This window comes from Streptomyces cavernae (assembly GCF_004023625.1).
GTDB classification, from domain to species: Bacteria; Actinomycetota; Actinomycetes; order Streptomycetales; family Streptomycetaceae; genus Streptomyces; species Streptomyces cavernae.
This window is the reverse complement of sequence record NZ_ML137708.1, coordinates 266611-381571: the sequence shown is the minus strand read 5'-3', so window position 1 is coordinate 381571 and position 114961 is coordinate 266611. Positions and strand designations below refer to the sequence as shown.

Here is a 114961-nt window from a genome sequence, read left to right as displayed (position 1 = left end):
CGGCGGCAAACCGGCCGTGTCCTTCGAACTGTTCAGCCGCTGAGCCGTCGGCCGCTGAGCCGTCGGCACGGCGACGAAAACTCTCCGTCCGGTGCAACCGAAGACCTGCCTGGCGTGTCTCAGTTCCCGCAACGCGCGTAAACGCGCCATATGGGCCCAGAGCCCAAGAACGGGGAACCACATTGAGAAACATGACAAGAGTCGCACTGACCAGCCTGATCGGTGCCGGAATGGTCGCGACCGCCGGCGCGGCCGCCCAGGCCGCCCCGGCGACGGAGAACGGATTCAAGCCGGAGCGGACGATCGAGAAGGGCTACGCCCTGTCTTGCACCGGACAGTCCGGAGGCGTCACCGTCACGGTGGACCTCTACCAGAACTCCGCGTTCGGCTCGCACGTCGGCCTGTCGGTCGAGACGCCGGACGGGGAGTACGGCGGTGGTTACGGACCGGAGGACACCACGCTCTTCTCCAACGGGACCATCGCTGCCGAGATCCCGATCAGGAAGCTGGACGACACGGCCGAGCCGGCGGGCGACGCCGTCGTCAGCGGCACCTACGCGGACGCGGGACAGCCGAAGCACGTGCACGAGGTCATCGAGGACCCGGCGGACCACTACGTCATCACCAAGGGAACCAACACCCAGCTGGAGACGGTGGCCACGGTGGATGTGCTCGATGACAGCGTCCCGCTGTCCTGCTCCACCGCGTTCGCGTTCGACCTCACGGTGTTGAGACTGACTCCTGGTCAGGATTGACCCACGGTGGTGCATGACCGGCCACCGGGGCACTGGCGGCCGACACCCTGACACCATCGGCAAACCCCTTGTCCGACGTGGCAGTTGCGGGACCGTGAAGGTGCAGGGCCACGTCACCGGGGGACTGGGACGATGCCGCAGCGGTTGGCCTCGGGAGATCCGCGGCAGGCAGGGCCGTATGTGCTGGCCGTGGGTGGCCATGGCCTACGTGCCGGGGATCACCCTCGCAGAGGCCGTCGCAGATGCCGGTAGGCATGGTGAGGTCTCGCCCAGCCGTCGAGGTATGGGCGCGCCGACGGCCCGCCGGGTATTTCGGTGGGGGACTGAGCAGACGTTCAGTAGCCTCGCATCATGGAACGCCCTCTCGATCTCCAGGCCGACTGTGCCGACTGCTTCGGTCTGTGCTGTGTCGCACTGCCCTTCGCCGCCTCGGCGGACTTCCCGGTCGACAAGGAGGCGGGGCGGCCCTGCCCGAACCTGGGCCCGGACTCCCGTTGCGGCATCCACGCCGAGCTGCGCACGCGGGGCTTCACCGGGTGCACCGTCTACGACTGCTTCGGCGCGGGCCAGAAGGTCTCCCAGGTCACCTTCGGCGGCCGTGACTGGCGCACCGCGCCGAAAGGTGAGGCCCGGCGGATGTTCGAGGTCTTCCCCGTCGTACGTCAGCTCCACGAGCTGCTCTGGTACGTCACCGAGGCGCTGGCCCTGGCCCCGGCCCGCCCCGTCCACCCCGCACTGCGCGCCGCCCGAGCCGAGACCGAGCACCTGACCCGGCTGACCCCCGGGGAACTGGCCGGGCTCGATGTGGCGGCACACCGGCGGAAGATCAACGTCCTGCTGCTGCGGACCAGTGAACTCGTCCGCGGGGGCGGGGGCCGGAAGAAGAAGGACCGGCGCGGGGCCGACCTGATCGGCGCCCGTCTTCGGGGCGCCGATCTCAGGGGGGTCAGTCTGCGCGGCGCCTACCTCATCGCCGCCGATCTGACGGGCGCCGATCTGCGGGGCGCTGACCTCATCGGCGCGGACCTGCGGGACGCCGACCTCACGGACGCCGATCTCACCGGCGCCTTCTTCGTAACGCAGCCGCAGCTCAACGCGGCCAGGGGCGGCCCGGGCACCAGGCTGCCGACGTCACTGACCCGCCCGGTGCACTGGGCAGCGCGCCCCTGAGGTCTCGGAAGGCCCGGTGGCGGGCGTGACGACGGTCCCGGTCCCGGTCCCGGTCTCGGGAGGGCGGTGTGGCGGGGTGCGCCGTTCCAGGCGCAGGGTCAGCCCCTCAGGCATCAGGGTCAGCCGCTCGCCCACCGTCAGCCGGTAGCCGGGGTCGGCCACGAACTCGTACCGGCGCAGCAGCAGACCCAGCACGAGCGTCGCCTCGTGCAGCGCGAACTGGCGCCCGATGCAGGCCCGCGCACCGGTGCCCCAGGGCTTGAAGGCGTGCGATGGCCGGGCACGTACCGCCGCCGCGTCGAAACGGTCCGGGTCGAACACTTCCGGTTCGGGTCCCCAGACCTCCGGGTCCCGGTGGAGCGACGGCGTCAGTACGAGCGTCCACGCGCCCTCGCGCATGGGGTGGGAGCCGAGTGTGGTGTCGATGAGCGCCTCCCGGGCGTAGGCGGGGGCGGTGGGCCACAGCCTCAGCGTCTCGTCGAGGACGCGGCGGACGTACCGCAGCCGGGCGATCTGGTCGTAGCGGGGTTCCTCGTCGGTGCCCCACACGCGGTCCACCTCCGCGCGGGCCCGGGCGGCGATCTCCGGATGCCGGGCGAGGTAGTGCAGCGCGAAGGAGAGCGCTCCGGACGTCGTCTCGTGGCCGGCTATCAGGAAGGTGATGACCTGACGGCGGATGTTCTGGGCCGATAGCCGCTCGCCGGTCTCGGGATGGGCGGTGGCGAGCATCAGCTCCAGCAGGTCGCGTTCCCCACCGCCGTGCCCGCCCGACCGCCGGGCCTCGACGACCTCGTCCACGGTCCGGTTGAGATACGCCAGATCGGTCGCGTTGCGCCGGGCCGCGGCCCGCAGCAGCAGCGGGGCGAGCGGGGTGGGCACCGCGTTGCGGCGCTGCGCGAACTCCAGCGCCCCGATCATCGCGCCCACGAACGGATGCGGCCGGGTTCGGTCGAAGGAGCCGAAATCATGGCCGAAGCCGGTACGGGCGATGGTCTCCAGCGTCAGTTTCGTCATGTCGCCGGGGACATCGACAGCCCGCCCCGCTGTCTGCGCCGCGTCCCAGTGCTCGATGAGCCGGCGCGCGACCGCCAGCATCATGGGGTGGTAGCCCTCCATGGCCTCCCGGGTGAAGCCCGGCGCCAGCAGGTCGTGTGCCAGTCGCCAGTTGGGCTCGTGGTTGTACGCCGTGAACAGCCCGTCCCCGGCGACCGGGCGCAGAGCGGCGATGCCCAGGCCCACGTGCTTGGCGAACCGTGACTCGTCCGACAGCTCCGCCACGAGGGAGGCGCCCCAGACGAAGACGATCTCCTTCTCGAAGGCCTTGCGCCGGAAGATCGGCCCCAGTTCGCGCCCCACGCGCATCGAGTCCTGCAGGGGAGTGCGCAGCCGGGCCCCCAGGGCATCGCCGACCACCGGTATCCGGTGCGGCGGATGCGGAATCCGGTGCAGCTCCGGCCAGCCCAGCTCGGCACTGCGAAACCCCTCGGACCGGGCCATGCCGCATCCCCCTCGATGTACACGGACTCGTTCCGCGTATGCCGGACGCGGACTTGTTGTACACGGATTCAATACCAGTCTTCCCCCGTAGTTGAACTCACGTCAAGTAAGGTGGCGTCATGGGCTCGCAACCCCAGGAGCGCACCCGGCGAAGGCTGAGCACCGAGGAGCGGCGGGAACAACTGCTGTCGGTCGGAGAGCGGCTGTTCTCGGAGAATCCGTACGACGACGTCTGGATCGAGCAGGTCGCCGAGATCGCCGGGGTCTCGCGGGGGCTGCTGTACCACTACTTCCCGACCAAGCGGGAGTTCTTCGCCGCCGTCGTGCAGCGCGAGAGCGAGCGGATGCTGCGGATGACCGAGGCGGTGCCCGGTCTTCCGGTGCGCGATCAGCTGGACTCCGGGCTGGATGTGTTCCTGGCCTACGTCGAGGGGCACGCGCACGGCTTCCGCGCCTTCCACCGGGCGGAGGCGTCGGGTGACCAGGCGGTGCGCAAGGTCTATCACCGGGCCCTGGCCGCGCAGGAGAAACAGATCCTCGCGGTGCTCGCCGCGGACCCGGCCTTCAGCAGCTCACCGGAAGAACTGCCCGAACTGCGGATGGCCGTACGCGGATGGCTGGCGTTCACCACGGCGGTCTGTCTGGAGTGGTTGCGCGGGTCCGGGCTCACGCGGGAACAGGTGCGTGACCTCTGCGCGCGGGCCCTGCTGGGAGCCGTCGGGCGTTAGGCATGGCTTTCACGGCTGTGAATCCGTCTGTGAATCGATCGCCTGATGCGGTTGGCGCGCGCCGCGATCTCCGATAAGTTAGGCAAGGCTTACCTAAGGGAGGTTAGGGATGGGTGTCCATCACACCTGGACGGCCGCGCCCTCCGCGGTCGAACGGGCTCGCTCCGTGCTCGCCGCCGCCTGGTCCTGCGCGGTCACCGCATCGACCGGACGCGAGGAGTTCGTCGGCGCCCACACCGTCGCGGACGACGGCCGGGTGCTGCTGCGCCTGCCCGAGGACAGCGCGCTCTCCACCGCCGCGCTCTGCGCGCCACGCGGGGAGCCCACCGCCGTGGTCGAGTTCGCCGATGTCGCACCCGTGCCCGTACGGTCCCGGATCCGCGCCCGGCTCTGGCTCGCCGGCTGGTTCTCCGTCGAGACCGGACACCTGACGTTCCACGCGACGCGCGTCGTCCTCAAGCAGCCCTCCGGCGCCGTCGTCCTCGACCTCGACGAGTTCGCCACCGCCACACCCGACCCGCTGGCCACCGCCGAGGCCCGGCTGCTGAGCCACCTCGCCGACGCCCACCCCGACGCCGTCGAGCGGCTCACCCGCCTCGTCGAGCACGACAGCCTGCACGGCGCCGTACGCGTCCAGCCGCTCGCCGTCGACCGGCACGGGCTCACCCTGCGCATCGAACGCGCCCGCGGCCACGGCGACGTACGACTGCCCTTCCACCGCCCCGCCGACGACATGGCGCAGCTCACCGAACGCATGCACGTCCTGCTCGCCCAGGCGAGCGCCGCCTCGTGCCCGCGACCGCTACAGCGGCAGCGCACAGACCGCGACCGGTGAGGCGAACGGCTCACCCGCGAGCCGCAGCCGGCCACTCGCCCCGTCGACGTGGAAGACGCTCACCGTCCCCGACTTCTGGTTCGACGCGAGGAGCAGCTTCCCGTCCGGTGACAGCGTGAGGTGCCGCGGCCAGTCGCCCCGCACGGCGACAGTGTCGAGCAGCCGCAGCCGGGCGCCGTCCGCCTCGACGGCGTAGCGCGTCACGCTGTTGTCCCCCCGATTGGCCAGATAGGCGTACGCGCCGTCGGGCGTCACCGCGAACTGCGCGGGATAGCTGGGCTTCACCCTGGTCCCCGTCGGCTGCGGCGCACCGAGTTCGAGCCGCCCGCTGTCCGGGTCGTACGCGGCGACCGTCACCGTGTTGCCCACCTCGTTGGCCACGTAGCCGAACCTTCCCCGGGGGTGGAAGGTGAGCTGCCGGGGCCCGGAACCCGCCGCGGCCCGCGCCCGTGAGACCGGTCGCAGCGTGCCCCGCCGTTCGTCGAGCCGGTAGGTGTAGACGGTGTCGGTGCCCAGGTCGACGGCGAGCACATGCCCCCCGTCCGGGCTGGTGATGATCTGATGGGCATGCGGCCCGTCCTGCCCCGGACCGGGCGCCGGACGGGAATGCGTCACCAAATCCGTGCGCTCCCCGAGGGCGCCCGAATCCTCGATCGGATGGACGGCGACGCTCCCGGACCCGTAGTTGGCGCTCAGCAGCCAACGCCCACTCGGATGCACGGACAGATGACAGGGCGCGCCACCCCCCGTGGACCGGCTCCCCAGCACCTCGTCCGACCCGAGCCGCACGGCGGTCACCGCTCCCGCCTCGCGCTCGTTCACGGCGTACAGGGTGTGCCCCGACGGATGCACGGCGAGGAACGAGGGGTCGCCGACGCCACCGATGGTGCCCCGGCCCTTGATCGTGCCGGACGCCGGATCGTAGGTGGCCCTCGCAATGCCGCGGCCGCCGCCGTCCGCGGAGGTGTACGTACCGAGGTAGAGGTCCCGGGGGCCGCTCGGCGAACCGCTCGGGGCCCCGGTGGCGGGGGCCTCGGTCACCGGTGCGTCGGTGACCGGGGCCTCGCTCCCGGAAGCACGGTCGGGTACGTCCGCGGACCCGTCCCCGGACCCGGCACAGTCCGGCAGTACGGCGCCGAGGGCCATCGCCCCGACGAACCCGCGCCGACTGAGCCCACCCCGGCCCGCCGTCCGTTCCGCACCACAACGCATACACGCACCCCGGTCGTCCTCGCCTGCCATGGACGGCCACCTTGACGCGCGATCAGGGGGCGACGCAAACCGCGTGATCAGTGGGCGACGCGAACCGCGTGATCAGTGGGCGACGCGAACCGCGTGATCAGTGGGCGACGCAAACCGCGTGTGCCGGCCGCGCCCGGCGGGGGATTACCAGTCCCCGTCCGCCACGGGCTTCCCCGCCGCGTCCCCGAGCGGCTTCACCTGCCCCGCCGCCGGCTCCACCCAGGGTTCGTGGTCGTCGCCGATCCAGTCCCCGACCGGCTTGACCGCTCCCAGCTCGTCCGTCGGGGCGAGATCCCGGGCGTCCTCGTCGTAGTAGTCGAACCACGGCAGCCCGGCCGCCGTGTACGCGGCGCGGTCCACGGGCGAGGGCGGCGCCGGCTCACCCGTGATGCGCCGCCACTCCGGCGGCGTCACCAGATGCACGAAGACCCGGCCCGTCGGCTCCATGGACCAGTCCTTGAGCGGCCGGTCGTCCTTGTACACCTCCTGCCGCATGGACCCGCCGACCCCCAGCCCCATCGCGGCGGCGGCCCGCTGCCGAGGCGGCCCTCCGGCCGGCGCGGCCACGGGCATCGGGGCCCCTCCCGGCGCGGGCGGCGGAGCCATCGAAGGCGGCGCGGCGGGCATTGCCCCCCCAAAGCCAGGTCCGCCCAACCCGCCCGCCGCCCCAGACCTCTTCGCCGGTGACCTGTCCCTCGACCGTGGCGCCCAGTCCGAGCGGAACCGCCACGAACTGACGGACCGTGCCCCGCCCCGAGTTGATCCCGTCCAGCCACGGCTGACGGGGGAGCACCAGGTAGTTCTGCGGCTTCCGGGACAGCCGGGAACTCCACGGCTTGCCCGACACCGCGCACACCTTGCCCACACCCACCTGCAGCGCGGCCGGTTCCGACGTACCGGCGAAGCTCAGCCACATCGCCTCGCGCAGATAGACCGGCAGCATCACCCCACCACGCGCCCGCCACTCCTCCGGCACCGTGTCCGGGTAGTCCTCGACCCGACGCACCGGGAACTCGCCGAGTCCCGGTGGCAGCGGGTGCGTACCGCTCTCCGGCAGCCTCAGCGTCCGGATGAAGCGCACCTGCACCCCGCCGGGCAGCCGCAGGGCGTTCCCGTCGATCCGCACGGTTTCCTCGGCCATTTCGCGGCTCCCCCTTTGGTCGTTCGTCGTCACATAGAACGTTCCGAGCCATCAAGCCGGTTCCGCGAGTTCCGCCGGTTCCGCGGGTTCCGCGGGTTCCGCGGGTTCCGCGGGTTCCGCGGGTTCCGCGGGTTCCGCGGATTCCGCGGGTTCCGCGGATTCCGCCGGTTTCGCGGGCTCTGCGGGTTTCGCGGGCTCTGCGGGGTCCGTCGGTTCCGCGGCCTCCTCCGGAGGAGCGAGCCGCGGTCGTGCTGTTCGCGGGTGCAGCGGTCCAGTTCCTCGAGCAGCCGCCGTGAGCGGTGCTCCGTGTCGAGCTCGTCCAGGATGCGGTTGACCTCGGTCAGGACCGCGCCGTGCAGTTGCCAGTGACGGGCGTCCCGCCGTGTGTCGTCGAACAGCAGCCGGGCCAGCTTGTCGCGGGTGGCGTTGGCCGTGTTGAGCTCCGCGGTCAGCCGGGCCTCCGCGGACTCGGCGCTGTGGCTGACATCGGTGGTGACCAGGACGGCGAAGCTGACGACGGCGTCGGCGATCTCGGACAGCAACTGCTCCAGGGCCGCCCCGGTCTCGGCTCGGAACAGCGGCTCGGGGTCGCGCTGTTTCGCCAGATCGGCCAGGGAGCGGGCGATCACCCGCAGGACGACCGTGCAGATCTCCAGGGTGTCGAGGCCGGTACGCAGGACGATGCGGTGCAGCAGACCGTCACGGACCCGGGGATTGAGCCTCAGGCTGTCCTCGGCCTGCCGCAGGGACGCGTCCACCCGCACGATCTCGTGATCCAGCAGGCGCGCCTCGTACAGGCGGGCCGTGGCCTGCGCCAGGGGAATGCGTCCGGCGGCCTCCTCGCCGACGCGCAGCATCAGTTGCCGCATCCGGCGCGCCAGTTCCTCGATGGACTGGCCGGCCGCGCCGACCCATACCGGCGGCGCGAACAGCAGATTGAAGCCGAGGCCGACCACGGCGCCGATCAACGTCTCCAGCACACGAGCCCAGGCGGTGTCCCCGACCCGGGTGACGCCGAGCACCAGCATGGCGCTGATCGCCACCTCGGGTACGAACTCGCTGACCCGCACCAGATGCCCGAGGGCCAGCGAGGCAAGGATGAGAAGCGCCAGGCTCCACCAGGTCAGGCCCACCAGGACGCTGAAGCCGATGGCGAGGACCACCCCGGCGACCACGGAGTTCACCCGGCGGATGCCGGTGGTGAGCGTCGAGTAGAGGGTGACCTGCACGACCAGGAGTGCGGTGAGGGGAGCGGTCAGCGGTGCGGGCCCCGGACTGAGCCGCAGCGCGATCACATACGCGATCGTCGCGGCCACCGCCGACCGGACGGACTGGACGACGACGGGTTCGTCGCGGAACTTCACAAATCGCGCGTTGGCATCGCTCCACGCGCCACGTAACACTCGCATCCCTGGGCGTGTCCCCCCTCCCCGGACGCGTTGAACGTCCGGGTTGGCCACCGGGCGCTCAGGTGCGGAGCTTGTCGAGGAAGGAGGAAAGGTTGCGGACCGTCCGCGTGATCTGCTCCTCCAGCGTGAGACTCTCCTCGAACCGGCCTCCGACCTTGGGGACACTCTTCCCGCGGACGTAGAGGGAACAGGCGAGGTCGGTGCACATGTAGACGCCGACGGAGTTGCCCTCGCGCCCGGCCGCGCCGGCCTTGCGGGCCGTCATCAGCGAGACGCCGCTGCCCGGATGGGTCGTCAGGCACAGCGAACACATGCTGCGGTGCAGCAGCCCCCGCCGTGAGGACGGGAAGCGCAGCGCCACGCCCACGAGCCCGCCGTCGTCCTGCTCGGTGACGAGATAGCTGCGATCGAGCGCCCCGGGATCGCGCCAGCCGAGGAAGTCCAGGTCGTCCCAGGGGCGTTCGGCCAGATCGCGAGGGATCGCCAGTCGTTTGGCCTCTCCCTTGGAGCAGTTGATGAACGAGCCGCGGATGTCCTGCTCGGTGAGGGGTCGCACGGGGTCTCCTGAAAACTGTTGGCGTGCACAACCTAGGGCTCCTAGGTTTTTACCGAATGTACATAGTGGGGGACCGGCAGGACCAATGGTTTTACCGATCGGTGCCGTCGCTCCCGCTGGCCGCGCCCCCGAGGTTTCACCGATCCCGCCCGAGGTACCCGCGGCCTGGCCCGGACGGGAGGACCGGCGGTGCGTTCGCGCGCGCGGGTGACCTGCGGAAGGATGAAGACGGACTAAGGAGGGAACGGCCGTGAACGATCACCGGCTGGAGGGTCCCGGCGAGCATCCGGACCCGGTCCCCCGGGACCTGCCCGACCAGCAGACCGACGCCGGGGAGGACCCCTGGGAGGTTTCTCCCGCCGAGACCGCGGCCGGTATCGACGAGGACGTCCCCGACACCGACGAGGCGGGCTCCGGCAAGCAGGGAACAGCACCCCGCACCGGCACCGTCCACCCCGAGCACCCGGGGCCGGAGGAGTCCCCCGACTGATCCGGCACGTGTGCCGCATAACAACCGGTGAGTGAGCCGCAGGGGCGCGTTCGACGTCTCGGTACCGACACCGCGCCCGGTCGGCGAACCGCCTCACAAGAGGGAGACACAGACGTGGGTCTGGCCGACCGGGTCCGCCGCTGGCCCGTCTACCGACAGCTGACCGGAAGCGACCCCTCGGGCCGCGCCAGTGCCGCCACCTCACGGCACACGGAGCAACTGCGCCCCCGCACCGACACCGCCGACAGGGTGACGTCGTCCATCTGCCCGTACTGCGCGGTCGGCTGTGGACAGCAGGTGTACGTCAAGAACGACAAGGTCGTCCAGATCGAGGGCGACCCGGCCTCGCCGGTCAGCAGGGGCCGCCTGTGCCCGAAGGGCTCGGCGACGCTGCAGCTCACCACCGGACCGGCCCGCCGCCACCAGGTCCTCTACCGGCGCCCCCACGGCACGGACTGGGAGCCGCTCGACCTGGACACGGCCATGGACATGGTCGCCGACCGGGTGATCGAGACCCGGCGCAGGACCTGGGAGTGGGAGCGGGACGGGCTGCGCACGGCCCGTACCCTCGGTATCGCCAGTCTCGGCGGCGCCACCCTCGACAACGAGGAGAACTACCTGATCAAGAAGCTGCTGACGGGGCTCGGCGTGGTCCAGGTGGAGAACCAGGCCCGGGTCTGCCACAGCGCCAGCGTCGTCGGCCTCGGCACGTCCTTCGGCCGCGGCGGCGCCACCACGTTCATGCAGGACCTTCAGCACTCCGACTGCATCGTCATCCAGGGGTCCAACTACGCCGAGTGCCACCCGGTCGGCTTCCAGTGGGTGATGGAGGCCAAGGCACGGGGCGCCCGGATTATCCACGTCGACCCCCGTTTCACCCGCACCAGCGCCCTCGCCGACCTGTACGTCCCCATCCGCGCGGGCACCGACATCGCCTTCCTCGGCGGGATCATCAACCACGTCCTGACGAACGAGAAGGACTTCCGCGAGTACGTGCTGAAGTACACCAACGCCGCCACCCTCGTCAGCGAGCACTTCCGGGACACCGAGGACCTCGACGGCGTCTTCTCCGGACTCGACGAGGAACAGCGCCACTACGACCCGGTCAGCTGGCAGTACGAGGGCGCCGAGGTGCAGCAGCCCACCGGCGATCCGGACGAGCGGTACGAGCGCCGGGTGGAGGACCAGGCCGACGTCAACCGGCGGACGAAGGGGTCGGGCATGGCCGAGACCCATGGCTCCGGCGGCGCCCGCGCACCCCGCGCCCCCGCCCGCGACGAGACCCTGCAACACCCGCGCTGCGTCTACCAGGTCCTCAGGCGCCACTACTCCCGCTACACACCCGAGAAGGTCGAGGAGATCTGCGGCATCCCGCAGGACACCTTCCTGCGCGTCTGCGAGGACCTGACCGAGAACTCCGGCCCTGACCGCACCAGCGCCTTCGCCTACGCGGTCGGCTGGACGCAGCACTCCACGGGCTCCCAGTTCATCCGCGCAGCGAGCGTCCTCCAACTGCTGCTCGGCAACATCGGCCGACCCGGCGGCGGCATCCAGGCGCTGCGCGGCCACGCCTCCATCCAGGGCTCCAGCGACATCCCCACCCTGTACAACCTGCTGCCCGGCTATCTCCCGATGCCGCACGCCCACGCGCACGAGGACCTCGACTCCTTCATCACGGCAGGCCGTACGGAGAAGGGTTTCTGGGGCAACATGCGCGCCTACTTCGTCAGCCTGCTCAAGGCCTACTACGGCGACGCGGCCACCCCCGAGAACGACTTCTGCTTCGACCACCTGCCGCGCCTGACCGGCTCCCACGCCCACTACGAAACGGTGCTGGCCCAGCTCGACGGCGTCTGCAAGGGCTACTTCCTGATGGGGGAGAACCCGGCCGTCGGCTCCGCCGACACCCGTCTGCAACGCCTCGGCATGGCCAACCTCGACTGGCTGGTCGTCCGCGACTTCTCCCTCATCGAGTCGGCGACCTGGTGGAAGGACGGACCCGAGATCGACACGGGCGAATTGCGCACCGAGGACATCGGCACCGAGGTGTTCTTCTTCCCGGCCGCCGCGCACACCGAGAAGTCCGGCTCCTTCACCAACACCAACCGCTGGGTGCAGTGGCACTACGCGGCCGTCGAACCCGAGGGCGATGCCCGCAGCGACCTGTGGTTCATGTACCACCTGGGCCGGCGCATCAAGGCGAAGCTGGCGGCCTCCACCGACCCGATGGACCGCCCCGTCCAGGACCTGGCCTGGAACTACCCGGTCAGCGGACCGCTCGCGGAACCCGTCGCGGACGCCGTGCTCGCCGAGATCAACGGCCACGGCCCGGACGGCGGCCCGCTCAGCGGCTCGACCCAGCTCAAGGACGACGGCTCCACGCGGTGCGGCTGCTGGATCTACTGCGGGATCTACGCCGACGGCGTCAACCAGGCCGCCCGCAAGAAACCACAGTGGGAGCAGGACTGGGTGGCCTCCGAGTGGGCCTGGGCCTGGCCCGCCAACCGCCGCATCCTCTACAACCGGGCCTCCGCGGCACCCGACGGCACCCCCTGGAGCCCCCGCAAGGCCTACGTCTGGTGGGAACCGGAACAGGGGAAGTGGACGGGCCACGACGTCCCCGACTTCGTGGCGGACCGCGCCCCCGACTTCGTACCCCCCGAGGACGCCGAAGGCCCCGACGCGCTGCGCGGCGACGACCCGTTCATCATGCAGGCCGACGGCAAGGGCTGGCTGTACGCACCGGCCGGCCTGGAGGACGGTCCGCTGCCCACGCACTACGAGCCGCAGGATTCGCCGTTCGTCAACGCCCTGTACCCGTCCACGCCACGCTCGCCGGTACGGCAGTTGCTGCCGCGCGAGGGCAACCGCTACCACCCGAGCGGCGACGAGAAGGGCGCGGACATCTACCCGTACGTGGTGACGACGTACCGGCTGACGGAGCACTTCACCGCGGGTGGCATGAGCCGCTGGTCGGAGTACCTGTCCGAGTTGCAGCCGGAGTTCTTCTGCGAAATCTCCCCGGAGCTCGCCGGCGAGCGCGGTCTCACGCACGGCGGCTGGGCCACCATCATCACCGCCCGGGGTGCCGTCGAGGCGCGGGTGCTGATCACCGACCGGATCCCGCCGCTGCACGTGCAGGGGCGCGTCCTGCACCAGATCGGCCTGCCGTACCACTGGGGCCCCAACGGTCTGGCCACCGGCGACGCGGCCAACGAGCTGGTCGCCATCGCGCTCGACCCCAACGCCCACATCCAGGAGGACAAGGCGTTCACCGCCGACATCCGGCCCGGCCGCCGTCCCCGCGGCCCCGCCCTGCCCCGGCTGGTCGCCGAGTACCGCAGGCGTGCCGGCATCACCGAGACGACGGGAACGGAGGCCCGGACATGAGCGAGGACCGCGCGGCGACCGCCGAGGAGCGCGTCGGGTTCTTCACCGACACGTCCGTGTGCATCGGCTGCAAGGCCTGCGAGGTGGCCTGCAAGGAGTGGAACGCCATACCGGAGGACGGGCTCGAACTCACCGGCATGTCCTACGACAACACGGGCGACCTCGGCGCGTCCACCTGGCGGCACGTGGCCTTCATCGAACAGCCCAGGGCCGACGGGCGCACCCAACTCCCCCTTCTGGAAGGGCAGTCGGCAAAGACCCCCGACGGTGAGATGCGCTGGCTGATGTCCTCCGACGTGTGCAAGCATTGCACCCACGCGGCCTGCCTGGACGTCTGCCCCACGGGCTCCCTCTTCCGCACGGAGTTCGGCACGGTCGTCGTCCAGGAGGACATCTGCAACGGCTGCGGCTACTGCGTGCCCGCCTGCCCCTACGGGGTCATCGAGCAACGCCCCGTCGACGGACGGGCGTTCAAGTGCACCATGTGCTACGACCGGCTCGGCGCCGGACAGGAACCCGCCTGCGCCAAGGCCTGCCCCACCGACTCCATCCAGTTCGGCCCCCTCGACGAACTCCGTGAGCGGGCCGCGCTCCGCGTCGACCAGCTGCGGGAAGGCGGCGTCACCGAGGCCCGGTTGTACGGCGAGGACCCCGACGACGGGGTCGGCGGCGACGGAGCCTTCTTCCTCCTCCTGGACGAGCCCGAGGTGTACGGACTGCCACCGGACCCGGTCGTGACCACCCGCGACCTGCCCACGATGTGGAAGCACGCCGGGGCGGCCGCCCTCTCCCTCGTGGGCGGCATCGCGCTCGCGTTCGCGGCAGCGGCCGGAAGGGGGCGGGCATGACCAGCGCCGGCAGCTCCACCCCCCGCAGGCACGGGCGCCGTGGCCGCCGCGGGGAACAACTGATGGTGCCGCGCGCGGAGTTCGACTCGTACTACGGCCGTCCCGTCATCAAGGCACCCTCCTGGGAGCCGCGGGACATCGCCGGGTACTTCTTCCTCGGCGGGCTGGCCGGAGCCGGCTCGGTCCTGGCGGCGGGCGCCCACGCCACCGGCCGCTCGACGACCGCCACGGCGATGAAGATCTCCTCCCTCACCGCCGTCTCGCTCTCCGCCGCCGCGCTCATCCACGACCTCGGCCGCCCTGACCGTTTCGTGAACATGCTCCGGGTATTCAAGCCCACCTCGCCGATGAGCGTGGGCTCCTGGCTGCTGTCCCTGTACGGGCCGGCGGCGGGGGCGGCCGCGGCGAGCGCCGTGACCGGGCGGCTGCCGCGTCTCGGCGCCACCGCGACCGGGGCCGCGGCGCTGCTGGGTCCGGCCGTCGCCTCGTACACGGCGGTGCTCGCGGCGGACACCGCGGTACCCGCCTGGCACGACGCCCATCGTGAGCTGCCGTACCTCTTCACCGCCTCGGCGACAGCGGCCGCGTCCGGGATGGCACTCGTCCTCGGCCCCCGGTCCGAGAACTCTCCCGCACGCCACGCCGCCGCCGTGGCCGCGGTCGGTGAGATCGCCGCGCACCGGGCTCTCGAGCGGCGGCTGGGCCTGGTGGGGGAGACCTACCGGGACGGCCGCGCGGGCACCCTTCTGCGCGCGGCCCGCGCTCTCACCTTCGGCGGGGCGCTCGGCGCGACCCTCCTCGGGGGCCGCCATCGTGCCGCGGCCGCCGCGTCCGGCCTGGCCCTGCTCGCCGGCTCCGCCTTCACCCGCTTCGGTGTCTTCGCCGCGGGGATCGCCTCGGCGGAAGACCCGAAGTACACGGTGCGGCCACAGCGGGAGCGGCTCGAAGAGCGCCGGCGAACCTAGGCCGTGTCGTCAAATTCCCGTCGTCCGCCCGGAGGGTGGGCCGCGCGGCGTCATGGGGGTCCCCCCCCCGACGACAGGGCCTAGCGCCCCGGCAGGCAACGTTCGCCCCGTCGCGACGCCCGGCACGCTCGGCAGCTGCCTCAAGGGCGTGTGAGTGCCTCTAGGACGTGGGCGTGCCTCAAAGGCATGAGAGATACCCCCCGCGAACGCTGCCTGCCGGGCACCGGACCCGGTAGGCGAACGCCCGGGCAACGCCCGACGGCGAGTGTGCGCGGTCACCGCCTGGCGTGAGTCACCGCCTGGGGCGGGTCACCGCATGGCGTGAGTCACCGCCTGGGGCGGGTCACCGCATGGCGTGGGTTACCCACGGCCTGCGGTCACCCGAGGGCCTGTGGTCACCCCACCTTCCGCCCCCTCAAGGGCTCGGTCTCCGCACCGGCCCCCTGCCGCATCCCCTGCAGGAACTCCTCCACCACCTCGACCGCCGTCCTCTCCGGATGCCACCCGAGCTCCGCCTGCGCGCGCGTGCAGTCCATCAACGGCAGCCTGAGGACCGCGTCGAAGAGATCCGGGGACGCGGGCAGCAGATGCAGCCCCCACGCCGCCGCGATCGCCGAGCGGGCCGCCCTCGGCGGCATGCGCACCGGCCGTGCGCCCAGCATCTCGCCCAGGACGGAGGCGTCCAGGGGCGGCTCGGCCGCCAGGTTGAAGGCCCCACGCACATCGGCCGTCAGCGCCGCCCGGTACGCCCGCGCCGCGTCGTCCGTGTGCAGGGCCTGCACCCGCAGTCCGGGAATGTCCGGCAGGAACGGCAGCAGCTCCGGACGCGCCAGCGGCCCGGGCAGGAACCGCCCGCCGAAGATCCGCCGCTGCTCACTCGCCGACTCCTTCTTGAACAGGAAGGCGGGCCGTATGCGCACCACCCGGATCTCCGGATGTGCCTGCTCGAACGAGTCCAGCGCGCGTTCCAGATATGCCTTCTCCCGGCAGTACGCGGCCCCGGGCCACCCGTGGGTGGGCCAGGACTCGTCCACCGCCCGGTCCTTGGGCCCCGGTGAGTAGGCGCCGACCGACGAGGCGTGCACCAGGGTCGGCACATTCGCCGCAGCGATCGCCTCGAAGACCCTGATGCTGCCCAGCACATTGGTGCGCCAGGTCACGGCCGGGTCATGGGTGGGCTGGAAGGCCCAGGCCAGATGGACGACGGCAGTGGCGCCCGCGAACTCCTCCGCGAGGTCCGCGTCCTCGGACGACAGGTCCACGCCCGTCCAGGCGGTCTTCGGGGGGAACCACTCCGGAATCCGGCGTGCCATCCCGAGCACGGAGCCGACCTCCGGGTCCTCGGAGAGCTGCCGCACCAGACTGGTGCCCACATTGCCCGTGGCACCGGTGATCACGATCCTGCTGCCGTTCTCGCTGGTCATCGTCGGCTCCCTTCGCAAGGCTGCGGCCCGCCACGAGTACCCGGCTCAGGGGCGCGCAAGCCGGCACCCGTGGTCTCGCGTGCCGCTGTTCGCCCGGGAAGGCCCGGGCCCTCGGCAAGGGAAGGAAAAGGCCCCGACCGGACGGGGGAATCACGGTCGGGGCCGACTGCGGGTGGGCCACGGATGGCGGTCGCCTCGCGGCGATGCGCTCCACAGGGCTTCAGTCGAACGATCGTCCCTGTGGGCGGGTGATGAGGCCCGGGGACTCCGTCCCATCCGCACCCACGGTTGGTTTAACGGGAAATTACCAGTGGGTGTTCCCGCCTCCTCATACCGCCACGGTGATGTGTGTCACGGCGTGTCATGGCGCGCCCGGGACCGATGAGTTTCGCCGGGCGGCACAGTCCACCCCATGTCGGATCACGTTCCACCCGACCGAGCGCGGAGGTAGCAGCCATGCAGAAGATCACCACCTTCCTCTGGTACGACGGCAAGGCGGAGGAGGCCGCCGAGTTCTACACGTCACTGTTCGACGACTCCCGGATCGTCGACGTCCAGCGATACGGCGAGGCGGGCCCCGGGGAGAAGGGGTCGGTCATGACCGTCGAGTTCGAACTCGCAGGCCAGCGCTACGTCGCCCTCAACGGCGGCCCCGAGTTCCCCTTCACCGAGGCGATCTCCCTCCAGGTCGACTGTGCCGACCAGGAGGAGGTCGACCGGCTGTGGACCGCGCTGACGGCTGACGGCGGAGAGGAAGGGCCGTGCGGCTGGCTGAAGGACCGCTACGGACTGTCCTGGCAGATCGTCCCGAGGACCCTGACCGAGCTCATGAGGGACCCCGACGAAGCGAAGGCGGGGCGGGTCATGCAGGCCATGCTGGCGATGAAGAAGATCGACGTGGCGGAACTGCGGAAAGCGTACGAGGGCTGAACGGATCGGGTGGACCTCGCGGCCGGTCGTGCGGCGCAACGTACTGCGGGTGTCGGCGGAGAGCTCCGCTTCGGCGACGCCGGGCTGCTCGTAGTTGTCCCAGTAGTTCCAGTAGTTCCAGTAGACCCCGTCGGATCCCGCCGCCGCGGAGGGGGCGGGACGACCCGCCACAGCGGCCCTCCTCTCGCGCCGCAGCGGCCCTCCTCGCGCCGCAGCGGGCCCTCCTCGCGCCGTAGCGTTCGTTCCCTTCTCGCGGCGGGCGCGGGCACGGACGCCCCGTCCGGCGCGGTGTGCGCCCCCGGCAGGGCCTGTCACGGGGCCAGCGGGCTGTCCTGAAGCGCGGACAGCAGATGGGACGGGTCGCGGTACACCGCCCGGGCGCCCGCCCGCTCCAGGTCCGGCCGGGGAATGCCCCCGCACAGCAGCGCCACGCACGTGGCCCCGGCCCGGGCACCCGCCTGCATGTCCCACACCGTGTCGCCCACGAAGACCGCCCGGGCCGCGGGAACACCGGCCAGGCGCAGGGCGTGCTCGATCGGTTCCGGTGACGGTTTGCCGGCGTCCACGTCGTCGGCGCTGGCCGTGGCGGTGATCGCGTCGTCCGCGCCGATGGCCCGGCGCAGGGCGGACAGCTCCGCCCCGCTCGCGGAGGTGGCGAGCACGACCGCCCAGCCGTCGTGGTGCAGTCGGCGCAGCAGCCCGTCGGCGCCGCTCAGCGCGGGCAGCCGCTCGAAGTACGTCCCGTACAACGCCTTGTGCGCCGCGTCGATGACGGGGTCCGCCTCCGGGTCCCGGTCGTCGCCCAGCAGATGCGCGATGAGATCGGCGGAGCTCAGCCCCACCGCCCGGTGGATCGCGTGCATCTCGACGGTGTGCCCGGCCTGCCGGAACGCCTCCCACCAGGCCGTCACATGAAGGTGGTTGGTGTCCACGAGCGTGCCGTCGACGTCGAACACCGCCGCCCGTTCCATGCCGTCTCCTTCCCGCGCCCGGCTGTCGCCTTCCCGGGCGCCCCCGTCTCCTTCCCACGCCCCGCCGGTTCGGCATCCGCCCGTCCGGCCGGTTCGGCATCCGCCCGTCCGGCCGGTTCCGCGCCCGCCCGTCCGGCCGGTTCGGCGCCCGCCCGTCCGGCCGGTTCCGCGCCCGCCCGTCCCGCCGGGTCGCGGTGCCCCGCCGGGCGCCCGGCCCCGGGTACCTCGTCAGGCCCCCGGCTACTCCGTCGCCCCGGGTACCTCGTCAGGCCCCGGCTACTCCGTCGCCCCGGGTCCAGGCCAGCAGCTCATCCGCGGACCAGGTGGTGACCACCCGCTCGGCCGGCACCCCGCACTCCTCCGCCCTGGCGCACCCGTGGATCTGCCAGTCGAGCTGCCCGGGGGCGTGCGCGTCGGTGTCCACGGAGAACAGCACCCCGGCCGCCACGGCCTGCCGCAGCAACCGGCGCGGGGGATCGAGCCGTTCGGGCCGGCAGTTGATCTCCACCGCCGTCCCCGACTCGGCGCACGCCGAGAACACCGCGTCCGCGTCGAAGATCGACTCGGGCCGCCCCCGCTCGCTGAGCAGCCGCCCCGTGCAGTGCCCCAGCACGTCCGCATGCGGATTGCGGACGGCCGCCACCATGCGTCGCGTCATCGCCGGGGCGTCCATCCGCAGTTTGGAGTGTACGGACACAACCACGACGTCCAGCTCGGCGAGCAGCTCCGGCTCCTGGTCCAGCGAGCCGTCGTCCAGGATGTCGCACTCGATCCCCGTCAGCAGCCGGAACGGCGCCCACTCCCGGTTCAGCTCCGCCACCACGTCGAGCTGCTCCCGCAGTCGCGCGGTCGACAGGCCCCGGGCCACCGTCAACCTCGGCGAGTGGTCCGTGAGCACCGCCCACTCGTGCCCGAGCCGGGCCGCCGTACGGCCCATCTCCTCGATGGGGCTGCCGCCGTCCGACCAGTCCGAGTGCAGATGGCAGTCCCCGCGCAGCAATGCCCGCAGCCGCTCCCCGGCGCGCGCGGTGCCGTCCGGTGACTCCTCCTCCAGCCGCTCGAGATACTTCGGGACCCGTCCGGCCAGCGCCTCCCGCACCACCTGCGCCGTCTTCGGACCGAGTCCCTTCAGCGACTCCAGCGACCCGGTGGTGGCCCGCTCCGCCAGCTCACGCTCGGGCATTTCCCGCACCACGGCCGCAGCGGTACGGAAGGCCCGTACGCGGTACGTGGGAGCCTGGGTCCGCTCCAGCAGGAACGCGATCCGGTCCAGGGCCTCGACAGGATCCATCGGCACCTCCTGTGTTCCAGCGTCACCCGCCGACCGCCGACGCGCACGGCGGACCGGCCGGTTTCGCCGTGCGCCCACCGGGTACCCCGGCCTCCGCCCCCACCGGCTACGGGTACCGGAACGCGATCCGCCGCTGCCACGGCGCCCTGTCCTCAAATGCGTCTTACGCTCGAGACATGACCGAAAGCCTGCACATCGGCAATCCCCGCATCATGGTGCTCGGTGTCCAGCCCGGCACCCCGCCCTTCAGAGTCGTGGAGATCGACGGCGAAGTGGTCGGCGAGGCACTGGCCATCACAGACGTGCTGGTCGCCGCGGCGGCGGCCGGTATCACCGTGCACGACCTGGACGACCCGGACGTCGTCTGCTGGGTCGGCGGCGACAAGTTCACCTGGATGCCCAGCCTGCGCTGAATCCGGCGCGCACCCTGCCATGGCGTGGGCTCACCCCGCCCCGGCCGGCCCCCGCGAGCCACCGCCGAGCGGTGCGGCGGACCTCGTCGGCCGACTACTTTCGGAACGAGGCCGTCCCTCGTCCTCGACGGAGTCCGCGCCGTCCTCGACGGACGCCGTCCGAAGGCGCGCCGTCCTCACTTCCGGCGGCGCGGATGCACCGCACGACCGAGCCGGCGGCCCACGAACAGATAACCGACCAGCGCCCCGGCCGTGTTGAGGATGACGTCGTCGATGTCGAAGGCGCGCCCGGTGATGACCGCCCCCTGGACCAGCTCCACCAGCAGCATGACCAGCGCCGTGATGAGCAGTACCCGCACGATGCCGCGGGCCTTGGGGACCACCACCGGCAGCAGCAGGCCGAAGGGCACCCCGAGCAGCACATTGCCGCCGAGCTGCTTCAGTGTGTCCCGGATCGCGGGCTGGTCGAGATAGGCCCGCAATGAGTTCCCCGGACGCAGATTGGTGTGGGTGAGCGACTCCGAGGCGGGCGACGGCTGAAGGGTCAGCCGGGCCAGCACGGCGGCGAACGCCACCATCGCGGCGAACGCGATGAGCATCACCAGCAGTCGTACGGGCAGCGGGAGCGGTGACCGTTCCTGGGTGGTGGTCGATTGGGTGGCGCGAGCGCGTGACGCTGTGCGGGCCATCCAGCCTCCCCGAGTCAACTGGCCTTCACAACAAAGCGGTTACCCGCAACAGGGCCCCGCAATACCGCCGCCGACGGGAGTCGTGACACATGTGTCCTCTGAGGCTTTGAGACCGGCCTCGGGGGTCACACCGGCGGCCCGAGCCGTGTCCCTCCTGCGGCGCCGCTCACCGACTCCCGCACATGATCCTGCTTGGATGCCACGGCGAACCGGACGTGTCTGACCAAAGCGGCGGCGGGTAACCGGCCATGGAGGTGACGTATGACTTCCCGGACTGCGCTCGAGATCCTGCTGTGGTGGGCCGCCCTCGCCGTGCTCTGGTCGGTGCTCGTCAGCACGGTCTACACACTGGAGTGGATCGTCGGCGCCTCGGCCGCCCTGCTCGGCGCGCTCGCCGCCGTCGCCGCGCGCCGGGCGGTGCGGCGGTGAACGGCTGGACGACCGCGGCGGCCGTCGTGTTCGCGGGCGGTCTCGGCGCCTGTGTGTGGGGCGTCGCCACCGGGACCCTGCGGCGGCGGGTGGTGGCGCAGAACCTGGCCACCTCCGCGGCCTGCCCCGGTCTGTTGCTGCTCGCACAGGGCTACGGCCGCCCGGCGTACGTCGACCTCGCCCTGGTCCTCGCCCTGCTCGGCCCCGTAGGCACGCTGGTCTTCGCGCGGCTGCTCGCCGATGACCTGGCCACCGACCCACCGGGCGGCCGAACCTCGGCCCGGGCCGCGGCGGGCCTCGGCGCGGCAGTGGTGCTCGTCCTGTGCGTGGCCGGCGCCGTGCTGCGCGTCGGCGCCCGGGTCTTCCTCGGTCTCGGGCCGCCACCGCCGGAGGGCTCCTCGTACGAGACCACCGGCGCCGGCGAGCGTCCCGAAACCCGGCGGCGGCTTGGGGGTCCTTGCACTATGAGCGTCCGATGAGGTCGCGTGGTGTGGTGCCGTGCATCGCAAGGCGCCGGAACGCCCTCGATGGGGCCCTCGCTCGAGCGAAGCCGGGAGTGGGGGAGGAGCTACCAGGGCGTTTCGGCAACGCGGCGGTGGGGGTGCCCCCTGCTCGAGCGCAGCGAGAGCTTGGGGGAGCGGTGCCAGGCCGCGCGGCCCGGGCGGGCATAGTGAAAGGACCCCTTACGCGGGTGCCGGACACGATGACCGTGGTGCCCGCCCTGCTGCCGGCCGGCTCCTTCGCGGTGGGGGTGGTGCCGGGCTTCGCCGCCGGCGTCGCACGCGCGGTGAGCGTGGCCGGGTCGGCCGGGGTCCGGACCTCGCCCCACTGGACCCCGGCCGGAGTGCTGCTCGGGCTCACCTCCACAGTGCTGGCGGCGGGACTCGCCGCGATCGCCGTACGCCGGCCGTTGACGCTGGCCCAGCGTCCCTGGATGGAATCGCTGCGCCGCCTGCAGTCCGGCCACATCGGCGACTACGTGGCCTGGCTGGTGGCGGGCGCGGCGCCGCGGGGCGCACTGGCGCTACCAGGAGTGTTCTCGGGCTGAGGGATTGAGGGGCTGAAGGGGTTGAGGGGCTGAAGGGGTTGAGGGGCCGTCGGGCTGAGGGGCTGAGGGGCGCCGACCTCTACGCACCCCCGTATGTGACCTCCACCTCCTTGAAACCGAGGGAGCGGAGCAGGCCCTGCAACATCCTGGTCGTGTTGTCCTCGGCGCGCACGGTGAGTTCGCTGTCCTTCGCCGCCTCGCCGATGTGCTTCGCGGCCAGTCGCTGTACGGCGCGTTCGTCGTTGGGGTTGTCGGAGAAGATGTCGCCGAGCCGGTCGAGCAGACCGCGCTGCTTCGAGACGGCGTAGGAGCGGTCGGGGTCGAGTGCGGGGCGGCCCAGGGCCGCGTGCGGGAGCCTCAGCGTGGCGGACGTCCGGTCGTCGTTGACCGTCACGTCGTCCTTGCCGATCTTGCCGAGATCGACGTAGGCGTCCACGGTGCCGGCGCCCACGTAGAGCGTGCGGGTGCCGCGGAGCGCGTCGGGCAGGTACTTGGCGTCCTTCTCCAGGTCCACCACGACCTGGAAGTTGCCCGAGGCGGCGTCGTAACGGCTCATGTCCTGAATGGACTTGAGGAGGGCGGGGCCCGAACGGTCGTGGGTCTCCTCGCCGAACACGTCGCGCAACCCGGGCAGTACGCTCAGCCGCAGCCCGGCGAAGAGCACCACCAGCAGCAGCGCGAGCGCAGCCACCAGTTTCGCCCACCCTGGCATGTGCTTGATGGACATCGTCATGTCGACTTGTCCTCCTTCCCACTGTGCCGGGTGCCCGCCAAATCACCCGCGAGAACGCGTCGTTGGCGAATGGGTACTGGTGACGGCGGTTTTCGTGGAGATCGGGCACGGATGGCCGTCGCGCCGAGGGGATCCAAGGTCAGCCCCATGGTGGAGGTGCTCCTCCGGCGTCCGGCGCACCGTTTACGATCCGCCGCACTGGACTCGGGCGTGCGGGCGACGGGCGTGACGCCGCGCTGGGCCGGACACTGGTCGTCCCCGTCCACGGACTGTTCCCGGCGGGCGGCGCATCCGCGACGGGAAGTCGGTCAGCGTCCTCGCGGACGTGTGGAAGGGCGATCCATGAGGTCAGTCATGACATCACGGGCCGTCGCCAGAGGGCATTGCGACGGCCGGGCCCGGAAGAGGGATCACCAGGACCTGGAGGCGGCCGCCGGCCGGCTCAGGGCCTCGTCCAGGGTCGGGGCGGGCGGCAGCAGCCGGTGCAGTCCGGTGACCCGCAGGATCCGCAGGGTGAGCGGGTGGTCACAGACGAGCAGCAGCCGGCCGTCGTGCGCCTGGACGCGCAGCCGCGCCCGGTGGAGCAGACGCAGGCCGGAGCAGTCGAAGAACTCGACGTGCCGCAGGTCGATCACGACGTGCGGCGCCGGGCCCTCGGTCACCGCGTCCAGGTGCGGGGCGATCTCCGTCGCCGCGGCGATGTCGATCTCGCCGTGGAACTCCAGCACCGTATGACCGCGGTCCTCGTGGATGTGCAGAAACCCGGTGGGTGGTGCTGACTCGTGTCGCACGCCGACATCACCTCCAACCCGCTGCTGCCCCGTCGCGGGGCAGGGGCGGTCACCCGGCCGCACCTCGCCCCAGCAAGCTACCCCGATGGAGTGAATTTCAGCATGTTCGATTGACATATGTCTGAGAATTGCGCGGCGCGTTACCGAACTGCCGCGAAAAACAAGGGACTTATGGGGCGACGGGGCTACGACAGCGCGTGCCAGGCCTTCGAGAGCGACTCGCGGAACTGCCGGGCCTGATGAGCCGTCAAGTCACGGACCATCTGTTCCTCGAGCTCCCGCACCGGTTCGGCGAAGCGGGCGAGCACCTCCCGTCCGGCGTCGGTGAGCAGGATCAGCAACTCGCGACGGTTGTGCGGGTTGCGCTCCCGGCGCACCAGCCCCCGGTTCTCCAGGGTGCGCACCAGGTCGGCCATCGACTGGGCCGTGACGAACGAGTCCCGGGCGAGCTGTGCGGCGGAGAGCCCGTCGTGCCGCTCCAGCACCGTCAGGGAGGTGTACTGGAGTGCCGTGACGCCCTCCGGCCTCATCAGCTCCTCCAGGTGCGAGCGGACCACCAGTTCCACCTGCTTGATCATGTAGAGCAGGGACGGGGGTGTCCTGGTGCCCGTCGTCCCTCCCGCCTCCCCAGCCGTGGTGGCAGTCATACCGCTCGCTCCCCTTCGGTCGTCCTCCGGCGCGCCGCCCGAGAAAACTCCCGGCGCCGGATTCAGACTAGGTCATTGACAGGAAACCTGTCTGTAAAGAGACTGCGCATCATCAGGAATCCTGTTGGTTGAGGAGCGGACGATGACGACCTTCGAGACCCGGCCCGGGCAGCTGTTCATCGGCGGTCAGTGGCGCGAGGCGGCGGGCGGAAACCGTACGGATGTGTTGAACCCGGCCACCGGCCAGGTGGTCACGACGGTCGCCGAGGCCGATGCCTCCGATGTGGACGCCGCGGTGCGCGCCGCCCGGGAGACCTTCGACAAGGGCGAGTGGTCCGGGCTGAGCGGCCGCGAGCGCGGCCGGATCCTGCACCGGGTCGCCGAGCTGATCCGCGAGAACGCCGATGAGATCGCACAGCTGGAGAGCCTCGACGTGGGCAAGCCGATCACGCTGTGCCACGCCGTCGACGTGACCAACGCGGCCAACGACTACGAGTACTACGCCTCCCTCGCCTGGACCCTGGACGGCGCCACCCGCGACACCCCCCTCAACGCACTCGCCTACACCAAGCGGGGCCCACTCGGCGTGGTCGCCGCGATCACGCCCTTCAACTTCCCGCTGATCCTGGCCGGCTCGAAGATCGCCCCGGCGCTCGCAGCAGGCAACACCGTCGTGCACAAGCCCGCCGAGGAGACCCCGCTCAGCGCCCTGTACATGGCCAACCTGCTGAAGGAGGCCGGCGTCCCGGACGGCGTCTACAACGTCGTCACCGGCACGGGACCGGTGGCCGGGGAAGCACTGCTGCGGCACCGCGGCGTCGACAAGATCGCCTTCACCGGCTCGACCGCGATCGGCCGGCACGCCGCGAGTGTCGCGGGTGAGGGGCTCAAGCCCGTCACCATGGAACTCGGCGGCAACGCGGCTCACATCGTCTTCGAGGACGCGGACGTGGAGAAGGCCGTCGGCGCGATCATCAAGGGCTTCGTCTTCAACACCGGGCAGTTCTGCATGGGCGGCCCGCGGCTGCTGGTCGCGCGCCCGCTGTACGAAACCGTGGTCGGCATCCTCTCCCAGGCCGTCCCCGGAGTGCCGCTCGGCGACCCCCGGCAGCCCGAGACGGTCATCGGGCCGATGGCGGGGGAGAAGCACCTGAAGAAGGTCGAGGAGTTCGTCGACCTGGCCCGCAAGGAGGGCGGTCGCATCGTCTGCGGCGGCGAGCGACTCGACCTCGACGGCGGCTACTACTACAAGCCCACCGTCATCGCCGACCTGTCCAACGACTCCCGTGTCGTCCAGGAGGAGATCTTCGGCCCGGTCCTGACCGTCCAGCCCTTCGACTCCGAGGACGAGGCCGTGGAGCTCGCCAACTCCACGCCCTACGGCCTGGCCTCCGGCATCCAGACCACCAACCTCGCCCGCGCCCACCGCGTCGCCGAACGCCTCCAGGCGGGCATCGTCTGGATCAACGACTGGGCGATGCTCGACCCCAACGTCCCCTTCGGCGGTGTCAAGGACTCCGGCTTCGGCCGCGAGTACGGGCCCGAGGCGCTCGCCTCCTACACCAAGACCAAGTCCGTCGTCGTCTCGCTCGACTGAAACCCGCAACTGACCCAACTTCAGCACCCTGCGAAGGAGTACGGAGTATGTCCACCACTCGTGCGGCCGTGGTCGAGTCCGGGGGAGCGCCGTTCACGCTGTCCACCGTCGAGCTCGACGAACCCCGCCCCAATGAGGCCCTCGTCAGGATCGTCGCCGCCGGGCTGTGTCACACCGACCTCGGCGTCGCCGCGGGCGGTCTGCCGTTCCCGCTGCCCGGAGTCCTCGGGCACGAGGGCGCGGGCGTCGTCGAGGCCGTGGGGTCCGAGGTCACCGGGATCGAGCCCGGCGACCACGTGGTCCTGTCCTTCACGTCCTGCGGCGGCTGCAAGAACTGCCGCGACGGCCACCCGGCCTACTGCGCCACCTGGCTCCCGCTGAACCTGCTCGGCGGGCGCCGGCCCGACGGCACCAGCACCATCAGCCGCGACGGCGAGCCGCTCGGCGGTCACTTCTTCGGCCAGTCCTCCTTCGCCGAGCGCGCGCTGGTGGACTCCCGCAGCCTGGTCAAGGTCGACCGGGACGTACCGCTCGAGTCCGTCGCCCCCCTCGGCTGCGGTGTGCAGACCGGAGTGGGTGCCGTATGGAACGTCCTGGAGCCCCGGGCCGGTGACTCCGTCGTCGTCCTCGGCGCCGGAGCGGTCGGTCTGTCGGCGGTGATGGCGGCGGCGCTGACCTCCGCGACCACCATCATCGCCGTCGACAAGGTGGCCGAACGGCTGGAACTGGCCAAGGAGTTGGGCGCCACCCACACCATCAACGCGGGTGACGCGGACATCCTCGAGGCCATCCAGCTGATCACGGACGGCGCCGGGGCTGACGGGATCGTGGAGACCACCGGCAGCGTCGCCGTGCTGCGCAAGGGCGTGGACGCGCTCGCCGCACGCGGCACGCTGGTCGTCGTCGGCGCGCCGCCGTTCGGCACGGAGGTCGCCCTGGACGTCAACGGACTGCTCACCGGCAAGCGGGTCGAGGGCATCTGCCTGGGCGACAGCGAGACCCAGACCACCATCCCGGCCCTGGTCAAGCTGGTCCGCGAGGGCCGGCTGCCGCTGGAGAAGCTGATCAGCAAGTACGCCTTCGAGGACATCGGCCAGGCCGTGCAGGACATGGCCGGGGGCAAGGCGATCAAGCCGGTGCTCACATTCGGCTGAGTACGGGGCTGAGCCGCCCTGGAGGTGCGGACGGGCCGACCGGAACGAGGGTTCCGGCCGGCCCGCTTCTGCGTACCGGCAACTCGGCCGGACCCTGAAAGACCGGCGTCACCTTGCCGTTGCCCCCGGCCGTCGGGGACAGCCATCAGCCACGTCTCGATGGCGGTCAGGCGGTCGGGCGGTCATGCGGTCGGGCCGTCGTTGCCGGGACGGGCGGCGACCAGGTACGCCTTGACCCGGCGGACCTCCTCATCGATGAATAACTCCTCACGCTCGCAAAGTGGTTGACAGGTGATCCAGGACGACGCTTTGATCTGGCACTCGTAACGACACAACAGCAACAGGGGGAACGCTCGATGAAACGCAGCACAGCAGCAAAGGCCGGTATGGCTCTCGCGGCCGGCGCCATCCTCGTCGGGGGCATGGCTGGCTCGGCCTCCGCAAGCGGGCCAAACGTGACCATCTCCCGGGCTTGGGGCACGGCCACCTTCACGACCTACGGCGACGAGCTGAAGGTGAAGGACCTGGACGCGGACGGCTACTCCGTGCAGGCCAAGATCCAGCGCTGGGAGAAGGTCAACATCGACGCGTGGAGCTGGGTGGATCACCGGACCGGCTGCTACGACACGACCACCAGAGAACACACGACCGACGGCTACTCGATCTGCAACTACGACCTGATCGAGAACGACCCGGTCCGGGTCTGCATCGTCCGCTCGAAGGACGGCGTCCGCTACGGCGACTGGGTCTGCAGCGCCGAGACGCGGGCCTGATTCCTGCCGCCCCCGCCCCCGCCCTTGCCGCGGGCGGGGGCGGGAGCGTTGGGCGCGCGAGACGCGCTGGAAGCTTTTCGCCGGGCGTCGGGGCGCAGGCGGGGGTGACGGAAACAGGCCCTTGAAGCGCTTCGTCGTCAGCGAGTGCCCGCCTCGGCGCGCGCGTAGAACGCGGCGAGTTCGTGGGGGTTCTTGGTGTAGACGTCGATCTTGCGCACCGTGCCGTCCTCGACCAGGTGGATCTCGACCATGGTCAGCGGGAACTCCTCACCGGTGGTGTGGGCCGTGAGCGTTCCGGTGAGCGTTCCGACGACACCGGCCGGGCCCTCGAACACCTCGGCCTCGCTGATGGCGACGTGGGCGTAGCCCATCATGGCGCCCAGGATCGACTGCACGAAAACCTCGCGGCCCCGGTGCACACCCCCGTAGGGGAGCTGGTTCGGCTCGTCGACGATCACCTCGGGGGCGAGCCTGGCCAGGACACCCGGCACGTCGCCCTTGCTCAGCGCGTCATACAGCCCTCGCACGACATCCGAGGGGCTCTCCGTCACCGTCTCGATCCGGTTGCTCATTCTGTGTGCTCCTTCAGTCTGTTCAGGTACTCGAGCCCGATGGGGAACGTGGTACGGGAAAGGCCGGCCGACCCGGCGTGTACGTCTTCGCACCGGTCGGGCCCCGGGTTGATCGGGGCACACACCATGCAAGGCGAGGCGGCCGTGCCGGGGGAGCCTCTGCCGTGAGGGGTACTGGCAGGGCCACCCACCCGTCGCGCGTCCTGCCTAGGCTGTCCTCATGGACAACCGGGACGCCGTCAGCGCTTTCCTCCGCTCGCGACGCGACAGGATCACTCCCGAGCAGGCGGGTCTGCCGGCGTACGGTCAGCGGCGGGTGCCGGGGCTGCGCCGGGGTGAGGTCGCCACGCTCGCCGGGGTGAGCATCGAGTACTACACGCGCCTGGAGCGCGGCAACCTCAGAGGTGTCTCCGACAGCGTGCTGGACGCTCTTGCCCACGCCCTGCGACTCGATGACACCGAGCGCATGTACCTGTACGACCTCGCCCGCGCCGCAGGCCCGGCACCCGAGGCGCGGGGCCGGCAGCGGGCGGTTCGGCCGACGGTGCGGCCGAGCGTGGCGCGGATCGTCGAGGGGATGCCGGAGCTGCCGGCGTACGTGATGAACAACCGCCTCGACACACTGGCCGCCAACCGGCTGGGCAGGGCCCTGTACTCGGAGATGTATGCCGATGCGACCTGCGGGGCGAACGTCGTCCGGTTCGCGTTCTTCAACGCCGCAGCCAGGCGGTTCTACACCGACTGGGAACGCATGGCCCGCTTCGCCGTGGGCGCGCTGCGCATCGAGGCGGGGAAGAACCCCTACGACCGTGAGTTGTCGAACCTGATCGGTGAACTGTCCACCCGCAGCGACGCCTTCCGCGTGATGTGGGGATCCCACGACGTGCATGTCTTCCGCGAGAGCACCAAACGCCTCAACCATCCGCTCGTCGGCGACCTGGAACTCGACCAGGAGACCATGAGCCTGCCCGACGAAAGCGGCCTGAGCGTCGTCGTCTACAGCGCGCCCCCCGCAACCGCCGCCGAGGAAGCCCTGAAGCTGCTCGCCAGCTGGTCCGCCACGACCGGACAGGAGCAGGACGCGCAATCCACGAGTGTGCGGTGACCGGTGTGATCACGGCAGCGGAGCCGTCCCGGACCTGACGCCGCCTTACCGAGCAACGAGCCCTGACGCTCTGCCCGATGCGGACAGTGCGCCGTCGCCAGGTCCGCTCGGGTGTCGGCGCCGCTCGACACCGCCACAGCGGTGACCTCACTCAGGTTCAGGCCTGCCGGGCCTCGGGGTCCGGTGGAGGTGCGGTGCTGTCACGCACCACCAGTCGCGTCGGCACCAGCGTGGTGCCGTGTTCCGTCGTCTCCTGGCGCATCTGCCGCAGCACTCCCTCCACGCAACGCCGGCCCACCTCGGCGAAGTCCTGGTGGACGGTGGTCAGCGGAGGCAGGAAAGAGCCTGCCTCGGGGATGTCGTCGAAGCCGATGACGCTGACGTCCTCGGGTACCCGCCTCCCGCGCTCGTGCAGGGCCCGCAGAAGGCCGAGCGCCATCTGGTCGTTGGCGGCGAACACCGCCGTGCAGTCCTCCTGCTCGGCGAGCCGGAGTCCGGCCCGGTAGCCGGACTCGGCCGACCAGTCGCCCCGTACGACCGGGGGCGGGACACAGCCCGCCGCGGTGAGGGTGGTACGCCAGGCGTCGGCGCGGCGCTGCGCGGCGAAGGACCCCTCCGGCCCGGCCAGGTGCCACACGGTGCGGTGGCCGAGGTCCAGCAGGTGCCGTACGGCGTCGCGGGCGCCGCCCGCCTGGTCGGTGTCGACGACGCTGTAGCGGTCACCGGCGTCCGAGTCGGCCACGACGACCTGGATGCCGGGCGGCAGGGTCACGGTCGCCGCGTCCAGCAGATGCACCTCCATGATGACGATGACGGCGTCGACGGCGAGCTCTCCCAGGCGGGAGAACGCGCCGCGCATCTCGTCCTGGGTGGGGACGGCGACGGGCAGCAGGGTGACGGCGTAGCCCTCCTCGGCCGCGGAGGTGGCGATCGCCTCGAGGGTGCGCACATTGCCCGTGGTGGAAAGGGTGAACGTGATGACGCCGATGGTGCGGAACTCGCCCCGCTTGAGCGCCCGGGCGGCACTGTTGGGCCGGTAGCCCAGCTCCGTCATCGCCGTCAGCACCCGCCGCCGGGTCTCCTCCGTCACCCCGGGAAAGCCGTTGGAGACCCGGGAGACGGTCTGCGAGGAAACCCCGGCGACCCGGGCGACGTCCGCCATGGACGCGCTTCGCATACGACGGGCGGCACGCCTCCCGGTACGCACCGGGGGCTGGGGCACGGCCGCCGGAGTGCTGTCCGCTGCGTCCACCTGGTCTCCTCGGTCTCCACGCCGCCGTGTGCACCCTCTGGCACCTCGGACGACTCTTGACCGTCCGCCGTCAGAAGTGTAGACATGCCGCCACTGCATGTTTACGCAAACATTACCTGCCCGGAGCCGCTTCGCGGAGGGTCATGTTTGCGTAAACATCCCGAAGCGACCACGAAGCAGTTGGGAGCACATCGATGGCACGCCGCACCCGCACGAGACGGCTCTTCGGAGCCATCGGCGTCACCGCCCTGGCCACCGGGACGGTGCTGGCCATGACCCCGCCGACCACGGCCCAGCCCAGGGTGGCCGGGGAGGCGGCCGCGGCCGCGGCCGTCACCGTCCGGCCCGACCCCTCCTACCAGCAGGAGAAGTTCCAGGGCTGGGGCACCAGCCTGGTGTGGTTCGCCAACGCCACCGGCGACTACCCGAAGGAGATACGGGAGAAGCTGGCCAAGCTGCTCTTCGGCGACGACGGTCTCGCACTGAACATCGCCCGCTACAACATCGGCGGCGGCAACGCACCGGACGTGAAGGACTACCTGCGCGCGGGCGGTGCGGTCGAGGGCTGGTGGAAGGCCCCTGCGGGCACCACGCGCGAGGACACCGACTGGTGGAGCGCCGACGACGCGGCCGACTGGAACCCGAAGGCGGACGCGACCCAGCGCTGGTGGGTGGACCGCATCAAGAAGGACATCGACCACTGGGAGGCGTTCAGCAACTCCCCGCCGTGGTTCATGACGGTCAGCGGCTATGTCTCCGGCGGCTTCGACTCCAATGCCGACCAGCTGAAGACCGAGTCCATCGACGACTTCGCCGCCTACCTGGTGGGCGCCACAGAGCGGCTGGAGAAGGCCCACAAGATCAAGGTCGACACCCTCGACCCGTTCAACGAGCCCAACACCAACTACTGGGGCACCCGCCTCGGAGCCGACGGTGAGCCGGTCGGCGGCCGTCAGGAAGGGGCGCACATGGGCCCCGTGCTCCAGACGAAGGTGGTCACCGCGCTCGCGGCCGAGCTGGACAAGTCCCGCACCAAGGCGAAGATCTCGGCCATGGACGAGACCAACCCCGGCACCTTCGCCACCAACTGGCGGGCCTACTCGCCCGAGGTGCGCGCCGAAGTCGACCAGATGAACGTCCACACCTACGGCACCGGTCAGCGCACCACCGTGCGCGACCTCGCCAAGGCGGCGGACAAGCCGCTGTGGATGAGCGAGGTCGAGGGCGACTGGGGAGACGGCCAGAGCTTCACGGACATGCGGCCCGGTCTCGGCCTCGCCCAGCGCATCGTCGACGACCTGCGCGAACTGGAGCCCCGCGCCTGGGTGTTCTGGCAGCCCGTCGAGGACTACGACAACATGAAGCCGGGCGGTGAGTCCGCCAAGGGCGGCAACTGGGGAAGCATCCAGCTCCCGTTCAGCTGCACCTCCCAGGACACCCTCGAGACCTGCCCGATCCGCACGAACACCAAGTTCGACACGGCCCGGAACTTCACCCACTACATCAAGCCCGGCGACCGCCTGGTGAAGGTGGACGACACCTCCAGCGCCGCAGCCGTCTCCAAGAGCGGGGACCGCGCCACCGTCGTCCACGTCAACAGCACCACCGCCGAACGCACGGTCACGGTCGACCTGTCCAAGTTCGGCAAGATCGCCCGGAGCGCGACCGTCACCCCCGTGGTGACCAGCGCCGGAGGCAAGCTGGAGCGCCACGACCCCGTCAGGGTCACCGGCAACCAGGCCACGTTCACCGTGCCGGCCCAGTCCGTGACCTCCTTCCTCGTCAAGGGTGTGTCCGGCGTCGCGAAGGACGCCCGCCTGCTGCGCAAGGGCCACACCTACCAGCTGACCGGCGTGCAGAGCGGCAAGACGCTGACAGTCGCCGACAACGGTACGAGCCTGGTCATCAGGACCGCGAGCGCCGGCACGCCCGCGGCGGGTCAGCAGTGGCAGGTGAAGCAGATCAAGGGCCACACCGGCAGTCTGCAGCGGTACGTGTTCGCCAACCCGGTGGAAGGCAAGCGTCTCGCCGTCCGGAACGGCGCCGCGGTCCTCGAGCCCGACAAGGGCAGCCGGGACGAGGCCGCCCAGTGGATCCTGTCGACGACCGGTGACGGCACCTGGACCCTCGTCAACGCCGCCACCGGACGGCTCCTGGAAGTCGGCGGTCAGGCGAGCAACGACGGAGCCGCAGTCGGCGTGTGGGAGCCCAACTCCGGCGCCAACCAGCGCTGGACGGTGACCGATGTGACCGACAGGTCCGGCTCGTAGGCCGGACGACCCAGCCGTAGCGGGCGTCGCCCGCCCGACGCCCCTGGCGCCGCCGCCGGTTCTTCGCGGCGGCACCAGGGGCGCTTTGCCGTCCTCCGGCGGTGATACTCTCCGCGACCTCCAGGCGCCGAGACCTCTGCTTGTTGGGGGCGCTTAGCGGCTCCTGTGCAGGGCGACGAGCAACTGCCAGGCCTGCTGGGCGACTTGTTCGGGGGTGCCGTCGATCAGGCCGTGCAGCCAGTCGGCGAGCACGCCCGCGAAGGCGGCCGCCACCGCGGAGGCGATCAGTTCCGGGTCGGGTGCGCCGACGAGGCTGCGTTCGGCGAGACTGCGGGCACGCAGGTCCCGGTTGAGCACATGGCCGAGCGGGCCGGAGCCGCCCGGGCGCAGCAGGGTGCGGTACAGGTCCGCGTGCGGGGGCAGCCCGGCGAAGAACGCCAGCAGGGCGGGCGGCGGTTGCACCGGGTCGGGCCGGCCGCGCCACGCGTGCAGCGCGTCGACCGCTTCCCGGACGACATCGGCACAGGCGTCGACCGCCAGGTCCTCGAGGTCGGCGTAGTGCACATAGAACGTGGCGCGTCCGACTCCCGCCCGGCGCACCAGCGTCGCGACGCTGACCGCCTCCAGCGGTTGCTCGGAACACTCCTCGAGGAGCGCGCGGCGCAGCTTGGCGCGGGTGCGTTCGGCGCGGGGGTCGGCTTGGGCGGTCACTGCGCGACGAGCAGGGCGGCCAGGGCGAGGGCGCCCGGGAAGGCCTGGGCGAAGAGGATGCGCGTGTTCGCGGTGGCGGCGCCGTAGAGACCGGCGACGATCACGCACACCAGGAAGAACACCTGCACCCGGAAGCCGGTCGGATCCCCGGCGACCAGTCCCCACACGAGCCCCGCCGCGAGGAACCCGTTGTAGAGGCCCTGGTTGGCGGCCAGGGCCGCGGTGGCCTTGGCCATCTCCGGGTCGAACCCGTGCAGTGCCCGCCCCGGCTTCCGCTCCCACAGGAACATCTCCAGAACGAGGATGTACACGTGCAGGGCAGCCACCAGACCGACCAGAACGTTCGCGACCGCTTCCATTGAACCGACTCCGTTTCTTGGACAGGTGTCCAGTATATGTGGACGGTCGTCCAGGAAGTGTCGGCAGTGGGGGAGCAGTGGCGGAGATCACCGGGCGGGTCGCGTGTCGGCTCACCGAGGCCCGGGTGCATTCCGCGATTTCGCCGTGCTTGGGCGATTCCTGTGTGTCCAGCGAGAGTTGACGGTCAATGTGCCATTTGCGGCTGGAGGAAACTATGAACCTGAGAATTCGCTGAACATTCCGCGGCCTCATCCGTATCGAAAGGCGGGCGTAGCCCCAAGCCGGAAGTCCTGCCGACCGGAGAAGTTCAGAGAGGCCTGATGAGACGCAACACGCGAAAGAGATCGAACACTGCCCGTCGGGCGGTAGGTGCGGCGGCCGCACTGGCCATCGGAGCCGGTGGGCTGGTGGCGGTCAACATCTACGCCTCGGCCGACGAAACCTCCAAGGGCGCAGCCCAGAATCAGGCGCAGGCGGCCGGTACCTCCACCATCGACTGCCCTGACGTCGGCCAGCAGCTGAAGTCGGTTCCCGCCCAGGCCAAGGCCCAGGTCGACAAGGAACTGGCGCTGCTCGACAAGCAGATTTCCGAGGCGTACCAGCGCCTCTCCACTTCCCAGCGGGCGATCCAGCAGGACCCCAACTTCGCCCAGAACGCGATCGTCGGCCCGCTGAAGGACAAGCGGAAGGCGACGATCGACCGGATCGTCATCGCCATCGGACGCGTCGGCGCCAAGCCGCAGGGCCTCGACGCCCTGGCCGCGTGCACGCTCCGCGCCACCGGCAACAACACCAACGCCGGCCAGGGCGGCAACAACCAGGGCGGCAACAACCAGGGTGGCAACCAGGGCGGCGGCAACGCCGGTGGGGGCCAGGCCATCAGCGGACCCGTGGCCGCCGACTACGTGGACATCACGAAGGTCAAGCCCAATGTGGCCGCGCCGCCGCGCAGGGCGGGCAACGCGTCCAAGGGTGTCTTCACCACCAAGTGCGGCGTGAACAAGAACAAGCTGTACAACAGCGACAACGTCATCGTCGCGCCCGGTGTCACCAACGGCGCACACCACGTGCACGACTACGTCGGCAACCAGGACAACGACGCCTTCTCCAGCGACCAGGACTTCGCCAAGGCCAACACCAGTTGCCAGAACAAGGGCGACAAGTCGTCCTACTACTGGCCGGTGATACGCCTGCAGGACGGCACCAAGGAGTTCGACGCCGACAAGCTGGGCGGCGGCGCCGAGGGCAACGTCGGACGCATCCTGACGGCCAAGTCCTCCACGCTGACCTTCGTCGGCAGCCCGCGCGGCAAGGTGGTGGCGATGCCGAAGTTCCTGCGCATCATCACCGGTGACGCCAAGGCCTTCACCAACGGCCCGGCCAACGCCAACGCCTCCTGGAGCTGCACCGGCTTCGAGAACAAGGTGCAGCTGAAGGACAAGTACCCCCTCTGCCCGTCGGGCAGCGACGTGGTGCGCACCTTCAAGTACCAGAGCTGCTGGGACGGCAAGAACATCGACAGCGCCAACCACCGTACCCACGTGGCCTTCGCCAACGCGGCCGGCAACTGCCCGAGCGGCTTCAAGGCCATTCCGCAGCTGGTGCACCGCCTGGTGTACGACGTGGACGCGCCCAGCGTGAAGGACAACGGCAAGACCCGTCCGTTCTTCGCGGTGGACGGCTTCCCCGAGCAGGCGCACAAGCCGATCACCGACCACGACGACTTCATCAACGTCTTCGACGGGAAGGTGACGCAGAAGATGGTCCAGTGCATCAACACCGGACGTAAGTGCGCCTGACACAAGTCCCGCCGCACTGAAACCGGGTGAGGCTGGGTCGGACGCAGAAGGGCGGTCGTCGATTCCGGGCGGCCGCCCTTCGGCATGTCAGTGTGTCAGCTTGATGTGAGCGGCGAGCGGCAGGTGATCGCTGCCGGTCGCCGGGAGCGTCCACAGGTCCGTGACGGTGGCCCCGCGGCCCAGGACCTGGTCGATGCGGGCGACGGGGAATGCCGTGGGCCAGCTGAACTCGAAAGCCTCGTCAGGGGAGAGCAGTTGTGAGGTGAGGGGGGTGAGACCACGGTCCCGTGGCGTTCCGTTGAGATCGCCCATAAGGATCACCGTGCCCGTCGTGTCCGCCGCGATGTGCTCGCCCAGCAGCGCCGCGCTCTCGTCGCGCCACCGTGTGTCGAAACCGTTGGCCGGCCTGATCCTGACCGAGGGCAGGTGTGCCACGTACACGGCGATGTCGCGCCGCGGAGCGATACGCACGGTCGCCCGGAGACCCCGGCTCCAATCCCCCTCCACCGTCTTGGGTTTGATGTCCGCCGCCACCGTGTCCACCAGCGGATACCGTGACCAGAGTCCGACGGTGCCGACGACGGCATGGTGCGGGTAGCGTGTTGTGAACGCGTCCTCGTAGGCGGACAGGGCGGGCTCGGTCAGTTCTTCGAGGGCGATGAGGTCGGGTCCGGCGGCGCTGATCGTCCGCGCGGTGTCCGACGGGTTCGCGTTCTCGTCGCTCGCGTTGTGCTGCACCACGGTCAGATCGTGTTGTGACGCCGCGGAGTCGTGAGGCAGCAGGGACGGGCCGTACTGGACGGCCCACACGACCACCGCGGTGAGGAGCGCGAGCAGGGCGATCGCCGAACGGCGCAGGACGGCCAGGGCGAGCAGCGGCGCGATCGTGACTCCGAGCCAGGGAAGGAAGTTCTCCACCAGGCTCCCCAGGTTCCAGACCGCGTTGGGCACCACGGAGGGGAACAGCAGGACGAGTGCAACCAGCAGGGCGCAGACGCCGGTAACGCGCCCGCGTGTCCACGCCGTTCGCCCCTTCACCTCTCGTTGCCGGCCCTCCCGCCGAAAGAGGCCGGCGCACCGCCGGGCCGAGTCTGCCTCGTCGCGCCCGGCTGTCGTGACGGTCCTCTTCCTGTCGGCGGCCTCCGTGCCGGACGGCGTGTCGTCGTCAGACATCCGAGGCAGCACCCACGCCCTCCGCCCGTCTCTGATCACCCATGTGCAGAGCGTACGTGCCGTCACTGATCTCGGGACCGCCCATCGACAGCTCCGCACACCGCACGAACTGGGCACGGCCGTCCTGCGGCGCACAAGCGGCCGGGCCCGCCGGAGCGGAAAGCTCCGGCGGGCCCACGCTTCTCCAGAGGTTGTCTCGACGGCGTCCCTCTGCTCAGAGACGGCCGCCGCTGAGTCGGGAGAGCGGTCCACGCTGCCTGAGACCCGCACGACGGCCCAGCGTGTAGGAGCAGAGGACCACAGTGGCGGTCCCCGCGCCGGCGGCGGCCGCCGCGACCTTCCTGGCCTTCAGGAGTGTCCAGGCCAGGCCGGCCTTTCCGACCGTCTGCCCGGCGGCCGACGCCACGGTGCCCTGCACCGTCCGCGCCGCTTCCCGGGCCTTCTCCGACGCCGCTCCGCCGAGGCCCGCCAGGACTTCCTTGCCGCCGCGTCCGGCTGCGCCCGCGGCGTCCCCGGCGTTCTTCACCGCCTCGCCACCGGCCTGCTGCGCCTTCTTCGCAGGTGCCGCGGCTCCTTCGGTCACGGTCTTCTTCGCCGCTCGCGCGTTCACGGTCGACGACTGTCCGTTCGGTGTCTTGTCGCTTGCTCCAGCCATACGGTTCGGATATCCGGCCCTGCGCTCGGCAAACGACGGATCGTCCGCCCCGAACCCACCGCAGCCGCCCCAGCCCCAGTGACCCAGCTCTACCGCAGGGGGCATCACCCTTGACGATCCCCATCCCGCCAAGGCCTCGGCCGAACCCTCGTGGGCGCCTTCCGAGCCCGGCGGGACCGGTTCCCGATCCTCCGGAAAGCAGCTCCACCGCTTCCCTCGCATCCGCACCCCCGGAGGTCACCTCCGGGGATGCGTCACGTGCGGTCACAGCGGTCCGTAGCGGCGCTGGAGTTCCGTCATGTCCCAGACCACCGACACCTCGTCCCACTCCGCATCCGCGTCCTCCCAGTCCAAGAATCCGTCCTCGTCCGTAGTGAGCACCCAGTCCAGCAGATCCGTGACGGACCCTTCGGACAGTGCCCGTGCGGTCCAGCTCAGCAGGGAATCCAGGGACAGGTACTGAAGCCCGTCGTCGAACCGGCCACCGTCATCGTGGGAGTGCCGGCCGAGACGGCCTGACCTCTCGCCCGGTGCCGTCTCCACGAACAGCGAATCCCCGGCGCCGTTGGAGGCAAGAGGCAACCAGGACGACTGCCAGTAACGCGATGACCCGGGCAGGCCCGGCAGCGTCAAGCGGATCCGAAGCCCGTAGTCCTCCGCTATCCGAGCCGCGCCGAGCAGGCCGTAGTTGCCCGGCAGCAGACATTCCGGCGAACCGTCGTGACGAGCCAGCGACGCCACCACGTCCGGGGGAAAATCGATCCCGCACGCGCGTTCCGCCGCACGGATCGCCTCGGCGCTCGCGGCAGGCGGCAACGACGCGTACGCCGCCTGCGCATGCTCGCGCAGCCACTCCTCGATCCGTGACCACGAAGTGTCAATCGTCATGCGGCCATGGTCGTCCGGAGGAAGGCCCGGGCGCCAGAGGCTTCGACGTGCCGGCCCCCGAGCCGCTGTCGTCAGGGCGACGCCTGCGGCGGGCCGACCGCCCGGGACCGCAGTTGCAGCCCGCGCAGCGCCAGTTGCATCTCGAACTGGACCGTCGTGTCGTGGAGCCGGGCGCCGAAGAGCTGGTCCAGTTGGCGCAGGCGGTAGCGGACCGTCTGGGGGTGGACCCCCAGACGGGCGGCCACCTCGCTCGCGTTGTGGCCGCACTCCAGCCAGCTCAGCAGGGTTTCGGCCAGACGCTCGCGCTGAGGGGAACGCATCGTGTCCAGCGGACCCAGCCGGCGTTCGGCGAGGGCGTCCACCAGCGCCTCGTCCCGGAACAACAACAGCGTGGCCAGATGGTCCTGACAAAGAATCAGGTCGTCGTCGGGGAGGAGGCCGCGGCGGGCGAGGTCCAGCGCCTGCGTCGCCCACCGCAGGGACCGCGCCCCCTCGTGGAGGTGCACCGTCGGGCCCATCGCCGCCCGCAGCCCGTGCAGGGCGCCCGCCACCGCCCGCGCCCGGCCGGGCCCCTCGGGGTCGGGCACCACCAGGATCGACGGCTGGACGTCGAAGCGAGCCAGGAACTCCGGAGGCACGATGGGACGCGCCGCGGGGTCGGGCGCGTGCTCCACGACCACCACGGCGAGCGATCGCGGCACGTTCCACTGCACGGTGTACGCCAGATCGCTGATCGCCTCCGCCGAGGCCGGGGGATCGACCGTGAGCAGGTCGATCAACCGGGTGCGCCGCTGCTGGAGTTCACCCGCGGCGTGCAGCCGCGCCTCCGTGTAGCCCGCGGTCGTGGCCGCCGCCATCTCGTCCAGGTGCAGGAACAGCGCCTCGCCGAAGACCGCGAGCACCTTGCGTGGCAGCAACTCCGCGTCGACCAGCGCGTTGATCCGGCGCCAGGTCACCCGCGCCCCCAGTCGCAGCGCAGCCTGGAACGCGTCGAGGCTGCGCCCCTCCACGGCCTCACCGCGGCCGATGCGCTGGTACGTCGCCTTGATCGGCTGCCAGTCGGTGTCCGGCTGCGCCATCCGCGCCAGGAACCCCTGCAGCGCGTGCTCGACACCCCGGCGCACCACCTGCATGTACGTGTCGTCCATCGGACGCGCGTACTCCGGGATCTCCGTCCTGATCGCCCGTACGACCTCTTCCGTGATGTCGGCGAAGAACGGTCTGAGATGGTCGTGCAGTCCGGGCGGGAAGGCCTGGAACGGGCCGTCCGGCTCGGCGTCGGAGTGCCGGGGTGGGGCGGCCGGCTCGTCGGGGTGCGTCCTGGTGCCGTTGACGACGGATGTGCGGAATCCGTTCAACGCGGCGGCTCCCTCCTGCGTGGGGTACAGGGGAACTCGTGAAGATACCGGGAGTGGATGGAGTGCGGCTCGTCCTTCCCTGACAGATCCGACCGGTCGGATCGTCACTTCATGACAGTCCGGACGCCCGTGCGGCTCCCACGAGCCACGACACGCCGATGCCGGCCACGACGCCGAAGTGCCAGAAGGGTGACGAGCGCACCCGCCAGCACACAGCCCGCCGCGAGCCGCAGCCCGTCGTCGTAACCGTCCAGGAACGCCACGCGCGGATCGGCGCCCTCGGCGAGCGCGGCGCGCTCACGCCGGGTCAGCACCACCCCGACCAGCACCACGCCGAACACCCCGGAGACCTCCCGCGCCGCGCTCACCAGCCCCGTCGCGATCCCCGTGTCCGCGGCCGGCACACCGGCCAGACAGCGCACGGTCAGGGGCGTGGTCAGCGCCGACCCCACGCCGATGAGCACCAGCCCCGGCTGTAGGTCCCAGTACCCGGCGCGCAGCCCCGTCCCCGACACGTACACCAGGCCCACCGCCACCAGCGCGAGTCCCGCCGCGATCGACACATGCGCTCCGAGCTCTCTCGCGGCCCGCTCCGCGAGCGGGGTGCACAGCAGCAGTGCCCCCGCCAGAGGCAGGAACGCCAGTCCCGCCCGGGTGGGCGAGAACCCGAGTACCCGCTGGAGATAGAGCGCGGTGAAGAAGAAGACACCGTTGACGCCGATGCCCCACAACACCTGGGCGACCACCCCGCCGCTGAGGAACCGGTCCCGTAGCAGTCCGAGCCGGACGAGCGGTCGCGCGGTCCGGTACTCCACGACGACGAACGCGAGCGCGGCCCCCGCGGCAGCACCGAGCGGGACGGACTGCCCGCCGAAGCCGTGCTCGCCGCCCCGTACGAGGGCGTGCGTGAGGAGGGAGAGGGCCAGCACGGAGAGGACCACCCCGGGCAGGTCGAGACCGCCGCCGCGAACCACGGACCGCAGCGGGGCCGCCGGGACTGCCGCCACATCCGGGCCCGTCGCGGGCCCTGGTTGCTCCTGGACTGTCGCGGGCTCTGGTTGCTCGTGGACTGTCGCGGGCTCTGGTTGCTCGTGGACTGTCGCGGGCTCTGGTTGCTTGTGGACTGTCGCGGGCTCTGGTTGTTTGTGGACCGCCGCGGGCCCCGATCGCTCGCGTACCGCCGTCGGCCCCGGTCGCTCCTGGACCGTCACCGCCCCAGATTGCTCCTGGACCGCCGTGGGTCCCGACCGCCCCGGGACCGCCGGGACGAGCCCCAGTGCCACCACGCCGAAGGGCACGTTCAGTGCGAACACCCACTCCCAGCCCCACCGCTGGGTGACAAAGCCGCCGACGAGCGGACCGAGCGCCAGTGCGACGGCGAGCGCCGCCGTCCACAGTCCCACCGCCGTCGACCGCTGCCGAGCGGGCAGGTCCGCCGCGACCACCGCCAGCGCGGCGGGCACCATCAGCGCCGCCCCCACGCCCTGAACGGCCCGCGCGGCGATCAGCACACCGCCCGTCCCGGCCAGCGCCGAGGCCCCCGACGCCAGGGTGAACACCACGATCCCGGCCGCCAGCACCGGGCGCCGGCCCAGCAGATCGGTCAGCCGCCCGCCCGGCAGCAGCAGCGCCCCGAAGCTCAGCACATAACTCGTGGCCACCCACTCCAACTCGGGGACGCTCAAGCCGAACGCACGCTGCACGGTGGGCAGCGCGACATTGACGACGGTGTTGTCCAGCGTCGTGACGAACCCCGTCAGCGTGAGCAGGGCCGGTAGTGCGCATCCCCGCACACGTCCCATCGGTCGCTCCCTCCACCGGTCGTGGCAGGGATTGTCATCGGCGTGAAGCCACCCCCGCTGCGCCCCGGGCCGCCGAATCGCCGGCCCGGGTTTGTCAGCGCGCTGACTAAGGACCGGGCCCGATCTGTCAACACGTCCTCTAACTCCATCGGCGTCCCACGACGGAACCTGGTGTACCACCCACCGGGGAACCCCCATATCGCCCTGATGAGTTGGAGCCGCTCCATGACTTCCGCCAGGCCCCCCGCCGAACCGCTGCTGACGGACCATCTGCGGCACTGGGCCGGACACCGGCCACGGCAACGTGCCTTCAGCCACGTCGAGTTCCCCGACCCCGCGTCGGACGGGGTGCACCGCACCCTCGGCTGGCGCGCTCTGGACAGCCGTGCCAGAGCCGTCGCCGAACGGCTCACGACGGTCGCCGGGCCCGGTGACCGGGCCGCGCTGGTGCTGCCCCAGGGCCTCGACTACGTCGCCGCGTTTCTCGGCTGTCTCTACGCCGGCGTGGTCGCCGTACCCCTGTTCGCGCCGGGGATCCCGGCCCATGAGGGACGACTGGCGGCCGTGCTGGAGGACTGCGAACCGGCCTGCCTGCTCTCCGACTTCTCCGCCGCCGGAGCCGTCCGCTCCTTCCTGCGGGAGCACCACCTCGCGGACGCCCCCGTCGTACTCGTCGACCAACTCCCGGACGCGCCCGGCGAGTCGGCCGAGCCGGCGCCCCGCCCGGAGCCGGACGACATCGCCTACCTCCAGTACACCTCGGGCTCCACCCGCGTCCCGGCCGGTGTCATGATCAGTCACGCCAATGTGGTCGCCAATGCCCGCCAGGCCATCGACGCGTTCGTCGCCGACCCCGACCCGGGCGCCACCACCACCGTCGGCTGGCTGCCGCTGTTCCACGACATGGGACTCGTGCTCAGTGTGGCCGCCCCCGTCGTCGGCGGCTTCGGCTCCGTCCTCATGGACCCCGTCGCCTTCCTGGAGAACCCGGCCCGCTGGCTGCGCCTGCTCGGCTCCTACGACGGCACCATCAGCGCCGCGCCCAACTTCGCCTACGACTACTGCGTCTCCCGAACCGACCCCGACCTCGTCGACGAACTGCGCCTGGAGCGGGTCCGCGTACTGATCAACGGCAGCGAACCCGTACGCCCCGGCACCGTCGAACGCTTCCGGACCGCGTTCGAGCCCGCCGGACTCGCCCCCGAGACGCACTGCCCCGCCTACGGACTGGCCGAGGCGACCGTGTTCGTGACGGCCGACCCCACGGCCCGGGTCCCCTCGACACTGGCCTGCGACCCGGACGCCCTGTCCCACGGCCACGTCGTGGCCCGGGACCCGGCGGACCCGGACGCGGCCGTGCTCGTCTCCTGCGGCGCGCCCGTCGGGCAGGAGCTGCGGATCGCCGGCACCAGCGGAGAGGCGCTGCCGGAAGGGCAGGTGGGCGAGATCCAGGTCCGCGGCCCCAACATCGGACGCGGCTACTGGAAACGCTCCGCGCTGTCGGCCGAGATGTTCGCCGCCGACGGGCAGGGGCGAGGCGGCTGGCTGCGCACCGGGGACCTCGGCGTGCTCCACGACGGCCGGCTCTTCGTCACCGGACGGCTGAAGGACGTGATCATCGTGGACGGCCGCAACCACTATCCGCAGGACATCGAGGAGACCGTACAGAGCGCCGCCGGGCTGGTCCGGCGGGACCGGCTCGCCGCCTTCGGCGTGAGCAGCCCGGACGGTACGGGGGAGAAACTCGTCGTGGTCGCGGAGTACCGGCGCGATGCCATGCCGACCCCCGAGGACGCCTGGGACGCGGAGCGCACGGTACGGGCCGCGGTCTCCGCACGGCACGGGCTGCGGCTCGGCACCCTGATGCTGGTTCCACCGGGATCGGTGCCTCGCACCAGCAGCGGGAAGGTGGCCCGGGCCGCGAGCCGGGCACGCTACCTCGCCGGCGGGTTCGGGCGACGATGAGCGAGACCCGAGCCGAGACAGGCTCCGGCCCTCACCCACGACCGCATCGAGCGGACGCCACCCGAGACCCCCTCGCCCTACGCACCCGGATCAGGGCCGCGATCACCGAACGGCTGGGCGCCTGGTACGCCTTGCAGCCGCAACAGATCGCCGACGACCGGCCGTTGGCGGAGCTGGGGCTGACCTCGCGGGACGCGATCGCGCTGACGTCGGCGCTCGGCGAACTCGCCGGCCGGCGGCTCCCCGTCACGCTGCTGTGGGAAGCGCCGACCATCGACGCGGTGGTGCGACGCATCACCGAGGGCGAGACCCGCCCGACGAGCCGGTCGGCGCGGCCGAACGCCCGGGACGAGGCGGACGGTTCACCCGTGGGCGGCATCGGCTCCCCGGTGGCCGTGATCGGAGTCGGCTGCCGCTTCCCCGGCGGAGCCGACTCCCCGGAAGCCTACTGGCGGCTCCTCCGCGAGGGGCGGGACGCCGTCGGCACCCTGCCGCCGGGGCGGTGGACCGAGGTCCCGGACGGCGTCAGCGAACACGGGGGGTTCCTCACCGAGGACCAAGTCGCCGGATTCGACGCCGAGTTCTTCGGCATCGCCGCCCAAGAGGCCACCGCCATGGACCCCCAGCACCGGATGCTCCTGGAGGTCACCCGCGAGGCCCTCGACCACGCCGCGCTGCCCGTGCCCGGGCTGGCCGGCACCCGCACCGGCGTGTTCGTCGGCATCAGCGGCAACGAGTACGCACATCTCACCGCGGCAGCCCCCGACGCGTGGACGGCCACCGGCGCGGCGCTCGGCGTCGCCGCGGGCCGGGTCTCCTACGCCCTGGACCTGCGCGGACCGAGCCTCGCCGTGGACACCGCCTGCTCGTCGTCACTGGTCGCCGTCCACCACGCGGTACGCAGCCTGACGACCGGTGAGAGCGACACCGCCCTCGCCGCCGGGGTGAACCTGCTGCTGACCCCCGCGATCACCCTGAGCTTCCAGCAGGTGGGCGCCCTCGCGCCGGACGGCCGGTGCAAGGCCTTCGACGCGGCGGCCGACGGTATCGTCCGCGGCGAGGGCTGCGGAGTCGTCGTCCTCAAACGCCTGGCCGACGCCGAACGCGACGGCGACCGCGTCCTCGCGGTGATCCGCGGCACGGCCGTCAACTCCGACGGCCGCTCCAACGGACTGACCGCCCCCAACGCCGAGGCACAGCGGGCGCTGCTCGCCGAGGCGCACACCGACCCCGCCACCGTCGACTACGTCGAGGCCCACGGCACCGGCACCGCGCTCGGCGACCCCATCGAGGCGGGCGCCCTCGGCGCGGTCCTCGGCCGGGGCCGCGGCCCCGACCGGCCCCTCCTCGTCGGCTCCGCCAAGACCAACCTCGGGCACCTGGAGGCCGCCGCGGGCATCGCCGGCCTGATCAAAACGGTCCTGGCCCTGCACCACGGCGAGCTACCACCCCAACTGCACTTCACCCGGCCCGGCCCGCACGCCGACCTCGACGCCCTCGGACTGCGGGTGGTCACCTCCGCCGAACCCTGGCCCCGCTACTCCGGCACCGCCACGGCCGGCGTGTCGGCGTTCGGGTTCGGCGGCACCAACGCCCATGTCGTCCTGTCCGAACACCGCTCGCCACGGCGCCCCAGCGGGCGGGACACCCGCCCCGCACTGCTGCTCCTGGACGGCCCGACCGAGGACCGCGTGCGCTCGTACGCGGGCCGACTCGCCGCATGGCTCCCCGACCGGCCCCGTGTCCGCGACGAGGACCTGGCGCGCACCCTCGCCGGACGCACCGGACGGGGACGCCACCGGGCCGCGCTGGTCACCCGGGACCGTACCGAGACCGTGACCGCGCTCGCCCGTCTCGCCACGGGCGAGCCGTCCCCGCACCTCGTCACCGGCTCGGGGGTGACGGGCGGGCCGGGACCGGTGTGGGTGTTCTCCGGATACGGATCCCAGTGGCCCGGCATGGGGCGCGGGCTCCTCACCGCCGAGCCGGAGTTCGCGGCTGCCGTCGACCGGCTGGAGCCGCTGCTGACGGAACACGCGGGCGTATCGCTGCACGCCGGACTGCGACCGGACGCCGACCTGTCCTCCACCGCCGTCGTCATGCCGGTGCTCTACGGGATCCAGCTCGCGCTGGCCGCGCTGTGGCGGTCCTACGGAGCGGAGCCCGCCGCCGTCGTCGGGCACTCGCTGGGAGAAATCGCCGCGGCGGTGGTCTCGGGCGCGCTGGACGCGGAGACGGGCGCCCGGATCGTCGCCGTACGGTCACGACTGCTGGCCCGGCTGACGGGCGGGGCGATGGCGGTCGTGGACCGCTCCGCGGCCGAAGTCGCCGCCCTGGCGGACGAGTTCGGCTCACTCGAAGTCGCCGTGCACGCCTCACCCCGGCAGAGCGTGGTGACCGGTTCCGCGAAGGACGTGGCGGGGCTCGTCGCCCGGGTGACCGAGGAAGGCGGATTCGGACGGTCCCTGCGCGTGACGGGAGCCGGCCACTCACCCGAAGTCGAGCCGCTGCTCGGGGAGTTCGCGTCCGGGATCGACGTGGTGCCGTACGCTGTCCCGCACTGCCGACGGTACTCGACCGTGCTGGACGATCCCCGAGGCGACGATCCCTGCGACACCGCCTACTGGACGGCCAACATGCGCCGACCGGTGCGCTTCGCGCAGGCGGTGCGCGCGGCGGCCCAGGACGGTCACCGCGTGTTCGTCGAAGTCGCCCCGCACGGAACGCAGTTGCACCCGCTGCGGGAGACACTCGGCGGCGACGCGCTGATCGTTCCGACCCTGCGCAGGGACACCGACGACGCTCTGACCTTCCGTACGGCACTGGCCACGCTGCTCGTGAACGGGGTCCGGGCGCCCGGCCTGCGGGAAACGCTGCACCCGCGAGGACGCGTCGTGGACGTGCCCGGCCCACCGTGGCGGCACCGGAGGTTCTGGGCGGGGGAGCGACCGGCCCCCGCCGCCCCCGCCCCCGTCACGTCGGCGCCCTCAGCCGCGGTGGGCGGGCGTGGGCGCGACGCAGGTCCGCTGGAGCGGCTGCGCCGCTGTGTGGCCGAGGTCATGGGATACAGCCCCGAACGCGTCGATCCCGACACACCGTTGACCGATCTGGGACTCGACTCGCTGACCGCCGTACGGATCCGGGGCGAGGTGGAACGCGAGTTCGGGGTGGTCCTCGAGGCGGGGGCCCTGCTGCGGCAGGGGACACTGCGCGCGGTGGCCGGGCTGCTGACCACACCCCCCGCCGCCCCGTCGTGCAGCAGCTCCCGCCTTCGCTCGGACAGGGCGGAGCCCCAGACCGCGCGGCCCGCCCGTCGGGCGGGCGACGGGAGAGTGACGACAGGACCTGGCGCCCTCCGGTCCCTGCCGGCGAACGGCTCCGGTACGCCCCTGTACCTCGCCCACGCAGCCGGCGGATCGTGCGATGTCTACCGGCGACTGGCCGAACGGCTCGACGGGCAGCGGCCCTTGTTCGGGTTCGACCGCCGACGGGAACTGGACGAGGTCGGCGAGCGGGCCGCGGAGTTCGCCGGACTGATCCGGCAGCAGCGGCCGGGCGGGCCGTGGGCGGTGGGTGGCTGGTCCTACGGTGGAGTGCTCGCGCAGGAGACCGCGCGACTGCTCTCCGCCCACGGCACCGTGTCCGCGCTCGTGCTCGTCGACTCCGTGCTGCCCCTGCCCACCGAGCTCACCCCGGCACAGACCGCACGGCGGCACTTCGAGGGGTTCGCCGCGTACGTCGAGCGGACGTACGGAGTCCCGTTGCGGCTCCCGTACGACCAACTCGACACCCTCGACGACGCCGGCCGGGTCGACCTGGTGCTGAAACTGCTCGGGGAGGCCGTCGAACTGCCGGCCTCCGTGGTCGAGCACCAGCGCACCTCGTACCTCGATCTGCGTAGTGGGGAACGCCACCGGCCGGGCCCCTACCCGGGCCGAACCCTGCTCTACCGGGCCAGCGAACCCGCCCCGCACACCGTGCGCGACCCCCGTTACGAGCGCGACGACGCCACGCTCGGCTGGGACGCCCATTGCGCCGACCTCACCGTCAGCCCGCTGCCCGGCCACCATCTCTCGCTCCTCGACCCGCCGGTCGTCGACACGCTCGCGCGCCTGCTGACCCGCGATCTGCGCATCGCCTGAAGCCCCTGAGACAAGGACCCGCCCCCATGCCCACACGTCGCCTCCGACTGGTCGTCCTGGCCGCCACCACCGCCCTGCTCGGCACCACCGGACTCGCCGCCCCGCCCGCGGCAGCCGTGCCCGCCTCGCCCGTGGCCACCGCGTCCGGCGTCGTCGCCGCCGACGGAGCCCGCATCGTCGCGGAGAAGTGGCTCGACGCCCGTACCGTCGACCTGACCGTCAGCTCCCCGGCCGTCGGCGCCGACGTGCCCGTCCGGGTCGTCCTGCCGACGAACTTCGCCACGCGGCCCAGCCGCACCTGGCCGGTTCTCCACCTCCTCCAGGGCGCCCACGACGACTACACGTCCTGGACCCGTGAGACCGACATCGTCTCCTTCACCGCGGACAAGGACGTGCTGACCGTGATGCCCTCCTCCGGGCCCACCGGCATCCCCACCGACTGGTGGAACCACGGCAGACCCGACTCACCGGACTACGAGACCTTCCAGGTCACCGAGCTGCCGCAGGTGCTCCAGCCGAGGTTCCGGGCGGGCACCAAGCGTGTCGTCGCGGGCGTGTCGACGGGCGGTTACGGCGCCGTCGCGTTCGCCGCGCGGCACCCCGGAACGTTCGCGGCGGCGGCCTCGTACAGCGGGATTCTCCACACCACAGCGCTGGGCATGCCGACGGTCCTGAACGCCATCGTCGCCCGCGAACTGCTGTCACCGATCACGCTGTGGGGCAGCCCGCTGCTCCAGCGGGACAACTGGACCCGCCACAACCCCTACGCGCAGGCCGCGAATCTGGCCGGAACCCGGCTGTATCTCTCCCAGGGCAGCGGACTGCCCGGCGGCGCACCCGGCAACCTCGAAGGCGCGTTCCTGGAAGCCGCCCTGTGGAGCCAGGCGCACCGGTTCGCCGACCGGCTGAGCGCCCTCGGCATCCCGGCGCAGGTGCACTTCTACCGCGGCGGCGCGCACGCCTGGCCGAACTGGCAGGGCGAGTTCAAGGCCTCCTGGCCGATGCTCGCCGCGGGTCTCGGCCTGAGCTGACCCCCACCCGCACGCTCCGCGTGTCGCCCCTAGGACCTGTCCGGGGTTGTGTTCTGGGCTCGCGGGGCGTGGCACGCACTCCCCCAAGTTCTCGGCTTCGCTCGAACAGGGGACCCCATGCCGCGTTGCCGAAACGCCCTAGTAGCTCCTCCCCCACTCTCGGCTTCGCTCGAACGGGGGCACCCCCACCGAGGGCCTTCCGGCGCCTCGCGATCGCACGCACCACGCCCCGCTCCCTGATCCAGATCACAACCCCAGACAGGACCCAGGCGCACGAGAGCGAACCCGAGGAGGAAAGACCATGGACGCGCTGGCCGAGGCCGTGGTGGCGGGAGCCACCGGCGCCGAACTCGAGCGGCTTCCCCTGCCCGACGCCTACACCGCCGCCCATCTGCGGATCGAGGACGTCGGCTGTTTCACCGGATTCGCCAGGGGCGCCGACACGGACGTCCGCAAGACGATCCACGTCGGTACCGTGCCGATGCCCGAACTCGCCCCGAACGAGGTCGTGGTGGCGGTCATGGCGAGCGGCATCAACTACAACACGGTGTGGTCGGCGATGTTCGAGCCGATCCCGACCTTCACCTTCCTGAGGCAGTTCGCCCGCCAGGACCGGTGGGCGGCCCGGCACGACCTGCCCCACCACGTCGTGGGCTCCGACGCGGCCGGCGTCATCGTGCGCACGGGGCCCGGGGTGCGGAAGTGGCGGGTCGGCGACCATGTCGTGGTGAGCCCGGTCTACGTGGACGAGGAGGACCCGGCGACCCACGCCGACGGCATGCTGGGCGCGGGCCAGCTCGCCTGGGGTTTCGAGACCAACTTCGGTGGCCTCGCCCACTACAGCGTGGTCCGCAGCAGCCAGCTCCTCCCCAAACCGACCCACTTGACCTGGGAGGAGGCCGCCGCGAACCCGCTGTGCGCCGGGACCGCGTACCGCATGCTGGTCAGCGACCGGGGCGCCCGGATGACCCAGGGCGATGTGGTGCTGATCTGGGGCGCGGCCGGCGGACTCGGCGCGTACGCCGTGCAGTTGGTGCGCGGCGGCGGCGGGATACCCGTCGGTGTCGTCAGCAGTGCGGAAAAAGCCGAGTACGCACGGCGGTTGGGGTGCCACACGGTCATCGACCGGGCGGAGATCGGACTCACCGGGGACGCGCCCGCGGACCCCGCCACGGTCGGCAAGCGGCTCGGGAAGCGCATCCGTGCCGCGGTGGGTGAGGACCCGCACATCGTCTTCGAGCACGTCGGCCGGGCCACGTTCGGCGTTTCCGTCTTCGTCGTCCGCCGTGGCGGCACGGTCGTCACCTGCGGCTCCAGCAGCGGCTACCAGCACGAGTTCGACAACCGCTACCTCTGGATGCGGCTCAAACGGGTCATCGGCAGTCACGGCGCCAATCTCCACGAACAGGCCGCCGTGGGACGCCTGCTGTCGCTGGGCCACCTCGCTCCGGCGCTCTCCGTGACCTATCCGCTCGCGGAGACAGCCGAGGCCGCGCGCCTCGTACAGAACAACGCCCACCTGGGCAAGGTCGGGGTACTCGCCCTGGCAGCGTCGACCGGCCTGGGCGTCACCGACCCGGAGCGGCGCACCCGGCTGCCGGCCGGGTGAAGCCTCCCTCCGGTGGCCCAGCCCCCCCCCGCGAGCGCCCATGCGTCCTGGCCCCCCGCCGGTGCTCCGGCGGCCCAGCACCCCTGAGGCGCGGAGCGCCGCTACTGCGGTCAGGCACCGTCGGGGTGATGCGAACGTGCGTGCCTGTGGTGGCTGGTTGGGGTGGCGGCCGCTGGATCGGGGTACGGGTGTGCGGCGGTCGTGCGCGTCCAAGGCCGTACACCTGCACAACAAGGCGACCGGTCAGAAGGCCACGTGCGGCCCGGCCCAGCTCGACAAGATGCTGACCGAAGCCCGGCGGAGGACGCCGTGGTTACGTGAGAGCTCGTCGGTTCCCCAGCAGCAGATCGTCCGTTGATCGTCCGTGACTTCGGACGCTCCCGTGCCAAGGCGCACAAGGAAATCACAGCGGGCTTGTCCATGGCGCGCGACGAGACTGCCCAGGGGGCGAACGATCCATCCTGTGACCCGAGCAACTTCTGAGACTGCTGTGACAGGTTGGGTCACCGGAGCGGGGCCACCGGTTCTTCGCCAAGTGGCTCCCCGACGGGTCAACTGACGCCTGCCCGCAAGTGGTTGGCGGACGCGTGATCCGCAGCCGCCGGGGTACCCGGGGGAGTACCCATTACCAGATCCCCAGGGAGACGTCATGCCGCTCGTCACCACGGCCGTCGTGGTTCTGGACTGCGCCGAACCCGAGAGGCTGGCCGGGTTCTACAAGGAACTGCTGGAGACCGACGAGACGGAGGCGACCGCGAACCGAGTGGAGATCAAGGGAGACGACGGCACCCGCTTGGCCTTCCGCCGGGACGTGAACGCCACTCCGCCGAGCTGGCCACGTCCGGAGAACTCCCTCCAGGTCCATCTGGACTTCCTCGTCGAGGACCTCGACGAGGCCGAGCGCAGGGTCGTCAGCCTCGGCGGACGCCCGCTCACCACCAGGGACGCGGACGGCCCCTTCGAGGAGCGTGGTTTCGCCGACCCCGCCGGGCACTCCTTCACCATGCGGTGCGTACGCCCGACGGCCCCCAAGCAGGGCTGACCACGCACCGACAACGGCCGGACCCCGGGACGGGGACCGGCCGTCATGTGCCGGCCGGCCCTCAGGCCTTCGCGGTACGCAGTGCCGCGAGGGCGCGGTCGGCGTGGACGCTCATCTTCACTTCACTGCGCACCACTTCGAGGACCTTGCGGTCCTGCCCGATGACGAAGGTGACGCGCCGGGTGGGCAGGACCGAGAAACCGCGCTTCACACCGAACCGCTCGCGGATGGTGCCGTCCGGGTCGGACAGCAGCGGGTAACCGAGCGAGTGCTTCTGAGTGAACGCCTGCTGCTTCTCCACCGCGTCACCGCTGATGCCCACCGGGCGTCCGCCGGCGGCCGCGAACTCCGCGGCCAGATCGCGGAAATGGCACGCTTCGGCGGTGCAACCGGGGGAGAGGGCTGCCGGGTAGAAGAAGAGCACGACCGGACCTTCGGCCAACAGGCCGGAGAGCTGCCGGAGTCGGCCGGTCTCGTCCGGCAGCTCGAAGTCCTCGACGACGTCGCCCACCTCTATGTGGTTCTTCACTGCCCGGCTCCCTGGCTCCCTGACCGCGCGCCCGACGCGCCGACGGTTGAAGCCCAACCCTACTGGCCCGCATGGCCCGTTCAGTCGCGCCCTCCCTTCTCCTGCGCGGGCCACACGCCCGTCGAACGCTCGATGGCCGTCGCGCCCCCACGATCGACCGCGCTGCGGACGACGGCGAAGATGGCCCCCTGCACGGCCGCCGCGAGCAACACCTCACCCCACCCCCGGTCCCGGTCCAGGGCGTCCGGCGCGTCCTCCTCGTGCCGCAGCGCCTTCCACGTCGCCTGGAAGGCGAGCCCGGCCAGCGCCCCGCTCGCCCATCCCAGGAGGAAACCGATGGGTTTGTAGGCGAGGGGTAGCTTCCTCTTCTTGCGCATGGCGTTCTCCTTTGCCTCTCCGCAGCAGACCCGGTGGTGCACCGGATGTCATGGCTTATATGACTTTTGTTCTGTTGTGCGCAGGATATGCGTGGGATGCGCGATGCACGATCTTCAGGTGCACTGCGCTCGCCCTCACGGTTGCGGGGCCGCCCGCCCGGACGGCGGGACCTCCTCACCCCGTACTTCCGGGCCCGGCGGTGTGCCGTCCCCGAACGGCCGCCCTCCGAGGTCCTCCCGGCCGTGGGGTGTCAGCCAGCCCGCCGTATCCGGTCCGAGCGGCACGATGCCGGACGGGTTGATGCCGGTGTGCACCCGGTAGTAGTGCCGCTTGATGTGGTCGAAGTCGACCGTGTCACCGAAGCCGGGCGTCTGGAAGAGATCGCGTGCGTACCCCCACAGGACCGGGTCCTCGGTCAGCTTCCACCGGTTGCACTTGAAGTGGCCGTGGTAGACGGCGTCGAACCTGACCAGGGTGGTGAAGAGCCGGATGTCCGCCTCGGTGACGGTGTCACCGACCAGGTAGCGCCGGTCGGCCAGCCGCCGCGAGAGCAGTTCCAGCCGGCGGAAGAGCCCGGCGCAGGCCTCCTCGTACTCCTCCTGGCCGGTCGCGAAGCCTGCCCGGTACACCCCGTTGTTCACGTCCTCGTACACATCCCGCATGACCTCGTCGATCTCGTCCCGCAGCCGTTCGGGGTACAGGTCGGGCGCGCCCGGCCGGTGCAGCGCCGTCCACTCGGTGGCGAGGTCCAGGGTGAGCTGCTGGTAGTCGTTGGTGACCAGCCGGCCGCTGGGTACGTCCACGATCGCCGGCACACTCACCCCGTCGGGGTGGCCCGGCTCGCGGGCCTCGTACGCCTCGCCGAGGAAGCGGATGCCCAGCACCGGGTCGCGGCCGTCCGGGTCCAGGGTGAACCGCCAGCTCCGGTCGTCCTGGATCGGATCCGCGATCGCCATCGACAGGGCGTCCTCCAGGCCCAGCAGCCGTCGTGAGATCACCGCGCGGCTCGCCCAGGGGCAGGCCCGGCTGACGACCAGCCGGTAGCGCCCGGGCTCGACCGTCCAGCCGTCGCGGCCGTCCGCGGTGATCCGGTCCTTGAAGTGGCTCTCGGACCGCTTGAAGGGCGTCCTGCCGAGTGCGGCGTTGCCCGTGTCGTCGATGTCTCCCTCGTGGCCCAGCTCTTCGGCCATGGCCGCGCTCCTTCCCGTGCGTACAGCAGTGCGAGTTCCCTCATCCGCCCACTTCTGTCCGCCTGCGTCCGGTCGTTTTGTGTCATGCGCCGAACCCGGGGCAACCGCCGGGAGTGAGCCGTTCGACCTCGCACCAGCGAGCCAGGCGAAAGGGAGCAGCCGCGTGGAGGGGGGACCCTGCGTGGACCGGAAGAACCACGAGAAGACAAGGACACACGGCAAGCGCCCGCCCCACCCGGCGCGTACCGCGAGGGAGCCGTCCCCGGTCGGGGAGAACCGTGTGGCTGTGAAGCCGTCCGATGGCGACGCGGAGGCGTGCCCGGTGGTGGAAGGCGGTGGCGCGGGGGAGGCGTCCCAGGGCGACGCGGAGGCGTGCCAGGTGGCGGAAGGCGGTGGCGCGGGGGAGGCGCGTGCCGAGCGGAAGGCCAGGGCGGACCGGAAGACCCGGGTCACCGTGCTCGTCGCACTGGGGGCCAATCTGGTGATCGCCGCGGCCAAGGCCGTCGGCGGGTACATCACGGGGTCGCCCGCGCTGCTCTCGGAGGCGGCGCACTCGGTGGCCGACAGTCTCAACGAGGTCTTCCTGCTCGCGGCCCTGCACCGCAGCCGCCGCCCCGCCGACAGCCGCCACCCCTTCGGCTACGGCAAGGAGCGGTTCTTCTGGTCGCTCCTCGCGGCCGTGGGCATCTTCGTGATGGGCGGCTGCTTCTCCTTCTTCCAGGGCTTCGAAGCCCTCACCAGAGGCGCACGCGATGCGCAGAGCGGCTACGTGGCCGGTCTGATCGTCCTGGGCGTGGCCTTCGCCGCCGAGGGTGGCTCCCTCCTCAGGGCCCTGTACCAGGCCCGCAGGCAGGGCAGCGGAGTTCGGGACCCCGCCCTGCGGACTGTGCTCGCCGAGGACGGAACCGCCGTGCTGGGCGTCACGCTCGCCTTCGCCGGTATGACGCTGCACATGGTGACGGGCCAGGTCGTCTGGGAGGCCGGCGCCTCGTTCGCGATCGGCGCGCTGCTCGTCTTCGTCGCCTACCGGCTGGGTGCCGACGCCCGTGAGCAGCTCATCGGCCAGGCGGCCGACCCGGAGCCGAGCCGCCGGATTCGCGCCCTGCTGGCGGCACAACCCGAGATCGACAACGTGGAGTCACTGCTGACCATGCAATTGGGCCTTGACTCCACCCTGGTGGCGGCGCGCGTGGACCTGAGGCCCGGCCTGGACAGCGAGGAGGTCGAACTCGTCTCCGAACGCATCAAGAGATCCGTCGCCCAGGTCGTCCCGGAGGCCGACCAGATCTTCCTCGACGTCACCGAGGCGCCGGCCGACCAGAGTGACCGCCCGCAGGCAGGGACGGGCCGCCGGGCCGGGCAACGCGGTGAGCATGACGCAGACGACCGGGACGTTCAGGGTGAGAACAGCTCACCGCGATTGGCCGAATAAAGGCAGGTGTGACCTCGCGTTCGCGGGGCACCCGATACGTGGGCCCCGCCGCGTTCCCCCGTCGCGGCGGGGCCCGCTGCGTCGGCTCGGAGATTCGGTGCCCCTCCCAACCCCGCCGGTGTTGGGAGGGGCACCGAATCTCCGAGCCGTGGGCACTAACCCGCAGGCACTCAGCCGCGGGCGCCCTCAGGCGCCCCCTCGGCCCGGTGGGGCGCCGTCGACGCGACCCTCGGCCCGGCCCCGCTCAGTCCTGGGCGACCGGCTCCAGCACGAACACCGGAATCTCGCGATCGGTCTTCGTCTGGTAGTCCGCATAGTCGGGATACGCCGCCACGGCGCGCTCCCACCACAGGGCCTTCTCCTCGCCCTTCACCTCACGGGCGATCATGTCCTTGCGGTCCGTGCCGTCCTGGAGTTCCACATGAGGGTCGGCGACGACGTTGTAGTACCAGACCGGGTTCTTGGGCGCGCCGCCGAGCGAGGCCACGGCGGCGTAGCGGCCGTCGTGCTCCACCCGCATCAGCGGCGTCTTGCGGAGCTTGCCGGTCTTGGCGCCCCGGGTCGTGAGGAGTATGACGGGCATGCCCCGCATGGTCATCCCCTGCGTCCCGCCGGACTTTTCGATCTGTTCGACCTGGTTGCGTACCCAGTCCGTCGGACTCGGCTCGTACTCACCTTCGAGCGGCATGTCCAATCTCCCGTCCTCGTAACCGACTTCGGCAACCTGCTCAACACGACGTACCGCCGGAATCATCCGCCACCGCGGCGGCGGACCCGACACCGGGCCCGGTCCGAGCGAACGGGTTCGGCCAGATCCGTCGTTCGGTGGATCTGGCCGAACTTCGTGGTGGCCCCGCAGTTGCCTCCGGCATCTAATGAAGATCGGCAAGTGGACCCTTCGCCTGCGAGGTCATTTCATGACGGAGCCCGTCACCTTCCCTCAGGACCGAACCTGCCCCTACCACCCGCCCACCGGCTACGACCCGCTGTCCCGCCCCCTCTCCCGGATCACGCTCTACGACGGCCGCGAGGTCTGGGTCGTCACCGGCCACACCGAGGCCCGCGAACTCCTCGTCGACCAGCGGCTGTCGTCCCGCCGGGACCACCCCGGCTTCCCGATGACCACCGCCCGCTTCGCCGGGATCCGCGACCGCCGCACCGCGCTGCTCGGCGTGGACGATCCCGAGCACAACACCCAGCGGCGCATGCTGATCCCGAGCTTCACCCTCAAACGGACCGCGTCGCTTCGGCCACAGATCCAGGCGACGGTCGACCACCTGCTGGACACGATGGAGGCCCAGGGCCCGCCCGCAGAACTGGTGAGCGCCTTCGCACTGCCCGTGCCGTCGATGGTGATCTGCGCCCTGCTCGGCGTCCCGTACACCGACCACGACTTCTTCGAGGCCCAGTCACGCCGGCTGCTGCGCGGGCCGAGCGCCGCGGACGCGGAGGACGCCCGGGACCAGCTCGAGGGGTACCTCGGTGAGTTGATCGACCGCAAGGAGAAGGACCCCGGCGAAGGTCTGCTGGACGAACTGATCCACGACCAGCTGCGCGAGGGCCGGGTGGACCGCGACGAACTGGCGACCCTGGCCCTGGTCCTGCTGGTCGCCGGACACGAGACGACCGCGAACATGATCTCCCTCGGCACCTACACTCTGCTGCGTCACCCCGAGCAGCTGACCGAACTGCGCGCCGACCCCACCCTGATGCCCACCGCCGTGGAGGAACTGCTGCGGTTCCTCTCCATCGCCGACGGTCTGCTGCGCGTGGCCACCGAGGACATCGAGATCGCGGGCACGACGATCCGCGCCGACGAGGGCGTCGTCTTCTCGACCTCCGTCATCAACCGGGACGACGGCATGTTCCCGGAGCCGGACAGCCTCGACTGGCACCGCCCGGCCCGCCACCACGTGGCCTTCGGCTTCGGTATCCACCAGTGCCTCGGCCAGAACCTGGCCCGGGCCGAGATGGAGATCGCCCTGCACACACTGTTCAGCCGCCTCCCGGGCCTCCGGCTGGCCGCACCCGCCGACGACATCCCCTTCAAACCGGGCGACACGATCCAGGGCATGCTCGAACTCCCGGTCACCTGGGGCTGAGGGCCGCCATGCACATCGACATCGACAAAGAACTCTGCATCGGCGCCGGCCAGTGCGCCCTGACCGCGCCGAAGACGTTCACCCAGGACGACGACGGCATCAGCGAGGTCCTGCCGGGCCGCGAGGAGGGCGGCGGGGACCCGCTGCTGCGGGAGGCGGCCCGCGCCTGCCCGGTCGGCGCGATCCACCTCACCGACACCTGAACACACTCGCCCCCGCTCACCCGCCCCCGCGATTACTGTCGGAACCATGACCCGCGATCGCTTCTCCCTGGCCACACACGACCACGGCGGTGACGGCCCACCCCTGGTGCTGCTGCACGGAGCGGGCCGCACCCTCGCCGACTGGGCCGCCGTCGGTCCGCTGCTCGCGGCCCGCCACCGCGTGCTCGCCGTCGACCTGCGTGCCCACGGACGTTCCCCGTCCGGCCCCTGGAACTTCCCGGCGGTCCTGGGCGACCTCGAAACGACGCTCGACGAGCACGGTGTGCCCGGCGCCCTACCGGTCGGGCACTCGCTGGGCGGCATGGTCGCCGTCCAGTACGCCCTGGCCCACCCGGACCGCACGCCGGGCGCGGTGAACCTGGACGGCTTCGGCTGGGGACGGCCCGAGCAGTACGTGGGGCTCGACGCGAAGTACGTCGAGGAACGGCTGACCGAGGTGAGGGAGTTGGCGGCCGGGTCGCAGGGGCCCGTCCTGCCGGTCGACGGACTGAAGACCATTCTCGCCCAGCAGCGGGCGATGTCCGACCAGTTGAACATCCCGTACGAGCTGTTGGAGGCGGGCGTCCTGCGCTCTCTCCGGGAACGCGCCGACGGCCGGCTGGAGATCCGTCCCGACCGCGAACACGGTATGCAGATGCTCGCCGCGATGGACGCGCTCGACCCCTTCGCACTGTTCCGGGAGATGACCGGACCACTGCTGCTGGGCCGAGCGCTGCGTCCGGTTCCCTCGATGCCCGGGATGGAGTGGTTCGACGAGCTGATGTCGGCTTACGCCCAGGGGCTGGCCCGGGACCTCGACCGGCTCCGCGGCGTCGCGGACGTGGAGGTCGTGGAGATCGACGGGACGCACGCGATGCTGCTGGAGAACCCCCGCGCGGTGGCCGACGCGATCCTGGGCTTCACCGGCCGGATCCACATGGCCTGAAACACCGAGCACCAGGCGCCCGCAGCCGCCGGCCCCAGGAAAACCCAGGCAAGACAGGGCAGGTCCAGGCAATCCCTGGCAAACCCAGGGGAAGCCCGGGCAAGCCCAGCGCCCAGCGCTCAGTGCGGACCCGTCGCGCCCTCGGTCCCGAACTCCGTACCGCACGGCCCGGCACCTTCGCTCTCCCGCAGCGGCACCGGCTCACCGCCCATCGTCAGCGTCCGGTAGAAGCGTCCGATGCGCTCCGTGGAGCGGCCGACGTAGTGGCCGATGTACGAGCGGCGGAAGCGGTCGGCACTGCGGTTGGGACCGGAGCCGTGGACGAGGCTGCCGTTGAAGAACAGGACATCGCCCGGCTCCATGTCGACCGGTACCGGATTGAGCCCGGGCGGCGGCGGAACGTACTCGCGGGCGAACGACAGCTCCTCGTCGGCGAGTTCCGGGCAGAACACGTCCATGCGATGGGTACCCGGGACCACCTCCAGCCCACCGTTCTCACGGTCGATGACATCGCAGGCGATCCAGGCGGCGACACATGTCCCGGGCTCCACCCGCAGATAGAAGTTGTCCTGGTGCAGAGCCTGCCCGCGGGCGCCCGGCGGCTTGAAGTAGAACATGCTCTGCGCCGCCAGCACCTCCTCGCCCAGCAGGAGTTCGAGAATGTCGCGCAACCGCGGTTCGAGGAGGTAGCGCAGGGCCAGGGCGTTGATCCGGTGCGGGTGCATCACCCGGGGGTGGCGGTGCAGCGGATCGGTGGGCCCGGATGTCTCACTCGCCCGCGGTTCGAAGTGCCCGGGAATCGGTCCGCCCGCGTGGAGTGCCGCGAACTCGGCGCACAGCCCGTCGATCTCGTCCCTGCCGAACAGCCCACGCGCCACCGTGTAACCGTCCTTCTCGAAGCCCCGCACGATGACGTCCCCGACGCCGGTGACGTCCCTGCCCGTGACGTCGCCGTCCCTGACGTCCGTGTCCTCGGCGCCCCTGCCCGTGACTGTCATCCGACCGTCCCTTCTCACCGGTGTCGCGTCTGCCTCACGCTAGGCCGAAGCGCCTGACGGGAGGATGCCTGTGCGTGCTGAGGATTTGCCCGAGCCTGCTGTTCCGTCCCCGCCGCCCGGCCTGGTGACCGTCGGCCGCTTCGACCAGCGCACCGGATACCGCGTCAACCGGCCAAGGGGATCGGACAGTTGGCTTCTCACCTGGACCACCGGCGGGCGGGGGCTGCTGATTCAGGGCACGGCCCGGACCCTGGCGCACCCCGGTGACCTGGTCGTCCTCGGCCCCGGTGTCCCGCATCGCTACACCGTGGCGCCCTCGGCGGACCGCTGGACGTTCTGGTGGGTGCACTGCCAGGTCCGGTCGTCGTGGACGGGCTGGCTGCGGCCCTACGAGATCACCGACCGGCTCTACACGACCGGCCCCGTCCGCGGCCCGGACCGGGTCGAGTCCGCGTTCCGCCGGATGCTCGGGGACGCGCGGTGGACGGGGGACGGCGTGCCACCGGAACCGGAGGGCGCCCAGCCCAGCCCGGACGGCCGGGGCCGGGTGGCTGTCGCGCACGGGGCCGCGGCGCGTGAGCTGGCCCTCTGCTCACTGGAGGAGGTCGTCCTGCTCGCCACTGCCCGTGCGGAGCCGAGGCGGCCCGGCGTCGACGCCCGGGTGCGCCGGGCGGAGGCGCTGATCGAGGCGGATCCGGGCGCCCCGCACACAGTGCGGTCGCTGGCCGAGGGCGTCGCCCTCTCACCGTCGCGGTTCGCCCACCTCTTCACCGAACAGCTGGGCCGGTCCCCGATGCGGGCCCTGCGCGACGCCCGGCTGCTGCACGCCGCCCGGCTGCTGGAGGCCACCGACCTCCCGGTGGAACGGGTCGCGGCGGCGTCCGGGTTCACCAGTCCGTTCCACTTCAACCGGGTCTTCCGGGAGCGCTACGGAATGCCGCCGGGCGCATACCGGACCCGGTCGACAGCACCGTCGCGGGACTCCGTACTCACCCCTCCCCACCCACGGTGATCTCCGCCCAGATGGTCTTGCCCTCCGCCGTGTGCCGGCTCCCCCAGCGATGGGTCAGCTGGGCCACCAGAAGCAGCCCCCGGCCGCCCTCGTCATAGGTCTTCGCGCGGCGCATGTGCGGGGCCGCGCCGCTGGCGTCGGAGACCTCGCAGATCAGGGTGGTGGCGTCGTGGAGCAGCCGGAGCACGATCGGCGGGGAGCCGTGCACGATCGCGTTGGTGACCAGTTCACTGACCACCAGTTCCACGACGAACGACGCCTCGCTCAGCCCCCAGTCGTCGAGTTGCGCGAGCACCGACCGCCGGGTTCCCGCCACGAGCGAGGGGTCGGCGGCGATGGTCCACGTGGCCACTTGGCAGGCCGGAAGCCCGCGGGTGCGGGCGAGCAGCAGCGCGACGTCGTCGGCTGCGCCGGTCGGCGGGAGGAGCGTCTGGACGACCTCGTGGCAGGCGTCGTCGAGGGAGCCCGCGCCCTGCGCCAGGGTCCGGCTCAGCAACCGCCGGCTCGCGTCGATGTCGCGCTCCCGGCTCTCGATCAACCCGTCGGTGTACAGGGCGAGTACGGTCCCCTCGGGCAGATCCAGTTCCGCGGACTCGAAGGGCAGGCCGCCGAGGCCCAGCGGCGGCCCGGCCGGCAGGTCGATCTCCTGCGGCTCCCGGCCGGGCACCAGCATGACCGGCGGGGGATGGCCGGCCCGCGCGAAGGAGCACTGCCGCGACACCGGGTCGTAGACCGCGTACAGGCAGGTGGCGCCGACCTCGCCGGGGAAGCCGTCATCCCCGGCCTCGTGGGAGAGCCGCACCACCAGATCGTCCAGGTGCGTCAGGAGTTCGTCCGGTGCCAGATCGACGTCGGCGAGCGTGCGCACCGCCGTGCGCAGCCGCCCCATGGTGGCCGATGCCTGCACCCCGTGTCCGACGACGTCACCGACGACCATCGCCACCCGCATTCCGGACAGCGGAATGACGTCGAACCAGTCGCCGCCCACCCCTGCCTGCGCCGCGGGCAGATAGCGTGAGGCCGCCTCCAGCGCGGGCAGCGGCGGCAGCGTCTGGGGCAGCAGGCTGCGCTGCAGGGCGAGCGCGGTCTCCCGTTCCCGTGAGTAGCGGCGGGCGTTGTCGATGCAGACCCCGGCCCTGGCGGTGACCTCTTCGGCGAGCAGGACGTCATCGGTGGTGAAGGGGTCGGGGCGCCGGAACCGGGTGAGGACGGCGACCCCCAGGGTCGCCCCGCGGGCCCGGATCGGCACCGACATCGTGCTGTGGACGCCTGGTTCCTCCGCTGTGGCGTGGCGTGTCTCGTCCCGGTCGAGCCATTCGGCGAGCATGTCGGCCGGATCCTCGGTCACGAGGGTCCGGTCGGCCACCAGGCACGCCGCATGGGGCGAGGCGGCGGGGTAGCTGTCCACGTGTCCGTCCTTGACCACCGCCTCCGGGCTTCCCGGGGTCACCGACTGGTGTGCGGCGCGGCGGAGCACGACCGGCGCGGTCAGCGGCGGTGTCGGCGGTTCCTCGCTCAGGGCCAGATGCTCGACGAGGTCGATGCTGACGAAGTCGGCGAGGGCGGGAACGCACACATCGGCCAGTTCCTGCGCGGTCCGGGAGATGTCGAGGGTGCTGCCGATGCGGACGCTCGCCTCGTTGACCAATTGCAGCCGGCGGCGGGCCAGCGTGTGTTCGGTGATGTCGTGGGCGGCCAGGCAGACGCCGATCACCCGGCCGTCGCCGTCGGTCAGCGGCGTTATCCGTGCGGACCAGTCGTGTTCGCGCTGCTCGCCCCCGGTGCGCAGAAACGTTTCTATGTCCAGCCGTTTGCCGGTGTCGAGCACCTGCCGCACATACCGTTCCAGCTCGGCGCTCTGCGGTTTGCCCCCGATCTCGGAGAGCCGCAGCCCCCGGATGCGCTCCTCCGGGAGGCCGATCGTCCCCGCCATCGCCCGGTTGACCCAGCGCAGCCGCAACCGCTCGTCGTAGACCACCAGGGAGCAGGGGGACTCCTCCATGGCCGCCGTCGTCAGGACGTCGCCCGGAACCAGCGGGCCGGGGTCCTCCAGGGGGGTGACGATCAGCCAGTCGCCCTCGTCCGGTCTGCGGTGCACGAGCACCCACACGGACACGTCCCGGCCGTCACGATGCCGCAGCAGTACGGTGCCGCCCCAGGGACTGGCATCGGGAACGAACCCCTTCGTTCCGGCCAATAAGCGGGCCGCGGGGCGGCCCACCACCTGGCGGGGCGTGTAGCCGAGCAGCCGCCGGGCCCCCTCGTTCCATTCGAGTACGCGGCCGTCACCCGAGACGACCGCCCGTGCCGTGGCGGCCTCGGCGGCCTCGGCGGCCTTGGTTGCCTGGTCCAGGGCTCCGGGGCCGTCACCGGTCGTGTCCACGTGGCTGCTCATCGTCGCGGGTTCCGTTCCGAGCGCGGGGTGGCCCAGCCTAGTCCTTGGTGGCGGGCCTCACCCCGAGAGGCGCGGCATACGTGACGGACGGTTGTGGTGGCGTGTGCGGAAGTGACGATTACCGGCTCTTGGCGTTTCCCTGGCGCCACGTCAGAATCTGTTTGCTCACGGGTACTCGTGATTGCTTGTGCGCGCTACCGATCCGTCCACCCGCACACCCTGACGAAGGGGATCGCCATGACGGTCAAGCGTAGGTCGGTACTGCTGGCGGGCACCGCGGTGCCGGTCGCCGTGGCGGCAAGCGCCAGTTCGGCACATCCGGCAGCTGTTGGTTCGCGAGCCTTCCCGGAACGCACCGTCCAACTCCGCGACGGCTGGCGGTTCGCACTCGTCAATCCCGGAGGTGTGACCGACCCCACGGGCGAGTACGCCGACGCCGCCGAACCCGGCTACGACGACTCGGGCTGGCGCCGGGTCGCCGTCCCGCACGACTGGAGCATCGAACTCGCCCCCACCACCCAGCACGGCACGACCAGCGGTACCGGGTTCTTCCCCGGCGGCCTCGGCTGGTACCGCGTCGCCTTCACCCTCCCGAAGTCGCTGAAGGGCAGACGGATCTCCGTCGAGTTCGACGGCGTCTACATGGACTCGTACGTCTACTGCAACGGCACGCTCGCGGGCAGCCACCCCTACGGCTACACGGGCTTCGCGTTCGACCTCACCGATCTCGTGCACACCGACGGCAGGACCGAGAACGTCCTCGCGGTGAAGGTCCACAACCAGCTGCCCAGCAGCCGCTGGTACTCGGGCAGCGGCATCTACCGCGAGGCCCGGCTCGTCATCACCGAACCCGTGCACGTACGGCGCTGGGGCACGTATGTGACGACACCCGACCTCGCCGCGAACCTGCGCCGGGGCCACGCCGTCGTGCGCGCGCTCACCACCGTCGACGACACCTCCGGTCTGACGAGGCACGTACAGGTCACCTCCTCGGTCGTCGACGCCGACGGCCGCAGAGTGGCCCGCACGACGTCCGCCGCCGCGGCACCCGGCACCGTCACCCATGAACTGACCGTCCAGAAGCCGAGGTTGTGGGGCTTCGAGGATCCATACCTGTATGTGCTGCAGACCGAGGTCCGGCTGGCCGGCGAGCTCGTCGACGTCTACCGCACCCCCTTCGGCATCCGCCACTTCACCCTCGACCCGGAGGACGGCTTCTTCCTCAACGGCGAGCACGCCAAGCTCCGCGGTGTCGACCTCCACCACGACCTTGGGGCGCTCGGCGCCGCGGTCGACATCGACGCCGTGCGCCGCCAGCTGGACATCATGAAGTCGATGGGCGTCAACGCCCTGCGGACCTCGCACAACCCGCCCGCGCCGGAGGTCATCCGGGTCTGCGAGGAACTGGGGATCGTGATGCTGGTCGAGGCCTTCGACTGCTGGCGGACCGGCAAGACGAGGTACGACTACGGCCGGTTCTTCGACGAGTGGTGCGAGCGGGACGCCACCGAGATGGTGCTCGCGGCCCGCAACTCGCCCGCCGTCATCATGTGGTCCATCGGCAACGAGATACCCGACTCAACCAGCGCGGCCGGGCTCGCCATGGCCGACCGCATCATCGACGCGATCAAGGCTTCCGACGACACCCGCCCGCTCGTCATCGGCTCGAACAAGTACCGGGGCGTCCCCGCCCCCGGGTCACCCTCCGACCTCATGCTGGCCAAACTCGACGGGCTCGGCCTCAACTACAACACCGCCCGCTCGACGGACGCCCTGCACGCCGCGTACCCCAACCTCTTCATCTTCGAGTCGGAGTCCTCCTCCGAGACCTCCACACGCGGCGTCTACCAGGAGCCCGAGCGCCTCAACACGGGTGAGAACCACACCCCGGGCAGGCGCGCGACGTCCTCGTACGACAACAACCTCGCCTCGTGGACGACGAGCGGCGAGTACGGGCACAAAAAGGACCGCGACCGTAAATGGTTCACGGGGCAGTTCCTGTGGTCCGGCATCGACTACATCGGAGAGCCCACCCCGTACAACGTCTTCCCGGTGAAGACCTCCTTCTTCGGGGCGGTCGACACAGCCGGCTTCCCCAAGGACATGTACTACCTCTTCCGGAGTCAGTGGACCAGCGAGCCCATGGTCCATCTGCTGCCCATGACCTGGAACCACGAGGAGGGCGACACGGTCGAGGTGTGGGCGTACTCCAACGTCGACACGGTCGAACTGTTCCTCAACGGAAAGTCGCTCGGCACACGGAAGTTCGACACCAAGAAGACCATCGACGGGCGCACCTACCTGGAGACCACCGAGCCCACGGGCGACGACAAGACGTTCCCGTCCGGCAGTTACACCAGCCCCGACGGCAGCACCGGAAAGCTCCATCTGACCTGGAAAGTCCCGTACCGGCCGGGGGAGTTGAAGGCGGTGGCCCGGCGCGGCGGCCGTACCGTCGCCATGGACGTCCTGCGCACGGCCGGGGCGCCCCACTCGATACGGCTCACACCGGACCGCAAGTCCCTTACCGCCGACGGTCGTTCGTTGTGCTTCGTGACGGCGGAGGTGGTCGACGCGCGCGGTGTCGTCGTACCGGACGCGGAGGACCTGATCACGTTCGACGTCACCGGCGGCTCCCTCGCCGGACTCGACAACGGACGCGAGGAGAGCGCCGAGCGGTACCAGGCCAGTACCCGAACCGCCTTCAACGGCAAGGCACTCGCCATCGTACGGTCCGGGACCAAGCCGGGCGCGCTGAAGGTGACCGCCCGCGCCCGGGGTCTGCGGACGGCCGCCGTCACCGTGCGCACCACATCCGCCCGGTCGGCCGCGACCACTGAGCCGGCACGCTTCGAACCCGACCTGCCGGAGCCCCCGAACCTTCCGTACGCGGACGCCAGTTACTCCGGCCGTCCGGACACCCTGCCCGCCGCGATGCTCGACGGCGACCCGGCCACCGGCTGGTCCAATGCCTTCAGCAAACAGGCCACCGCCCTGCTGCCCGCCTTCAACGGGGCCCGGGCGAAGGACTGGGTGTCGGTCGACTTCGGACGCGCCAGAACCTTCGAACGGGTGGAGGTCTCGTTCACCGTGGACGCGACCCACACGCTGCCCGCGTCGGTCGCGGTCTCGGTCTGGAACGGCCGACGGTACGTGCCCGCACGGGACACCCGGATCGACTGGGCCACCACGTCCGACGCCCTGACGGTGATCACTTTCGCGCCCGTACGGGGATCCCGCCTCCGGATCACGATGACCAGCGCCCACCCGGGCGAGGCGAACGGCGCCCAACGCATCAGCCGTCTCGAGGTGCCGGCCCGGTGACCCGGGCGAGACGACGCCCCAGGGTTCCGGGACCGCGCCCCAAGAGATCCGGGACCACGGCCCAAGGGAGTGGAGCGGGGGAGGCCCGGCTCACATCGCGTTGATCGCGGCCGGGGCCCGCTCCGCCCGCGTCAGGGCCCGCAGCAGCGCCGCCTGGCCGTGCCGCCGGGCGGCGAGCCGGGCCAGCAGGGTGAGTACGGGGTCGAAGGCCGCGTCCGGCAGTTCCGGCGCGGCGACCCCCACACTGACGGCCAGGTCGTCGGAGTGCACGGCCAGCTCCATCATCCGTGTGACGAGGAAGTCGTCGAGGGTCAGCGACCACCCCGTCCGCGCGATGAACAGCACCCGGTCTCCCGGCAACTCCGCGAGAACACCCCGTAGTTCGGCCACCGCCGCGGCGGCGCGCCCGTGCAGGGCGCGAGCTCCCTCCGCGGCGATGTCCTCACCCTTGGCGCGGATACCGGAGTTGACCTCGCTGTCGAGCGGGGCGTCGATCCAGACCGCCCGCGTGTAGTGCTCCAGCAGCGGGATCGGATCCTGCCCGGAAACGGGTTCCTCCACCGTGGGACGGACGCTGAAGATCTGGTACGCCAGATGCCCGGCCAGGCCCGCGACGCTCATTTCCGCGAGAGCGCTGGGCTTCCCCCAGGCGGCGGCGACCTCCGGTGTGCCCAGGAGGTCCACCGCGTGGGCAGCGGCGTCGAGATACGCGTCCGTGAGACTCATGAGGCCCCCGTTGATTGAGTGTTCCGGCCGGGAACGACCATTGTCACCCGGTGGTGCAGCGCGGGGGAGTCGGTCCTCAGACGAGTGTCGGCTGGAGTGCTCCCTCGTGCGTCAGCAGCCACACCTTGCGGTCCACGCCCCCGGCATAGCCGCACATCGCGCCGTCAGCGCCGACCACCCGATGACAGGGGCGCACCAGCAGCAGCGGGTTGGCGCCGACCGCCGTGCCCACGGCACGGATCCCCGACCGCGGAATGCCGAGCCGCTCGGCGAGTTCCCCGTACGTGGTCGTGGTGCCGTACGGAATCTCCTCCAGCGCGGCCCAGACCCGCCGCTGGAATTCGCTGCCGCTTTTCCCGAACTTCAGCTGGAATTCCGTGCCTTGGTCCGTGAAGTACGCGGACAGCTGCCGCCGGACCTCTCCGAAGGCCGCCTCGTCGCGCCGCCACGCCCCCCGCACCGCCGGCGCGTTCCGCTGCCCCGGCATGGAGAGCGAGGTCAGGGCGATCCCGTCCGCCCTCTCCGTGCCGACCAGCAGCAGCTCGCCCACCGGGCTGTCGGTCGTCGCCCAGACCGTCCCTGATCCGCTCGCTCCGCTGATGGCCCCGCGTGCTCCGCTCATGGTCCCGCTCCCTTCGCCGAGTCTGTTGCGTCTTGCCTTTCGCGTCTCGACGACTACGAGTCTGCCGCCCTTCGGCGCCCGCGTCCGGCGGGATTCGGACATGGCGCTCGCTACTCCGAGGTACCGCCAGGACACCGCTCTGAGCAGGGAGTATTTACGAGTAAGTACCCGAGCGGTACCGTGAAGGGCATGCCAGCTCTGAATGTGGAGTTCAGTGAGCGTGAACTCGAGGATCTGCGGCAGATAGCCAAGGAGCGGGGGACGTCGATGAAGGCCCTGGTGCGGGAGGCGGCCGCCGCCGACATCGTGCGCCACCGCGCCCTTCAGGAGGGCGCCGAGGTGTTCCGTCAGTTCTTCGCCGATCACGCGGACGAGTTCGCCGCCGCGTTCCCCGAAGACGAACCGGCCGAGGGGCGGGTCGCCTGAGCGATGGCACCCCCCGTCATCCACATCGACGTGCCCTGGTTGCTGCAGCGTCATGAAGAGGTGCTGCCCGACCAGCCCACGGTCAACGACTTCTCCGCCCTCGTCGCCGCCGTCGCCCGGCACCGTGTCGACCCGCCGCGGCTGGGCGTGGACTCCGACCCGGCCTGGCGCGCGGCCGCGCTGCTGCACACGCTGGCGCTGCTGAAGCCGCTCCCGGCCGCGAACGCCCGTTTCGCCTGCTCGACGGCGGTGGCCTACATGTTCGTCAGCGGCGTCGGGATCGATCCGCCCTACGGCGCGCTCGTCGATCTGGCCCGCGATCTGATCTCGGGCAAGACGGACGTCTACGAAGCGGCGGACCGGCTTCGGTCCTGGCAGATCTGACCCGGCCCGCAGGGGAGGGCCGGGGCCGCCGACCGAGGGCGGAGGATCGGGGTCGGCGGCCCGTCGCGCACGGAAGAGCCGCCTTTCCGTGCGGGGCCGGTGAGAAGGGCCACCCCCACTCCTACCTGGGTCGGCTCCGTTCCCGGGACCGTGCGCACGTCACCACCCTGTGCGCTTCTTTCACACGGGGCTCGCGGCGCGCACACGGTCGGCCCGGCCGGGGCGTGGCTCGGTGGGGCGGGCCGCGATCGCGCTCTGAAAATGAACCCCGCTTCGAAGAACCGCTCCGAAGAACTCCTCCGTCGAAAAGGAGTACGAGCTTGGGAGCGCTCCCATTCGCGTCTTGACTTTCTTTCAAGAATGGATGTTTGCCCAACTGCCTTGTTGCCATTGAGGCGGTTGTGCCAGGGTGAACTTCCCTGCACAAGGTTGGGGCGGGCTTGTTTCGCCGTTCGCTTATTCCGTGCCCGCCGACCGACCCAAAAGGTCTAGGTCGGCGGCTTTCGCGCGATTTCCGCTGCCGGCCTTTCCCTGTGCATGTCAAAGGTACGCACCAATCGGCCGCCGCATTTACCGCAACCAGAACTTCCTGTGCCGCCTCGGAAGGAATCACTTCTGTGCACACCCCCCACCCCCCGCGTCCCCCCTACCCCCCACACACGGGGCTGGCGCCCGGGGAATCCGACGAGGACCTGGCCGCACGGCTGAGGGAGCAGCCGGGCGGCGGGACCGGGCACCCCCGCGCGGTGCTGCTCGCTCGACACTGGGCGCCGGTCCACGACTACGCGGTCATCTGCCTGGCCTCGTCGGCGAGCGCCGCCGCCATGGTCACCTCGGCCGCCTTCCAGCAGGTGCTGGACCGCCGCTTCGAGTTCACCGCCGCCCTGCGGCCGCAGTTGCTCGTGACGGTCCGGGACACCGTGCGGGCGTGGTCCACCGACGAGCACATATCGCGCCTCCTGCCGGACTTGCGGAAACCGGCCGGAGCCCGCGGACTGAGCATCGCGAAGTCGATGACTCCGGAAAATCGACAACTCGCCTTTCGCTCATTCCAGGCCATGCCCTCCCTGGCCCAGTGCGTGCTCTGGCACACCGAGGTCGAGGGCGAACCGATATCCGTACCAGCCGGTCTGCTCGGTGTGGAGGTGGGCCGGGCGTCGGCCTCCCTCGAGCAGGCCCGCGACGTATTCCGCGACGGATGTGTGCGAGCCCACCGGGAACTCGCCCCCACGAAGGAATGCCGCTACCTCAACCGGCTGCTCGACGTGCCGATCCGCCGGGGCGGCCCCCTGCTGCCGGATGTGGAGCAGCACCTGCTGGCCTGCCGGTTCTGCCGCCACGCCGCCGATCAGCTCGGACACTTCGACGGCGGACGCGGACTGGGCGTCCTGCTCGCCGAGGCGGTTCTGGGCTGGGGCGCCCGCCGTTACTTCGATTCACGCCCCGGCCGCGAGTCCCAGGGCGGCCGACCCCGGCGGCACGCGTCCCGCAGGGGCGGCGGCAGGCGCGCGGCCCGCGGAGGAAGCCACCGCCTGCTGTCCCGCATACCCGGACCCGGCGCCCTCCGCGGCCGCGGCACCACCGAATCCGTGCACCCAGTCCCCACCAAGGTGCTGATCACCGGCATCGGAGTGGCCTCCGTCGCACTGCTCGCCACCTTCCTCGCCGTCGAGATGTGGTCGGACGACGGCGATGGTGGCCCCATCGCCTCGGCGTCGGCCAGCGGCAGAGCCTCCGTACCCGGCACCGGTTCCGACGGGGCTCCCCCCACCTCGGCGGGTCTGCCCACGGCGGACGCGCACACGAAACTGCGCAATGTCGCCGCCGACCTGTGCCTGGACATCCGCGGCGGCAAGGCGACCACGGGCGCGGCGGCGAAGATGTCCGTCTGCACGGACACCGAGACCCAGCAGTGGTCCTACGAGGACGACGGCCGGTTGCGCAGCGACGCCGAACCCGATCTGTGCCTGGACTCGAACCAGGTCGACGGGATCGCCGTCCTCGTCCGGTGCGGGTCAGAGGCCGCGAAGAACGCGGACGACGTGCGCTACGACCTCACCGCCAGGGGCGAGCTGATCCCCCGCTGGCAGGCGAAGCTCGCCCTCACACCGGTCACCCCCGAGGTGAACGCGGACGTCGTCGTGAAACCGCGCGACGGCTCCACGGAGCAGCACTGGGTGACCGACGTCGTCGCCGCCACCACGGAGCCCCAGTCCCTGTCCGCGGGCTCCGCCGCGTCGGCAACCTAAGGCGGGTGCGGCGCGGGGTTCCCCCGTGCCGCTCAGCAGGCGTCCTCCACGAGGTCATCCATGCCGAGGGCGGTCGGTGTGGCGTGGCCCGACAGGGCCAGAGTGAGGTCGAACTCCGCGAGCACGCAACGGATCACGTGCTCCACGCCCGCCTGACCGTCCAGGCCGAGCCCGTACACATACGGCCGTCCCAGCAGCACGGTCCGCGCGCCCAGCGCGAGGGCCTTGAAGACGTCGTCGCCGGTGCGGATCCCGCTGTCGAAGAGGACGGTGAGCCGGTCGCCGGCCGCCTCGACGACCCGGGGCAGCGCGTCGGCCGCCGCCACCGACCCCGCCACCTGGCGGCCGCCGTGGTTGGAGACCACTACTCCGTCCATGCCCGCGTCGGCGGCGCGCCGGGCGTCGTCCGGGTGCAGGACGCCCTTCAGGACGATCGGGCCGTCCCAGTTCTCCCTGAGGAAGGCGAGGTCGGACCAGGTCTTCCCGGGGTCGGCGAACATTCCGACGAAGTGGAGTACCGCCGCGTTCGGGTCCTCGTGCACCGGCTTGGCCAGACCCGCCTGGAACGCCGGGTCGGAGAAGTAGTTGGCGGTGCCCACACCGTGCAGGAACGGCAGGTACGCCTGGTCGAGGTCGCGCGGGCGCCAGGCGAGCAGCGGGGTGTCGAGCGTGACGAACAGCGCCGTGAACCCGGCTGCCTTGGCCCGTGCGAGAAAGCTCAGGGCGACCTCCCGGTCCTTCGGCCAGTACAGCTGGAACCAGCGCTCGCCGTCCCCGCTCGCCTCCGCCACCTGCTCCATCGGCGTGCTGGAGGCGGAGGAGAGGACGAACGGGACGCCCTGCGCGGCGGCCGCCCGCGCCACGGCCGACTCCGCGTCCGGGTGCATGATCGACAGGACCCCGACGGGCGCCAGTGCGAGCGGCGCCGGCAGCGAACGTCCCAGCACCTCAACGGACAGATCCCGCTCGTGTACGTCGCGCAGCATGCGTGGGAGGATCCGGCGGCGCTCCAGAGCGGCCCGATTGGCGCGGGCGGTACTGCCGGTGCCCGCGCTGCCTGCCACATAGCCGGCCGGTCCCGGGCCGAGCCGCCGCTCGATCAGCTCCTCCAGCCGGGTCAGATCCGTGGGCAGCCGCGGGACGGCCCCCGACATGCCCTGGAGGTAGATCTCGTACTGGAAGTCCGCCCAGTGCCGCGTCATCTAAGCGTCCGCCCCTCGTCCTGGACACCGCGCCCGTGTCGGCGAAAGCGAAGGGCGCGCCCGTCAGTTCGGTTGGTCAGCACGATGCTAGGTCCGTATGCACGGTGTGGGGCCCCACGGTGTGAACCTCGGTGAGGACCGCACGGACGCCGTGAGCGCGGTCCCCGCCCGGCTCGACGAAAACCGGGCCTGCCCGGCTCGACGACACCGGGCCTGCCCGGCTCGACGACACCGGGCCTGCCCGGCTCGACGACAACGGGCCCGCGAGCGCGAACCGCGGCGCTGGAGCGTCGCGTCTTTCCGGGCGCCGACCGGCCGGCCCGCGCCGAGGTCCTCGGTCCGGGCGGCCGGGGCGGTGACCGACTGCCGCCTCACGCCCGCGGCACGGTCACCGGCCCGCCTTCCCGACAGCCCTGAGTCACTCCTCCTCCGACTTCTCCGACTTCTTCGATTCCGTCGATTCCGCCGATTCCTCCGACTCCTCGGCCTCCTTCGGCGGGGCGTCGTGCGGTTCGGCGTCCGGTCCCTGCGCCCGTACCCGCTGCACCTGCTCCAGCGAGTCGCGCAGTTCGGTGAGCCAGTCGTCCGTGTGCTTCTGCACCAGCCGCACGCACCAAGCCAGCGCGTCGCTGCGGCTCCGGGCCACCCCCGCCGCGATGAGCGTGTCCAGCACCTGGCGCTCGGGCTGCCGCAGCCGGGTCATCACGGGTACGGCGATGTGCGTGAACAGCACCCGCTCGCCGGCGCACTCCACGCCCCAGGACACCTTCTTGCGGAACCGGTGCTCAGCCTCGCTCGCCACCGCGATCCGGTCGTCGCGGGTGCGCTCGCGGAACTCCTGGACACGGCCCTGCACGGCCGCCGCGCGCTCGGCGTCCGAGACGTCGTCGGCGAGGCGGGGTGCGGGGACGCGCCCGATGACCGTGATCTCCTCACGGTCGACCGTGACCTCGACGAGGGACTCGAAGAGGTCGTCGGGGATGCGGCCGGTGAACCAGCCGCGCAGCTTCTCCCGCTGCTCTGCCGTAATCATGTAATCAGACTTACTCGCTTGCAGCTGCCGCACAAGGGGCTGCTGCCGGCTTCACCTGAGAGCGAAAGCCCTTCCCCGGGGTCTGATCCGGAATGTTTCAGGCCGATTGCCGAGGCGTGCGGATCCGGCCAGCCGGTCGCCCAAGGCGATCGTCCGCCGCTCAGTTGTGGGGCGCTTGTGGGGCTCGATCGGTCCGATTCCGTGACTTCGCGCCACTGATTCAATACTGAAAGTTACTGAAAGCGGTGGTGCCGATGTGAGTTTCCGATGCGGACTCGGCAGACTCGCGCTCGCCGAACCGGCACCGACCGAGCCGGGCGGCATACGACCGAGCGGAAGGATGCACACAATGCCGAACCCCGCGCGCTGGACAGCGGCCATCACCCTGACTGCCGCTGCCGTCTGCGGCCCGCTGAGCGGCGCCGCCTTCGCCACGACCACCGCGGCCATCGGGACCGCCACGACCACCCCGACCACCATGGCCGCCGCTACTACCATGCCCGCCACGCCCGCGGCCTCCGCGGGGCTCTACGCCCCCTCGGCCCTGGTGCTCACCGTGGGCCACGGCCCCGACGCCGCCGAGGCCGCCCCGGAGCGCGCGGTCACACTCAGCTGCGCGCCTACCGCCTCCGGAACCCATCCGGACCCCGCCGCGGCCTGCGCCGAACTGCGCGCCTTCCACGGGGACTTCGGCCTCCTGGTGGACAGAAACAGAGGCGAGGGCGCGTTCTGCACCAAGGAGTACCGCCCGGTGGTCGTGACAGCCGCCGGGGTCTGGCAGGGCAAGCGCGTCACCTTCGAGCGCACCTTCGCCAACGACTGCGTGAAGAACGCCGCGGGCAGAAGCGTCTTCGCGTTCTGAGAGCCGGGATCGCGCGGCCTGTCGTGAGCAGGAGAAGTGGGCTCGCAACTGGGGAGTGCCAGGGCCCGCCGCGTAAGGCCGCGGATCCCTTGGAGGGCCGGCAGGAGCGGATGTGGGGCCGCCCTGCCGGCCCTCGGCCGTCCAGAACGCAACAGCGGGGCCGGACTGCGCTCGGCCGTCCCACCCGCTATTCGGTAACGCTCCAGTTCCCGACCTCCCGGTAGCCGGAGTCGTACACCTCCGCGCCGTCGCCCGGGCGCAACGCGTAGTGCTCGCGTGGGCGGGGAGCCCGGCGGCATCGTCGGGGCCCGCCGATCCTTCGGCTACACCATCCTGAAGAAGGCGAAGAAGGAACGCATCGAACTGCTGCTGCGCATCCTCGACTACCTCGCCGCGCCGTTCGGTTCCAAGGAGTGGGAACTCGTCCACTACGGGGTCGAGGGCACCCACTTCACTCGCGCCAAGGACGGATCCCCCGAACCCAACGAACTGGGCAAGGTCGAGAACAACACCAACCTGCCGCTGAAGTATCTCGCCGAAGCCCCCCAGGTGCTGTTCGTACCCGGCAGGCCGGAGGCCGTACGCGCCCTGCACGCCTGGCAGCAGAAGACCGTTCCGCGCGCCATCCGCAACGCCCGCTTCGGCCTGCAGTCCCGCACCTACACCGCCCAGGGCACCACCCTCAAGGCCCTGATGGACGACACCGCCACCAGTGTCATCGCCGGACGCGCCCCGCTCTCCGAACTCGACGCGGCGGCGAGGAAGTGGCGGGAGCGCGGCGGCGACAGAATGGCCGAGGAATTCGCCGAGGACTACGCCGCCAACAGCTGACACGCCGCCGCGTGCGGCGACGGACGGCCGGAGGGAGACACGGGGGATGGGAAGCGACATGACGTCGAAGGGGCGGGTCACGATCCGCGAGGTCGCCGAGCGGGCGGGGGTGTCCATGGCCACCGTCTCACGCGTGCTCAGCGGCAACCACCCCGTCCCGCCCGCCACCCGGGCGAGGGTGCTGCGCGCAGCCCGCGAACTCGACTACGTCGCCAACGCTCACGCACGCGCCCTGGTCGGCGGCGGCCGCAAGATGGTCGCCGTCGTACTGCGCCAGGTCACCAGCCCGTTCTACGCACAGGTCGCCGAGGGAGTCGAGGCGGAGGCGGCGGCCCGCGGCTGGCTCTGTCTGGTCGGCACCACCGGCGGCGACCCGGCGCGCGAGCTGGAGTTCGTGCAGCTGATGCGGGAGGAGGGCGCCCGGCTGGTGATCCTGGTCGGCGGAGTCGTCGAGGACGACGCCTACCGCGAGCGCGTGACGCACTACGCGCAGGCCCTCGACGCGTCCGGCGCCCGGCTCGTGCTGTGCGGCCGCCCCGCACCCGACCCCGACATCCCGGCCCTGGTCGTGGAGTTCGACAACGAGGCCGGCGCCCGCGCCATGACCGGTCATCTGCTGTCGGCCGGCCACCGCAGGATCGTCTTCCTCGGCGGACTGCCCGGCAACACGGCCCTCGACGCGCGCGTCGCCGGTTACCGTGCCGCACTCGCCGCCCACGGCCTGCCCCCCGGGGCCGCACACGTCGTCGACTGCGGCCTCGGCCGGGGCGCCGGACATCGCGCCATGACGGAACTCCTGAAGGACACCCGGGAGTTCACCGCGGTCTTCGCCGGTGACGACATGGTCGCCGCCGGTGCCATCCGCGCCATCAACGACGCGGGACTGCGTGTCCCCGACGACATCTCCGTCGTCGGCTACAACGACATTCCGCTGGCGGAGGACTTCAATCCGCCGCTGACCACCGTGCACACCCCCGCCGAGGAACTCGGCCGCGCCGCCGTGCGCATCGCCCTGCGCGACCCCGAACACACCGCCGCCGCCCACCACTTGCTCGGCACAAACATCGTCGTGCGCCAGAGCGTCCAGCCGCCCCCCGGCTGAGCGTTTCCGCCACCCCCGACCGACGGAGGACCAACCCCCGTATGACCGCGCCGTATGTGTCGCCCACCGACGACCCGACGCACCTCGATCCCGCACCCGACCCCGCCCTGTCACCCATCACCGGCTGGACCCGGCACCACTGGGAGTCCATGGCCGACCGGCTCCTGGACGGCATCGCCCCCTATGCGTCCCCGAAGCTCGCGCAGTACCGGCTGCCCGGCCGGGCAAGTCACTCCGGCCCCTGTGGAGACGGCCGACGCCCGACTCGCCCTGCCCGCCCCGGGCTGGCTGCTCCACTCCACTGCCGCGGACGGGATCGTACGACTGGTCAACCACGGCAGCGACCGGCTGCCGCCCCGGCCGTCCCCCGAGCCATCGACTCCGTTCGAACAGGGAGGTACCCGCACGGTCGACGACAGCCCGCACTACGCGAAGTTCGCCTACGCCAGCGCCGCCGCCCCGGACACCTCCGAGGCCGGGCCCACGGCCGGCGTCGACAACCACATCGCGCTCCTCGACGCCCGGAGGTCGGCCTCGCCGCGCGGACGCATCCATCCGCTCGGCGCGCACGGCAACCGGGCCGCGTCCTGGCACCTGGCCGACGGGCACCGCATCGAGACGACGAGTGTGGTGCACGGTCCGTGGGAGGTGCGCGTGCACCGGGTCGAGGGTTCGGGCACCGTGCGGGAAGGGGGCTGGTCCCTCGCCGACGAGGTGGCGGACCCCGAGGCGGTGACGGGTCCCGGCTGGGCGGCGGTGCGCAGGGCCGACGGGCTGACGAGCGCGATCGTCGGACTGCACGGCTGGGACGGAGCAGGTGTGGTGCGGGCGCGGGACGCAAACGCGTACGGCCGGCACTCGGCCACGCCGTATCTCCTGCAACCGGACCACTCGGGGCTGCTCGTCACCCTGGTGGTGCTCAGTGCCGAGCCGGAGCTTTGCGATGCGGCGGCGCTGCGGGAGGCGGCCGCGCTGTCCGTCACGGAGCGGGAGGTGCGGATCCGCTTTCCGGACGGCCGGGAAGAGGCAGTTCGGGTAACGGCGGAAACCGGGTGAGCAGACCCGCGGCGCGCAGCAGCCTGCGCATCGCGGGCCGGTCGGAAACCAGCCGCAGACTGCCCCCCTGCTCCTTCGCCCGGCTCTCGGCCCGGCACAGCACCCGCAGTCCCGAACAGTCGAAGAAGGTGATCTGCCGCAGATCGACCAGTACGCAGGGTTCCGGTACCGCCGTGGCGGCGTCGAGGTGCGCGGCCAGCTCGCCGGCCGTCGACATGTCGATCTCGCCGTGGACCTCGACCACGGTGAACCCGTGGCTCGTATAGGTGCGGGCGTAAGGATTCGCCAGGGGATACTCGGCGTGTTCAGCCGTGGTGTCGGACGTTCCAACAGCACGGCCCTGTGGCTCCGGCGGCATGTCGGCTACCTAGGCTGAGAGGACGCTTTGGATCTCGGTAGCTACCCGGGAGCGGCCTGTGCCATCCACGACACGCCGTTGGCAAGATCTAGTTCACTCATACGGGTGAACTGCCGTTAATGAAATTGACGGATGTTGTTGACTCGATTCAGTAGTTGAGGAGAGGAACGCGGATGCGGCGCTTCACCGGAGCGGTGGCCACGGCGGCCGTGACGCTGCTGATGGTCGGCTGCGCGGACGACCCCGGGCCGGCCGGGGAAGCGACACGGACGCCGGACTCCGCTCCTGCCACGCCGCGGACGAAGCCACCGGAGTCCTCCCCTCTGTCACCCTCCTCCGCTCCGCCATCCCCCTCCACGACACCCGCACCTTCCACTTCACCGGAACCGACGACCAGCCGGCCGCAACCGGCGCCCCTTCTGGTCGACTTCCGGATCACCGGCGGCTTCATCGGCCGCCAGGACCGCCTGCTGCTGCGCACCGACGGCACGTACACCGTCTCCACCCGCAGCGGTCCGGGCCGCACCGAGCGACTCGCCCCCGCCGAACTGGCCGCTCTGCGCACAGATTTGACGGAGGCCGATCTCGGCAGCCTGCCCACCCGCATGATCGACCCCAACGCCCGGGACCTGTTCGAGTACCGGATCACCCATGACGGCCGCACCATCGTCACGGACCGCACCCGGCGGATGCCCGCCCTGGAGAAGGTGATCGACGAGCTGGAGCGGCTGCTGACGGAGAACTCGCGCTGACAAGACCGGGCGGGAAGAGCCCGATCGCGCGCATCCGTCCTGCCCTGCCTCTCACGCCAACTGCCGCCGCACCAGCTCGTGGAGCCGTCCGCCGGTGCTGGCCAGCAGGTGGGCGGGCGGGCCCTGTTCGGCGATCCGGCCGTCCTCCATCACGATCACGCGGTCCGCGTCCAGCACGGTGGAGAGGCGGTGCGCGATGACGATCCGGGTCGCGTCGAGCGACCGGGTGCTCTCGATCACCTTGCGCTGCGTCTCGTTGTCGAGGGCGCTGGTGGCCTCGTCGAAGAAGAGGATGCGGGGGCGGCGGATCAGCGCCTGGGCGATCATCAGGCGCTGGCGCTGCCCCCCGGAGATCGCTCCGCCGCCCGAGACGATGGTGTGCAGACCCATCGGCATCCGCTCGATGTCCTCTGCGAGACCGGCCAGTTCGGCCGCGGCCATGGCCTCCTCCGGCGTGTACGGTTCGGCGCCGCGGATGACGTCCAGGATGGAGCCGGTGAACGGCTGGGCATGCTGGAGCACGACCCCGCACTGCCGTCGCACCGCCGACTGGTCGAGTGCGGCGAGGTCCTGGCCGTCGTAGAGCACGCTCCCGGAGACCGGCCGGTCGAAGCCGATCAGCAGGCGCAGCAACGTGGACTTGCCGCAGCCGCTGGGGCCGACGATCGCGACGAACTCCCCGGGCCGGACCGCGAAGGACACGTCGTCGAGGACCAGCGGACCGTCGTCGGTGTACCGGAACGACAGTTTCCGCGCCTCGATGGCGCCGGACAGGACACCCGGACGCGTGCTCGCCGTGCGCACCTCCGGTGTCGCCCGGAGAATCGGCTCAATCTCCTCGAACAGCGGCAGCGCGGCCACCGCCGACACGAAGGCGCCGGTGAGCTGGGTGACCGACGTCAGCAGAAGGGTCACCGAGGTGTTGAAGGTCAGGAACTCGGCGGCCGACATCGAGCCCCGCGCCGGGCCCGCCAGCAGCATGAACATCAGCAGGGAGCAGAGCGGCAGGTAGACCGCGCCGAGCACGGTGGTGAGGTTCTTGATCCGCCCGACCCGCTGCTGGAGTTCCCGGCTGCGGGCGAACTCGCGGGCCCAGGCGGCGTACGCGTAGTTCTCGGCCGCCGCCACCCGCAGTTTCGGCAGCCCCCGCAGGGTCTGGAACGCCTGGTTGTCGAGCTTGTTGCTCAGCGTGACCAGTTGCCTCTGCCCGCGCACCTGCCACAGCCCGAGGGCCAGGAACAGCGCCGCGATCACCACCAGCATCCCGATCGCGGCCAGCGCCATCGGCACACTGAACCACAGCAGCAGTACCAGGTTCATCGCGCCGACCGTGCCGGACTGGACGACCACCGGGCCGACCCCCGCCAGCAGCCGTCGGATCGCGCTGACGCCCATCGCGGCACTGGCCAGTTCACCCGTGGAGCGCTCCGTGAAGAACCGGGTCGGCAGCCGCAACAGCCGGTCCCAGACGGCGGGTTGGAGGGTCGCCTCGATACGGCCCTCCATGCGCAGGACCGTCAGGTTCTGCATCAGCGTGAACACCGCCGACACCACACTGCCGATCATGATCGCCAGACACACCTGGGCGATCAGACCGCTCTGTGCCTTCGGCACGAACTCACCGAGCACCTGTCCGGTGGCGATCGGCACCAGCGCGCCGAGGCCGACCGTGACCAGGCTGCTGACCGTGAGGTTGCGCAGGTCCCCGCCGGTGCCCCGCAAGGTGAACCGGATGAGCCCCAGCGGGCCCAGGGGCCGTTCCGGGAGCGGACGGTAGAACATCACCCCGCGCGGATCGAACTCCGCCGCGTTCGCCTTCTCCACCGGGGTCTCCCGCCCGGACGAGGGGTTCACCGCCGCATACCCGCCGCGCCGCCACAGCAACGCCACCGGGTCACCCGACGCGACCCGCCGGCCCACCAGCGGGCCCGCGTTCTCGCGCCACCAGCGGCCGTCGAGCCGCACCGCACGGGTACGCAGCCGCGAGGCGAGGGCGATCTGCTCAACCGGATCGAGCCGTTCGCCCGGCGGGGCGCTCGCCTGCGGCTCCTCCGCGCTCGAGCGGAGCCGGGAACTGGGGGGAGGACCGGCGAGGGTGATCCCGGCCGCCCGGGCGACCAGCCGGCAGGCGGCGTACGTGGCGTCCGCGTCCGCCGCGCCGACCCGCGGGGAACGCCGGTCGATGGACGCAAGCAGCGTCCGGTCGGCATCCGCGCGGACCGCCTCGCCCGCCCGGATGCCCTCCGCGGCACGGTCCTCATGGTCGCGCTCCACCTGCTCGATCCACCGGTCGAGCGCCGTCAGCAGCCGGTACTGCTGGTCGACCATGCCCTGCCACACCGCCGGGTCGACGTGCAGCTCGCCGTAGTCCGCGCCGTACTGCACGCTTCCCGGCGGCACCTGCATCCAGAACACGTTCTCGTCCGACGTGTCACGGCCGGTGGGCGCCGCACCCGGCTCCCCGGCCAGCGGCGCCTCGACGAGGACGGCCAGACCGCGGCCGACACCGAGCGCGAGGGCGTACTCCAGCGGACTCGACGCGGGAGGTACGTACTGGGGATTGCCGTACGCGTCGTAGGACCAGGTGGCGGTGGAGGCACCCTGGTACAGCTCGCGCAGCGCGATCCGCCGCATCACGCACTCGCGCGAGGGGCGGCCGACGAGCGTGTGCCGCGGGCCGTGGACCGGGCCGAGCAGCAGCGCCCCCGCCTCGAGCCGGCCCAGATGGTGCCAGTGGCCCTCCGCGTCCGCGTCCACCGCGAACAGGTCCAGCGATCCCTCCGCGACCAGCCACAGCACCTGCGGCCCCGCCAGGTCGAGCCGGCCGAAGCCGGAACAGTCGGCCGGGGCACCGAGGCCGCCGAGCGCGTTCAGGACGAGGTCGCCCTCGTACACCGTCGTCAACTCATCGCTCCCTGACGAGCTCGGCGTAGGCACCGCCGGCCGCGAGCAGTTCGGGGTGCCGTCCGCGTTCCACGACCGTGCCCTGCCGCAGCACCACGATCTCGTCGCTGTCGCGCACGGTGCTCAGCCGGTGCGCGATCACCACACAGGCACAGCCCCGGCGGCGCAGATTGTCGATGACCCGCTGCTCGGTCTCCGCGTCCAGGGCACTGGTCACCTCGTCCAGCACCAGGATGCTCGGCCTGCGCACCAACGCCCGGGCTATCTCCAGGCGTTGACGCTGACCGCCGGAGAAGTTCCGCCCGTCCTGTGCGACGGGGGAGTGGATACCGCCGGGGCGGCGCATCACGAGATCGTACAGGGCCGCGTCGCGCAGGGCCGCGACCACCGCGTCGTCGGGGATCGACGGATCCCACAGCGCCACGTTGTCCCGCACGGTCCCCTCGAAGAGGAAGACGTCCTGGTCCACGAAGGACACCGAGGCCGCCAGAGCGCCCCGCGGGATGTCCTCCAGGCGCTGCCCGTCGATGCGGATCGTGCCCTCCCACGGCCGGTAGAGGCCCGAGATCAGGCGTGAGACGGTCGACTTGCCGCTGCCCGACCCGCCGACGAGCGCGATCTGCTGCCCGGGGCCAACCGTCAGCGAGAAGCCGGTGAGCAGTGGCTTGTCGAGCGGGCTGTAGCCGAAGGTGATGTTGGCCAGCTCGACATGGCCCTGCAGCCGGCGGGTGCTGCCCGCCTCGGGACGGTCGTACAGCGGGTCCGTCCGGAAGTTCTCCACGTCCTTCAGCCGGGCCACATCGGCAGCGAAGTCCTGGATACGGCCGGTGACGCCGTTCAGCCGGGTGATCGGCGCTGTGAAGCGGGTCACCAGCGCCTGGAAGGCGACCAGGAGACCGACGGAGATGTGTCCCTCGACCGCCCGCAGCCCGCCGATCCAGAGGATGAGCGCGCTGTTGAGCATCGCGAGCGTCGGAGCCACGATGCCGAGCCAGGCGCTGGGCACGCCGAGCCGCTGCTGTTCCTCCAGAGTGGTGGCGTGCTGTCCGGCCCACCTGCGGAAGTAGCCGTCCTCGCCGCCGGTCGCCTTCATCGTCTCGATCAACTGCAGCCCGGTGTAAGAGGTGGTCGTGAGCCGGGCGGTGTCCGCGCGCAGCTTCGCGGTGCGGGTCGCGCGCAGCCGTACCACCACCCGCATCGCCACCACGTTCAGCAGCGCCACCGCGATGCCCACGGCCGTGAGCTGCGGGTCGTAGGTGTAGAGGAGCACGGCGTAGAGCACAACCACGACCGCGTCCACCCCGGCCGCCGCCAGGTCGCGCGCCAGGGTCTCGGCCACCGCGTCGTTGGAACGCAGCCGCCCGACGAGGTCCGCCGGACTGCGCTGGGCGAAGAACGTGACCGGCAGCCGCAGCAGATGCCGCAGGAAACGGGCGCTGCTCAGCGTCGAGGAGATGAGCCGGCCACGCAGCAGATTCGCCTGCTGCAACCAGGTCAGCACCACCGTGAGCAGCACGCACGCGGCCATCGACGCGAACAGCACGCCGAGCAGCGAGGTCTGTCCCCCGATCAGGAACACATCGATGTACGTACGGCTGAGCGCGGGCACCGCCGCGCCCACCGCCACCAGCAGCAGGCTCGTCAGCACTGCCGCGGGCATGGTGCCGTGGGTGCCGCGCAGCCGCGCCGGCATGGCCCCCAGGACACCGGGACGCCGGCCGCCCCCGCGGAAGTCCGCACCGGGCTCCATCACCAGCACGACCCCGGTGAAGCTGGTGTCGAAGTCCTCCATCGGCACGAAACGGCGGCCCTTACCGGGGTCGTTGACGTACACACCGCGCCGTCCGAAACGGCGCCCCATGCCGTCGTAGACGACGTAGTGGTTGAACTCCCAGAACAGGATCGCCGGCGCCTTCACCCCCGCGAGGGCGGCCACGTCCATCTGCATGCCCTTGGCCGTGAGACCGTAACTGCGGGCGGCCTTCAGCAGGTTCCCGGCGCGGGAGCCGTCGCGTGAGACACCGCAGGCGATGCGCAGTTCCTCCAGCGGCACATGACGCCCGTAGTGGCCGAGGACCATGGCCAGGGACGCGGCGCCGCACTCGACCGCTTCCATCTGCAGGACGGTCGGGGTGCGGACGGTGCGGTGCGTGCTCTTCGGGACGGGGCCGCGGCCGGCGGCGGTGCGTTTGGGGGCGCGGCGTCTGCCCCGCTCGGGGGGTGCGGTGGTCACGGGAGCAGCCAATCGATCGGACGCTGGTCGGCCAGCCGGATCGAGCCGGTGGCGAGGGTCATGGACGTCATGGCGAACGGTGGTCCGTCCTTGGAGGACCACCGGTAGCCGGACTCGGTGCCGGGGTCGCGGTCGAGGCGTACGAGCACCGCCACCGGACGGCCCTTCCGGGTGAACTGCTCGCCGAGCTGGCTGTCGCCGAGGAAGGCGCCGATCTGCTGCCTGCTCTGCGCGGTCCGGCCCACGGCCTTCACCCGACCGCGCAGCACCCCGTACTCCTCGGCCGGCGCCGACTGGACGGTGAGGTCGACGGCCGCGTCGTCGGGGATCGCCGCGGCGTTCTCGGCCGGTGCGTACACCACCGCCAGCAGCGGGTCGCCCGGCTTGGCGATCTTCTCCACGGCCGCGATGTCGGACCCGGTCGAGATGATGGCGCCGACCGTGGCGACGAGACTGGTGATCCGGCCCGCGGCGACCGTGCGCACCACCGTGTCACCGTCGTCCGTGCGGACCTTGAGCAGGGGCGCGTTCGCCCTGACACGGCGGCCCTGTTCCGCGAGTACGCCGGTGACCTGGCCCGCGACCGGGCTCTGCAGCACATAACTGCCCTGGCCGTGCATGAGAACGGCGGGCGCGCTCACCGTGGACGTCACCGAACCCCTCACGGCCCAGAAACCCGCAGCGGCCATGACGAGAACCGTCACCGTGAGCGCCAGCCAGCCCTGGGGGCGGGCGAAGCGCACCGGGAGGTCGAGCTCCTCGGGCGACTGCAGCTTGGCGAGGGCCTGTTGGCGGAACTGCACGGGTCTTTGCCTCACCTGGGGGCTGCGATGGGCTTCGGGCAAACGTGAGTCCCGGAACCTGGCCGGCTCCGGGACTCACCGCTTCAGGACGTGGCTCAGAGGCCGGCGACCAGGCCGGTCGCGACACCGGTGTTGATGCCGGTGGCACCCTCGACCGTGCCGACAACGCCGTTCACGACGCCGGAGACCGGGGCGATGGAGTCGACCGTGCCGGTGACGGTGCCCAGAACCTCGCCGACGAGACCGCCGGAGATGTTGTCGAGGTCGGCGTCGGCGATCTCAGCGGTCTGAACCTGGGGGGTGGAGTCCATGGTGGAACTTCCCTTCATATGGATGCTTCACAAGGGGGGAGCGGCCCCTCTGGGGGACAGATGGTCGGCCGCGCACGCGGGTGTCCGGCACCGGGTGGAGGGGACCTCCGGGTGCCGCCGCGGTGCAATGGATCAAAGCACGGCGTCGCGTCGTCCCCGAAATCAACTGGCGCTGTGTTCAGCGCTTTTGACGGCTCGGGGGAACGGATCCGTGGAGGCGTGGGCACGGCTCGGTGGCGACTTCTTCACAGCGTGCGCGCTCTCGTCCCGACTGCTTCGCACGCCCCGCGGTCCGGAATCGGGCACTCCGGTCCCAATGCCGTGGAGAGGCGGGCGGCAGGGCGCCAGGGGTGTGCAGATCCGCTGTGGGGCGTGACTCGGCTGCGTAGTCGGTGTGCAGATTCGCTGGAGCGTGGGTTGCGGTGATGTCCGGGGACCGTGTGTCACCGGAGGGTGGCGGAGGGCCAAGCGGTGGCCCTGGGTGGGTCGTCGCGGGGACCGTGTGTCACCGGAGGGTGGCGGAGGGCCAAGCGGTGGCCCTGGGTGGGTCGTCGTGTGTGCCGGTACCGGCGCAGGCGCACTCCGTGGGGGTGCCGGTGAATGCCGGTGAAGCCCGTGAGTGCCCACGGGTGCCCGGCGTGGCCGGCGTTCCTTGCCGGGCGATGGCACGCGTAGCGGCCGGGCACCCCTGACGGTCCGGCAGGTCCTCCTCAGCCCAGCAGCGCGTACACCGTGCTCGCGCGTGCCGCCGGCTCCTCGGTGCCCTCGGCGGTCATGGTGATGTCGGCGAACGCCATCCTGCGGCCGAGCTTGGTGATGGTCGCGTCGACCAGTACGTCGGTGTCCGCGACCGGGCGTTGAAAGGTCGTCGACTGCTGCACAGTCGTCATCGGCACGAAGGCGCCGCGTGCCGCCGACACCGCGATCACCGTCGCCGTGTCCGCCGCCGCCATCAGGGCCTGACCGGAGAGCGCGCCGCCCTGGCGTGCCAGCCGGTCGCTCCACGGCAGCCGGAGTACCGCGCGCCGGTCCTCCAGCCGATCGACGGACAGCCCCAGATCGAGCACCCACGGGGCGAAGTTGTCGTTGAGGATCTTGTCCGCTTCTGCGAGGTTCAGGGTCACCCGGTCATTGTCCATGACAGGGTGTCCGAGTTCCGGGTATTCGCGCTCTTCGCCGTGAACCGCGCCGTCTGCCAGGTAAACCGTGCCTTTGCAAACGGGGTTCCAGCATTTTTCAAAGAACGTTGAACACCTCACCGACCACCTCCGTATCAACAGGCAACAAGGCGCCCAGAGTTAGCCAGCAGCGGATCGGTGGCAAGGCCCCCATCCCCCCAGGAGGTCATAAGTGAGTCACAGGCGTACCCCCAAGACCAAGGCCGTCATTGCGGCAGCTGGTGTTGTGGCGCTCGGAGGCGCGGCGATATTGCTGCCCAACGCCATGGCTTCGCAGGACAAGCCGCAGGCCGCGGCGCCCAAGACGCTCGCGGCGGATGAGGGGTCGGACCTCGCTTCACAATTGGCCGAGGCTCTCGGCGAAGCTTTCGGCGGGTCTTATTACGACGCCGAAAAGCAGCAGGTCATCATTAACGTCGTCGACGGCGACAACAACAACATCATTCAGCAGGTAGAGGAAGCCGGCGCCGTTCCGCGCGAGGTGGACAACAGCTGGGATTCGCTGAAGACCGCGGCGCAGACGCTGAAGGCCGACGCGACCATTCCGGGCACCGCGTGGGCCCTCGACCCGCGGACCAACCAGGTTCAGGTCACCGCGGACAGCACCGTTACGGGTGCGAACTGGAACAAGCTGACTTCGACCGTCGAAGGCCTCGGAGAGGGCGTCGCGACGGTCAAGAAGTCGGCCGGCACGTTCAAGACGTTCGTCGACGGCGGCGACGCCATCTTCGGCGGCGGCGCCCGCTGCTCGCTGGGCTTCAACGTCACCGCGGGCGACGGTTCCCCGGCCTTCCTCACCGCCGGCCACTGCGGTGTCGCGACGGCCGAGTGGTCGGACTCCGAGCAGGGCCAGCCGATCGCCACCGTCGACCAGGCCGTCTTCCCCGGTGAGGGCGACTTCGCCCTCGTCAAGTACGACGACCCGGCGACCCAGGCCAACAGCGTGGTGAACACCGGCAACGGCCAGACCGTGGAGATCACACAGGCCGCCGAGGCCGAGGTGGGCCAGCAGGTCATCCGCATGGGCAGCACCACCGGGCTCAACGACGGCCAGGTCACCGGTCTCGACGCGACCGTCAACTACCCGGAGGGCACGGTCACCGGTCTCATCCAGACCAACGTCTGCGCCGAGCCGGGCGACAGCGGCGGCCCGCTGTTCACCCAGGACGGCAGCGCGATCGGTCTGACCTCCGGCGGCAGCGGCGACTGCACCGCCGGTGGCGAGACCTTCTTCCAGCCGGTCACCACGGCCCTCGCGGCGGTCGGCGCGACCCTCGGTGACGGCGGTGCGGCCGGCGGCGGCGAGGCCGGTGCCGGCGAGGACGCCGGAGCCGGTGAAGAGGCCGGAGCCGGTGGCGCTGGTGCCGGTGCCGGAGCCGGTGAAGAGGCCGGAGCCGGTGGCGACGCCGGTGCCGGTGGCGAGGCAGGCGCCGGTGGCGAGGCGAGCACGCCGCCCGCGGAGCAGGGTGCCGAGGAAGTCGGCGGCGGCGAGCAGGCCGGTGCCGGCGGTGACGACCTCGGTGGCGAGGACGCCGCGGAGCAGGGCGTCAACGGTGGGGCGAACGACCACCAGTGAGAACGCCGCCACCGGTGAATTCCGCCGGTAGGCAGCAGGCCTCGGTCTGAAAGGCACAGCGCCCACAGTGCGGCCCGGCCCTCCCCCTGGGGAGAAGCCGGGCCGTACGCGGTCGCCATCCCGTCGGTGTTCACTCAGGCCGCAGCAGCAGGAGCGCCACGTCGTCCGCACGCTGCTGGGTCCTCCGGTCGTGGTGTACGAGGCTGTCGGCCAGCTGGTCCAGCGGCCGGGCCCCGGCCGTCGCCAGGCGGCCGGCGAGCGAGGACAGGGCGTCCTCCAGATCGGTGTCCGGGGACTCGATCAACCCGTCGGTGTAGAGGGCGAGCACCGAACCGGCGTCGAGATCGATCTCCGTCGTGGGATAGGTGGCGTCGGTGTCGATGCCGAGGAGCGGCCCACCCGGCAGGTCCAGCACGGTCACCTGCCCGTCGGGCCCCCGCAGCAGCGGCGGCGGATGCCCGGCCCGGGCCAGCACCGCCCGTCCGGTCGCGCAGCCGATCCGCAGATAGAGGCAGCTCACGAACAGGTCCGTGCCGAGGTCCATCAGCAGCCGGTTGGTGCTGCGCATCACCTCCTCGGGCGGCTGACCGACCGTGGTGTACGCGCGTACCGCCGTACGTACCTGGCCCATCAGCCCGGCGGCGGTCACGTTGTGGCCCTGGACGTCGCCGATCACCGCGGTGGCCTCGCCGGTGGTGGAGACCAGGTCGTAGAAGTCCCCTCCGATCTCCATCCCCTGGGTCGCGGGCAGATAGCGCGCGGCGGCCTGCAGACCCGGCAACATCGGCAGGGAGTGCGGCAGCAGCGCGGCCTGCAGCCCGTGCGCCAGCTGGTGCTTGGCATCGTAGAGCCGGGCCCGCTCCAGTGCCTGCGCGATCAGCCCGCTCAGACTGGTGAGGACGGCGCGCTCGTCGGCCGGGAAGGAGTGCGGCTCGGCGTATCCGAGGACGCAGACGCCCACCGGCCGTCCGGAGGCGATCAACGGCAGATACGCCCAGGCCGCCATGCCGTCCGGTGTCGCGTGCCCGGCCGGATACAGCCGCTCCAGATGCTGACGGGACTCGATGAACGCCGGGACTCCCGTGGTCAGCGCCCTGGTTCCGGGGAGCGGCGCGGACAGCGGAGTGCCGTCGAAGCGCTCCACCACCGACGGGTCCGGGTAGCCACGCTGTCCCAGGAGGTCCAGCCGGTCGCCGTGCGAGCCGTACACCACCAGGGCCTGACTGCCGACGGCGGGCGCGAGATCGTCCGCGACCAGCTCAATCACGTCCTGGACGCTCGCCGCCTCGGTGAGCGCGCCCGCCAGGTTCAGCACGTGCGACATGGTCACCAGCCGGGAGGCGGGGGCGTCTTCCGCCCGCTGCGTGGGCGGCTGTTCGGCCCGGGCGGCCGGCTCGGCCCGGGTGATGCGTACGCTCAGTCCGTTGGTGCTCGGGTGGAGCCGGAAGGAAAGCCAGCAGGACGGCGGGCGCAGCGCCACGAACGAGGTGACCTGCTGGCTGATCAGCGCGCCGCGGTAGCGGTCCTCGTAGACGGGGTCGTTGAGCCAGGGCACGGACGTCCACAGCTGGCTGCCCAGCAGATCGCCGACCGGAACGCCGAGCAGTTCGGCCGTGGCGGTGTTGGCGAAGGTCACCCGGCCGTGCAGGTCGAGCGAGCACATTCCGTACGGCAGCCGCGCCAGCATCCGCGCCGCCTCCACCGTGCCGAGAGTGCCCGCGACCGTGGCGGCGGCGGCCGGGGCGAGCAGATCCGTCTCGGGCAGCAACTGATGGCTCTCCTCGGCGGCGCGCTCCAGCCGCAGCGCGAGCCGGTCGCAGGCCGCGGTGAGATGATCGCGCTCCCAGTCGGACAGCTCCGGCGGATGCGAACCGGGCCAGGTCACGAAGACGGCGCCGTACTCCTGTCCGGGGGTCGCCACGGGCACGGCGGCCAGTGCGAAGGGGTAGGGCAGCACCATCGCGATCCGCGGAAAGCGGCGCGCCATCTCCTCCTCGCCGCTCACCCAGATCAGCCGCCGTTGCCGCAGCGCCTGCGCGACCGGCACCGGAGCCTGCAGCCCGACCCGTTCCCAGGGGGCGGCGAAGGCCCGGGGCAGCCCCGCCATCACGGCCATCACCAGCGTCGGCTCGTTCGGCGCCAGCAGATAGACGGCGCCGGAGTGCGCGTGCACGTCGTCGAGCATCGCCGCCAGGGCGAGGGAGAGGATGGGCCGCCCCACGCGGGCCGGGACCGTGGCAGCGCCGGCCTGCCCGAAGCTGACCTCCGCGGCGTGTCCTTCCGCGGCTCGTCCTTCCCCGGGGTGTCCCGCTTCCGCGGTTCGTCCTTCCCCGGCGCGTCCCGCGTCGGCGCGTCCTGGCTCGGCGCCTTCGTTGCCCGTTCGGACTTCGACGGCCCGTTGTGCGCCCTCGGATGGCGGCCATGGGTCCCGTATGCCGGACATGGCGGACCACCTCCTCCCGCTGCCGCGCGAAGGGCCCACGGCTCAAGGCTCCCTCCTGGGCGCGCTCCCCGCACGGCGGGCACGTCGGACACAGGCCCTTCGAACGCGCACCGCGCGCCGGCGGCATACCCCGGCCGCACTCCGCCACCCCGGTCCCCATGGGCCCGTTCGTCCACGCTCCACCGCCACGGAGTGCTCCGTGCCGGTCACAGGGGCTGCGCGACCGTGCGGGAAGCGCTGTAATGACGGACGTGGTGACTGAGGGAGCGGCAGGACGCAGAACGGCAAATCTGCGGGTCGAGCTCGCCCTGAAGGCTCTGCCCGCCGACCTCGCCCCCCGCGAGCGGCTGCGTTCCGTCCTCGAACTCGTCCTCGCCTTCACCAGCGCCACGGCCGTCGCCGTGTACGCGCCCCGGGGAGACGGCGAGGACTTCCGGCTGGTCGCCTCCGCCGGTGCGCCGGGGAACCTGTACGGGCTGCACAAGACCCAAGCCGGCTCGGGGGCCCTGCCCGTGGCGGACGTCCACCTGCTGGGCCGGCCCGTATGGCTGCCGCCCGACGACATGGCCCCGTCCTCGGGCGACCGCACGGCACCCGCCCCCGCCAGTTCACCTACCAGGGACTTCTCGCTCGCCGTGCTGCCCGTCCCGGGCGAGGACCCGGCCCCCGGCGGCTGCCTGGTGGCGGCCGGCGACACCCCGGACGGGTTCGACGCGGAGGACCGCCGCAGCCTGCAACTCCTCGCCGAGGCCGCCACCTGTCCGGCGCCGTCCGCGCGAGCCGGTGAGCCGGGCGGCTTCGATCCCGCAGAGCTGCCCGCCAGCTCCTTCAGCCTCGCCATGGACAGCGGACGCGTGGACGTGGACGACGACCTGCTGGAGCTGTTCGGACTGGGGCGGGAGCAGTTCGACGGCAAGGTCGAGACGTTCCTCGCCCGGACCGTCCCGGAGGACCTGCCCGCGCTGATGTCCGTGGTCGAGGCGGACCACATGTCCATCGGCGACCGCGAGCTGGAGTTCCGTATCACCACGCCGTCCGGGGTTCCGCGCTGGCTGCGGCTGCGCGCCCAGCTGCTCCCCGGCGGCGACGTGGAGCCCGCCCGGCTGGTCGGCACCGTCGCCGAGGCCTCCGGGACGCGTCCCGGCGCCAACGACGTGGCCCGCGTCCAGCGCCTCGCCTCCGCCCTCGCGACGGCGGGCACCGTACGGGACGTCAGCAAGGCCGTGTCCGCCGCGCTGCGCCAGCCGCTGAGCGCCGACCGCATCGCCCTCGCCGAGCTGGAGGCCGACCGGCTGGTGGTGACGTTCCTCGACCCGCCGCAGCCGGAGGCCTGGCCGGAGCTGTGGCGCACCGAGTGGCGCTCCGAATGGCCCGACGCTCCGGTGCGCGCCATGCCCACCCTCGCGGCGGCCCTGCGCGAGGGACGGGCCGCGATCTGGCCGGCCGGGGCCTCGCTGGAACCCGCGCTCGCCGATGTCGGCCCCGGCGGACTCGCCGTGCTGCCGCTGCCCGCCGCCGGGCGCATGGCCGGGGCCTGCCTGATCGGCTGGGACAGCCCGCACCACTTCGGCCCCGACGAGCGTGCCCTGCTCACCGCCGCCGCGGGACTCACCGGTCAGGCCCTGATGCGCGCCCACGCCTTCGACGCCGAGCACGAACTGATCGGCATGCTCCAGCGGACGCTGCTGCCGCGCCGTCTGCCCACCCTGCCCGGCGGGGTCGCCGTGGCGCGCTATCTGCCCACCACCGCCGGCCTGGAGGTGGGCGGCGACTGGTACGACGTGATTCCGCTGCCCCACAACCACGTCGGCCTCGTCATCGGCGACGTCCAGGGCCACAGTGCCTCCGCGGCCACTGTCATGGGCCAGATGCGCACCGCCCTGCGCGCCTACGCCATCGAAGGCCACCCGCCGGATGTCGTCGTCGCGCACGCCAACCGCCTCCTCGTGGACATGGAGACCGACCTCTTCGCCACCTGCTGCTACGTCGACCTGGACATGGAGGAGGGCACCGCCTGGTGCGTCCGCGCCGGCCACCTGCCGCCGGTGCTGCGCCACCCGGACAGCTCCACCGAGATCGTGCCGACGGACGGCGGCCCACCGCTCGGCGTCATCTCCCAGGCCGACTTCCCGATGACCCAGCTCAGCCTGCTGCCCGGCACGGTGCTGGCGCTGACCACCGATGGCCTTGTCGAGTCCGCCGAGCTCGACCTGGAGGACGGGCTGCTGCGGCTCAGCGAGGTGTTCTCCGCGGCCGACCCCGGCGACCTCGGGCTGACCGCCGACGCCCTGCTTGCCGACGCCAACCGCCGCGACGACGTGGCACTGCTGCTGATCCGCTACGACGGCATGGCGACCCGGCCGCTGCGGGAGAGCTGGACGGTGTGGCGGGTCCCCGAGGCCGTCGGGCACGCCCGCCGCTTCACCCGCCGCACCCTGCGCGCGTGGAACCTCACGGCCGAGGCCGACACGATCCTCCTGGTCGTCTCCGAACTGGTCACCAACGCCCTCATTCACACCGCGGGCCAGGTCCGCATGGACCTCACCCACATCAACGACCGCTTCCGCGTCGCCGTGGCCGACGCCTCGCCCCGCACACCCGTCAAGTCCCCCAACCTCAGCTGGGAGTCCACCGGAGGCCGCGGCATCCTCCTCGTCGAGGCGATGTCGGAGTCGTGGGGCACGCTGCCGGTCAGCGGGGGCAAACAGGTGTGGGCGGAGATCGTGGTGGGCCAGGAGGAGTCCTGAAAGCCCCGCGGGGGACCTTCAGAACACCGCCGAGGCCACCCTGCGCCCCTGCCACGACCTGACTACCGTGAACGGCGTGCACCTGCTGCTGATGTCCGACACCCACCTGCCCAAGCGCGCCAAGGCACTCCCCGCCGCGCTGCTCGCCGAGGTCCCGCGCGCCGACGTGGTGGTCCACGCGGGCGACTGGGTCGACGAGGCCACCCTCGACCTGCTGCAGGACCGCTCCCGGCTGCTCGTCGCCGTCCACGGCAACAACGACGGTCCCGCGCTGCGGTCCCGTCTCCCGGAGATCGCCCGCGCCGAACTCGACGGCCTGCGCCTCGGCGTCGTGCACGAGACCGGCCCCGCCCAGGGCCGAGAACGCCGCTGCGCCGAGCGCTTCCCCGACCTGGACGTCCTCGTCTTCGGACACAGCCACATCCCCTGGGACACCACCGCCGAGACCGGCCTGCGCCTGCTCAACCCCGGCTCTCCGACGGACCGCCGCCGCCAGCCCCACTGCACCTACATGACGGCGACCGTGGCGGACGGCCGCCTCGCGGAGGTACGACTGCACCGGTTGCCGCCGCGCACCTGACATCCGGGGACGAGCGGGGACGGCCGGCACGCCGTCGGCCGGTGCGCGTCGAGGCCTTGGGAGTCCTTACAAGGGCTCCCGCACGGACGCCTCGCGCTCCGAGGGATGGACGGGCCCGGCGGTCGCACTCAGCGGCAGTCCGCTGCCACCCCACCGCAGCGCGACGATCTCGGCGGCGACGGAGACCGCCACCTCCTCCGGTGTACGCGCTCCCAGATCAAGGCCGACCGGAGAGCGCAGCCGGGCCCGTTCCGCCTCGGTCAGGCCCGCCTCGACCAGCCGTTTCGTCCGTTCGTCGTGCGTACGGCGGCTGCCCATCGCACCGATGTACGCGGCCGGCCGGCGCAACGCCTCCTCCAGCAGCGGGACGTCGAACTTCGGGTCGTGCGTCAGGACGCAGATCACCGTGCGGTCGTCGGTCACGGTGGTGCGGAGGTAGCGGTGCGGCCAGTCCACGACGACGTCCACGCCGGGCGGGAACCGTTTCGGCGTGGCGAAGACCGGGCGGGCGTCGCACACCGTGACCCGGTAGCCGAGGAAGTCACCGATGCGGGCGACGGCCGCCGCGTAGTCGATGGCACCGAAGACCAGCATGCGCGGCGGCGGTGCGAAGGAGTGCAGGAACACGGCGACGGAGTCCTCGCGCCGCTCGCCCCGCGGCCCGTAGTGCCGCTGCCCGGTGCCGCCCTGCGCCAGCTCGCCGCGGGCGTCGGCGGTGACCGCGGCGTCGAGCCCCGGCGAGCCGAGGCTGCCCGACACGGCGTCCGGCCACACCGCGAGCGAGGCGCCAACGGGCGCCGGCCCGGAGACCACCGTCGCGACCGCCACGGGCCGTCCCGCCGCCACCGACTCGGCCACCTGCCCGAACCAGGGGTCGGTCCCGGACGTGACCGGGCGCACCAGCAGCGTGATCTCCCCGCCGCAGGTCAGCCCGACCGCGAAGGCGTCCGTGTCGCTGTAGCCGAAGGTGGCGAGCCGTGGTTCGCCCGCCGCCACGACCTCCTTGGCCAGCTCGAAAACCGCGCCCTCCACACAGCCACCGGACACGCTGCCCAGCACCTCGTCGTCGGGCCCGACCGCCATCGCCGCGCCCGGTCCGCGCGGCGCGCTGCGGCTGACCGCGACCACCGTGGCGAGCCCGAACGGCGCCCCGGCCGCGTACCAGCGGCTGAGCGCCGGGAGGATGTCACGCATCGTCTGCTCCCTTCACAGAGCCCACCGAGTCGACCGAATCCACAGAGTCGACCGAGCTCACCGAGCTCACCGAGTCCACCGAGTTCGCCGAGTCGACCGAGGTCACCGAGCCCACCGCGTTCAGGGAGCTCGCCGAGCCACGCACCACGGCAGCCAGCCGCTCCAGAGCGTCCAGGCTGTGCCCTTCGACGAAAGCGTCCACGCTCGGCAGCGCCGCCGCCATCCCGCCGGCGATCGGGGCGTATCCGGGACGGGCCTTGCGCGGATTGGCCCAGATCACCCGGTGCGCCAATCGGTGCAGACGGCGCATCTGGGTGCCCAGCAGCTCCGGATCGCCGCGCTCCCAGCCGTCCGACAGCAGGACGACCACGGCGCCGCGCGCCATCCCGCGTTGCCCCCAACGGTCGAGAAAGGCACGCAGCAGCTCACCGAGCCGGGTGCCGCCGCGCCAGTCGGGCACGGCCGCCGCCAGCGCGGCCATCGCCACGTCCGGATCGCGGTGCGACAGCTCGCGGGTCACCCGAGTGATCCGGGTGCCGATGGTGAACACCTCGGTCGGCCCACCCCGGGTGCCCGCGTGCGCGAACCGCAACAGCGCGTCCGCGTACGGGGCCATGGAGCCGCTCACGTCCACGAGCAGGACGACCCGGCGCGGACGGTCGGCGCGCGAGTGCCGCCGCAGCAGGGCCGGTTCGCCGCCACTGCGCAGCAACAGCCGTACCGTGCGCCGCGGATCGACCGTGCCGCGCCGCGCCGGACGCCGGCGCGCGGTGCGCCGGGGCTGACCGCGCAGCGTGAACGCGGCCAGCAACCGCCGCAGTTGCTCTCGCTCGCCGGCGGTGAGCCCGGCGAAGTCGCGGTGCCGCAGCACCTCCGCCGCGGCGGCGAGGACCGGCACCGGCACCGCCTCCGCGGACGTCGAGGACGCGACCGGAGCGGGACCCGCGTCGCGTACGCTCAGCCGGACGCGCGGCCCGGGAGCCGTGGGCGGCGATCCGCCGTGCACCGGTGTCGCGTCGCCGAAGTACGCCGCGAAGACGCGCTCGTAGCGCTCCAGGTCGTCGTGGCCGCCGCACAGGGTGAGCCGCCCGGCCCAGTACACGTCGGAGCGGACGCCGGGCCGCAGTACGTCGACGGCGCCGAGGAAGGCCTGGACACGGTCGGGGCCCGCCTCGACCCCCGCCGCGCGCAGGGCCCGGGCGAACCCCACGACGACACCGGACGCGTCGGCCCGCGCCCCTTGCGCGGCGCCGCTGCCTCTCACACCCACCGCCGCTCGAGGATCCCGGACAGATCCAGGCCCCGTGCCCGGTCGGCGTCCTCCCGGTACTTCAGCACCGAGCCCAGCGTCACCACCGCCAGCTCCGCGTCCAGCTCCGTCGCGCCCAGCGCGTCCAGCGCCCGGGCCCAGTCGATGGTCTCCGCGACTCCCGGCGGCTTCAGCAGGTCCTCCGCCCGCAACGCCTGCGCCAGCGCCGTCACCTGCTCGGCGAGCCGAGCCGTCACCTCCGGCAACCTCCGCCGCACGATGGCCAGTTCACGGGCGAAGTCCGGATGGTCGAACCAGTGGTAGAGGCAGCGCCGCTTGAGCGCGTCGTGCACCTCCCGGGTGCGGTTGGAGGTGAGCACCACCACCGGCGGCTCCTTCGCCCGCAGCGTGCCCAGTTCGGGAACGGTGACCGTGTACTCCGACAGCAGCTCCAGCAGGAACGCCTCGAACTCGTCGTCCGCGCGGTCGACTTCGTCGACGAGCAGGACGCACGGCCAGGTCTCCAGCGCCCGCAGCAGCGGCCGCGCGAGCAGGAAACGGCGGTCGTACAGCTCGCCCTCCAGCCGTTCGGCATCCGTGATCCCCGCGGCCTCCGCCGCCCGCAGGTGCAGCAGCTGACGCGGGAAATCCCAGTCGTACAGCGCCTGCGCGGCGTCGATGCCCTCGTAGCACTGCAGCCTGATCAGCGGGGCGTCCAGACAGGCCGCGAGGGCGGACGCGAGCGAGGTCTTGCCCACGCCCGCGTCGCCCTCGCAGAAGATCGGCCGACGCAGTCGCAGCGCGAGGAAGGAGGCGACGGCCAGGCCGTCGTCGACGAGGTATCCCGTCTCCTCCAGCCTGGCCCGCACCTCCTGCGGACCGGTCCAACCGTCCATACTCTCTCCATGGCCCCGCGGGGCCGTTCTGGCCGTTCCGGGCCGCCGACGCTCACCCCAGGGCGGCCAGCACCGCCCGCCGGGTGAGCACCCGCGCCAGGTGCGCACGGTACTCGGGCGAGGCCGACGGGTCGGCGGACGGCTGAGTGCCGTCCGCCGCGGACTCCGCGGCCCGAGCCACCGCGTCGACCGGTGCACCCGCCAGCGCCGCCTCCGTGGCGGAGGCCCGCAGCGGTGTCGAGCCCATGTTGGTCAGCCCGATCCGCGACTCGGCGATGTGCCCGTCCTCGCGCCGGACGAGTGCGGCGACCCCGACCACCGCCCACGCCTGCGCGGTCCGGCTGAACTTCTCGTAGTGGAAACCCCAGCCGTCCTTCTTGGGGATACGCACCTCCACGAGCAACTCGTCGGGCCGCAGGGCGCTTTGCAGATAGTCGACGAAGAACTCCCGGGCGGGGACGGTCCGTCGGCCGCCGGGTCCCTCCGCGACCAGTTCCGCGTCGAGGGCGAGCGCCACCGCGGGCAGGTCCCCGGCGGGGTCCGCGTGGGCGAGCGAGCCGCCGAGGGTCCCGCGGTGGCGTACGGCGGGGTCGGCGACCGTGGCGGTGGCCGCGGCCAGCAGCCCGGCGTGGCGGCGCACCAACGGGTCGCGGATCACGTCGTGGTGCGTGGTCAGCGCGCCGATGACGAGGCTGTCCCCGTCCTCGCGCACACCCCTGAGCTCCGGTATGCGGCCCACGTCGACGACGAGCGAAGGGAACGCGAGCCGCAGCCGGAGCAGCGGCAGCAGGCTCTGACCGCCGGCCAGCACCTTCGCCTCGTCCTCGGCGGCGCCGTCGAGTGTGCCCACCGCTTCGGCGACGGTGGCCGGCCGGGCGTAGTCGAACGCGGCGGGAATCATGACGTCTCTCCCTTCTGCGCCCGCGCGTCCCGCAGCGCCTCCCACACCCGCTGCGGGGTGCACGGCATCCGCACGTCGGTGACACCCAGCGGGCGCAGCGCGTCGACGATCGCGCCCACGACCGCGGGCGTCGAGGCGATGGTGCCGGCCTCGCCCACTCCCTTGGCACCGAGGGGATTCGAGGTGGCGGGGGTCTCGGTGCGGTCGGTCACGAACTCGGGCAGATCCACCGCCGACGGCACCAGGTAGTCGGCCAGCGTGCCGGAGACGAGGTTGCCCTCGTCGTCGTACACGGCCTCCTCGTACAGCGCCTGTGCGATGCCCTGGGCGAGCCCGCCGTGCACCTGTCCCTCGACGATCATCGGGTTGACGACCCGGCCCACGTCGTCCACGCACACGTAACTGCGGATCAAGGTCCGCCCCGTCTCCGTGTCGACCTCCACCGCGCACAGGTGGGTGCCGTGCGGGTAGGAAAAGTTCTCCGGGTCGACGAGGTGTTCGGCGTTGATGGTGGGCTCCATGCCGTCCGGCAGGTCGTGCGAGGAGAACGTCTCGAACGCGATCTCCTGGATGGTCTTGCGGGCGTCCGGGGAGCCCTTCACCGAGAACACCCCGTCGGTGAACTCCAGGTCGTGCTCGCTCGCTTCGAGCAGGTGCGCGGCCACCTTCCGGGCCTTCTCCACCACCTTCCGTGCCGCGTGGTGGACGGCGGCCCCGCCGACGACCAGTGACCGTGACCCGTAGGTGTCCATGCCCTGCGGGGCGGCCTTGGTGTCGCCGTGCACCACCTCGACGTCCTCGAACGGCACCCCCAGCACATCGGCGGCGATCTGACTCCAGCAGGTCACATGGCCCTGCCCGTGCGGGCTGGTCCCGGTGACCACCTCGACCTTGCCGGTCGGCAGCATCCGGATGCTCGCCGCCTCCCAGCCGCCTGCCGCGTAGCGCAGGTCGCGCAGCACCCGGCTGGGCGCGAGACCGCACATCTCGGTGTACGTGGAGACGCCGATACCGAGCCGTACGGTGTCGCCGCGTTCGTTGCGCTTCTGCTGTTCGGAACGCAGGTCGTCGTACCCGAAGAGGGCGAGCGCCTTCTCCGTGGCGGCCTCGTAGTCGCCGCTGTCGTAGGTGAGCCCCGCGATGCTCGTGTACGGGAACTCCTCGTGCCGAATCCAGTTGCGGCGTCGCAACTCCACCGGATCCAGGCCGAGTTCGGCGGCCAGCTCGTCCATGATCCGTTCGATGGCGTAGGTGGCCTCCGGGCGGCCGGCGCCGCGGTAGGCGTCCGTGGGGGTCCTGGTGGTGAAGACGCCGGTGCAGTTGAACTCGTAGGCGTCCATCTTGTAGATCGCCGGATACATGAACGCGCCGAGGATCGGGATGCCCGGGGTGACCAGCATCAGATAGGCGCCCATGTCGGCGAGCAGATCCACCTTGAGGCCGAGGAGCCTGCCCTCGCGGGTCGCCGCGACCTCGATGTCCTGGATCACACCCCGGCCGTGATGGGTCGCCAGGAAGCCCTCGGAGCGCGACTCGGTCCACTTCACCGGCCGGCCCAGCTCCCGCGCCACCGCCAGCGCGATGGCCTCCTCGCCGTAGACCTGGAGCTTGGAGCCGAAACCGCCGCCGACGTCCGGGGCGACCACCCGCAGCTTGTGCTCGGGGACACCGGTGACCATGGAGAGCATGATCCGCAGGACGTGCGGGATCTGGGTCGCCGAGTACAGCGTGTACTCGCCGGAGGCGGCCAGCGGGGTGACCACCACCGCGCGCGGCTCCATGGCGTTGGGGATCAGACGCTGTTGGTGGTAGCGGCGTTTGAGGACGACGTCCGCCCGCTCGCGTACGGCGTCGAAGCTCTCACCGGTGGCGAGCGGCCAGTCGTAGCAGCGGTTGGTGCCCTTGTCCGCGTGGACCAGCGGGGCGCCCTCGGCGAGCGCGGCCTGAAGGTCCAGGACCGGGGGCAGCGGCGTGTAGTCGACCTCGACGGCTTCGAGGGCGTCGGCCGCCGCGTACCGGTCGCGGGCGACGACGACGGCCACCGGGTCGCCCGCGTAGCGCACCTCGTCGACGGCGATCGGCGGATGATCGGGCAGCACGATGTCCTCGGTCACCGGCCAGGCGCAGGGCAGCGAGCCCATCCCCCCGGCGAGATCGCGTCCGCTGAACGCGGCGACCACGCCCGGACGTTCCAGGGCGGGGGAGACGTCGACCCGGTCGATCCTGGCGTGCGCCATGGGGCTGCGCACGATCGCCAGGTACAGCAGTCCGGTGACGGAGATGTTGTCGGTCCAGTTGGTCTGGCCGGTGACGAGCCGGGCGTCCTCCTTGCGCGGCCGGGAACGCCCGACCTCCCGCCCGGTACCTGCCGGTTCGGTGATCTGATCGGTCATAGCGCGGCCTCCTGCGCCGGGACCCGGGCCGGGGTGTCCTGCCGCGCGGCGGCGAGCACGGCCCGCACGATGTTCTGGTAGCCGGTGCACCGGCACAGGTTGCCCTCGAGGGCGTGCCGTACTTCGTCCGGAGTGGGGTCCGGGTTCTCGGCGAGCAGGTCCCGGGCGGCCATGATCATGCCGGGGGTGCAGTAGCCGCACTGCAGCCCGTGCTGCTCATGGAAGGCTTTCTGCAGGGGGTGCCGGCTGCCGTTCGTGGCCAGCCCCTGCACGGTGGTCACTTCGCTGCCGTCGGCCTGTACCGCGAGGACGGAGCAGCTCTTGACGCTCTCCCCGTCCAAGTCGACCGTGCAGGCCCCGCAGTTGGAGGTGTCGCAGCCAATGGGTGTGCCGGTCAGACCCAGCCGGTCACGCAGGTAGTGGATCAGCAGGAGGCGGGGTTCGACCTCGTCCTCGTACGCGGTGCCGTCCACTTTCACCGAAATGCGGGTCATGTGCCCTCCCAGGAAACCGGGCGAGGGGTGCCCAATCGGACGTGATGGGTGTCACTTTAGGGCTGGGATCGGGTGAGAGGGGAGTGTGGCGCGGCGTGAAATCGCGCGGGAGGCAACACCGTCCCCAAGGCGCATTGACGGTCGGCCGCCCGCCGTGTATCGCTGACACAGGTCGACGCATCGACGCCGGGGCGCCGCCGGCACAGGGGGATGGGTGTGGATCGCTCCGTAGCTCACCACGTCCGCAGCGAGTTCCGCCTGCTCGACGCCTCGGTGCTCATCACACAACCGGTCGATGCCCTGCTGGGGATCAGTCCCCTTTCGAAACAGCAGCTCAAGAGGATCAACATCGAGTCGGTGTTCGACCTCGCCGCGTCGAGCTCTTCGGCACCGCTCAACGGATCGTCCACGCCGCGGAAGATCCGGACTCGACGTTCGCCTTGGCCGGCACCGCTCCACGAGACATCGTCGACACCGCGGGCCTGGCGATCCCGATCCGGGAGCTGCAACTGGAGCCGCTGCACCGGCTGCGCGGCATCAGCACCCGGCTGGCGGGGGACCTGGCGGCCGCACTGGCCGTGGCGACGATCCGGGACGCCGCGCTGTGGCCGCCGTATGTGGCGGCGCAGACCATACTGAGCATGGCGTTCGGTACTGCCCTTCGACGCCGCGGTTTTCGACATCGCCGGAGCGCCGGCCCGCACGGTGCCCATCGTCAATGTGGGGGTGGCCGCCGGCGCCGCGCCGAACTGGTACGGCCGCCACATCATCGACCTGCAGGCGGTCTTCGGCACGGGCGTCAGCATGCAGGACTTCTGGAACATACGCTCCATCCGACTGCGCCGGAAGAACGGCCAGGAGGAGTTCGCCGGTGAGATCACCGTCACCCTGACCGCAGAGACCGAGACGAACCCGGGGACGGCGGGACAGCCACCCTCGGGCCGGCCCGCGCCGAGAACCCTGACGCTCACACTGCCGGTCGCCGCGGGCGAGGCCACGGTGCCGGTGTACACCGTGGTGCAGACCGTCACCGGTGAGGAGTTGACGCGGCACCTCCAGGAAAACTCGCTCTACTACTCGCAGGCCGTCTGGAGCAGTCTCGACACGGCGACGCTGGGTCTGATGCTCTCGCCGTACACGTGGCAGGGCCGTGCACTGCTGGAGGTCATCGACCCGGTTCCCGTCGCTGTCGCCGGGAACTACCTGGTCTTCAGGACGTACGCCGAGGACGATTCCTGGGCGACGTTCCTCGACGACAAGAAGCTCAGGCTGGGTACCGCCCGGGAGACGGTCGTGGCGTTGCCGAGCGGCGGGGTGTTCGCCGAGGCCGTACTGGGCAGGTCCAACGCCGCGGAGAAACTCGACATCACCCGGTTCTGGAACTGGCAGGACTCGCCGATCCCCGTGGTCGCACCGGACATCGCCGCGCTGCAGGCCGGTTCTCGCGCGCAGGAGGAGAACCTGGTGCCCGGCCAGACGGCGGCACCGGTGATCAACATAGTGGACCCGGAGAAGTTCCCCGATCCTCAGGGCATCACCGCTGTCCTGGCCGCGCTCAATGCCCGACTACGACGAGACCACACACAAACTCATCAAGGTACCGTCGTCACTGCAACAACAGCGGGAAATCACGGACGAGGGGGCGGTTGGTACTACTGGGATGTGGACATCCCTGATGCCTCGTACCCACGCCGGTTCACCCCCACCACGATCTCGCTGGCGGTCCCGGACACGTTCGCGACGGGTCTCGGCTACACGCTCTACGTGCGCTCGGTGAGTTTCAATCGCCACTGCGGTGGGCCGGGCACAGCACTCCCCGTCACCCTCTACCGGCCGACGAGTGCTCCACCCGCTGTTCGTCCCAGCGGTGGGAAGAAGAAACCGGCGACGCCCGAACGCTCCTACACCGAAGGCGAATTCGTGGAATGGGCACCTACGGTGAGAGCCATCGGAGCGTCAACGACGTCCGCGTCAGGTCAGAAGGGAATGGATGTCAGGTCTCCGAGCTCGGTGGGCACGGGCGGAAACTGGCCTCTCTATGCCGTCGTGCAGGACACCACCACCTCCAGACGGCTCTGTCAGCCCATCGCCTTCGCCGTCCTGACGGGATCCGGACCTCCGGTCAGCGGGGCCGGCTTCAGCGCGTCGGCTGACTTCGCCGTCGCGTTGGCCGCGTTGCAGCCCCATGTGCCGGGCTACTCCAATGACGTGCTGTTCCGTTTCGCGAAGCTCGGCTCCGCTGCCGCTCTCCCGATGGATGTTCCCGGATTCCTGACGACCCCCGGCGCGACCGTTACGCCCAGAATCCTCTTCGACAAGGCGGAGCAGACAGCGCTGGTCGTGGACGCGAACCGCCACGGTGGGCACGAGAGGAATCCCGGGCGCGTCCGCCTGTTGGACCTGGGCGGGGGAGCGAGCCCTCTCGTCACCTTCGAGTTCGACGGATCCACGATCTCGGCCACGGTCAGGAAAGAGCCTGGCGGCTTCGAAGCCGTCATAGTCACTGATCGCGGGACCCGGCAGTGGAAGCTGCCCAGCACATGACCGGACCGCCCGCGCACCGCGGCGCCAGGTGGCCGAGGCCGCGCGTCCTTGGGCCCGTTATGGAACCGGACGGCGCGGCCTTCGTTAGGTGATCGGGTCCGGACACCTATGGGGTGCTGTGCGGGACTTCCAAACACCCCTAACTCCGTGTCCGCGCTGCCACCTCCTCCGGGCTCAGGTACACATCCGTCTGCTCGAAGTCCCGCAGCGCACCCTTCTTGTCCGCGAGGAAGCCCGTCCGCACGAAGTCGTCCCCCGCAACGGAGTTGAGGAACCAGTTCGCTCCGGTACGGAAGCGGGCGGCACCCGTGCGCAGTGCGAACAGGTGGTAGCCGCGGGCCACCACCTGTGCGGGTACGCCCTTCAGCCCCACCCCGAGCGGCTTGGAGACGGCGTCGGTGCCACCGAGGTCGACGACCAGACCCATGTCCTTGTGCCGGTACGGCTCCAGCGGCCGACCGCCCAGCAGGTTGGCGAGATTGCGGGCCGCGTGCTTGCCCTGGCGCATCGCATGCTGCGCGGTGGGCGCGCAGTACGAGCCGTCCTCCTTGGACAGATCGGGCACGGCCGCCGCGTCACCGAGCGCGAACACCCCGTCCAGTCCCGGAATCCGGAAGTCGGCATCGGTGGCGACCCGGCCGCGAACCGTCTGGGTGCCGAGCGAGGTGACGAGCGGACTGGCCGCCACTCCGGCCGTCCAGATCAGCGTCCGCGAGGACAGCACCCGGCCGTCGGTCAGGGTGATCTTGTCCTCGGTCACCGACGAGACCGACGTACCGAGCGAGATCTCCACCCCGCGCCCGCTCAGCATGCGCAGCGCCGTCGCGCCCAGTTTCTCGCCGAGTTCGGGCAGCAGCTTGGGGGCGACGTCGAGCAGATGCCACTTGATCAGACCCGGGTCCAGCCGGGGGTGGTAGCGCTTGGCCGCCGCGCTGGTCAGTCGCTGCAGACAGGCGGCCGTCTCGGTGCCCGCGTAACCGCCGCCCACGACCACGAACTGCAGCCGCGCCGCCCGCTCGTCGGCGTCCTGGGTCGCCGCCGCCAGGTCGAGCTGGGCGATGACGTGGTCGCGCAGGTACACCGCCTGCGCGAGCGTCTTCATGCCCCGCGCCTCGTCCAGCAGACCGGGAATGTCGAAGGTGCGGGTGACACTGCCCGGCGTGAGGACCAGGTAGTCGTACGGCAGGTCCACCAGCTCTCCGGTGATCTTGCGGACCACGCACACCTTGGAGTGCGGGTCCACGCCGATCACCCCGCCCGGCATGATGGCCGTACGGCGCAGGATGCGGCGCAGCGAGGGCGCCACCGACTGCGGGGTGATGACACCGGCCGCCACCTGCGGCAGCAGCGGGAGGTAGAGCTGGTAGCCGGTGGGACTGACGAGGGTGACCCGCGCCCGGCCCGGGGCGAGCCGCCGCTCGAGGCCGCGGGCGCACTCGACCCCGGCGAACCCGCCGCCGACGATCACTATGTTCGGTGTGTCCATCTCCGATGCCTCTCTGCGGAGCCTGACTACGGGATCACGAGCTCTGATGGCCCGCCTGCCCGGTCAGCCGCACGCTACCCGTCGGGCCGGTTCCGGGCGAGAGGGTCGCGTGGAGCCCGTCAGCGGATCTCGTGCAGGCAGGTCCCGGCGAGGGCACCGGCCACCGGCACGGACATGCTCGGCAGGGCGGCCACGCTCAGCGGGAAGGGCGACTGGCGGGCAGTACGCCGACGACGCCTGCCGGTGGATGGTTGCGGGACACGTTCCCGGGCGCTCAGACGCTGCTCCGGGGCAGTCGGTCGAGGCGGGCACGGTGGGCCGGAGTCAGGTGGATCCGGCCCGCGGCGAGGTTCTCCTCCAGGTGTGCCATCCGCGCGGTGCCCGGGATGGGGAGCATGACCGGGGAGTGGCCGAGGAGCCAGGCGAGCGCGATCTGTGTGGGGGTCGCGTCGAGCTCGGCCGCCACAGCGGCGACCTCGGCCGTCGCCCCCGCGTCCCCCCAGGCGACGGGCCGCCACGGCAGGAACGCGATCCCCGCCGCCTCGCACGCCGCGAGCACGGGCTCGTGCTCGCGGTCGAGCATGTTGTAGCGGTTCTGGACGCTCGCGACGTCGACGATCTCCCGCGCCCGGTCGAGCTCGTCGACGGTGACCTCGGACAGTCCGATCCGGCCGATCTTGCCCTCGGTCCGCAGGTCCCGCAGCGTTCCGAGCTGGTCGGCGAGCGGCGTGTCCGGATCGATGCGGTGCAACTGGAGCAACTCGATGCGCTCGACCCGCAGTCGCCGCAGCGCCCGCTCGACCTGGTCGCGCAGGACGGCCGGCCGCCCGTCGAGCTTCCACTCGCCCCCAGGGCCCGATCGGGCGACTCCGACCTTGGTGGTGACCAGCAGATCGTCCGGATAGGGGTGCAGGGCCTCGGCGAGGAGTTCCTCGTTGGCTCCCCCGCCGTACAGGTACGCGGTGTCGATCAGGGTGACGCCCAGCTCGACGGCCCGCCGGGCGACCGCGAGGGAGGTGTCCCGGACGGGACCCGGTTCGGTCGGCAGGTGCATCGCCCCGAACCCGAGCCGCCCTACTTCCAGGTCCCCGCCGATACGAAAGGTGGTGGATGCCGTGTGCGGTTGTGGCTCCGTCATGTGTGGTCGTCGCTCCCCTCGACAACGACCGACGCTATCAGGGGAGTTGGGTGCTTCCGGGCGGAGTGGCGGGTCGGGGCAGGATCCGGCCCGGCAGGTCCCGGTGGGCGTCGGGGCCGATGCCGAGGCGGTCCAGGACGGTGGGGGCGATGTCGATGAGACGCGGATCGGCGAGCCGGGTCCCGCCGGGCGCACCGGCTTCGGAGAGGATGACGAAGACCTGCCGCTCGACGTGGCTGTCGCCGCCGTGGCCGCCCGCGTCGAGATGGCCGTGGTCCGTGGTGATCAGCACGGTCCAGCGTTCGGCGGCGTGGCCGGGGCGCGAGCGCCGGCCCTCGATCGCCTTCAGCAGACGGCCGAGGTGGGCATCCTGGGCCAGCAGCGACTGGTCGTAGGCGGTGCTGAGCGGGCCCCGGCCGTGACCGGCTTCGTCGGTCGCGCCGAAGTACACGAACACGACGTCCGGGTCGCCGTCGGCGAGCCACCGCGCGGCGGTGTGGGCGACGAGGGCGTCCGCGGCGCCGTAGCCGTCGCGTTCGCCGTCGTAGTACACCAGGTCTCCGATGGACGGGCCGAGCGTGCCGCGCCGGACCAACTCCGGCCAGGACACCGCGGCCGCGGTGCGCAGACCGGGCCGGACGGTGGCCGCGCGGGTGAGGAAGTCCGGGTAACGGTCGTAGTCGGCACCCTTGAAGTCGTTGCCGGTCACCCCGTGCCGGTCGGGCCACACCCCGGTGAGCAGGCTCGACCAGCCGGGCCCGGAGTCGGTGTACGCCATGCTGGTCGTCGGGCCGTTCTCGGCCCGGCCGTCCGCCTCGCCGTAGGGCAACAGGCTGGTGCCGTGGGCGCCGGAGGCCATCAGGGCGTGCAGCACGGGCGCCACGGACGGCGATCGGGTCAGCCGGTCGTAGCGCAACCCGTCCATCCCGACCACGAGAACCCGGCCGTGCGTGCCCAAGTCCGGGGAACGCGGGGAGGCTTCGTGGGTGGGGAACATGGCATGACTATAGGGGGGGTCGCGGTCGGCGGAGGAGTGTTCGGCCGCGACGGACCTGTGAGCAGATCGCGCTCCCTGTCACCGCGGGCGGGTACGCGTCGTTCAATGCCTGTGCTCCGGCGCCACGAGGCCAGGACGCACATCCCGTCCGGCCTTACCGGCATGACGGACGACCTCGCGCGTTGCGTGCTTTTGTCGCCCTCTATCCTCCATGGCATGAATGACGCGGAAAGCGGCAGACGGATCGTCGACGGGCGCTTCGAGTTGGAGGCGCGGCTCGGGGGCGGCGGGATGGGCACGGTGTGGCGTGCCCGCGATCTCGTGTTGCAGCGGAGCGTGGCCATCAAGGAGGTACGGCCGCCGGACATCGATCTCGCCGAGTACGATCCCGACGGCGCGCGGACGCTGCGGGAGCGCGTCCTGCGCGAGGCCCGTGCCCTCGCCAGGGTCGACCATCCGAACGTCGTGACCATCTATCACATCGTCGACAACGGCGCGGGCACCAATCCGTGGATCGTCATGGAACTCGTCGAGGGCGGCTCGCTCGCCGACCGCCTCGGGCGCGGACGGATGGCTCCCGTCGAGGCCGCCCGCCTCGGCCGCGAAGTGCTCGCCGCGCTGCGCGCCGCCCATGCCGCGGGCGTCGAACACCGCGACGTCAAGCCCGCCAACGTGCTGCTGCGCCGCGACGGTCGGCCCGTCCTCACGGACTTCGGTATCGCCGCGGTGCGGGGCTCCTCGACGCTCACGGCCACCGGCGCGATCATCGGCACCCCCGACTACATGGCGCCGGAGCGTGTCGCGGGCAACCCAGGCGGTCCCGAGGCGGATCTGTGGTCCCTGGCGATGATGCTGTACGCGGCGGTCGAGGGTCACCACCCACTGCGCAGAGGGACGACGCTGGCCACGCTGGCGGCCGTCCTCTACGACGACGTACCGCCCCCGGCCCAGGCCGGACCCCTGACCGCCGTGCTGACCCAGGTGCTGGTCAGGGACCCGGTGGCGCGCCCGGACGCGGAGACGGTGGACCGGATGCTCGCCGCCGCGGAGGCCGACACGCCACCGGCCGCCCCCACGTCCTACCCGCTCGCGCCGCCACCTCCGATGCCCGCACCGAACACGTTCGCCACGGGTCCGTCGACCTCAGGGCATATGACGGGGCATCAGACCTGGGGACCCAGGGACGCGGTGCCATCGGAGTTCGGGCCGCCGTCCACAGTGCCCTCCGATGCCGTGCCGCCAGGGTTCGGGCCTCCGGGGGTACCCGCTTACCCGGGTGCGCCCGGGCCCGCTCCCCACAAAGGTGACCCGAGCCCACGGCGGCCGGGCCGAAGTGCGCGAAGCCTGGCGGTGGTGTCCTCCGCCGCCGCCGTGGTCCTGGCCGGCGGACTGCTCTGGCAGTTGCTGCCAGGGGACGGGGCGAACGGTGCGAAGACTTCCCCGGACACCGTGGCGACACCGAGCCGGACGACGTCCACGACCCCGGCAGCGACGGCAACCGTTGCCGGAGCGGAGACGCCCGAGGAAGAGGAGGCGGCAGCGGAAGACCTGCTCACCCCCGACGGCATCCGGACGGCGCTCAAGGCCATCGAGAAGGAGTCGGGCCGGAACATGTACGGCGACCTCACCGTGTATCCGGAACACGTGTCGGCGTCCGTCATGGTCGAGGGCAGCCGCACCAAGTACGACACCTATACCTACTTCGTGGGCCGCGGTGTGGAGCAGGGCATCATCAGCGGGTCACTGATCGGCGACGATAAGCCTGTGAGCCTCAAGGGCTTCAACTGGGACGCCGTCCCCTCCCTGCTGAAGCAGGCGGAGAAGAAGCTGAACGTCGACGACCCGACGACCCGTTACCTCCTGCTCCGTCAGGAGGGCCAGTTCCTGGGCACCAAGCTGGGCTTCGCGGTCTACCTGAGCAATGAGTACGGGCAGACCGGCTACCTCGAGGCGGACCGGCAAGGCAAGGTGACCAAGACGATGCCCAACGGGGAGTGAGCGGCCCGACGAGTCGCTCTTGCCGTGGCTGTCGGGCGCGCGCGGACAGATGACACGCCGGGTGTGAACCGCTCGGCTCCAAAATGTGAAACTTACTCAGCAGTCATAAGTCTTGACGGTCTCTTGGTGCAGCCCTGACTGTTGTGAGCATGTCGAAGTCCCGTGCCCGCCTGCTCGGCCCCCTCGTGCTGCTCACCGGTCTCCTCACGGCGACGGGCGTACCGCCCGCGTCCGCCGCGGATCTCCCCGACTCCCTCTGGTTCGACGGGACGACCGCCACCACCCTCACCGTGCGCGACGGCCGGTTCGTCGACGGCCTCGGCCGCGAGGTCGTCCTGCGCGGCTACAACGTCTCCGGCGAGACGAAGCTGGAGGAGAACGACGGACTGCCGTTCGCCTCCGTCGCCGACGCCAAGAAGTCGGCGACCGCGCTGCGCGCCCTCGGCGGCGGCAACTCCGTTCGTTTCCTGCTCTCCTGGGCGCACGCCGAGCCGGTGCGCGGCCAGGTCGACACCACCTATCTCGCCGCCGTCACCGAACAGATCCGCGCCTTCCTGGACGCGGGGATCCGGGTCTACCCCGACTTCCACCAAGACCTGTTCTCGCGCTACCTGTTCAACAAGGGCAGCTGGTACACCGGTGACGGCGCTCCCAAGTGGGTGGTCGAGGCCGGTGACTACCCTCAGGAGAGCTGCGGGATCTGCCTCTTCTGGGGGCAGAACATCACCCAGAACGAGGCCGTCAAGCGGGCGTCCCACGACTTCTGGCACAACGTCGGTGGTATCCAGGACGCCTTCCTGACCACCGCCCAGCGCACCATGGCATATCTCGCCCAGAACCTGGACGCCCAGGAGTTCGCGGGCGTGGCCGGCTTCGACCCCTACAATGAGCCGCACGCCGGCAGCTACGACTCCGGGCAGACCAGCCGGGCCTGGGAGAAGGACATCCTCTGGCCCTTCTACCAGAAGTTCCGCGCCCGGATGGACGCGGCGGGCTGGAAGGACAAGCCCGCCTTCGTGGAGCCCAACCTCTTCTGGAACGCCAACCTCGACTTCCAGAAGCAGGAGGGCGGGTTGCTGGACGCGGGCACGCTCGGCCCGCGCTACGTCTTCAACACGCACTTCTACGACCAGAAGGCGATCTCCGGCATCTTCATGTGGGGCAAGGCGGGCGACGGCCAGTACTCGGGCGACTTCGGGACCGTGCGCGACCGGGCCTCGGCCGCGTCGACGGCCGCGATCATCAGCGAGTTCGGGCACCCGCTTGCCGGCTCGGTCTCCGACAAGGCGCCGACGGTCCTCAAGGCGATGTACCAGGCGCTCGACTCCCGGGTGCCGGGTGCCAGTTGGTGGTCAAAGCCGACCCAGGGCGGCCCCGTCCTGTCCGGTTCGCAATGGCAGTGGGACATCTACAACGGACGCCACCACGAGCTGATGAACGACAACCCCGACAAAGTCCTCACCGAAGGCGACGCCTGGAACGACGAGGACCTGTCGGCGGTGGAACTCAACGACTCCGGCACGGCGGTCCTGCGCCAGGACGCCCGCCTGCTGGACCGTCTCTACCCGAGCGCCACGGCGGGCAGGACGGTCGCCTTCACCTACGAGGACCGCTCCCGGGACGGCTCCACCACCCTGACCTGGAACCCGGTCCCGAGCAGTCTGCCGAACGTGGCCCAGCTGGTCGGCTCGGGCCAGTACGGGCTGCTGATGTGGCGTTCCAACGGCAGCCAGGCACCCACCGAACTGCACCTCCCGGCCTCCTTCCCGACCGCCTCCACCACGGTGGTCTCGGACCTGGGCACCACGGCGGGACTGCCCGCGTACAGCAGGGGGACGACCCCGGTCGCGGTGGCGGCCGAGCCGGGTGGCACGGGCAGTCGACGCCTGCTGCTGACGGCGGCGGACTCCGGGACCCTGCACTACGCCCTGGTCACCAACGGCGCCACCAACCCGTCCGCGAGCCTGCTGGCGGCGGCGAAGTCGGAACTGTCGGCCTGGGCGGCCTCGCGCGGCTGACGACCAACTCCGGGGCGGGCGACCACCAGACCGCATCCGCCTGCCCCACCCCGCCCGACCGCCGCACCCCCCACTGCACTGCCCGCCGCACCCCTGCCCGCGCCCATCCGCGCCACCCCGGTGGCACTGATGGGCGCGGTCCTGCGTCCCGGCTCCCGCACCGGAGCCCCGACGGTGCACACGCGAGCGGGGCGGGCCACGTCGGTGCGTGGCCCGCCCCGCGGGGACGGTCGGCGCGGGTCCGGCCCGCCGGGTCAGCCCGCCGAGGGGCCGGTCCAGCCCTCGGGAACGTGAGCCAGCCGCACTCGCTGCGGGTGGTCGCCCACCGGCACCGACACCGTCTTCCGGCCGGTCGCGAAGTCGATCGCGGTGACCTGGTCCGAGCCGCTCTCCGAGACGACACAGGACTTGCCGTCGCCGCTGACCGTGGCCCAGTACGGCTTGCTGGCGGTGACCAGCGGGCCCTCCTGGAGGGTCGCGCGGTTCACGACGGTCGCGTAGTCGTCCATCGTGCCGGCCACGCAGAGCTTGGTTCCGTCCGGGCTCATCGACAGGCCGTGGTGGCGTGAGTCGTTGACCCAGGTGGTGCGGTCCTCGCTCGTCGCGGGGTTCTTCGGCAGGGTCTTCGTCCGGGTGATCTTGTCGGTGGCGACCTCGTACTCGAAGAAGCCGTTGAAGAACGAAACTTGGAAGTACAGCTTCGACTCGTCGGGGCTGAAGACGGCCGGGCGGACCGCGTCGGAGTAGTCCGTGAGCCCGATCGCGTTCAGCCGCTCCCGCATGTCGATCACCTTGACCTGCTTGAAGGTGGTCGCGTCGACGACGGTGATCTTGCGGTCGCCCTTCGTCCAGTCCAGCCAGGGGGCGTCGAGCGAGGTGTTGACGTCGCCGATGGCCATGTTCCAGATGTACTTGCCGTCGCCCGAGAAGATGTTCTCGTGCGGTTTGTCACCCGTGGGGAACGAACCGACCTGCTTCCCCGATTTGATGTCCAGCACATGCACGGTGTTCCCCGTCGAGGCGGAGACCGCGACCCGGGTGCCGTCGGGTGAGACCGCCATGTGGTCGGAGCGGTAACCCGACACGGCGAAGCGCCAGTTGATCTTCCCGGTGGCGATGTCGATCGAGACGACGTCGGCGAAACTCGGCCGTGAGACCACCATCGACTTGCCGTCGGGCGTGGAGTACATGTCGTCGACGAACTGGTCGTGCCCCTCGCCCACGCCGTTGCGGATGGCCATGAAGTAGACCCATGCGATGGGATTGGCGTTGATCGCCGCCAGTCGCTCCTCCTTGTCGGGGATGACGTTGATGCGGCCGATCTTGGCAAAGTCGCCGGAGGACTTGATGACGTCCGCGGTGCCGTCCCAGTTGTTGCCAACGAACATCACCTCCCGCAGCCCGGCGGGGGCGTCCTGCGCCGAGGCCGAGCCTGCGGTCCCGGTGATGCCGAGGACCACCGCGGCTGCTACGGCACACAGGTGCCTGGATCTCAGGACGGACATGGGCGTTCCCTTCCCTGCGAGGAGAGTGACGAGAGCATGACAGGCGTAGGGTGGGCAGATCTGAATACGCGAACATTCAGAATGTACTTACTGGAAAGTAAGGAAGGGGTCGCCGTCTTCACAAGACTCCGGACGCGACAAAATCAGCGCAGTGGTCAATGAGGGAGGCAGTGTGGCGGGCAGGCTCAGACAGCCGACCGGCCGTTACGGGGGCAAGTCCGCCCAGGAGCGACAAGCCGAACGGCGTCGGCGTTTCCTGGACGCGGGCCTGCAGTTGTTCGGGGACACCCCCGGCTACCGGGGCGCGACGGTCGCCGCCCTCAGCGAGGCCGCCGGACTCTCGACCCGTCAGTTCTACGAGGAGTTCCGCACCCTCGAGGACGTTCTGGCCGCCCTCCACCTCCAGGTCAACGACTGGGCCGAGGAGGCCGCCCTGGAAGGCCTCGCCACGGCGGAGGGCCGGCCCATCGCGGAACGCGTCACCGCGGCGTTCCGCGCCTACGCCGCCAACGTCACCGGCGACCCCCGCCGACTGCGCATCACCTTCACCGAGATCATCGGCGTCAGCCCGCGGCTGGAGCGCCAGCGCCTCGAACGCCGGTCGCGCTGGGTCGACTTCATCTGCGCCGAGGCCGCGGCCGCCGCCGAACGCGGCGAGGCGGCCCCGCGTGACTACCGCATCGCCGCCGCGGCCTTCATCGGCAGCGTCAACGGTCTGCTGCACGACTGGCAGGCCGGCTGGGTCGACGCCACCCTGGACGAGGTGGTGGACGAACTCGTCCAACTTCTCCTCGGTATTCTCCGGCCAGCCGGTTGGACCCCGCAGGGACGCTGACGAACACTGTCCCCTGTCACGACAGAAACCGACAGTCCGTCACAGTCCGCGGCTTTACGGAACTTTCGCGCTCGAAACAGGCATCTTCGCGTGCGAAGCCACCTCCGTCCGATTCCGGAACCCGTGCCGGACACGCGCTCCAGGGCGATCAGCGGCCACTATGCGCGCGTCCCGCACCCCCACCGGCCCGACCATGTCCGGCACTCCGCCCGCCCGACCAATTTCCGCACTCCACAGCCCGATCAAGTCCGGCACTCCGCCGGCCCGCCCTCGAAAGGGACCACCATGCGCATCACCCCCAGCCCGCTCCGCCCCGCCCACGACCACGCCGCCCCCTGCCCCGTGCCCCTGTCGCCGCAGGCCCTGGCCCAGCTCTACGCGCGCTACCTGGAACTCATCAAAACCCGGCGGCTGCCCGAGGCCACGACGTTCGAGGAGTACTACGCCGTGTGGCGCGCCGGCCGCCGGGGTGAGAACCTCATCGGCCTCGACGACGGCCGGATCGAGCAGGGCCCCAGCACCGACCAGCAGCTGATCGACCGTCCATCGACCCAACTGCGCGGCGTCATCCGGACGTTGGTGCTGCTCGTCGACTTCCCCGATCAGCCGCACGAACCCGACCACGGTCCGGGCCACTACGACAGCATGCTGTTCGGCCTCGACGAGTACCCCTCCGGCAGCATGCGCTCCTACTACCGGGACGTCAGCGGCTTCGACGCCTCGCCGACCACCGGCATAGACGTCCAGGGCGAGGTGCACGGCTGGTTCCGCATGCCCCAGCCGGTCGCCTACTACGCCGACGGAAACTCCGGCATGAACGCCAACTTCCCCAGAAACTCGCAAGGGTTGGCGCGGGACGCAGTCGAGGCCGCCAAGGCCGCGGGAGTGGACTTCACCGCCTACGACGCCCTCGGCGAGGGCGTCGTGACCGCGCTGTTCGTCATCCACGCGGGACGGGGCGCCGAGCAGACGACGCAGCGCGCCGACCTGTGGAGCCTGAAGTGGACCATCCCGAACGGCTTGGAGGTCGCGCCCGGCCTGTCCGTCCGCACCTTCCTCACCGTCCCCGAGGACTGCGCCGTCGGTGTCTGCGCCCATGAGTGGGGCCACCTCGCCGCCCGCTGGGCCGACTACTACGACACCGGCCGGCAGAAGCACACCCGCTCGCAGGGTCTGGGCAACTACTGCCTGATGGCGGGCGGTTCCTGGGGCAACGGCGGACTCACACCGGTCTTCCCCAACGCCATGCTCCGCATGTTCCACGGCTGGATGGAGCCCCAGGTGGTCAACAAGACCACCCGCGACATCACGCTCAGGCCCGCCGCGGAGGACGGCGAGGCCGTGTTCGTCCACAACCCCGCGACCATGACCGACACCCAGTACATCCTCGTCGAGTACCGTCGCCGGCGCGGCCAGGACGCCTTCCTGCCCGACGAGGGCCTCGCCGTCTACGTGGTCGACGAGTCCATCGACAACGTCAACGACGAGAACAACCTCGCCATCGAACTCCTCCAGGCCGACGGCCGGGGCGACCTGTCCCGGATGTTCGGCCGCGGCAACCGCGGCGACAGCGACGACCTCTACCCCTCGGGCGGCAACGCGGTCGCCGGCGAGACCACGAAGCCGCCCCTCAACCTCCCCCAGGGCAAATGGAGCGGTGTCACCATCGAGGCGGTCGGCACCCCCGGAGCGGACGACATGAGGGTGCACATCACCGTGGGGTGAGCACCACTCCGCACCGGGGGCCCGGTCACCTCACTCCGCCGCCAGCAGATGGGCCGGGGCGATGCGGGACAGCGCCCGGATCGGCACGGAGAGGACCGCGCACACCAGGCCGACCGCGGCCAGGCCGGCCAGCAGGGCGGCGCCGGCCACCACCAGCAGCCGCCCGGCCAGCACTCCCTGACCGAGCGCCACGACCGTCGTCAGACCGACCGCGGCGCCGGTCAGGCCGCCCAGCATCGCGAGGCCGGCACCCTCGTAGAGAGTGAGCCGCGCGAGTTCCCGGTTCGACCAACCGGTGGCGCGCAGCACCGCGAGGTCGGCGGCCCGCTCGCGCTGGGACATGACCAGCACGTCCACCGCCCCGGCCGCACCGAGCAACAGCGACAGGACGACGCTCACATAGTCGGCCGTGCGGGCCTGGGCGACGACGGCGTTGCCCAGGAGGGAGCCGGCCACCTCGCCCCGGAAGGCGAGCGTGAGGGAGAGCAGCACGGTGAAGGCCGCCACCCCGAGCGCCAGCCCCGCGGCGCCGAGCAGCGTCCGGCCCCGGGCGCGCACCAGGTTGCGTAGCGCGAGACCGGCGACGGAACGGACGGGAACCGCCCGGCGGGTGGCGGTCACCGCGGGTGTGACCGCGTCCAGCGGCGTCACCCGGGTCGCGCGCCAGGCGGGCACGAGCCCCGCGACGAGCGCCAGCAGCAGCGCGACGGGCAGGACCAGGGCGGCCTTCGCCGCTGAACCGGGCAGATCCAGGAGGCTGCCCAGGCCGTAGGCGAGGAGAGCGCCCAGCGCACCCGCGCCGAAGCCGATCACCGCCAGCTCGCCGAGAATCAGACGAAGGATCTCCGGCGTGCTCCACCCCACGCAGCGCAGCGTGCCGATCTCGGTGCGGCGCGACCGCACCGAGGCCAGTGCGGCCTGGCTCAGGAAGAGCCCGCAGACCACCAGGACCAGGACGAACAGCACCGCGCTCTTGGTGTCCACGGCCTTGAGGATCCGCAGCGCCACGCCCTTGGCGACCCAGCGTTCGGTGACCTTGATGGTCGTCTTG

General features: G+C 71.3%; 96 protein-coding genes and 2 pseudogenes (2 of these 98 running past the window's edge). 48 read left to right on the top strand and 50 right to left on the bottom strand.

From position 1 onward, the window contains the following. The 3 genes from EF387_RS01745 to EF387_RS01735 all read left to right on the top strand — a co-directional run. On the top strand, window positions 1–43 hold the end of the coding sequence (locus EF387_RS01745; protein ID WP_128374646.1) for a PIG-L deacetylase family protein. Its footprint begins 686 nt before the window's first position; 43 of the gene's 729 nt are visible here — the last part of the coding sequence; the start codon falls outside the window, past its left edge; the stop codon is at window positions 41–43. Window positions 44–191: 148 nt separating this feature from the next. Next, complete coding sequence (locus EF387_RS01740; protein WP_128374645.1) at window positions 192–755, top strand: hypothetical protein; 564 nt, start codon at window positions 192–194, stop codon at window positions 753–755. A gap of 351 nt (window positions 756–1106) precedes the next feature. After that, window positions 1107–1925: a pentapeptide repeat-containing protein gene (locus EF387_RS01735; RefSeq protein WP_128374644.1), complete on the top strand. Its 819-nt coding sequence runs from the start codon at window positions 1107–1109 to the stop codon at window positions 1923–1925. On the opposite strand, the gene EF387_RS01730 is transcribed toward EF387_RS01735, so the two are convergent. Beyond that, complete coding sequence (locus EF387_RS01730; protein ID WP_128374643.1) at window positions 1887–3422, bottom strand: cytochrome P450; 1536 nt, start codon at window positions 3420–3422, stop codon at window positions 1887–1889. The two genes, EF387_RS01735 and EF387_RS01730, sit on opposite strands and share 39 nt — an antisense overlap. 119 nt (window positions 3423–3541) lie before the next feature. Here EF387_RS01730 and EF387_RS01725 point away from each other — a divergent pair, with 119 nt between their 5' ends. Continuing rightward, a complete protein-coding gene (locus tag EF387_RS01725) occupies window positions 3542–4150 on the top strand; it encodes a TetR/AcrR family transcriptional regulator (protein ID WP_128374642.1) in 609 nt (202 codons plus the stop codon). 109 nt (window positions 4151–4259) lie between these two features. Continuing rightward, window positions 4260–4985, top strand: coding sequence for a DUF2470 domain-containing protein (locus tag EF387_RS01720; protein WP_128374641.1), 726 nt, complete (start codon window positions 4260–4262; stop codon window positions 4983–4985). On the opposite strand, the gene EF387_RS01715 is transcribed toward EF387_RS01720, so the two are convergent. From EF387_RS01715 to EF387_RS01700, 4 genes and pseudogenes are all read right to left on the bottom strand, one after another. Next, a complete protein-coding gene (locus EF387_RS01715) occupies window positions 4953–6227 on the bottom strand; it encodes a lactonase family protein (RefSeq protein ID WP_238431277.1) in 1275 nt (424 codons plus the stop codon). The genes EF387_RS01720 and EF387_RS01715 overlap by 33 nt on opposite strands. Window positions 6228–6371: 144 nt before the next feature. Further along, window positions 6372–7368: pseudogene (locus EF387_RS01710) on the bottom strand (hypothetical protein). Window positions 7369–7397: 29 nt separating this feature from the next. After that, window positions 7398–8777 (bottom strand): FUSC family protein, encoded by a 1380-nt coding sequence (locus tag EF387_RS01705; protein WP_128374640.1) that lies wholly within the window; start codon window positions 8775–8777, stop codon window positions 7398–7400. A 58-nt stretch (window positions 8778–8835) separates the two neighbouring features. After that, window positions 8836–9333: an FBP domain-containing protein gene (locus EF387_RS01700; RefSeq protein ID WP_128374639.1), complete on the bottom strand. Its 498-nt coding sequence runs from the start codon at window positions 9331–9333 to the stop codon at window positions 8836–8838. A 250-nt stretch (window positions 9334–9583) separates the two neighbouring features. On the opposite strand from EF387_RS01700, the gene EF387_RS01695 reads away from it, so the two are divergent. The 4 genes from EF387_RS01695 to nrfD all read left to right on the top strand — a co-directional run bounded on the left by EF387_RS01695 (window position 9584) and on the right by nrfD (window position 15026). Then, window positions 9584–9823 carry a hypothetical protein gene (locus EF387_RS01695; protein ID WP_128374638.1) on the top strand — a complete coding sequence of 80 codons (240 nt, stop codon included), beginning with the start codon at window positions 9584–9586 and terminating at the stop codon, window positions 9821–9823. 114 nt (window positions 9824–9937) lie between these two features. Beyond that, window positions 9938–13213 (top strand): formate dehydrogenase, encoded by a 3276-nt coding sequence (gene fdh, locus EF387_RS01690; protein ID WP_128374637.1) that lies wholly within the window; start codon window positions 9938–9940, stop codon window positions 13211–13213. Next, window positions 13210–14061: a 4Fe-4S dicluster domain-containing protein gene (locus EF387_RS01685; RefSeq protein ID WP_128374636.1), complete on the top strand. Its 852-nt coding sequence runs from the start codon at window positions 13210–13212 to the stop codon at window positions 14059–14061. Before fdh ends, EF387_RS01685 begins: the two co-directional genes overlap by 4 nt. Next, complete coding sequence (nrfD, locus tag EF387_RS01680; RefSeq protein WP_202918111.1) at window positions 14058–15026, top strand: NrfD/PsrC family molybdoenzyme membrane anchor subunit; 969 nt, start codon at window positions 14058–14060, stop codon at window positions 15024–15026. Before EF387_RS01685 ends, nrfD begins: the two co-directional genes overlap by 4 nt. Before the next feature lie 395 nt (window positions 15027–15421). On the opposite strand, the gene EF387_RS01675 is transcribed toward nrfD, so the two are convergent. Then, on the bottom strand, window positions 15422–16450 hold the full coding sequence (locus tag EF387_RS01675; RefSeq protein ID WP_128374635.1) for an SDR family oxidoreductase: 1029 nt from the start codon (window positions 16448–16450) through the stop codon (window positions 15422–15424). Between the two features lie 456 nt (window positions 16451–16906). On the opposite strand from EF387_RS01675, the gene EF387_RS01670 reads away from it, so the two are divergent. Beyond that, window positions 16907–17380 (top strand): VOC family protein, encoded by a 474-nt coding sequence (locus EF387_RS01670; RefSeq protein ID WP_128374634.1) that lies wholly within the window; start codon window positions 16907–16909, stop codon window positions 17378–17380. Between the two features lie 311 nt (window positions 17381–17691). Here EF387_RS01670 and EF387_RS01665 read toward each other — a convergent pair whose 3' ends face one another. Beyond that, window positions 17692–18351, bottom strand: a complete 660-nt coding sequence (locus tag EF387_RS01665; protein ID WP_128374633.1) for an HAD family hydrolase — start codon at window positions 18349–18351, stop codon at window positions 17692–17694. A 265-nt stretch (window positions 18352–18616) separates the two neighbouring features. After that, the gene (locus tag EF387_RS01660; RefSeq protein WP_128374632.1) at window positions 18617–19642 is read right to left on the bottom strand and encodes a PHP domain-containing protein; all 1026 of its coding nucleotides are present in this window, start codon (window positions 19640–19642) and stop codon (window positions 18617–18619) included. Window positions 19643–19818: 176 nt separating this feature from the next. Between EF387_RS01660 and EF387_RS01655 the strand changes: the two genes are divergently transcribed. Next, the gene (locus EF387_RS01655) at window positions 19819–20055 is read left to right on the top strand and encodes a hypothetical protein (RefSeq protein WP_128374631.1); all 237 of its coding nucleotides are present in this window, start codon (window positions 19819–19821) and stop codon (window positions 20053–20055) included. Window positions 20056–20231: 176 nt separating this feature from the next. Here EF387_RS01655 and EF387_RS01650 read toward each other — a convergent pair whose 3' ends face one another. Beyond that, on the bottom strand, window positions 20232–20744 hold the full coding sequence (locus tag EF387_RS01650; RefSeq protein WP_128374630.1) for a VanZ family protein: 513 nt from the start codon (window positions 20742–20744) through the stop codon (window positions 20232–20234). Between the two features lie 261 nt (window positions 20745–21005). Between EF387_RS01650 and EF387_RS47340 the strand changes: the two genes are divergently transcribed. The 3 genes from EF387_RS47340 to EF387_RS01640 all read left to right on the top strand — a co-directional run bounded on the left by EF387_RS47340 (window position 21006) and on the right by EF387_RS01640 (window position 22221). Beyond that, window positions 21006–21173, top strand: coding sequence for a hypothetical protein (locus EF387_RS47340; protein ID WP_202918110.1), 168 nt, complete (start codon window positions 21006–21008; stop codon window positions 21171–21173). Further along, window positions 21170–21652, top strand: a complete 483-nt coding sequence (locus EF387_RS01645; protein ID WP_128374629.1) for an MrpF/PhaF family protein — start codon at window positions 21170–21172, stop codon at window positions 21650–21652. The genes EF387_RS47340 and EF387_RS01645 overlap by 4 nt, the downstream gene beginning before the upstream one ends. 212 nt (window positions 21653–21864) lie before the next feature. Then, entirely contained in the window at window positions 21865–22221 is a 357-nt protein-coding gene (locus EF387_RS01640) for a hypothetical protein (protein ID WP_128374628.1), read from the top strand. Between the two features lie 79 nt (window positions 22222–22300). On the opposite strand, the gene EF387_RS01635 is transcribed toward EF387_RS01640, so the two are convergent. The 3 genes from EF387_RS01635 to EF387_RS01625 form a co-directional block, all read right to left on the bottom strand. Further along, window positions 22301–22954: a DUF4230 domain-containing protein gene (locus EF387_RS01635; RefSeq protein ID WP_128374627.1), complete on the bottom strand. Its 654-nt coding sequence runs from the start codon at window positions 22952–22954 to the stop codon at window positions 22301–22303. 410 nt (window positions 22955–23364) lie between these two features. Continuing rightward, entirely contained in the window at window positions 23365–23745 is a 381-nt protein-coding gene (locus tag EF387_RS01630; RefSeq protein ID WP_238431276.1) for an anti-sigma factor antagonist, read from the bottom strand. Window positions 23746–23930: 185 nt separating this feature from the next. Continuing rightward, entirely contained in the window at window positions 23931–24392 is a 462-nt protein-coding gene (locus tag EF387_RS01625) for a MarR family winged helix-turn-helix transcriptional regulator (RefSeq protein ID WP_128374625.1), read from the bottom strand. Window positions 24393–24534: 142 nt separating this feature from the next. Between EF387_RS01625 and EF387_RS01620 the strand changes: the two genes are divergently transcribed. From EF387_RS01620 to EF387_RS01610, 3 genes are all read left to right on the top strand, one after another. Then, window positions 24535–25989 (top strand): aldehyde dehydrogenase family protein, encoded by a 1455-nt coding sequence (locus tag EF387_RS01620; RefSeq protein WP_128374624.1) that lies wholly within the window; start codon window positions 24535–24537, stop codon window positions 25987–25989. Between the two features lie 47 nt (window positions 25990–26036). Beyond that, a complete protein-coding gene (locus tag EF387_RS01615) occupies window positions 26037–27143 on the top strand; it encodes an NAD(P)-dependent alcohol dehydrogenase (RefSeq protein ID WP_128374623.1) in 1107 nt (368 codons plus the stop codon). A 455-nt stretch (window positions 27144–27598) separates the two neighbouring features. Then, on the top strand, window positions 27599–27916 hold the full coding sequence (locus EF387_RS01610) for a hypothetical protein (protein WP_128374622.1): 318 nt from the start codon (window positions 27599–27601) through the stop codon (window positions 27914–27916). A 137-nt stretch (window positions 27917–28053) separates the two neighbouring features. Here EF387_RS01610 and EF387_RS01605 read toward each other — a convergent pair whose 3' ends face one another. Then, window positions 28054–28488, bottom strand: coding sequence for a nuclear transport factor 2 family protein (locus tag EF387_RS01605; RefSeq protein WP_128374621.1), 435 nt, complete (start codon window positions 28486–28488; stop codon window positions 28054–28056). Between the two features lie 220 nt (window positions 28489–28708). Between EF387_RS01605 and EF387_RS01600 the strand changes: the two genes are divergently transcribed. After that, window positions 28709–29593 (top strand): helix-turn-helix domain-containing protein, encoded by an 885-nt coding sequence (locus tag EF387_RS01600; RefSeq protein ID WP_128374620.1) that lies wholly within the window; start codon window positions 28709–28711, stop codon window positions 29591–29593. A 157-nt stretch (window positions 29594–29750) separates the two neighbouring features. Here EF387_RS01600 and EF387_RS01595 read toward each other — a convergent pair whose 3' ends face one another. Then, on the bottom strand, window positions 29751–30755 hold the full coding sequence (locus EF387_RS01595) for a LacI family DNA-binding transcriptional regulator (protein ID WP_162467068.1): 1005 nt from the start codon (window positions 30753–30755) through the stop codon (window positions 29751–29753). A gap of 284 nt (window positions 30756–31039) precedes the next feature. Between EF387_RS01595 and EF387_RS01590 the strand changes: the two genes are divergently transcribed. Beyond that, window positions 31040–33115: an RICIN domain-containing protein gene (locus tag EF387_RS01590; RefSeq protein ID WP_128374618.1), complete on the top strand. Its 2076-nt coding sequence runs from the start codon at window positions 31040–31042 to the stop codon at window positions 33113–33115. Window positions 33116–33268: 153 nt separating this feature from the next. Here the strand turns inward: EF387_RS01590 and EF387_RS01585 are convergent, their stop codons facing one another. Continuing rightward, on the bottom strand, window positions 33269–33826 hold the full coding sequence (locus EF387_RS01585) for a TetR/AcrR family transcriptional regulator (protein WP_128374617.1): 558 nt from the start codon (window positions 33824–33826) through the stop codon (window positions 33269–33271). Further along, window positions 33823–34185: a DUF1304 domain-containing protein gene (locus EF387_RS01580; RefSeq protein WP_128374616.1), complete on the bottom strand. Its 363-nt coding sequence runs from the start codon at window positions 34183–34185 to the stop codon at window positions 33823–33825. Before EF387_RS01580 ends, EF387_RS01585 begins: the two co-directional genes overlap by 4 nt. A 321-nt stretch (window positions 34186–34506) precedes the next feature. Here EF387_RS01580 and EF387_RS01575 point away from each other — a divergent pair, with 321 nt between their 5' ends. Next, window positions 34507–35985 carry a DUF1996 domain-containing protein gene (locus EF387_RS01575; RefSeq protein ID WP_128374615.1) on the top strand — a complete coding sequence of 493 codons (1479 nt, stop codon included), beginning with the start codon at window positions 34507–34509 and terminating at the stop codon, window positions 35983–35985. Window positions 35986–36072: 87 nt separating this feature from the next. On the opposite strand, the gene EF387_RS01570 is transcribed toward EF387_RS01575, so the two are convergent. The 5 genes from EF387_RS01570 to EF387_RS01550 all read right to left on the bottom strand — a co-directional run bounded on the left by EF387_RS01570 (window position 36073) and on the right by EF387_RS01550 (window position 41861). Beyond that, window positions 36073–37158, bottom strand: coding sequence for an endonuclease/exonuclease/phosphatase family protein (locus EF387_RS01570; RefSeq protein WP_128374614.1), 1086 nt, complete (start codon window positions 37156–37158; stop codon window positions 36073–36075). A gap of 214 nt (window positions 37159–37372) precedes the next feature. Then, window positions 37373–37813, bottom strand: coding sequence for a hypothetical protein (locus EF387_RS01565; RefSeq protein ID WP_128374613.1), 441 nt, complete (start codon window positions 37811–37813; stop codon window positions 37373–37375). 264 nt (window positions 37814–38077) lie between these two features. Further along, the gene (locus tag EF387_RS01560) at window positions 38078–38701 is read right to left on the bottom strand and encodes an SMI1/KNR4 family protein (protein ID WP_128374612.1); all 624 of its coding nucleotides are present in this window, start codon (window positions 38699–38701) and stop codon (window positions 38078–38080) included. 71 nt (window positions 38702–38772) lie between these two features. Then, a complete protein-coding gene (locus EF387_RS49330; protein ID WP_128374611.1) occupies window positions 38773–40059 on the bottom strand; it encodes a PucR family transcriptional regulator in 1287 nt (428 codons plus the stop codon). Between the two features lie 104 nt (window positions 40060–40163). After that, window positions 40164–41861: an MFS transporter gene (locus EF387_RS01550; protein ID WP_162467062.1), complete on the bottom strand. Its 1698-nt coding sequence runs from the start codon at window positions 41859–41861 to the stop codon at window positions 40164–40166. 225 nt (window positions 41862–42086) lie between these two features. Between EF387_RS01550 and EF387_RS01545 the strand changes: the two genes are divergently transcribed. The 6 genes and pseudogenes from EF387_RS01545 to EF387_RS01520 all read left to right on the top strand — a co-directional run bounded on the left by EF387_RS01545 (window position 42087) and on the right by EF387_RS01520 (window position 51650). Then, complete coding sequence (locus EF387_RS01545; protein WP_128374609.1) at window positions 42087–43826, top strand: fatty acyl-AMP ligase; 1740 nt, start codon at window positions 42087–42089, stop codon at window positions 43824–43826. Next, window positions 43823–47968: a type I polyketide synthase gene (locus tag EF387_RS01540; RefSeq protein WP_128374608.1), complete on the top strand. Its 4146-nt coding sequence runs from the start codon at window positions 43823–43825 to the stop codon at window positions 47966–47968. Before EF387_RS01545 ends, EF387_RS01540 begins: the two co-directional genes overlap by 4 nt. Window positions 47969–47994: 26 nt before the next feature. Next, window positions 47995–48999, top strand: coding sequence for an alpha/beta hydrolase (locus EF387_RS01535; RefSeq protein WP_128374607.1), 1005 nt, complete (start codon window positions 47995–47997; stop codon window positions 48997–48999). A gap of 301 nt (window positions 49000–49300) precedes the next feature. Beyond that, window positions 49301–50608, top strand: coding sequence for a crotonyl-CoA carboxylase/reductase (gene ccrA / locus EF387_RS01530; protein ID WP_128374606.1), 1308 nt, complete (start codon window positions 49301–49303; stop codon window positions 50606–50608). A 208-nt stretch (window positions 50609–50816) separates the two neighbouring features. Next, window positions 50817–51037 (top strand): annotated as a pseudogene (locus EF387_RS47930) (RNA-guided endonuclease TnpB family protein); the annotation flags it as partial. Window positions 51038–51257: 220 nt separating this feature from the next. After that, entirely contained in the window at window positions 51258–51650 is a 393-nt protein-coding gene (locus tag EF387_RS01520; RefSeq protein ID WP_128374605.1) for a VOC family protein, read from the top strand. 61 nt (window positions 51651–51711) lie between these two features. On the opposite strand, the gene EF387_RS01515 is transcribed toward EF387_RS01520, so the two are convergent. The 3 genes from EF387_RS01515 to EF387_RS01505 all read right to left on the bottom strand — a co-directional run bounded on the left by EF387_RS01515 (window position 51712) and on the right by EF387_RS01505 (window position 53747). After that, window positions 51712–52167 carry a peroxiredoxin gene (locus tag EF387_RS01515; RefSeq protein ID WP_162467067.1) on the bottom strand — a complete coding sequence of 152 codons (456 nt, stop codon included), beginning with the start codon at window positions 52165–52167 and terminating at the stop codon, window positions 51712–51714. 92 nt (window positions 52168–52259) lie between these two features. Then, on the bottom strand, window positions 52260–52556 hold the full coding sequence (locus tag EF387_RS01510; RefSeq protein WP_128374603.1) for a DUF4235 domain-containing protein: 297 nt from the start codon (window positions 52554–52556) through the stop codon (window positions 52260–52262). A gap of 135 nt (window positions 52557–52691) precedes the next feature. Further along, a complete protein-coding gene (locus EF387_RS01505; protein WP_128374602.1) occupies window positions 52692–53747 on the bottom strand; it encodes a glutathione S-transferase family protein in 1056 nt (351 codons plus the stop codon). A 379-nt stretch (window positions 53748–54126) separates the two neighbouring features. Here EF387_RS01505 and EF387_RS01500 point away from each other — a divergent pair, with 379 nt between their 5' ends. Further along, on the top strand, window positions 54127–55179 hold the full coding sequence (locus EF387_RS01500) for a cation diffusion facilitator family transporter (RefSeq protein ID WP_128374730.1): 1053 nt from the start codon (window positions 54127–54129) through the stop codon (window positions 55177–55179). A 244-nt stretch (window positions 55180–55423) separates the two neighbouring features. Here EF387_RS01500 and EF387_RS01495 read toward each other — a convergent pair whose 3' ends face one another. Further along, a complete protein-coding gene (locus EF387_RS01495) occupies window positions 55424–55867 on the bottom strand; it encodes a nitroreductase family deazaflavin-dependent oxidoreductase (protein ID WP_128374601.1) in 444 nt (147 codons plus the stop codon). Between the two features lie 229 nt (window positions 55868–56096). Here EF387_RS01495 and EF387_RS01490 point away from each other — a divergent pair, with 229 nt between their 5' ends. From EF387_RS01490 to EF387_RS01480, 3 genes are read left to right on the top strand one after another with little or no spacing between them, the layout of a single operon-like run. Next, a complete protein-coding gene (locus tag EF387_RS01490; RefSeq protein WP_128374600.1) occupies window positions 56097–57281 on the top strand; it encodes a cytochrome P450 in 1185 nt (394 codons plus the stop codon). An 8-nt stretch (window positions 57282–57289) separates the two neighbouring features. Continuing rightward, window positions 57290–57484, top strand: a complete 195-nt coding sequence (locus tag EF387_RS01485) for a ferredoxin (protein WP_128374599.1) — start codon at window positions 57290–57292, stop codon at window positions 57482–57484. A 46-nt stretch (window positions 57485–57530) separates the two neighbouring features. Next, window positions 57531–58430 carry an alpha/beta fold hydrolase gene (locus EF387_RS01480; protein ID WP_128374598.1) on the top strand — a complete coding sequence of 300 codons (900 nt, stop codon included), beginning with the start codon at window positions 57531–57533 and terminating at the stop codon, window positions 58428–58430. A gap of 119 nt (window positions 58431–58549) precedes the next feature. Here the strand turns inward: EF387_RS01480 and EF387_RS01475 are convergent, their stop codons facing one another. Further along, on the bottom strand, window positions 58550–59428 hold the full coding sequence (locus EF387_RS01475; RefSeq protein ID WP_128374597.1) for a phytanoyl-CoA dioxygenase family protein: 879 nt from the start codon (window positions 59426–59428) through the stop codon (window positions 58550–58552). Window positions 59429–59492: 64 nt separating this feature from the next. Between EF387_RS01475 and EF387_RS01470 the strand changes: the two genes are divergently transcribed. Further along, complete coding sequence (locus EF387_RS01470; RefSeq protein ID WP_128374596.1) at window positions 59493–60440, top strand: helix-turn-helix domain-containing protein; 948 nt, start codon at window positions 59493–59495, stop codon at window positions 60438–60440. Here the strand turns inward: EF387_RS01470 and EF387_RS01465 are convergent. After that, entirely contained in the window at window positions 60418–62835 is a 2418-nt protein-coding gene (locus EF387_RS01465) for a SpoIIE family protein phosphatase (protein WP_128374595.1), read from the bottom strand. The genes EF387_RS01470 and EF387_RS01465 overlap by 23 nt on opposite strands. A 237-nt stretch (window positions 62836–63072) precedes the next feature. Between EF387_RS01465 and EF387_RS01460 the strand changes: the two genes are divergently transcribed. Continuing rightward, window positions 63073–66159: a glycoside hydrolase family 2 TIM barrel-domain containing protein gene (locus tag EF387_RS01460; RefSeq protein ID WP_128374594.1), complete on the top strand. Its 3087-nt coding sequence runs from the start codon at window positions 63073–63075 to the stop codon at window positions 66157–66159. A 90-nt stretch (window positions 66160–66249) separates the two neighbouring features. Here EF387_RS01460 and EF387_RS01455 read toward each other — a convergent pair whose 3' ends face one another. Together EF387_RS01455 and EF387_RS01450 are read right to left on the bottom strand one after the other, a co-directional pair. After that, a complete protein-coding gene (locus EF387_RS01455) occupies window positions 66250–66885 on the bottom strand; it encodes a maleylpyruvate isomerase N-terminal domain-containing protein (RefSeq protein WP_128374593.1) in 636 nt (211 codons plus the stop codon). A 76-nt stretch (window positions 66886–66961) separates the two neighbouring features. Then, the gene (locus EF387_RS01450; protein WP_128374592.1) at window positions 66962–67507 is read right to left on the bottom strand and encodes a methylated-DNA--[protein]-cysteine S-methyltransferase; all 546 of its coding nucleotides are present in this window, start codon (window positions 67505–67507) and stop codon (window positions 66962–66964) included. A 189-nt stretch (window positions 67508–67696) separates the two neighbouring features. Here EF387_RS01450 and EF387_RS01445 point away from each other — a divergent pair, with 189 nt between their 5' ends. From EF387_RS01445 to EF387_RS01435, 3 genes are all read left to right on the top strand, one after another. Further along, the gene (locus tag EF387_RS01445) at window positions 67697–67933 is read left to right on the top strand and encodes a hypothetical protein (RefSeq protein ID WP_128374591.1); all 237 of its coding nucleotides are present in this window, start codon (window positions 67697–67699) and stop codon (window positions 67931–67933) included. 3 nt (window positions 67934–67936) lie between these two features. Beyond that, a complete protein-coding gene (locus tag EF387_RS01440; protein ID WP_128374590.1) occupies window positions 67937–68317 on the top strand; it encodes a toxin Doc in 381 nt (126 codons plus the stop codon). A 617-nt stretch (window positions 68318–68934) separates the two neighbouring features. Next, window positions 68935–70566: an RICIN domain-containing protein gene (locus EF387_RS01435; protein ID WP_128374589.1), complete on the top strand. Its 1632-nt coding sequence runs from the start codon at window positions 68935–68937 to the stop codon at window positions 70564–70566. 32 nt (window positions 70567–70598) lie between these two features. Here EF387_RS01435 and EF387_RS01430 read toward each other — a convergent pair whose 3' ends face one another. Then, window positions 70599–71768, bottom strand: a complete 1170-nt coding sequence (locus tag EF387_RS01430; RefSeq protein ID WP_128374588.1) for a lactate 2-monooxygenase — start codon at window positions 71766–71768, stop codon at window positions 70599–70601. A gap of 418 nt (window positions 71769–72186) precedes the next feature. Beyond that, window positions 72187–72801, bottom strand: coding sequence for a hypothetical protein (locus EF387_RS01420; RefSeq protein ID WP_128374587.1), 615 nt, complete (start codon window positions 72799–72801; stop codon window positions 72187–72189). A 349-nt stretch (window positions 72802–73150) separates the two neighbouring features. On the opposite strand from EF387_RS01420, the gene EF387_RS01415 reads away from it, so the two are divergent. From EF387_RS01415 to EF387_RS01400, 4 genes are all read left to right on the top strand, one after another. Continuing rightward, window positions 73151–73663 (top strand): subtilase-type protease inhibitor, encoded by a 513-nt coding sequence (locus EF387_RS01415; RefSeq protein WP_128374586.1) that lies wholly within the window; start codon window positions 73151–73153, stop codon window positions 73661–73663. A gap of 276 nt (window positions 73664–73939) precedes the next feature. Beyond that, window positions 73940–74494, top strand: a complete 555-nt coding sequence (locus EF387_RS01410; protein WP_238431275.1) for a type 2 periplasmic-binding domain-containing protein — start codon at window positions 73940–73942, stop codon at window positions 74492–74494. A 58-nt stretch (window positions 74495–74552) separates the two neighbouring features. Continuing rightward, a complete protein-coding gene (locus tag EF387_RS01405; protein WP_128374729.1) occupies window positions 74553–75596 on the top strand; it encodes a LacI family DNA-binding transcriptional regulator in 1044 nt (347 codons plus the stop codon). Between the two features lie 243 nt (window positions 75597–75839). Continuing rightward, entirely contained in the window at window positions 75840–76652 is an 813-nt protein-coding gene (locus EF387_RS01400; RefSeq protein ID WP_202918109.1) for a hypothetical protein, read from the top strand. Here the strand turns inward: EF387_RS01400 and EF387_RS01395 are convergent. After that, window positions 76576–77010 carry an STAS domain-containing protein gene (locus EF387_RS01395; RefSeq protein ID WP_128374585.1) on the bottom strand — a complete coding sequence of 145 codons (435 nt, stop codon included), beginning with the start codon at window positions 77008–77010 and terminating at the stop codon, window positions 76576–76578. The two genes, EF387_RS01400 and EF387_RS01395, sit on opposite strands and share 77 nt — an antisense overlap. 173 nt (window positions 77011–77183) lie before the next feature. Between EF387_RS01395 and EF387_RS01390 the strand changes: the two genes are divergently transcribed. Continuing rightward, window positions 77184–77762, top strand: coding sequence for a hypothetical protein (locus EF387_RS01390; protein ID WP_128374584.1), 579 nt, complete (start codon window positions 77184–77186; stop codon window positions 77760–77762). Window positions 77763–77813: 51 nt separating this feature from the next. On the opposite strand, the gene EF387_RS01385 is transcribed toward EF387_RS01390, so the two are convergent. The 5 genes from EF387_RS01385 to EF387_RS01365 all read right to left on the bottom strand — a co-directional run bounded on the left by EF387_RS01385 (window position 77814) and on the right by EF387_RS01365 (window position 85137). Continuing rightward, window positions 77814–80666 (bottom strand): NHLP bacteriocin export ABC transporter permease/ATPase subunit, encoded by a 2853-nt coding sequence (locus EF387_RS01385; protein WP_128374583.1) that lies wholly within the window; start codon window positions 80664–80666, stop codon window positions 77814–77816. Between the two features lies 1 nt (window position 80667). After that, window positions 80668–82899 carry an NHLP family bacteriocin export ABC transporter peptidase/permease/ATPase subunit gene (locus EF387_RS01380; protein WP_128374582.1) on the bottom strand — a complete coding sequence of 744 codons (2232 nt, stop codon included), beginning with the start codon at window positions 82897–82899 and terminating at the stop codon, window positions 80668–80670. After that, on the bottom strand, window positions 82896–83702 hold the full coding sequence (locus EF387_RS01375) for a biotin/lipoyl-containing protein (RefSeq protein WP_128374581.1): 807 nt from the start codon (window positions 83700–83702) through the stop codon (window positions 82896–82898). The genes EF387_RS01380 and EF387_RS01375 overlap by 4 nt, the downstream gene beginning before the upstream one ends. 95 nt (window positions 83703–83797) lie before the next feature. Then, a complete protein-coding gene (locus tag EF387_RS01370; RefSeq protein ID WP_128374580.1) occupies window positions 83798–84013 on the bottom strand; it encodes a type A2 lantipeptide in 216 nt (71 codons plus the stop codon). A 710-nt stretch (window positions 84014–84723) separates the two neighbouring features. Further along, window positions 84724–85137, bottom strand: coding sequence for a PaaI family thioesterase (locus tag EF387_RS01365; RefSeq protein ID WP_128374579.1), 414 nt, complete (start codon window positions 85135–85137; stop codon window positions 84724–84726). 226 nt (window positions 85138–85363) lie between these two features. Between EF387_RS01365 and EF387_RS01360 the strand changes: the two genes are divergently transcribed. Continuing rightward, the gene (locus EF387_RS01360; RefSeq protein ID WP_202918108.1) at window positions 85364–86767 is read left to right on the top strand and encodes a S1 family peptidase; all 1404 of its coding nucleotides are present in this window, start codon (window positions 85364–85366) and stop codon (window positions 86765–86767) included. 130 nt (window positions 86768–86897) lie between these two features. Here the strand turns inward: EF387_RS01360 and EF387_RS01355 are convergent, their stop codons facing one another. Next, a complete protein-coding gene (locus EF387_RS01355) occupies window positions 86898–88952 on the bottom strand; it encodes a SpoIIE family protein phosphatase (protein ID WP_128374727.1) in 2055 nt (684 codons plus the stop codon). A 500-nt stretch (window positions 88953–89452) separates the two neighbouring features. Between EF387_RS01355 and EF387_RS01350 the strand changes: the two genes are divergently transcribed. Together EF387_RS01350 and EF387_RS01345 are read left to right on the top strand one after the other, a co-directional pair. Beyond that, window positions 89453–91957, top strand: a complete 2505-nt coding sequence (locus tag EF387_RS01350; RefSeq protein WP_128374578.1) for a SpoIIE family protein phosphatase — start codon at window positions 89453–89455, stop codon at window positions 91955–91957. A gap of 76 nt (window positions 91958–92033) precedes the next feature. Next, the gene (locus EF387_RS01345) at window positions 92034–92537 is read left to right on the top strand and encodes a metallophosphoesterase family protein (protein WP_128374726.1); all 504 of its coding nucleotides are present in this window, start codon (window positions 92034–92036) and stop codon (window positions 92535–92537) included. A gap of 66 nt (window positions 92538–92603) precedes the next feature. Here EF387_RS01345 and EF387_RS01340 read toward each other — a convergent pair whose 3' ends face one another. The 7 genes from EF387_RS01340 to EF387_RS01310 form a co-directional block, all read right to left on the bottom strand. Continuing rightward, window positions 92604–93731, bottom strand: coding sequence for an XdhC family protein (locus EF387_RS01340; RefSeq protein ID WP_128374577.1), 1128 nt, complete (start codon window positions 93729–93731; stop codon window positions 92604–92606). Then, window positions 93724–95001, bottom strand: coding sequence for a vWA domain-containing protein (locus EF387_RS01335; protein ID WP_420802508.1), 1278 nt, complete (start codon window positions 94999–95001; stop codon window positions 93724–93726). The genes EF387_RS01340 and EF387_RS01335 overlap by 8 nt, the downstream gene beginning before the upstream one ends. Next, complete coding sequence (locus tag EF387_RS01330) at window positions 94992–95876, bottom strand: AAA family ATPase (protein ID WP_128374575.1); 885 nt, start codon at window positions 95874–95876, stop codon at window positions 94992–94994. The genes EF387_RS01335 and EF387_RS01330 overlap by 10 nt, the downstream gene beginning before the upstream one ends. 52 nt (window positions 95877–95928) lie before the next feature. After that, window positions 95929–96777 carry an FAD binding domain-containing protein gene (locus EF387_RS01325; RefSeq protein WP_128374574.1) on the bottom strand — a complete coding sequence of 283 codons (849 nt, stop codon included), beginning with the start codon at window positions 96775–96777 and terminating at the stop codon, window positions 95929–95931. Continuing rightward, window positions 96774–99170, bottom strand: a complete 2397-nt coding sequence (locus EF387_RS01320) for a xanthine dehydrogenase family protein molybdopterin-binding subunit (protein WP_128374573.1) — start codon at window positions 99168–99170, stop codon at window positions 96774–96776. Before EF387_RS01320 ends, EF387_RS01325 begins: the two co-directional genes overlap by 4 nt. Next, window positions 99167–99664, bottom strand: coding sequence for a (2Fe-2S)-binding protein (locus tag EF387_RS01315; RefSeq protein WP_128374572.1), 498 nt, complete (start codon window positions 99662–99664; stop codon window positions 99167–99169). The genes EF387_RS01320 and EF387_RS01315 overlap by 4 nt, the downstream gene beginning before the upstream one ends. Window positions 99665–99897: 233 nt before the next feature. Next, window positions 99898–100377: a hypothetical protein gene (locus tag EF387_RS01310; RefSeq protein ID WP_128374571.1), complete on the bottom strand. Its 480-nt coding sequence runs from the start codon at window positions 100375–100377 to the stop codon at window positions 99898–99900. On the opposite strand from EF387_RS01310, the gene EF387_RS01305 reads away from it, so the two are divergent. Then, window positions 100370–102208 (top strand): hypothetical protein, encoded by a 1839-nt coding sequence (locus EF387_RS01305; RefSeq protein WP_128374570.1) that lies wholly within the window; start codon window positions 100370–100372, stop codon window positions 102206–102208. The two genes, EF387_RS01310 and EF387_RS01305, sit on opposite strands and share 8 nt — an antisense overlap. Before the next feature lie 139 nt (window positions 102209–102347). On the opposite strand, the gene EF387_RS01300 is transcribed toward EF387_RS01305, so the two are convergent. From EF387_RS01300 to EF387_RS01290, 3 genes are all read right to left on the bottom strand, one after another. Beyond that, entirely contained in the window at window positions 102348–103694 is a 1347-nt protein-coding gene (locus EF387_RS01300) for an NAD(P)/FAD-dependent oxidoreductase (protein WP_128374569.1), read from the bottom strand. A gap of 274 nt (window positions 103695–103968) precedes the next feature. Then, entirely contained in the window at window positions 103969–104832 is an 864-nt protein-coding gene (locus EF387_RS01295; RefSeq protein WP_128374568.1) for an aldo/keto reductase, read from the bottom strand. A 37-nt stretch (window positions 104833–104869) separates the two neighbouring features. Continuing rightward, entirely contained in the window at window positions 104870–105829 is a 960-nt protein-coding gene (locus tag EF387_RS01290) for an alkaline phosphatase family protein (RefSeq protein ID WP_128374567.1), read from the bottom strand. 216 nt (window positions 105830–106045) lie between these two features. Here EF387_RS01290 and EF387_RS01285 point away from each other — a divergent pair, with 216 nt between their 5' ends. Both EF387_RS01285 and EF387_RS01280 read left to right on the top strand, forming a co-directional pair. After that, window positions 106046–107827: a serine/threonine-protein kinase gene (locus EF387_RS01285; protein WP_128374566.1), complete on the top strand. Its 1782-nt coding sequence runs from the start codon at window positions 106046–106048 to the stop codon at window positions 107825–107827. A 149-nt stretch (window positions 107828–107976) separates the two neighbouring features. Further along, the gene (locus tag EF387_RS01280) at window positions 107977–109845 is read left to right on the top strand and encodes a cellulase family glycosylhydrolase (protein WP_128374565.1); all 1869 of its coding nucleotides are present in this window, start codon (window positions 107977–107979) and stop codon (window positions 109843–109845) included. A 254-nt stretch (window positions 109846–110099) separates the two neighbouring features. On the opposite strand, the gene EF387_RS01275 is transcribed toward EF387_RS01280, so the two are convergent. After that, window positions 110100–111350: an outer membrane protein assembly factor BamB family protein gene (locus EF387_RS01275; RefSeq protein ID WP_128374564.1), complete on the bottom strand. Its 1251-nt coding sequence runs from the start codon at window positions 111348–111350 to the stop codon at window positions 110100–110102. Between the two features lie 172 nt (window positions 111351–111522). On the opposite strand from EF387_RS01275, the gene EF387_RS01270 reads away from it, so the two are divergent. Both EF387_RS01270 and EF387_RS01265 read left to right on the top strand, forming a co-directional pair. Next, window positions 111523–112185, top strand: coding sequence for a TetR/AcrR family transcriptional regulator (locus tag EF387_RS01270; protein WP_128374725.1), 663 nt, complete (start codon window positions 111523–111525; stop codon window positions 112183–112185). Window positions 112186–112470: 285 nt separating this feature from the next. After that, complete coding sequence (locus tag EF387_RS01265; RefSeq protein ID WP_202918107.1) at window positions 112471–113910, top strand: M6 family metalloprotease domain-containing protein; 1440 nt, start codon at window positions 112471–112473, stop codon at window positions 113908–113910. A 30-nt stretch (window positions 113911–113940) separates the two neighbouring features. On the opposite strand, the gene EF387_RS01260 is transcribed toward EF387_RS01265, so the two are convergent. Then, window positions 113941–114961: the 3' end of an FtsX-like permease family protein gene (locus EF387_RS01260; protein WP_128374723.1), read on the bottom strand. It continues 1793 nt past the right edge of the window; 1021 of the gene's 2814 nt are visible here — the last part of the coding sequence; its start codon lies off the right edge, out of view; the stop codon is at window positions 113941–113943.

What these genes read in the sequence shown, in the direction of transcription:
- EF387_RS01455 (WP_128374593.1), bottom strand. Translation starts at nt 66,885, where the DNA reads ATGAGTCTCACGGACGCGTATCTCGACGCCGCTGCCCACGCGGTGGAC.
- EF387_RS01735 (WP_128374644.1), top strand. Translation starts at nt 1,107, where the DNA reads ATGGAACGCCCTCTCGATCTCCAGGCCGACTGTGCCGACTGCTTCGGT.
- EF387_RS01545 (WP_128374609.1), top strand. Translation starts at nt 42,087, where the DNA reads ATGACTTCCGCCAGGCCCCCCGCCGAACCGCTGCTGACGGACCATCTG.
- EF387_RS01290 (WP_128374567.1), bottom strand. Translation starts at nt 105,829, where the DNA reads ATGTTCCCCACCCACGAAGCCTCCCCGCGTTCCCCGGACTTGGGCACG.
- EF387_RS01615 (WP_128374623.1), top strand. Translation starts at nt 26,037, where the DNA reads ATGTCCACCACTCGTGCGGCCGTGGTCGAGTCCGGGGGAGCGCCGTTC.
- EF387_RS01475 (WP_128374597.1), bottom strand. Translation starts at nt 59,428, where the DNA reads ATGACAGTCACGGGCAGGGGCGCCGAGGACACGGACGTCAGGGACGGC.
- EF387_RS01275 (WP_128374564.1), bottom strand. Translation starts at nt 111,350, where the DNA reads ATGTCCGTCCTGAGATCCAGGCACCTGTGTGCCGTAGCAGCCGCGGTG.
- EF387_RS01390 (WP_128374584.1), top strand. Translation starts at nt 77,184, where the DNA reads ATGCGGCGCTTCACCGGAGCGGTGGCCACGGCGGCCGTGACGCTGCTG.
- EF387_RS01620 (WP_128374624.1), top strand. Translation starts at nt 24,535, where the DNA reads ATGACGACCTTCGAGACCCGGCCCGGGCAGCTGTTCATCGGCGGTCAG.
- EF387_RS01605 (WP_128374621.1), bottom strand. Translation starts at nt 28,488, where the DNA reads ATGAGCAACCGGATCGAGACGGTGACGGAGAGCCCCTCGGATGTCGTG.
- EF387_RS01540 (WP_128374608.1), top strand. Translation starts at nt 43,823, where the DNA reads ATGAGCGAGACCCGAGCCGAGACAGGCTCCGGCCCTCACCCACGACCG.
- EF387_RS01405 (WP_128374729.1), top strand. Translation starts at nt 74,553, where the DNA reads ATGACGTCGAAGGGGCGGGTCACGATCCGCGAGGTCGCCGAGCGGGCG.
- EF387_RS01420 (WP_128374587.1), bottom strand. Translation starts at nt 72,801, where the DNA reads ATGATTACGGCAGAGCAGCGGGAGAAGCTGCGCGGCTGGTTCACCGGC.
- EF387_RS01705 (WP_128374640.1), bottom strand. Translation starts at nt 8,777, where the DNA reads ATGCGAGTGTTACGTGGCGCGTGGAGCGATGCCAACGCGCGATTTGTG.
- EF387_RS01340 (WP_128374577.1), bottom strand. Translation starts at nt 93,731, where the DNA reads ATGCGTGACATCCTCCCGGCGCTCAGCCGCTGGTACGCGGCCGGGGCG.
- EF387_RS01445 (WP_128374591.1), top strand. Translation starts at nt 67,697, where the DNA reads ATGCCAGCTCTGAATGTGGAGTTCAGTGAGCGTGAACTCGAGGATCTG.
- EF387_RS01655 (WP_128374631.1), top strand. Translation starts at nt 19,819, where the DNA reads ATGACCGAAAGCCTGCACATCGGCAATCCCCGCATCATGGTGCTCGGT.
- EF387_RS01575 (WP_128374615.1), top strand. Translation starts at nt 34,507, where the DNA reads ATGAGACGCAACACGCGAAAGAGATCGAACACTGCCCGTCGGGCGGTA.
- EF387_RS01300 (WP_128374569.1), bottom strand. Translation starts at nt 103,694, where the DNA reads ATGGACACACCGAACATAGTGATCGTCGGCGGCGGGTTCGCCGGGGTC.
- EF387_RS01310 (WP_128374571.1), bottom strand. Translation starts at nt 100,377, where the DNA reads ATGGGCACCGTGCGGGCCGGCGCTCCGGCGATGTCGAAAACCGCGGCG.
- EF387_RS01280 (WP_128374565.1), top strand. Translation starts at nt 107,977, where the DNA reads ATGTCGAAGTCCCGTGCCCGCCTGCTCGGCCCCCTCGTGCTGCTCACC.
- EF387_RS01670 (WP_128374634.1), top strand. Translation starts at nt 16,907, where the DNA reads ATGCAGAAGATCACCACCTTCCTCTGGTACGACGGCAAGGCGGAGGAG.
- EF387_RS01330 (WP_128374575.1), bottom strand. Translation starts at nt 95,876, where the DNA reads ATGGACGGTTGGACCGGTCCGCAGGAGGTGCGGGCCAGGCTGGAGGAG.
- EF387_RS01480 (WP_128374598.1), top strand. Translation starts at nt 57,531, where the DNA reads ATGACCCGCGATCGCTTCTCCCTGGCCACACACGACCACGGCGGTGAC.
- EF387_RS01580 (WP_128374616.1), bottom strand. Translation starts at nt 34,185, where the DNA reads ATGGAAGCGGTCGCGAACGTTCTGGTCGGTCTGGTGGCTGCCCTGCAC.
- EF387_RS01415 (WP_128374586.1), top strand. Translation starts at nt 73,151, where the DNA reads ATGCCGAACCCCGCGCGCTGGACAGCGGCCATCACCCTGACTGCCGCT.
- EF387_RS01550 (WP_162467062.1), bottom strand. Translation starts at nt 41,861, where the DNA reads ATGGGACGTGTGCGGGGATGCGCACTACCGGCCCTGCTCACGCTGACG.
- EF387_RS01355 (WP_128374727.1), bottom strand. Translation starts at nt 88,952, where the DNA reads ATGCTCGACGACGTGCACGCGCACTCCGGCGCCGTCTATCTGCTGGCG.
- EF387_RS01560 (WP_128374612.1), bottom strand. Translation starts at nt 38,701, where the DNA reads ATGACGATTGACACTTCGTGGTCACGGATCGAGGAGTGGCTGCGCGAG.
- EF387_RS01460 (WP_128374594.1), top strand. Translation starts at nt 63,073, where the DNA reads ATGACGGTCAAGCGTAGGTCGGTACTGCTGGCGGGCACCGCGGTGCCG.
- EF387_RS01490 (WP_128374600.1), top strand. Translation starts at nt 56,097, where the DNA reads ATGACGGAGCCCGTCACCTTCCCTCAGGACCGAACCTGCCCCTACCAC.
- ccrA (WP_128374606.1), top strand. Translation starts at nt 49,301, where the DNA reads ATGGACGCGCTGGCCGAGGCCGTGGTGGCGGGAGCCACCGGCGCCGAA.
- EF387_RS01295 (WP_128374568.1), bottom strand. Translation starts at nt 104,832, where the DNA reads ATGACGGAGCCACAACCGCACACGGCATCCACCACCTTTCGTATCGGC.
- EF387_RS01665 (WP_128374633.1), bottom strand. Translation starts at nt 18,351, where the DNA reads ATGGAACGGGCGGCGGTGTTCGACGTCGACGGCACGCTCGTGGACACC.
- EF387_RS01660 (WP_128374632.1), bottom strand. Translation starts at nt 19,642, where the DNA reads ATGGATCCTGTCGAGGCCCTGGACCGGATCGCGTTCCTGCTGGAGCGG.
- EF387_RS01650 (WP_128374630.1), bottom strand. Translation starts at nt 20,744, where the DNA reads ATGGCCCGCACAGCGTCACGCGCTCGCGCCACCCAATCGACCACCACC.
- EF387_RS01485 (WP_128374599.1), top strand. Translation starts at nt 57,290, where the DNA reads ATGCACATCGACATCGACAAAGAACTCTGCATCGGCGCCGGCCAGTGC.
- EF387_RS01600 (WP_128374620.1), top strand. Translation starts at nt 28,709, where the DNA reads ATGGACAACCGGGACGCCGTCAGCGCTTTCCTCCGCTCGCGACGCGAC.
- EF387_RS01725 (WP_128374642.1), top strand. Translation starts at nt 3,542, where the DNA reads ATGGGCTCGCAACCCCAGGAGCGCACCCGGCGAAGGCTGAGCACCGAG.
- EF387_RS01675 (WP_128374635.1), bottom strand. Translation starts at nt 16,450, where the DNA reads ATGACCAGCGAGAACGGCAGCAGGATCGTGATCACCGGTGCCACGGGC.
- EF387_RS01265 (WP_202918107.1), top strand. Translation starts at nt 112,471, where the DNA reads ATGCGCATCACCCCCAGCCCGCTCCGCCCCGCCCACGACCACGCCGCC.
- EF387_RS01505 (WP_128374602.1), bottom strand. Translation starts at nt 53,747, where the DNA reads ATGGCCGAAGAGCTGGGCCACGAGGGAGACATCGACGACACGGGCAAC.
- EF387_RS01350 (WP_128374578.1), top strand. Translation starts at nt 89,453, where the DNA reads ATGACGGACGTGGTGACTGAGGGAGCGGCAGGACGCAGAACGGCAAAT.
- EF387_RS01395 (WP_128374585.1), bottom strand. Translation starts at nt 77,010, where the DNA reads ATGCCGCCGGAGCCACAGGGCCGTGCTGTTGGAACGTCCGACACCACG.
- EF387_RS01465 (WP_128374595.1), bottom strand. Translation starts at nt 62,835, where the DNA reads ATGAGCAGCCACGTGGACACGACCGGTGACGGCCCCGGAGCCCTGGAC.
- EF387_RS01535 (WP_128374607.1), top strand. Translation starts at nt 47,995, where the DNA reads ATGCCCACACGTCGCCTCCGACTGGTCGTCCTGGCCGCCACCACCGCC.
- EF387_RS01450 (WP_128374592.1), bottom strand. Translation starts at nt 67,507, where the DNA reads ATGAGCGGAGCACGCGGGGCCATCAGCGGAGCGAGCGGATCAGGGACG.
- EF387_RS01720 (WP_128374641.1), top strand. Translation starts at nt 4,260, where the DNA reads ATGGGTGTCCATCACACCTGGACGGCCGCGCCCTCCGCGGTCGAACGG.
- EF387_RS01315 (WP_128374572.1), bottom strand. Translation starts at nt 99,664, where the DNA reads ATGACCCGCATTTCGGTGAAAGTGGACGGCACCGCGTACGAGGACGAG.
- EF387_RS01565 (WP_128374613.1), bottom strand. Translation starts at nt 37,813, where the DNA reads ATGGCTGGAGCAAGCGACAAGACACCGAACGGACAGTCGTCGACCGTG.
- EF387_RS01590 (WP_128374618.1), top strand. Translation starts at nt 31,040, where the DNA reads ATGGCACGCCGCACCCGCACGAGACGGCTCTTCGGAGCCATCGGCGTC.
- EF387_RS01495 (WP_128374601.1), bottom strand. Translation starts at nt 55,867, where the DNA reads ATGCCGCTCGAAGGTGAGTACGAGCCGAGTCCGACGGACTGGGTACGC.
- EF387_RS01635 (WP_128374627.1), bottom strand. Translation starts at nt 22,954, where the DNA reads ATGACGATGTCCATCAAGCACATGCCAGGGTGGGCGAAACTGGTGGCT.
- EF387_RS01285 (WP_128374566.1), top strand. Translation starts at nt 106,046, where the DNA reads ATGAATGACGCGGAAAGCGGCAGACGGATCGTCGACGGGCGCTTCGAG.
- EF387_RS01570 (WP_128374614.1), bottom strand. Translation starts at nt 37,158, where the DNA reads ATGTCTGACGACGACACGCCGTCCGGCACGGAGGCCGCCGACAGGAAG.
- EF387_RS01510 (WP_128374603.1), bottom strand. Translation starts at nt 52,556, where the DNA reads ATGCGCAAGAAGAGGAAGCTACCCCTCGCCTACAAACCCATCGGTTTC.
- EF387_RS47340 (WP_202918110.1), top strand. Translation starts at nt 21,006, where the DNA reads ATGACTTCCCGGACTGCGCTCGAGATCCTGCTGTGGTGGGCCGCCCTC.
- EF387_RS01730 (WP_128374643.1), bottom strand. Translation starts at nt 3,422, where the DNA reads ATGGCCCGGTCCGAGGGGTTTCGCAGTGCCGAGCTGGGCTGGCCGGAG.
- EF387_RS01440 (WP_128374590.1), top strand. Translation starts at nt 67,937, where the DNA reads ATGGCACCCCCCGTCATCCACATCGACGTGCCCTGGTTGCTGCAGCGT.
- EF387_RS01520 (WP_128374605.1), top strand. Translation starts at nt 51,258, where the DNA reads ATGCCGCTCGTCACCACGGCCGTCGTGGTTCTGGACTGCGCCGAACCC.
- EF387_RS01320 (WP_128374573.1), bottom strand. Translation starts at nt 99,170, where the DNA reads ATGACCGATCAGATCACCGAACCGGCAGGTACCGGGCGGGAGGTCGGG.
- EF387_RS01470 (WP_128374596.1), top strand. Translation starts at nt 59,493, where the DNA reads ATGCCTGTGCGTGCTGAGGATTTGCCCGAGCCTGCTGTTCCGTCCCCG.
- EF387_RS01740 (WP_128374645.1), top strand. Translation starts at nt 192, where the DNA reads ATGACAAGAGTCGCACTGACCAGCCTGATCGGTGCCGGAATGGTCGCG.
- EF387_RS01430 (WP_128374588.1), bottom strand. Translation starts at nt 71,768, where the DNA reads ATGACGCGGCACTGGGCGGACTTCCAGTACGAGATCTACCTCCAGGGC.
- EF387_RS01625 (WP_128374625.1), bottom strand. Translation starts at nt 24,392, where the DNA reads ATGACTGCCACCACGGCTGGGGAGGCGGGAGGGACGACGGGCACCAGG.
- EF387_RS01325 (WP_128374574.1), bottom strand. Translation starts at nt 96,777, where the DNA reads ATGATTCCCGCCGCGTTCGACTACGCCCGGCCGGCCACCGTCGCCGAA.
- EF387_RS01595 (WP_162467068.1), bottom strand. Translation starts at nt 30,755, where the DNA reads ATGGCGGACGTCGCCCGGGTCGCCGGGGTTTCCTCGCAGACCGTCTCC.
- EF387_RS01370 (WP_128374580.1), bottom strand. Translation starts at nt 84,013, where the DNA reads ATGGACTCCACCCCCCAGGTTCAGACCGCTGAGATCGCCGACGCCGAC.
- EF387_RS01685 (WP_128374636.1), top strand. Translation starts at nt 13,210, where the DNA reads ATGAGCGAGGACCGCGCGGCGACCGCCGAGGAGCGCGTCGGGTTCTTC.
- EF387_RS01715 (WP_238431277.1), bottom strand. Translation starts at nt 6,227, where the DNA reads ATGGCAGGCGAGGACGACCGGGGTGCGTGTATGCGTTGTGGTGCGGAA.
- nrfD (WP_202918111.1), top strand. Translation starts at nt 14,058, where the DNA reads ATGACCAGCGCCGGCAGCTCCACCCCCCGCAGGCACGGGCGCCGTGGC.